The sequence below is a fragment of the Amycolatopsis sp. NPDC039088 genome (genome assembly GCF_055598845.1).
Map to the genome: position 1 here is coordinate 85,166 of NZ_JBVKAE010000017.1, position 104,711 is coordinate 189,876.

Annotated in this window: 102 protein-coding genes, 2 tRNA genes, 1 pseudogene and 1 riboswitch; of the genes and pseudogenes, 55 read left to right on the forward strand and 50 right to left on the reverse strand. The window is 67.6% G+C overall.

All coding sequences use genetic code 11. The annotated features are described in order from the left end of the window. The first annotated feature begins 410 nt into the window (after positions 1-410). On the forward strand, positions 411-1,139 hold the full coding sequence (locus ACZ7KI_RS22360; protein WP_470275037.1) for a hypothetical protein: 729 nt from the start codon (positions 411-413) through the stop codon (positions 1,137-1,139). An 88-nt stretch (positions 1,140-1,227) separates the two neighbouring features. Here ACZ7KI_RS22360 and ACZ7KI_RS22365 read toward each other — a convergent pair whose 3' ends face one another. The 12 genes from ACZ7KI_RS22365 to ACZ7KI_RS22420 form a co-directional block, all read right to left on the reverse strand. Next, the gene (locus ACZ7KI_RS22365) at positions 1,228-2,949 is read right to left on the reverse strand and encodes a S8 family serine peptidase (RefSeq protein ID WP_470275038.1); all 1,722 of its coding nucleotides are present in this window, start codon (positions 2,947-2,949) and stop codon (positions 1,228-1,230) included. 70 nt (positions 2,950-3,019) lie between these two features. Next, positions 3,020-4,024, reverse strand: a complete 1,005-nt coding sequence (locus tag ACZ7KI_RS22370) for an ABC transporter ATP-binding protein (RefSeq protein ID WP_470275039.1) — start codon at positions 4,022-4,024, stop codon at positions 3,020-3,022. Next, positions 4,017-5,009, reverse strand: coding sequence for an ABC transporter ATP-binding protein (locus tag ACZ7KI_RS22375; protein ID WP_470275040.1), 993 nt, complete (start codon positions 5,007-5,009; stop codon positions 4,017-4,019). The genes ACZ7KI_RS22370 and ACZ7KI_RS22375 overlap by 8 nt, the downstream gene beginning before the upstream one ends. A gap of 6 nt (positions 5,010-5,015) precedes the next feature. Continuing rightward, on the reverse strand, positions 5,016-5,969 hold the full coding sequence (locus ACZ7KI_RS22380) for an ABC transporter permease (RefSeq protein ID WP_470275041.1): 954 nt from the start codon (positions 5,967-5,969) through the stop codon (positions 5,016-5,018). Then, positions 5,962-6,888, reverse strand: a complete 927-nt coding sequence (locus ACZ7KI_RS22385) for an ABC transporter permease (RefSeq protein ID WP_465503668.1) — start codon at positions 6,886-6,888, stop codon at positions 5,962-5,964. Before ACZ7KI_RS22385 ends, ACZ7KI_RS22380 begins: the two co-directional genes overlap by 8 nt. Before the next feature lie 158 nt (positions 6,889-7,046). After that, positions 7,047-8,663 (reverse strand): peptide ABC transporter substrate-binding protein, encoded by a 1,617-nt coding sequence (locus ACZ7KI_RS22390; RefSeq protein ID WP_470275042.1) that lies wholly within the window; start codon positions 8,661-8,663, stop codon positions 7,047-7,049. Between the two features lie 257 nt (positions 8,664-8,920). After that, positions 8,921-9,874, reverse strand: coding sequence for a Ppx/GppA phosphatase family protein (locus tag ACZ7KI_RS22395; protein ID WP_470275043.1), 954 nt, complete (start codon positions 9,872-9,874; stop codon positions 8,921-8,923). 23 nt (positions 9,875-9,897) lie between these two features. Beyond that, entirely contained in the window at positions 9,898-11,064 is a 1,167-nt protein-coding gene (locus ACZ7KI_RS22400; protein ID WP_470275044.1) for a lytic transglycosylase domain-containing protein, read from the reverse strand. Between the two features lie 184 nt (positions 11,065-11,248). Continuing rightward, the gene (locus ACZ7KI_RS22405; RefSeq protein ID WP_007028815.1) at positions 11,249-11,725 is read right to left on the reverse strand and encodes a DUF501 domain-containing protein; all 477 of its coding nucleotides are present in this window, start codon (positions 11,723-11,725) and stop codon (positions 11,249-11,251) included. A gap of 61 nt (positions 11,726-11,786) precedes the next feature. Further along, on the reverse strand, positions 11,787-12,146 hold the full coding sequence (locus tag ACZ7KI_RS22410) for an FtsB family cell division protein (RefSeq protein WP_470275128.1): 360 nt from the start codon (positions 12,144-12,146) through the stop codon (positions 11,787-11,789). A gap of 246 nt (positions 12,147-12,392) precedes the next feature. Continuing rightward, positions 12,393-13,679: a phosphopyruvate hydratase gene (eno, locus tag ACZ7KI_RS22415; protein WP_044852173.1), complete on the reverse strand. Its 1,287-nt coding sequence runs from the start codon at positions 13,677-13,679 to the stop codon at positions 12,393-12,395. A gap of 91 nt (positions 13,680-13,770) precedes the next feature. Further along, the gene (locus ACZ7KI_RS22420; RefSeq protein ID WP_465502714.1) at positions 13,771-14,259 is read right to left on the reverse strand and encodes a VOC family protein; all 489 of its coding nucleotides are present in this window, start codon (positions 14,257-14,259) and stop codon (positions 13,771-13,773) included. A 72-nt stretch (positions 14,260-14,331) separates the two neighbouring features. On the opposite strand from ACZ7KI_RS22420, the gene ACZ7KI_RS22425 reads away from it, so the two are divergent. Beyond that, positions 14,332-14,745 (forward strand): tetratricopeptide repeat protein, encoded by a 414-nt coding sequence (locus ACZ7KI_RS22425; protein ID WP_061986245.1) that lies wholly within the window; start codon positions 14,332-14,334, stop codon positions 14,743-14,745. Between the two features lie 353 nt (positions 14,746-15,098). Here the strand turns inward: ACZ7KI_RS22425 and ACZ7KI_RS22430 are convergent, their stop codons facing one another. Then, positions 15,099-15,668, reverse strand: coding sequence for a helix-turn-helix domain-containing protein (locus ACZ7KI_RS22430; RefSeq protein ID WP_470275045.1), 570 nt, complete (start codon positions 15,666-15,668; stop codon positions 15,099-15,101). 54 nt (positions 15,669-15,722) lie between these two features. Here ACZ7KI_RS22430 and ACZ7KI_RS22435 point away from each other — a divergent pair, with 54 nt between their 5' ends. Next, positions 15,723-16,646 (forward strand): NAD(P)/FAD-dependent oxidoreductase, encoded by a 924-nt coding sequence (locus ACZ7KI_RS22435; protein WP_470275046.1) that lies wholly within the window; start codon positions 15,723-15,725, stop codon positions 16,644-16,646. Here ACZ7KI_RS22435 and ACZ7KI_RS22440 read toward each other — a convergent pair. Further along, positions 16,619-17,326, reverse strand: coding sequence for a murein transglycosylase (locus ACZ7KI_RS22440; protein WP_470275047.1), 708 nt, complete (start codon positions 17,324-17,326; stop codon positions 16,619-16,621). The two genes, ACZ7KI_RS22435 and ACZ7KI_RS22440, sit on opposite strands and share 28 nt — an antisense overlap. A 274-nt stretch (positions 17,327-17,600) precedes the next feature. Between ACZ7KI_RS22440 and efeU the strand changes: the two genes are divergently transcribed. Genes efeU through ACZ7KI_RS22460 form a run of 4 tightly spaced genes read left to right on the forward strand, consistent with a single transcriptional unit; the run spans position 17,601 to position 21,283 of the window. Beyond that, positions 17,601-18,443 (forward strand): iron uptake transporter permease EfeU, encoded by an 843-nt coding sequence (gene efeU, locus ACZ7KI_RS22445; RefSeq protein WP_470275048.1) that lies wholly within the window; start codon positions 17,601-17,603, stop codon positions 18,441-18,443. A 2-nt stretch (positions 18,444-18,445) separates the two neighbouring features. Beyond that, positions 18,446-19,576, forward strand: a complete 1,131-nt coding sequence (gene efeO / locus ACZ7KI_RS22450) for an iron uptake system protein EfeO (RefSeq protein WP_470275049.1) — start codon at positions 18,446-18,448, stop codon at positions 19,574-19,576. After that, positions 19,573-20,838, forward strand: coding sequence for an iron uptake transporter deferrochelatase/peroxidase subunit (gene efeB / locus ACZ7KI_RS22455; RefSeq protein WP_470275050.1), 1,266 nt, complete (start codon positions 19,573-19,575; stop codon positions 20,836-20,838). The genes efeO and efeB overlap by 4 nt, the downstream gene beginning before the upstream one ends. A 34-nt stretch (positions 20,839-20,872) precedes the next feature. Then, positions 20,873-21,283 carry a PPOX class F420-dependent oxidoreductase gene (locus ACZ7KI_RS22460; protein ID WP_470275051.1) on the forward strand — a complete coding sequence of 137 codons (411 nt, stop codon included), beginning with the start codon at positions 20,873-20,875 and terminating at the stop codon, positions 21,281-21,283. Positions 21,284-21,768: 485 nt separating this feature from the next. Here ACZ7KI_RS22460 and ACZ7KI_RS22465 read toward each other — a convergent pair whose 3' ends face one another. Further along, positions 21,769-22,116, reverse strand: coding sequence for a MerR family transcriptional regulator (locus tag ACZ7KI_RS22465; RefSeq protein ID WP_470275052.1), 348 nt, complete (start codon positions 22,114-22,116; stop codon positions 21,769-21,771). Positions 22,117-22,141: 25 nt separating this feature from the next. On the opposite strand from ACZ7KI_RS22465, the gene ACZ7KI_RS22470 reads away from it, so the two are divergent. Continuing rightward, positions 22,142-22,516 carry a putative quinol monooxygenase gene (locus ACZ7KI_RS22470; RefSeq protein ID WP_470275053.1) on the forward strand — a complete coding sequence of 125 codons (375 nt, stop codon included), beginning with the start codon at positions 22,142-22,144 and terminating at the stop codon, positions 22,514-22,516. Positions 22,517-22,532: 16 nt separating this feature from the next. Here ACZ7KI_RS22470 and ACZ7KI_RS22475 read toward each other — a convergent pair whose 3' ends face one another. From ACZ7KI_RS22475 to ACZ7KI_RS22500, 6 genes are read right to left on the reverse strand one after another with little or no spacing between them, the layout of a single operon-like run. Continuing rightward, positions 22,533-23,084 carry a hypothetical protein gene (locus tag ACZ7KI_RS22475; protein WP_470275054.1) on the reverse strand — a complete coding sequence of 184 codons (552 nt, stop codon included), beginning with the start codon at positions 23,082-23,084 and terminating at the stop codon, positions 22,533-22,535. An 8-nt stretch (positions 23,085-23,092) separates the two neighbouring features. Beyond that, entirely contained in the window at positions 23,093-24,466 is a 1,374-nt protein-coding gene (locus ACZ7KI_RS22480; protein WP_470275055.1) for a hypothetical protein, read from the reverse strand. Then, on the reverse strand, positions 24,463-25,266 hold the full coding sequence (locus ACZ7KI_RS22485) for an ABC transporter ATP-binding protein (RefSeq protein WP_470275129.1): 804 nt from the start codon (positions 25,264-25,266) through the stop codon (positions 24,463-24,465). Before ACZ7KI_RS22485 ends, ACZ7KI_RS22480 begins: the two co-directional genes overlap by 4 nt. 17 nt (positions 25,267-25,283) lie before the next feature. Next, entirely contained in the window at positions 25,284-26,099 is an 816-nt protein-coding gene (locus ACZ7KI_RS22490; protein ID WP_470275056.1) for a zf-HC2 domain-containing protein, read from the reverse strand. Next, on the reverse strand, positions 26,096-26,638 hold the full coding sequence (locus tag ACZ7KI_RS22495) for an RNA polymerase sigma factor (RefSeq protein WP_470275057.1): 543 nt from the start codon (positions 26,636-26,638) through the stop codon (positions 26,096-26,098). Before ACZ7KI_RS22495 ends, ACZ7KI_RS22490 begins: the two co-directional genes overlap by 4 nt. A 54-nt stretch (positions 26,639-26,692) precedes the next feature. After that, the gene (locus ACZ7KI_RS22500; RefSeq protein ID WP_470275058.1) at positions 26,693-27,109 is read right to left on the reverse strand and encodes a winged helix-turn-helix transcriptional regulator; all 417 of its coding nucleotides are present in this window, start codon (positions 27,107-27,109) and stop codon (positions 26,693-26,695) included. Between the two features lie 66 nt (positions 27,110-27,175). Here ACZ7KI_RS22500 and ACZ7KI_RS22505 point away from each other — a divergent pair, with 66 nt between their 5' ends. Next, on the forward strand, positions 27,176-28,099 hold the full coding sequence (locus ACZ7KI_RS22505; protein ID WP_470275059.1) for an NADP-dependent oxidoreductase: 924 nt from the start codon (positions 27,176-27,178) through the stop codon (positions 28,097-28,099). Here ACZ7KI_RS22505 and ACZ7KI_RS22510 read toward each other — a convergent pair. The 4 genes from ACZ7KI_RS22510 to ACZ7KI_RS22525 all read right to left on the reverse strand — a co-directional run bounded on the left by ACZ7KI_RS22510 (position 28,096) and on the right by ACZ7KI_RS22525 (position 34,610). Further along, positions 28,096-29,016 carry a nucleoside triphosphate pyrophosphohydrolase gene (locus tag ACZ7KI_RS22510; RefSeq protein WP_470275060.1) on the reverse strand — a complete coding sequence of 307 codons (921 nt, stop codon included), beginning with the start codon at positions 29,014-29,016 and terminating at the stop codon, positions 28,096-28,098. The two genes, ACZ7KI_RS22505 and ACZ7KI_RS22510, sit on opposite strands and share 4 nt — an antisense overlap. Continuing rightward, positions 29,013-30,017, reverse strand: a complete 1,005-nt coding sequence (locus ACZ7KI_RS22515) for a hypothetical protein (protein WP_470275061.1) — start codon at positions 30,015-30,017, stop codon at positions 29,013-29,015. The genes ACZ7KI_RS22510 and ACZ7KI_RS22515 overlap by 4 nt, the downstream gene beginning before the upstream one ends. A 67-nt stretch (positions 30,018-30,084) precedes the next feature. Continuing rightward, positions 30,085-33,639, reverse strand: coding sequence for a transcription-repair coupling factor (gene mfd / locus ACZ7KI_RS22520; RefSeq protein ID WP_470275130.1), 3,555 nt, complete (start codon positions 33,637-33,639; stop codon positions 30,085-30,087). Between the two features lie 56 nt (positions 33,640-33,695). After that, a complete protein-coding gene (locus ACZ7KI_RS22525; RefSeq protein ID WP_470275062.1) occupies positions 33,696-34,610 on the reverse strand; it encodes an LLM class flavin-dependent oxidoreductase in 915 nt (304 codons plus the stop codon). An 86-nt stretch (positions 34,611-34,696) separates the two neighbouring features. Between ACZ7KI_RS22525 and ACZ7KI_RS22530 the strand changes: the two genes are divergently transcribed. Next, positions 34,697-35,464, forward strand: coding sequence for an MmyB family transcriptional regulator (locus tag ACZ7KI_RS22530; protein ID WP_470275131.1), 768 nt, complete (start codon positions 34,697-34,699; stop codon positions 35,462-35,464). A 91-nt stretch (positions 35,465-35,555) separates the two neighbouring features. Here ACZ7KI_RS22530 and ACZ7KI_RS22535 read toward each other — a convergent pair whose 3' ends face one another. After that, on the reverse strand, positions 35,556-36,158 hold the full coding sequence (locus ACZ7KI_RS22535; protein ID WP_470275063.1) for a class I SAM-dependent methyltransferase: 603 nt from the start codon (positions 36,156-36,158) through the stop codon (positions 35,556-35,558). A gap of 131 nt (positions 36,159-36,289) precedes the next feature. Here ACZ7KI_RS22535 and ACZ7KI_RS22540 point away from each other — a divergent pair, with 131 nt between their 5' ends. Genes ACZ7KI_RS22540 through ACZ7KI_RS22550 form a run of 3 tightly spaced genes read left to right on the forward strand, consistent with a single transcriptional unit; the run spans position 36,290 to position 39,310 of the window. After that, complete coding sequence (locus ACZ7KI_RS22540; RefSeq protein ID WP_470275064.1) at positions 36,290-37,456, forward strand: sensor histidine kinase; 1,167 nt, start codon at positions 36,290-36,292, stop codon at positions 37,454-37,456. Next, the gene (locus tag ACZ7KI_RS22545) at positions 37,453-38,109 is read left to right on the forward strand and encodes a response regulator (protein ID WP_470275065.1); all 657 of its coding nucleotides are present in this window, start codon (positions 37,453-37,455) and stop codon (positions 38,107-38,109) included. The genes ACZ7KI_RS22540 and ACZ7KI_RS22545 overlap by 4 nt, the downstream gene beginning before the upstream one ends. A 22-nt stretch (positions 38,110-38,131) precedes the next feature. After that, positions 38,132-39,310: a PQQ-dependent sugar dehydrogenase gene (locus ACZ7KI_RS22550; protein WP_470275066.1), complete on the forward strand. Its 1,179-nt coding sequence runs from the start codon at positions 38,132-38,134 to the stop codon at positions 39,308-39,310. Here the strand turns inward: ACZ7KI_RS22550 and ACZ7KI_RS22555 are convergent. Next, complete coding sequence (locus tag ACZ7KI_RS22555; protein WP_470275067.1) at positions 39,307-40,032, reverse strand: SDR family NAD(P)-dependent oxidoreductase; 726 nt, start codon at positions 40,030-40,032, stop codon at positions 39,307-39,309. The genes ACZ7KI_RS22550 and ACZ7KI_RS22555 overlap by 4 nt on opposite strands. Before the next feature lie 32 nt (positions 40,033-40,064). Here ACZ7KI_RS22555 and ACZ7KI_RS22560 point away from each other — a divergent pair, with 32 nt between their 5' ends. Both ACZ7KI_RS22560 and ACZ7KI_RS22565 read left to right on the forward strand, forming a co-directional pair. Next, a complete protein-coding gene (locus tag ACZ7KI_RS22560; RefSeq protein WP_470275068.1) occupies positions 40,065-40,586 on the forward strand; it encodes an isochorismatase family protein in 522 nt (173 codons plus the stop codon). Between the two features lie 3 nt (positions 40,587-40,589). Continuing rightward, positions 40,590-40,982 carry an NUDIX hydrolase gene (locus ACZ7KI_RS22565; RefSeq protein ID WP_470275069.1) on the forward strand — a complete coding sequence of 131 codons (393 nt, stop codon included), beginning with the start codon at positions 40,590-40,592 and terminating at the stop codon, positions 40,980-40,982. Between the two features lie 3 nt (positions 40,983-40,985). Here ACZ7KI_RS22565 and ACZ7KI_RS22570 read toward each other — a convergent pair whose 3' ends face one another. The 3 genes from ACZ7KI_RS22570 to ACZ7KI_RS22580 form a co-directional block, all read right to left on the reverse strand. Further along, the gene (locus tag ACZ7KI_RS22570) at positions 40,986-41,618 is read right to left on the reverse strand and encodes an LppU/SCO3897 family protein (protein ID WP_470275070.1); all 633 of its coding nucleotides are present in this window, start codon (positions 41,616-41,618) and stop codon (positions 40,986-40,988) included. Between the two features lie 82 nt (positions 41,619-41,700). After that, positions 41,701-42,294, reverse strand: coding sequence for a TetR family transcriptional regulator (locus ACZ7KI_RS22575; RefSeq protein WP_470275132.1), 594 nt, complete (start codon positions 42,292-42,294; stop codon positions 41,701-41,703). A 98-nt stretch (positions 42,295-42,392) separates the two neighbouring features. Then, entirely contained in the window at positions 42,393-43,343 is a 951-nt protein-coding gene (locus ACZ7KI_RS22580; RefSeq protein ID WP_470275071.1) for an acyl-CoA desaturase, read from the reverse strand. A gap of 173 nt (positions 43,344-43,516) precedes the next feature. On the opposite strand from ACZ7KI_RS22580, the gene ACZ7KI_RS22585 reads away from it, so the two are divergent. The 5 genes from ACZ7KI_RS22585 to ACZ7KI_RS22605 all read left to right on the forward strand — a co-directional run bounded on the left by ACZ7KI_RS22585 (position 43,517) and on the right by ACZ7KI_RS22605 (position 48,897). After that, a tRNA-Gln gene (locus ACZ7KI_RS22585) sits at positions 43,517-43,588 on the forward strand. A gap of 43 nt (positions 43,589-43,631) precedes the next feature. Next, complete coding sequence (locus tag ACZ7KI_RS22590) at positions 43,632-45,389, forward strand: GGDEF domain-containing protein (protein ID WP_470275072.1); 1,758 nt, start codon at positions 43,632-43,634, stop codon at positions 45,387-45,389. A 44-nt stretch (positions 45,390-45,433) separates the two neighbouring features. Then, entirely contained in the window at positions 45,434-46,921 is a 1,488-nt protein-coding gene (glmU, locus tag ACZ7KI_RS22595; RefSeq protein ID WP_470275073.1) for a bifunctional UDP-N-acetylglucosamine diphosphorylase/glucosamine-1-phosphate N-acetyltransferase GlmU, read from the forward strand. Continuing rightward, positions 46,918-47,898, forward strand: coding sequence for a ribose-phosphate diphosphokinase (locus tag ACZ7KI_RS22600; protein ID WP_037317339.1), 981 nt, complete (start codon positions 46,918-46,920; stop codon positions 47,896-47,898). The genes glmU and ACZ7KI_RS22600 overlap by 4 nt, the downstream gene beginning before the upstream one ends. Positions 47,899-48,027: 129 nt before the next feature. After that, entirely contained in the window at positions 48,028-48,897 is an 870-nt protein-coding gene (locus tag ACZ7KI_RS22605) for a TIGR03621 family F420-dependent LLM class oxidoreductase (protein WP_470275074.1), read from the forward strand. Here the strand turns inward: ACZ7KI_RS22605 and ACZ7KI_RS22610 are convergent. Both ACZ7KI_RS22610 and ACZ7KI_RS22615 read right to left on the reverse strand, forming a co-directional pair. Beyond that, a complete protein-coding gene (locus ACZ7KI_RS22610; protein ID WP_470275075.1) occupies positions 48,891-49,508 on the reverse strand; it encodes an NAD(P)-dependent oxidoreductase in 618 nt (205 codons plus the stop codon). The two genes, ACZ7KI_RS22605 and ACZ7KI_RS22610, sit on opposite strands and share 7 nt — an antisense overlap. A 94-nt stretch (positions 49,509-49,602) precedes the next feature. Continuing rightward, positions 49,603-50,724, reverse strand: coding sequence for a hypothetical protein (locus tag ACZ7KI_RS22615; protein ID WP_470275076.1), 1,122 nt, complete (start codon positions 50,722-50,724; stop codon positions 49,603-49,605). Between the two features lie 340 nt (positions 50,725-51,064). Here ACZ7KI_RS22615 and ACZ7KI_RS22620 point away from each other — a divergent pair, with 340 nt between their 5' ends. The 4 genes from ACZ7KI_RS22620 to ACZ7KI_RS22635 all read left to right on the forward strand — a co-directional run bounded on the left by ACZ7KI_RS22620 (position 51,065) and on the right by ACZ7KI_RS22635 (position 53,122). Further along, a complete protein-coding gene (locus ACZ7KI_RS22620; protein ID WP_470275077.1) occupies positions 51,065-51,670 on the forward strand; it encodes a 50S ribosomal protein L25/general stress protein Ctc in 606 nt (201 codons plus the stop codon). Positions 51,671-51,680: 10 nt separating this feature from the next. Next, positions 51,681-52,274: an aminoacyl-tRNA hydrolase gene (gene pth, locus ACZ7KI_RS22625; RefSeq protein ID WP_470275078.1), complete on the forward strand. Its 594-nt coding sequence runs from the start codon at positions 51,681-51,683 to the stop codon at positions 52,272-52,274. Positions 52,275-52,433: 159 nt separating this feature from the next. Next, positions 52,434-52,793, forward strand: a complete 360-nt coding sequence (locus tag ACZ7KI_RS22630) for a DivIVA domain-containing protein (protein ID WP_470275079.1) — start codon at positions 52,434-52,436, stop codon at positions 52,791-52,793. Then, positions 52,793-53,122, forward strand: coding sequence for a DivIVA domain-containing protein (locus tag ACZ7KI_RS22635; protein ID WP_465502677.1), 330 nt, complete (start codon positions 52,793-52,795; stop codon positions 53,120-53,122). The genes ACZ7KI_RS22630 and ACZ7KI_RS22635 overlap by 1 nt, the downstream gene beginning before the upstream one ends. A 61-nt stretch (positions 53,123-53,183) precedes the next feature. Here ACZ7KI_RS22635 and ACZ7KI_RS22640 read toward each other — a convergent pair whose 3' ends face one another. The 5 genes from ACZ7KI_RS22640 to rsmA all read right to left on the reverse strand — a co-directional run bounded on the left by ACZ7KI_RS22640 (position 53,184) and on the right by rsmA (position 60,245). Continuing rightward, entirely contained in the window at positions 53,184-54,875 is a 1,692-nt protein-coding gene (locus ACZ7KI_RS22640; protein WP_470275080.1) for a fatty acyl-AMP ligase, read from the reverse strand. A gap of 51 nt (positions 54,876-54,926) precedes the next feature. Continuing rightward, positions 54,927-56,699: an ABC-F family ATP-binding cassette domain-containing protein gene (locus tag ACZ7KI_RS22645; RefSeq protein ID WP_470275081.1), complete on the reverse strand. Its 1,773-nt coding sequence runs from the start codon at positions 56,697-56,699 to the stop codon at positions 54,927-54,929. A 68-nt stretch (positions 56,700-56,767) separates the two neighbouring features. Then, a complete protein-coding gene (locus tag ACZ7KI_RS22650) occupies positions 56,768-57,733 on the reverse strand; it encodes a 4-(cytidine 5'-diphospho)-2-C-methyl-D-erythritol kinase (RefSeq protein ID WP_470275082.1) in 966 nt (321 codons plus the stop codon). Positions 57,734-57,854: 121 nt separating this feature from the next. Then, positions 57,855-58,865, reverse strand: a complete 1,011-nt coding sequence (locus tag ACZ7KI_RS22655) for a methionine ABC transporter ATP-binding protein (protein ID WP_470275083.1) — start codon at positions 58,863-58,865, stop codon at positions 57,855-57,857. A 210-nt stretch (positions 58,866-59,075) separates the two neighbouring features. Then, positions 59,076-59,166, reverse strand: a riboswitch (SAM riboswitch). 242 nt (positions 59,167-59,408) lie between these two features. Further along, the gene (gene rsmA, locus ACZ7KI_RS22660; protein ID WP_470275084.1) at positions 59,409-60,245 is read right to left on the reverse strand and encodes a 16S rRNA (adenine(1518)-N(6)/adenine(1519)-N(6))-dimethyltransferase RsmA; all 837 of its coding nucleotides are present in this window, start codon (positions 60,243-60,245) and stop codon (positions 59,409-59,411) included. A 40-nt stretch (positions 60,246-60,285) separates the two neighbouring features. Here rsmA and ACZ7KI_RS22665 point away from each other — a divergent pair, with 40 nt between their 5' ends. Both ACZ7KI_RS22665 and ACZ7KI_RS22670 read left to right on the forward strand, forming a co-directional pair. Then, positions 60,286-60,912 carry a GNAT family N-acetyltransferase gene (locus ACZ7KI_RS22665; protein ID WP_470275085.1) on the forward strand — a complete coding sequence of 209 codons (627 nt, stop codon included), beginning with the start codon at positions 60,286-60,288 and terminating at the stop codon, positions 60,910-60,912. 104 nt (positions 60,913-61,016) lie between these two features. Beyond that, the gene (locus ACZ7KI_RS22670; RefSeq protein WP_470275086.1) at positions 61,017-62,081 is read left to right on the forward strand and encodes a DUF222 domain-containing protein; all 1,065 of its coding nucleotides are present in this window, start codon (positions 61,017-61,019) and stop codon (positions 62,079-62,081) included. Positions 62,082-62,140: 59 nt separating this feature from the next. Here the strand turns inward: ACZ7KI_RS22670 and ACZ7KI_RS22675 are convergent, their stop codons facing one another. From ACZ7KI_RS22675 to metG, 3 genes are all read right to left on the reverse strand, one after another. Next, positions 62,141-63,517 (reverse strand): transglycosylase family protein, encoded by a 1,377-nt coding sequence (locus ACZ7KI_RS22675; protein ID WP_470275133.1) that lies wholly within the window; start codon positions 63,515-63,517, stop codon positions 62,141-62,143. A gap of 414 nt (positions 63,518-63,931) precedes the next feature. Further along, positions 63,932-64,768, reverse strand: coding sequence for a TatD family hydrolase (locus ACZ7KI_RS22680; protein ID WP_470275087.1), 837 nt, complete (start codon positions 64,766-64,768; stop codon positions 63,932-63,934). A 7-nt stretch (positions 64,769-64,775) separates the two neighbouring features. Next, positions 64,776-66,569, reverse strand: coding sequence for a methionine--tRNA ligase (metG, locus tag ACZ7KI_RS22685; RefSeq protein ID WP_465502668.1), 1,794 nt, complete (start codon positions 66,567-66,569; stop codon positions 64,776-64,778). Positions 66,570-66,631: 62 nt separating this feature from the next. On the opposite strand from metG, the gene ACZ7KI_RS22690 reads away from it, so the two are divergent. The 5 genes from ACZ7KI_RS22690 to ACZ7KI_RS22710 all read left to right on the forward strand — a co-directional run bounded on the left by ACZ7KI_RS22690 (position 66,632) and on the right by ACZ7KI_RS22710 (position 71,182). Further along, positions 66,632-67,225 carry a PadR family transcriptional regulator gene (locus ACZ7KI_RS22690; RefSeq protein WP_470275088.1) on the forward strand — a complete coding sequence of 198 codons (594 nt, stop codon included), beginning with the start codon at positions 66,632-66,634 and terminating at the stop codon, positions 67,223-67,225. Positions 67,226-67,312: 87 nt separating this feature from the next. Next, entirely contained in the window at positions 67,313-68,323 is a 1,011-nt protein-coding gene (locus tag ACZ7KI_RS22695) for an ATP-binding cassette domain-containing protein (protein ID WP_470275089.1), read from the forward strand. Beyond that, positions 68,313-69,077 carry an ABC transporter permease gene (locus ACZ7KI_RS22700; protein WP_470275090.1) on the forward strand — a complete coding sequence of 255 codons (765 nt, stop codon included), beginning with the start codon at positions 68,313-68,315 and terminating at the stop codon, positions 69,075-69,077. Before ACZ7KI_RS22695 ends, ACZ7KI_RS22700 begins: the two co-directional genes overlap by 11 nt. An 86-nt stretch (positions 69,078-69,163) precedes the next feature. Then, positions 69,164-69,784 carry a glycoside hydrolase family 25 protein gene (locus tag ACZ7KI_RS22705; RefSeq protein WP_470275091.1) on the forward strand — a complete coding sequence of 207 codons (621 nt, stop codon included), beginning with the start codon at positions 69,164-69,166 and terminating at the stop codon, positions 69,782-69,784. Between the two features lie 120 nt (positions 69,785-69,904). Beyond that, positions 69,905-71,182 (forward strand): aminodeoxychorismate synthase component I, encoded by a 1,278-nt coding sequence (locus tag ACZ7KI_RS22710; RefSeq protein WP_470275092.1) that lies wholly within the window; start codon positions 69,905-69,907, stop codon positions 71,180-71,182. A gap of 1 nt (position 71,183) precedes the next feature. On the opposite strand, the gene ACZ7KI_RS22715 is transcribed toward ACZ7KI_RS22710, so the two are convergent. Then, positions 71,184-72,143: a quinone oxidoreductase family protein gene (locus ACZ7KI_RS22715; protein ID WP_470275093.1), complete on the reverse strand. Its 960-nt coding sequence runs from the start codon at positions 72,141-72,143 to the stop codon at positions 71,184-71,186. 123 nt (positions 72,144-72,266) lie between these two features. Here ACZ7KI_RS22715 and ACZ7KI_RS22720 point away from each other — a divergent pair, with 123 nt between their 5' ends. Then, positions 72,267-72,797, forward strand: coding sequence for a QsdR family transcriptional regulator (locus ACZ7KI_RS22720; RefSeq protein WP_470275094.1), 531 nt, complete (start codon positions 72,267-72,269; stop codon positions 72,795-72,797). Positions 72,798-72,801: 4 nt separating this feature from the next. Here ACZ7KI_RS22720 and rsmI read toward each other — a convergent pair whose 3' ends face one another. Further along, the gene (gene rsmI, locus ACZ7KI_RS22725) at positions 72,802-73,635 is read right to left on the reverse strand and encodes a 16S rRNA (cytidine(1402)-2'-O)-methyltransferase (protein WP_470275095.1); all 834 of its coding nucleotides are present in this window, start codon (positions 73,633-73,635) and stop codon (positions 72,802-72,804) included. Positions 73,636-73,703: 68 nt separating this feature from the next. Between rsmI and ACZ7KI_RS22730 the strand changes: the two genes are divergently transcribed. The 3 genes from ACZ7KI_RS22730 to ACZ7KI_RS22740 all read left to right on the forward strand — a co-directional run bounded on the left by ACZ7KI_RS22730 (position 73,704) and on the right by ACZ7KI_RS22740 (position 77,049). Continuing rightward, positions 73,704-75,275: a dolichyl-phosphate-mannose--protein mannosyltransferase gene (locus ACZ7KI_RS22730; RefSeq protein ID WP_470275096.1), complete on the forward strand. Its 1,572-nt coding sequence runs from the start codon at positions 73,704-73,706 to the stop codon at positions 75,273-75,275. A gap of 84 nt (positions 75,276-75,359) precedes the next feature. Next, the gene (locus ACZ7KI_RS22735; protein ID WP_470275097.1) at positions 75,360-76,403 is read left to right on the forward strand and encodes a DUF3558 domain-containing protein; all 1,044 of its coding nucleotides are present in this window, start codon (positions 75,360-75,362) and stop codon (positions 76,401-76,403) included. 76 nt (positions 76,404-76,479) lie between these two features. After that, on the forward strand, positions 76,480-77,049 hold the full coding sequence (locus ACZ7KI_RS22740; protein ID WP_470275098.1) for a hypothetical protein: 570 nt from the start codon (positions 76,480-76,482) through the stop codon (positions 77,047-77,049). A gap of 78 nt (positions 77,050-77,127) precedes the next feature. Here ACZ7KI_RS22740 and ACZ7KI_RS22745 read toward each other — a convergent pair whose 3' ends face one another. Then, positions 77,128-78,903, reverse strand: coding sequence for a serine/threonine-protein kinase (locus ACZ7KI_RS22745; protein WP_470275099.1), 1,776 nt, complete (start codon positions 78,901-78,903; stop codon positions 77,128-77,130). A gap of 184 nt (positions 78,904-79,087) precedes the next feature. Here ACZ7KI_RS22745 and ACZ7KI_RS22750 point away from each other — a divergent pair, with 184 nt between their 5' ends. Next, positions 79,088-80,959 carry a propionyl-CoA synthetase gene (locus tag ACZ7KI_RS22750; RefSeq protein WP_470275100.1) on the forward strand — a complete coding sequence of 624 codons (1,872 nt, stop codon included), beginning with the start codon at positions 79,088-79,090 and terminating at the stop codon, positions 80,957-80,959. 109 nt (positions 80,960-81,068) lie between these two features. After that, positions 81,069-82,661 carry a beta-N-acetylhexosaminidase gene (locus tag ACZ7KI_RS22755; RefSeq protein ID WP_470275101.1) on the forward strand — a complete coding sequence of 531 codons (1,593 nt, stop codon included), beginning with the start codon at positions 81,069-81,071 and terminating at the stop codon, positions 82,659-82,661. A gap of 58 nt (positions 82,662-82,719) precedes the next feature. Here the strand turns inward: ACZ7KI_RS22755 and ACZ7KI_RS22760 are convergent, their stop codons facing one another. Then, positions 82,720-83,331: a TetR/AcrR family transcriptional regulator gene (locus ACZ7KI_RS22760; protein WP_470275102.1), complete on the reverse strand. Its 612-nt coding sequence runs from the start codon at positions 83,329-83,331 to the stop codon at positions 82,720-82,722. Then, positions 83,321-84,016 (reverse strand): MOSC domain-containing protein, encoded by a 696-nt coding sequence (locus ACZ7KI_RS22765; RefSeq protein WP_470275103.1) that lies wholly within the window; start codon positions 84,014-84,016, stop codon positions 83,321-83,323. Before ACZ7KI_RS22765 ends, ACZ7KI_RS22760 begins: the two co-directional genes overlap by 11 nt. 40 nt (positions 84,017-84,056) lie before the next feature. Between ACZ7KI_RS22765 and ACZ7KI_RS22770 the strand changes: the two genes are divergently transcribed. Then, a complete protein-coding gene (locus ACZ7KI_RS22770; protein ID WP_470275104.1) occupies positions 84,057-84,653 on the forward strand; it encodes a TIGR03086 family metal-binding protein in 597 nt (198 codons plus the stop codon). Here ACZ7KI_RS22770 and ACZ7KI_RS22775 read toward each other — a convergent pair. After that, positions 84,636-85,256, reverse strand: a complete 621-nt coding sequence (locus ACZ7KI_RS22775; RefSeq protein ID WP_470275105.1) for a DinB family protein — start codon at positions 85,254-85,256, stop codon at positions 84,636-84,638. The two genes, ACZ7KI_RS22770 and ACZ7KI_RS22775, sit on opposite strands and share 18 nt — an antisense overlap. Positions 85,257-85,515: 259 nt before the next feature. Between ACZ7KI_RS22775 and ACZ7KI_RS22780 the strand changes: the two genes are divergently transcribed. The 9 genes from ACZ7KI_RS22780 to ACZ7KI_RS22820 all read left to right on the forward strand — a co-directional run bounded on the left by ACZ7KI_RS22780 (position 85,516) and on the right by ACZ7KI_RS22820 (position 93,785). After that, the gene (locus tag ACZ7KI_RS22780) at positions 85,516-86,316 is read left to right on the forward strand and encodes an SGNH/GDSL hydrolase family protein (RefSeq protein WP_470275106.1); all 801 of its coding nucleotides are present in this window, start codon (positions 85,516-85,518) and stop codon (positions 86,314-86,316) included. Beyond that, positions 86,295-86,852 (forward strand): TetR/AcrR family transcriptional regulator, encoded by a 558-nt coding sequence (locus ACZ7KI_RS22785; RefSeq protein ID WP_470275107.1) that lies wholly within the window; start codon positions 86,295-86,297, stop codon positions 86,850-86,852. Before ACZ7KI_RS22780 ends, ACZ7KI_RS22785 begins: the two co-directional genes overlap by 22 nt. Positions 86,853-86,960: 108 nt before the next feature. Then, the gene (locus tag ACZ7KI_RS22790) at positions 86,961-87,695 is read left to right on the forward strand and encodes a DUF2786 domain-containing protein (RefSeq protein ID WP_470224721.1); all 735 of its coding nucleotides are present in this window, start codon (positions 86,961-86,963) and stop codon (positions 87,693-87,695) included. A gap of 108 nt (positions 87,696-87,803) precedes the next feature. After that, positions 87,804-88,559 (forward strand): GNAT family N-acetyltransferase, encoded by a 756-nt coding sequence (locus tag ACZ7KI_RS22795; RefSeq protein WP_470275108.1) that lies wholly within the window; start codon positions 87,804-87,806, stop codon positions 88,557-88,559. A gap of 28 nt (positions 88,560-88,587) precedes the next feature. Next, on the forward strand, positions 88,588-88,965 hold the full coding sequence (locus tag ACZ7KI_RS22800; RefSeq protein WP_470275109.1) for an ArsR/SmtB family transcription factor: 378 nt from the start codon (positions 88,588-88,590) through the stop codon (positions 88,963-88,965). Next, positions 88,962-89,231: a hypothetical protein gene (locus ACZ7KI_RS22805; protein WP_470275110.1), complete on the forward strand. Its 270-nt coding sequence runs from the start codon at positions 88,962-88,964 to the stop codon at positions 89,229-89,231. Before ACZ7KI_RS22800 ends, ACZ7KI_RS22805 begins: the two co-directional genes overlap by 4 nt. 120 nt (positions 89,232-89,351) lie before the next feature. Continuing rightward, positions 89,352-91,559, forward strand: coding sequence for an MMPL family transporter (locus tag ACZ7KI_RS22810; protein ID WP_470275111.1), 2,208 nt, complete (start codon positions 89,352-89,354; stop codon positions 91,557-91,559). Beyond that, positions 91,552-92,277 (forward strand): class I SAM-dependent methyltransferase, encoded by a 726-nt coding sequence (locus ACZ7KI_RS22815; RefSeq protein WP_470275112.1) that lies wholly within the window; start codon positions 91,552-91,554, stop codon positions 92,275-92,277. The genes ACZ7KI_RS22810 and ACZ7KI_RS22815 overlap by 8 nt, the downstream gene beginning before the upstream one ends. 50 nt (positions 92,278-92,327) lie before the next feature. Then, the gene (locus tag ACZ7KI_RS22820) at positions 92,328-93,785 is read left to right on the forward strand and encodes an alpha/beta fold hydrolase (protein ID WP_465502641.1); all 1,458 of its coding nucleotides are present in this window, start codon (positions 92,328-92,330) and stop codon (positions 93,783-93,785) included. Position 93,786: 1 nt separating this feature from the next. Here the strand turns inward: ACZ7KI_RS22820 and ACZ7KI_RS22825 are convergent, their stop codons facing one another. Beyond that, positions 93,787-95,145, reverse strand: a complete 1,359-nt coding sequence (locus ACZ7KI_RS22825) for a UTP--glucose-1-phosphate uridylyltransferase (RefSeq protein ID WP_470275113.1) — start codon at positions 95,143-95,145, stop codon at positions 93,787-93,789. 112 nt (positions 95,146-95,257) lie between these two features. Here ACZ7KI_RS22825 and ACZ7KI_RS22830 point away from each other — a divergent pair, with 112 nt between their 5' ends. Genes ACZ7KI_RS22830 through ACZ7KI_RS22840 form a run of 3 tightly spaced genes read left to right on the forward strand, consistent with a single transcriptional unit; the run spans position 95,258 to position 97,749 of the window. Then, a complete protein-coding gene (locus tag ACZ7KI_RS22830; protein ID WP_470275114.1) occupies positions 95,258-96,373 on the forward strand; it encodes a radical SAM protein in 1,116 nt (371 codons plus the stop codon). A 13-nt stretch (positions 96,374-96,386) separates the two neighbouring features. After that, on the forward strand, positions 96,387-96,773 hold the full coding sequence (locus ACZ7KI_RS22835) for a cupin domain-containing protein (RefSeq protein ID WP_470275115.1): 387 nt from the start codon (positions 96,387-96,389) through the stop codon (positions 96,771-96,773). Beyond that, entirely contained in the window at positions 96,754-97,749 is a 996-nt protein-coding gene (locus ACZ7KI_RS22840) for a mevalonate kinase family protein (protein WP_470275116.1), read from the forward strand. Before ACZ7KI_RS22835 ends, ACZ7KI_RS22840 begins: the two co-directional genes overlap by 20 nt. Here ACZ7KI_RS22840 and ACZ7KI_RS22845 read toward each other — a convergent pair. Next, positions 97,746-98,315: a 5-formyltetrahydrofolate cyclo-ligase gene (locus tag ACZ7KI_RS22845; protein ID WP_470275134.1), complete on the reverse strand. Its 570-nt coding sequence runs from the start codon at positions 98,313-98,315 to the stop codon at positions 97,746-97,748. The genes ACZ7KI_RS22840 and ACZ7KI_RS22845 overlap by 4 nt on opposite strands. A 218-nt stretch (positions 98,316-98,533) precedes the next feature. Here ACZ7KI_RS22845 and glp point away from each other — a divergent pair, with 218 nt between their 5' ends. From glp to ACZ7KI_RS22870, 5 genes and pseudogenes are all read left to right on the forward strand, one after another. Beyond that, positions 98,534-99,805, forward strand: a complete 1,272-nt coding sequence (gene glp, locus ACZ7KI_RS22850) for a molybdotransferase-like divisome protein Glp (protein WP_470275117.1) — start codon at positions 98,534-98,536, stop codon at positions 99,803-99,805. Further along, positions 99,805-100,476, forward strand: coding sequence for a GNAT family N-acetyltransferase (locus ACZ7KI_RS22855; protein ID WP_470275118.1), 672 nt, complete (start codon positions 99,805-99,807; stop codon positions 100,474-100,476). The genes glp and ACZ7KI_RS22855 overlap by 1 nt, the downstream gene beginning before the upstream one ends. A 161-nt stretch (positions 100,477-100,637) precedes the next feature. Beyond that, positions 100,638-101,456 carry a divisome protein SepX/GlpR gene (gene sepX / locus ACZ7KI_RS22860; RefSeq protein WP_470275119.1) on the forward strand — a complete coding sequence of 273 codons (819 nt, stop codon included), beginning with the start codon at positions 100,638-100,640 and terminating at the stop codon, positions 101,454-101,456. Between the two features lie 71 nt (positions 101,457-101,527). Then, positions 101,528-101,600, forward strand: a tRNA-Ala gene (locus ACZ7KI_RS22865). A 294-nt stretch (positions 101,601-101,894) separates the two neighbouring features. Then, positions 101,895-103,068: pseudogene (locus ACZ7KI_RS22870) on the forward strand (IS701 family transposase). On the opposite strand, the gene ACZ7KI_RS22875 reads toward ACZ7KI_RS22870, so the two are convergent. Both ACZ7KI_RS22875 and ACZ7KI_RS22880 read right to left on the reverse strand, forming a co-directional pair. Next, the gene (locus ACZ7KI_RS22875; RefSeq protein ID WP_470275120.1) at positions 102,953-104,095 is read right to left on the reverse strand and encodes a hypothetical protein; all 1,143 of its coding nucleotides are present in this window, start codon (positions 104,093-104,095) and stop codon (positions 102,953-102,955) included. The pseudogene ACZ7KI_RS22870 and the gene ACZ7KI_RS22875 overlap by 116 nt on opposite strands. After that, positions 104,095-104,352 carry a hypothetical protein gene (locus ACZ7KI_RS22880; protein WP_470275121.1) on the reverse strand — a complete coding sequence of 86 codons (258 nt, stop codon included), beginning with the start codon at positions 104,350-104,352 and terminating at the stop codon, positions 104,095-104,097. Before ACZ7KI_RS22880 ends, ACZ7KI_RS22875 begins: the two co-directional genes overlap by 1 nt. Positions 104,353-104,711: the final 359 nt, after the last annotated feature.

Genomic DNA, 104,711 nt, shown 5'->3' on the forward strand with positions numbered 1-104,711 from the left:
GGGGGGAGAGGGTAGGAGGCCCGGGGGAGGGTCGGGAAGATTTCTGGGGAACGGGGGAGGGTTGGGGGAGGGAAAGGAAGGGGCCTTTCATAGCAAATTTTGCTATGAAAGGCCCCTTCATTGCACTACCGAGGCGTATTCTGTCGGTCCGTCGGGTCACTATGACGACCATGTACCTATCCAAGAACCCACTCACCGACTCCTACCTCCGGCAGTACAGTCGAGACGGCGTCATCCGCGTTGCCACCCTGGAACAACTAGGGGTTTCACAAAGTACCTCGTATCGAAGATGCCAGCCTGGAGGCAAGTGGACTCACCTGCTTCCAGGCATCGTTCTCCTGTCCCGGGCCAGGCCGACTGCCCGACAGCGCGTCGAAGCCGCGCTGATGCACACTGACGGTCACGGGATCGTGACTGGATTCGAGGCCGCGCGTCGCTATGGACTTCGACAGACGCCCTCAGGAGAAGCAGTCCATATCCTCATTCCTCAGCGTCATCACATCAGAAGCGCGAAGTTCACGATCGTCGAGAGAACGATCCACATGCCAGATCGTCGACTGCTCAGTGGCGTACCGCTCGCGGCTCCGCCTCGCGCGGTACTCGACGGACTCAGGCGCATACGCGAGCTGGACCCGGTACGCGCGCTGTTGCTTGAGGCAATCGAAAAGGGGCTCTGCACACTGGATCAACTACAAGCCGAGCTCGAGTCAGGCAGCAAGCGCGGCACGGCACTACCCCGTGCGGTACTTCGCGAACTCGAAGCCGATGTCCTTTCCGTACCTGAAGCCGCCTCGCTTTCGATCTGGCAGCGCGCCGGTCTTCCTCCAGCCGAGCGGAACGTCAAGGTCTACGACGTCCACGGCAACTACATCGGCAAACCCGACTCATGGTGCGATGAACTCGCCATGGCTTGGGAGATCGATTCGTACTCCTTCCACTTCGGCAGGAATGCCTTCGACAAAACGCTTCATCGTAACAATCGTTACGCTGCAGCAGGAATCGTTGTCGTGCAAACGCTTCCCGCCCGACTACGCGATGAGCCCGACAAGGTCATCGGAGAACTTCGAGCCGCCGCAGCGGCCGCCGCCCAACGACCACGACCCAGTATTTTCGTCGCCCGGGAGGAGCGCGCGGCTTGAGCATCACTTCAGTGCAATGAAGGGGCCTTTCATAGCAAATTTTGCTATGAAAGGCCCCTTCATTGCAGTAGCTGGCGGAAACGAGGGGTCAGCCTCGCAGGTACTGCGAACCCCGCGTCACGGCCGACCACGCGTCAACGGCACCGTGACCGTAGAAGCCGTTGAACGAAGCGTCGCCGACGCAGGTCGCGGTGAAGGACGCGTCCCGGCCTTCCTTGAGGTAGTCGACGGTCCGCGGCACCGGGCACGCGATGTCCGACGCCGTGCCTTCGAGCACCCGCTGCACCGCGTCCGGGTCCATCCCGAAGTCGCGCGAGCCCTTGCCGTACTGCGAAACGATGAGCGCGGCGACGCCGGTCGCGTGCGGTGACGCCATCGACGTTCCCTGCAGCCACTGGTAGTAGCCGACGCGGCCGTCGGGAGCGGTCGCCTTCTGGATTCCGGCGGTGACTCCGTCGGGCGTGATGTTCCCGGCGGCGTCGATGTTGCCTTCGGCGACACCGACGTTGCGCGGGTACGTCGAGAGGATCTCGTTCTCGAGCGTGCGGAACCACGGGGTGCCGAAGCCGTCACGGAAGTATCCGCCGGGCGCGGAGACCGAGATCTGCTCGACGCCGTAGTTCGAGTAGTCCGCCTTCGCCTGCGACGGGCCGAAGGACGAGACGCCGATGGTGTGCGGGCCCTCGACGGGCAGCGAGAGGCAGCTCGCGTTGTCGATCTGCCGCGGGTGCGTGCTGTTCGACGGGTAGTCCGGGCTGGAGGCGTCCGGCTGCGGGGCGCCGAGGTCGCTGTGCTGGTTGCCCAGCGAGACGACCTGGGTGACGCCCTTGCGGTGCGCGTAGTTCAACGCGCGGGTCGTCGCCTCGATGATGGTGCGCTGTTCCGCCTGCTCCGCGGCCGAGTCGGCCGGGTTGGAAGAGCAGTTGTAGAGCCAGGGATCCGTGTAGAAGCTCATGTTGACGACGTCCACACCGGCGTCGCCGGCGTAGGTGATCGCGTCCACGGTCGGCTGCAGGAAGAAGAAGCCCGAGTCCTGGCCGGCGCGGAGGTTCACCAGCGTGACGTTCGGCGCGACGCCCGAGACCCCGAAACCGTTCGCGGCGGCGCCGATGGTGCCGGCGACGTGCGTACCGTGTCCGTTGTCGTCGACGTCGGTGGGGTCGACGCAGCCGCGGTACTCGCACGGTCCGTCGACGGGCTCACCGTTCACGTCCGCGACGATGTCCTTGGTGAAGTTCCGCGACGACGCCCGGTCGAAGTTCGGGGCGATGTCCGGGTGACTCGCGTCGACACCGGTGTCGATGATGCCGACCTTCACCCGCTTGTCGCCCGGCTGCACGGTGCGCGAAAGGTCCGAACGGACGGACTTGAGACCCCAGAGCTGGCTGTCGAGCGGATCGAGCCCGGCGGACTGGGCCGAAGCGGCCTTCGGTGCCGAAGCCGCCCCTCGGCTCTCCTTCTCGACGACGTTCGGCTTGACCTTCGCCTTGCTGCTCTTCGGCGCGGAGCCGATCGGCTTCGCTTTGGTCGCACCGAACACCGAACGGTCGGCGGAGACCCGCTCGGCGAAACCGTTGGCGGGCGCGGTCGCGGTGATCAGGCCGACCGCGGCGTTGCTGGTCACGACCGTGCCACCGGCGGCACGGATCGCGCGCTCCACCGAAGCGACACTCTGTCCCGCTCGGGCGAGAACGGAGAATTCCGTCGGCGCACCGGAAAGCTGTGGCTGCGCGGACGCCACCGGCGCCGCGACGATCGCGCCGAACAACGGGACCGCCAAGGCGATGACGAGAGATCTCGATCTTTTCACTTCATGCCTCCTGAAGAAAACGATTCGTGCAAACTACGTCACTGGCCGTCGGCCTTCAACGAAGTCCCTACTAAAGTCCGGGCACGACGGTTTTTTCCTCCGCGAAATGACAGGCCGACAAATGTCCACCGGTCCGGGTGATCAATTCGGGTTCCTGGTCGGCGCAAATGTCTTGCGCCTTCCAGCACCGGGTGCGGAACCGGCAGCCCGACGGCGGATCCAGCGGGCTCGGCACGTCGCCTTCCAGGCGGATCACCTGCCGCTGCCCGCGCAACGCCGGGTCGGCGACCGGCACCGCCGACAGCAGCGCCTGCGTGTAGGGATGCGAGGGATGCTCGTAGATCTCCTCTTCCGTCCCCATTTCCACGATCTTGCCCAGATACATCACCGCGACCCGCGTGGAAAGGTGACGGACAACCGACAGGTCGTGTGCGATGAACACATAGGAAAGGCCGAATTCCTTCTGCAGTTCACCGAGCAGGTTCATCACCTGTGCCTGGATGGAAACGTCCAGCGCGGAAACCGGTTCGTCACAGATGATGACCTTCGGCCGCAACGCCAAGGCCCGCGCGATGCCGATGCGCTGCCGCTGCCCGCCGGAGAACTGGTGCGGATAGCGGTTGATGTGCTCGGGGTTCAGCCCGACGACGTCGAGCAGGTCCCGCACCTTCGCCGCCCGCGAGCCCTTCGGAGCCACATCGGTGTGAATCTCGAAGGGTTCACCGACGATGTCACCGACCGTCATCCTCGGATTCAGTGACGTGTAAGGATCCTGCAGCACGATCTGGATCTCGCGACGCATTTTCCTGAGTTCGGCGCCCCGCAACGCGAAGAGGTCACGGCCTTCGAAGGTCGCGACCCCGCCCGTTGGTTCCTCCAACCGCATCAGCACCTGGGCCAAGGTGGACTTGCCGCAACCGGATTCCCCGACCACACCCAGGGTTTCGCCCGGCATGAGGTCGAACGAGACGCCGTCGACAGCCTTCACGTGACCAATCGTGCGTTTGAACAGGATCCCCGCTCGCACCGGGAAGTACTTCACCAGGTTTTCGACCCGCAAAATGGGCTCAGACACGCTCACTCACCACCTCTTCGGCGAAGTGGCAGGCGCTGACCCTGCCGAATCCGAGACTGTGCAGCGCGGGCCGTTCGGACTCGCACCGGTCCACCGCCCGGGGGCAACGCGGATGGAACGGACAGCCCGGCGGGACGTGCAGCAGACTCGGCGGCAGGCCCGTGATGGTCTTCAGCGTCTGTCCTTTGAGGTCCAGCCGCGGCAGGGAGGCCATCAGCGCCTCGGTGTAGGGATGCCCCGGCGAGCGGAACAACTCGGCGACGTCGGCCTGTTCGACGATCCGGCCCGCGTACATCACCGCGATCCGGTCGGCGACCTCGGCGACCACCGCCAGGTCGTGGGTGATGAGGATCAGCCCCATCCGCCGTTCGGCCTGGATCTCCGCCAGCAGGTCCATGATCTGGGCCTGCACGGTGACGTCCAGCGCGGTGGTCGGCTCGTCCGCGATCAGCAGATCCGGATCGAGCGCGAGCGACATGGCGATCATCGCGCGCTGCCGCATCCCGCCGGAGAACTGGTGCGGGTACTCGCGGATCCGGCGCGCCGCGGCCGGGATGCGCACGATGTCGAGCAGTTCGATCGCCCGCTTTCGTGCGTCCTTTTTGGACATGCCGAGCCGGACGCGCAACTGTTCCTCGATCTGGAATCCGACGGTGAAGACCGGGTTCAGCGCGGAAAGCGCGTCCTGGAAGATCATCGCGATCCCCGCGCCCCGCACCTCACGCCGCCGTTCTTCGGTGGCGGTGAGCAGATTCTCGCCGCGGTACCGGACGGCGCCACCGGTGACGACGGCGGGCGGGCTGTCGAGAATGCCCATCACCGTCTGCGCGGTCACGCTCTTGCCTGAACCGGATTCGCCCAGCACGGCAAGGGTTTCCCCGGCGTGCACGGAGTAGTCGACGCCGTTGAGCACCGTCGCGACGCCGTCCGAGGTCCGGAACTCGACGTGGAGATCTTCCACTTCCAGCAGCAATTCGTTGTCCACGACCACTCACCGGGCCTTCGGGTCGAGTGCGTCGCGGATGCCGTCACCGAGCATGACGAACGCGAGCACGGTGACGGTCACGAATCCGGCGGGGAACAACAACATATGCGGGATGACCCGGAAATAGTCCCGCGCGTCGCTGATCATCACGCCCCACGAGACGACCGGCGGCCGCACGCCGACACCGAGGTAGGCCAAGGTCGCCTCCGCCCCGATGAAGGCACCGAGCGCGATGGTCCCGTAGACCAGCACCGGCGCGACCGTATTGGGCAGCAGATGCCGGAGCACGATGCGCGGTGTGCTCGCGCCGAGACCGCGAGCGGCCTTGACGTAGTCGAGCTGCTTGGCCACCAGCGTCGCCGAACGCATGATGCGCATCGCCACCGGCCAGCTCAGCGCCGCGATCGAGAACACCACCTGCACGATGATGGTGACCGCGCCGGGATTCGTACCGGGCGCGTTGAACGTCGTGAGGATGACGATCGCGCCGAGCACGAACGGCAACGCCGCGAAGATGTCGCCGACCCGGGAGAACAGGCTGTCGATGAGACGCCCGTAATGCCCGGCCACGATCCCGACGATCGAACCGATCAGGATCGTCAGCACCGTCGCGAAGACACCGACCAGCAACGACGCCCGCGCGCCGTGAATGGTCCGCGCGTAGACGTCGTAACCCTGGTTGTCGTAGCCGAACCAGGCGTCCGCGGACGGGCCTTCGTTGGCGTGCGTCAGATCGCTGAACCCGGCCGGACGCGAGCTGAACAGGTCCGGCGCGATGGCGATCAGCACGATCAGCAGGATGATGACGGAAGAGATGATGAAGGACGGTTTGCGGCGCAGCATCCGCCAGGCGTCACCGCCGAGGCTGCGCGGCTTGTACGCCAGCGCGGAGTCGTCGGCGACGCCTGCGGCGGCGACGTCCACAGAGGACACGCCACCGGCCACGTTGGGGTCAGTCATAACGGATCCTCGGGTCGAGAACGGCATAGAGCAGGTCGACGGTGAGACTCACCAGCAGATAGACCATCACCAGCAGGACGACGACGCCGGTGACGGTGGCGCCCTCGCGGTTCTGGATACCGCGGAAGATGAGCCCGCCGATGCCGTTGATGTTGAACACGCCTTCGGTGACGATGGCCCCGCCCATGAGCGCGCCGATGTCGGTGCCGATGAAGGTCAGTACCGGGATCACCGAGTTGCGCAGCAGGTGAACACCGACGACACGGCTGCGCGGCTGTCCTTTCGCGACGGCCGTGCGGACGTAGTCGGCGTGCCGGTTCTCGGCGATACTCGTTCGGGTCAGCCGGGCGATGTAGGCCATCGAGAGACTGCCCAGCGCTATGCCGGGCACGATGAGCTCGCCGACCGTCGCGTCCTCGGACACGCTCGCCTCGATGAGGCCCAGTTCCGAACCCAGGATGATCTGCAGCACGATCGCGGTGACGAACACCGGGATCGAGATCAGGAACGTGGTCGACATCAGCACGAGGTTGTCGAGGAAACCCTTGCCGCGCAGCCCGGTCAGGATGCCGGCGGCGAGTCCGATGATCGCCTCGATGGCCACCGCGATGAGCGCGAGCCGGACGGTGACCGGGTAGGCGTTCGAGATCAGCTCACCGACCGAGACGCCGTTGAAGGTCTCACCCCAGTCACCGGTGAACAGGTTGCCGAGGTATTTGAAGTATTGGACGAAGATCGAATCGTCGAGGTTGAACTTCGCGGTCATCATCTCGACGTAGGCGGGCGGGCAGGCGACCTGACCGCATTTGCCCGCGAACGGGTCACCGGGCACCGCCCACACGAGGGCGTAGATGAGGAACGTGGTGCCGAAGAAGACCGGAATCAGTTGAAGTAGGCGACGGAGGATGTACTGGGACATGGGCGTGCCGTCCTGGAGATCGCGTGGTGGGAGCTGTGGGATCGGCGGGGGGGGGGGGGGGGGGGGGGGGGGGGGTGGGGGGGGGGGGGGGGGGTGGTGTTTCTCCCCCCCCCCCCCCCCCCCCCCCCCCACGACGCACGCCAGTCCCGCGCGGTGCTCTACTTCGCGGCGACCTCAATGGACGAGTAGTCCGCGAGGCGGCCGAAGTCGAGCTTCGCGACCTTCAGCCGGTTCGACTTGCCACCGACGCCCTTCTCCTCCCACACCGGGATCTGCGGCAGGTCCTTCGCGATCAGGTCCTCGGCCTGCTGGTACAGCTTGATCGCGGCCGCCTTGTCGGCGGTCTGGTCCGCCTGGTTCAGCAGCGCGTCGACGGCCGGGTTGTTGTACGTCGAGTCGTTGGAGGAACCCGTGCTCTTGTAGCGCGGGTTCAGGTAGTTCTCGATCGACGGGTAGTCGGCCGACCAGTCGGAGCGGCCCATGCCGGTCAGCTTCCTGCCGTTGACGATGCTGCGCCACTGGCCGAAGTCGGTCGCCGGGACGAAGTCGCATTCGACGCCGAGCGCGTTCTTGATGCTGTTGCACGCCGCGACCAGCGGTTCCTTACGGCCGCCGTCCGCGTTCGAGGCGATGGTCAGCTTGCCGGTGTACCCGGACTTCGCCCAGAACTCCTTGGCCTTCGCCGGGTCGAACTTGCAGAACTCGCAAACGCCGGGCCGGTAGCCCTCGATACCGCGCGAAACGTAACCGTCGGCGGGCGAGTAGGTGTCGTTCATGACGGTCTTGACGATCTGCTCGCGGTCGATGGCCAGCGAGATCGCCTTACGCAGGTCCAGGTTGTTGTAACCGGGGACGTAGTACGGGATGGCGAGCGCGCTGATGCCGAGCAGGTTTCCTTCGACCAGACGCTCACCGAGGTCGGTCTTGTACTTCCCACCGGCCTTCGCCGCCGGCGGGAGCGCCTCCATGAAGTCGAGGCGGTTGCTCAGCAGGTCCTGGTACGCGGTTTCCTGGCTGGTGTAGATGCGGACTTCCAGGTCCTTGAACTTGACCTTGTCCTCGCCCTGGTATTCGTCGAACCGGGTGAGCTTCATGTTCTGGTTGGGCGTGCGCGAAACGAATTTCAGCGGGCCGTTCCCGATGGGGGCCTTGGCGAACCCCTCCGGGTCGGCGAAGAACTTGTCCGGGAGCGGCGCGAAAGCGAGGTAGCCGATCTTGGTGGCGAACACCGAGAACGGACCCTTGAGGGTGACCTGGAATTCGTAGTCGTTCACGATCTTGAGCCCGGACATCTCTTTGACGGTCGGCTCTTTGGCGCTGATTTCGTCGTAGCCCTGGATCTGCTCGAAGAACGACGCGTTCTGCATGCCGTTCTTGCCGTTCGCGCTGTAATTCCAGGCGTCGACGAAGTTCTTCGCCTTGACTTCGGTCCCGTCGTGGAACTTCCAGCCCTTTTTGATCTTGATGTCGAAGACCTTCGAATCGGTCGTGGTGATCGATTCGGCCATCAGGTTGTACGGCTCGGCCGTGTCGGACTTGTAGCCGACCAGCGCCGAGAAGACCGGCTTGAGGGCTTTGGACCCGCCGAGTTCGTTGGTGTTGGCGGGGATCAGCGAGTTCTCCGGCTCGGTGCCGTAGACCGAGACCGCCGCGTTGGCGTCAGTGGCGCCGGATCCCTTGTCTTGGCTGGATCCACCACCTCCACAGGCCGTCAGCAGCATGGCCGCCGTGGCCACCACCGCCGTCGCTCCCCAGAACCCGCGTGAAGCCCGCATGTCCACTCCAACTCTCGTCGTCGGATCGTCCGGCGAGCGCTGGTCGCGCCCTGCCGTCCAGAAGGTGAGACGACGCTATGGGACACGTGAAGCCGATCACAGTGCGTTGGTGTTGCAAATGTGTGACGGTCTCCCCGACCACCCGGTTAGAGCACAACGTTGGTAGCAACCGCGTTGCGCCGAACGGCCCAACCCGGACAGGAGGTCACCAAGTGATCACCGAAAGAAATGGCCGCACATAAGAGAAAACGGCTTTCTCAGGCCAGCGAGAGCGCGATCCCGTCGAGGATGTCGTGCTCGGAGATCACCAGTTCGCCGGGACCACTGCGCGTGGCGAACTGTTCGGCCAGCACCTGCACGATCACCGACCCGCCGCCGATCACATCGACCCGGCCGGGGTGGATCACCGGATTCGCGGCACGGGTCGCGTGGTCGGCCGTGAGAAGCGACTGCGCGACACGGTCGATGTCGGCGTGGGAGAGCTTCGAAAGGTGCGTGCGCTCGGAGTCGTACTCCGACAGGCCCTGTGCCACGGCGGTCAGCGTGGTGACCGTACCGGCGACACCGATCCACGTCTTCGCGGTGGACACGTCCACGACGTCGAAGGCTTCGGAGAGCACCTTCGCGGCCAGCTCACGGGCTTCGGCGATCTCGGCGGCGGTGGGCGGGTCGGACTTCAGCGCGCGTTCGGTGATCCGCACGCAGCCGATGTCGACCGACTTCGCGGCGATGACCTCGGCCTGGCGGCCGTCCCAGGTGCCAACGACGAGTTCGGTGGAGCCGCCGCCGACGTCGACCACCACGAACGGGCCGTCGTCCGGGTCCTGCTCGCCGACGGCGCCGGTGAAGGACAGCCGGGCCTCTTCGTCGCCGCTGATGACCTCGGCCTCGGTGCCGAGCACCTCACGCGTCATCGCGAAGAACTCGTCGCGGTTGCTCGCGTCGCGGGTCGCCGACGTCGCGACCATGCGGACCTTCTCGACACCCTTGCGGCGCGCGGCGATCGTGTAGTCGGCCAGCGCCTTGCGGGTGCGTTCGAGCGCCTCGGGGGCCAGCCTGCCGGTGGCGTCCACGCCCTGGCCGAGGCGGACGATCCGCATCTCGCGGTGCAGGTCGCGCAGGTCGACCGTCCCGTCGTGGCGAGGGGTCAGCTCGGCGACGAGCAGACGGATGGAGTTGGTCCCACAGTCGATCGCGGCAACACGAGGCATGCCTTGAGCTTAGACAATGCCGATCAAGTGGGGTCCGCGGCGGCTTTGCTGCTCGATGACGACACCGTCGTCGTCGTTGTGGTCGTTGTCGGCGAGCTACATGTGGTCGGCGGCGGTGGGGTCTGACTCGTGGACGTCGGGCTCGTACTCGAAGTCGGTTGCGTCTCCGTCACGGTGACTGTCGGACATTGCGGCGGCTTCTGACTCGTCGACGATTTCGACGGCGACGAACTCGAACTCGTCCCCGGCAACGTGCTCGAAGGCGGCGGCGTCGCCGAACCGGGCGGCGTCGGCGGCACCGGAGGCGGCGGGACCGAAGCGGGCGGCGGTGCGGCCGCGGCGTTCGGCGCGCCGATCGGCACCTTGCTGTCCGGCGTCGGCAGCACCCCCGTGCGGTAGGCCTCGGCCCAGATCAGCACGGTGTTCACGTAGGTCTCGGAGTTGTTGTAGCGGAAGACGGCCGCGCGCAACTGGTCCGGTTTGGACAGATCAAGTCCGCCGGAGCACAGATACCGGCCGGTGCCCAGCGCCGCGTCGAAGATGTTGTTCGGATTGGACTCGTTGTCGCCGTTGCCGTCGGAGGCGTAGCGGGCCCAAGTCGACGGGATGAACTGCGTCGGGCCGACGGCGCGATCCCAGACGGTGTCACCGTCGTACTTGCCGCCGTCGGTGTCCGGGATGGCCGCGAACGGACCGGCACCGTTGAGCTGCGGACCCAGAATGGGTTCGAGGGTGTTGCCCTTCGCGTCGACGAAACCGCCGCGCGCGTGATTGGACTCGATCCGGCCGATACTCGCGATCAGCGCCCAGTCGATATGGCAACCGGGCTGTTCGGCGATGAGGATGTCGGCGGCCTTGCGGTACGCGGCGAGCGCGGTCACCGGGATGCCGAGCGGTCCGTTGGGGAGTTCGTCCGCGGGAAGCGGGAGCGGGGTCGGCGCGTTCGGCAGACTGCCGTCGACGCCGATCTGCTGGACGAGCGGGTTCTTCGGGTCATAGCCGCCTACGAGGGCGACGTCGTCGGAATGGATCGTGCTCGCCGTCGCGGCCCAGCTGCCGGCACCGACGACCGCGGCACCGGCCGGGACGATGGCGAGGACACCTCCGGCCACCGCGGCGATCGTACGGTGCCGGAGACAGAGTCTCCGGACATGACCGTTCACCGCGCCTGGCACGTGCCTCACGCGCATACCTCAGAACCCTCCCGGCGGATCGCGACTCGGCGAATCCGTTCCTTACCCACCCGAAAACCCACACCTGGTGCCCAGCCTGCCGCATGCGGTGACCGGTTTCACCCCATTGGGGAGGACCAGTTGGCCTTCATCGGGTGAATTAACCCACCTGGAGGAACTATCTGTACATCCGGGGTAGGTGTTACCCCTGGCAGTCGCCCGACGGCCACCCGTTCGCTTTGAGCAGCGCGAGGGTCTCGTCCCCGAACGGGTTCACGCCGGGACCGACGGCGAGCGTATGCGCCAGATGGACGTGCAGGCACTTGACGCGGCCGGGCATCCCGCCCGCGCTGACCTCGTGGCCGAGCGAATCGATGGCGTCGCGTTCGGCGAGGTAGCTCTCGTGGGTCCGCTGGTAGGCGGCCGCCAGCTCGGGGTCCTCCGCGAGCCTGTCGGTCATCTCCTTCATCAGCCCGGACGCCTCGAGGGTGCCGACCATCGAAGTCAGCTTCGGGCAGGTCAAGTAGTAGAGCGTCGGGAAGGGAGTGCCGTCGTCGAGGCGGGGACTGGTCTGCACGACCGACGGGTGGCCGCTCGGGCAACGCGCGGCGACGGCGCGCAGCGCACGGGGTGCCCGGCCGAGCTGTTCCGCGATGATCTCGCGGTCGGCGTCGGTCACAGGCTCATAAGAAGACTTTTCCGTGCTGTTCACGCCACTAAGGCTAACCGGGGCCCGGAGCTCAGCCGCCCGCGACCTGATCCCACAGCTTCTCGTACCAGGAGCCCGACGGCACCGGCTGCTGACCTTGCTCGCCCTGCTCGGGCGCCTTGTCCTCGGGCAGCTGCACGATGTACGGCGTCTCACCGGGTTTCACGAAACCGAACCGCTTGCGGGCCTCGGCCTCGATCTGCGCCGGGTCGCTCAACTCGGCCTTGCGAGCCTCCAGCTGGGCGACGCTCCGCTGCAGTTCGGACTGCAACTGCTGCTGCTCGTTCACCTCGGACTTCTGGCTGAGGTACGTGCGCAGCGGGACGGCGATGGTGAACGCGAGCGCGCACACCACGATCGCCACCACCGCGGCCCGGCGGGTGGTGGACATGCCGAGCACCTTCGCGGCGCCCGACGCCCGCTTCGCCGCGAGGCTGCGGCGCAGCCGGGTTCGGGCGCGGACCTCCGTCGTCGTGGTCCGCCGGGCGCGCTCCGGTCGGCGGCCCCTGCTGGAGCCACCGCCGTCCGCGCGCCCGCTACGACGGGTCCGCGCCCTCCCCCGGTCCGCCATCATCTCTATCGCGCCTTCGCTTCTCCGCTGAGCCGCGACTTCAAAAGATCAAAAACCACTTCCGCCTCATCCCTCCGGGGTGAACCGCGGGAAGGCGAGGTCGCCGGCGTAACGCGCCGCGTCGGCGAGGGTCTCCTCGATCCGCAGCAGCTGGTTGTACTTGGCGATGCGCTCGCCGCGTGCCGGGGCGCCGGTCTTGATCTGGCCGACACCGGTGGCGACGGCGAGGTCGGCGATGAAGGTGTCCTCGGTCTCGCCGGACCGGTGGCTCATCATCGACTTGTAGCCGTAGGAGGTGGCCAGCGAGATCGCGTCGAGGGTCTCCGACAGCGTGCCGATCTGGTTGACCTTCACCAGCAGCGCGTTGGCGGCGCGGCGGGTGATGCCCTCTTCGAGGCGGTCCGGGTTGGTGACGAACAGGTCGTCGCCGACGATCTGGACCTTCTCGCCGACCTCGGCGGTCAGCTGGACCCAGCCGTCCCAGTCGTCCTCGCTCAGCGGGTCCTCGATGGACACGAGCGGGTAGTCGCGCAGTAGTTCGGCGTAGTAGGCCGACATTTGCTCGGCGCTCTTCTTCGCGCCTTCGAAGGTGTACGCGCCGTCGGAGAAGAACTCCGTCGCGGCGACGTCGAGCGCCAGCGCGACGTCGCGGCCAGGGGCGTATCCGGCCTTCTCGATCGCCTGAAGGATCAGGTCGAGCGCCTCGCGGTTGTTCTTCAGGCTGGGCGCGAAGCCGCCTTCGTCGCCGAGACCGGTGGCCAGGCCGCGGCCCTTCAGCACCGACTTCAGCGAGTGGTAGACCTCGGTGCCCCAGCGCAGGGCCTCGCGGAACGACTCGGCGCCGATCGGCGCGATCATGAACTCCTGGATGTCCACATCGGTGTCGGCGTGCGCGCCACCGTTGAGGATGTTGAGCATCGGCACCGGCAGCACGTGCGCGTTCGGCCCGCCGAGGTAGCGGAACAGCTCCAGCTCGGCCGATTCGGCGGCGGCCTTCGCGACGGCGAGCGAGACACCGAGGATGGCGTTCGCGCCGAGGCGGGACTTCGCCGGGGTGCCGTCGAGGTCGACCAGCTTCTGGTCGACGATGCGCTGGTCCACGGCGTCGGTGCCGACGAGGTCCGGGCCGATCTCGTCCAGGACGGCCGCGACCGCGCGCTCGACACCCTTGCCGTTGTACCGGCCGGTGTCGCCGTCACGCAGCTCGACGGCTTCGTGTTCGCCGGTGGACGCACCCGAGGGGACCGCGGCCCGCGCCAGCGTGCCGTCGTCGAGAGCCACCTCCACTTCGACCGTCGGGTTGCCTCGCGAGTCCAGAATCTCGCGAGCGCCTACCTGCTCGATGAGCGCCACGCCATGCTCCTCATGTGGGTTGTGCCTGCGGTGACGGGCCCCAGCCTAGCCGTCGGCGCCATTCACCCGTTGGAGGCACGCGCCACATCGCTCACTCCGCGGGTGGTTCGTCCGACCGGATCTCCCGCCAGCCCGACGGAAGCTCGACGGTGTCGGAGAACTGCTGCCAGAACGTCCAGCTGTTGCCGCCGATGTCGGAGACGGTGAACACGCGGGCGCCGTAAGGCTGATCCTGCGGAGCGTCGAGGTCGGCGTCGTCGCCCAACGCGGCGCGGACCCGCTCGTACTGAGCGTCGGCGTCGGGAACGTAGACGATGTTCAGCTGCCCGACCGGACCGTCGACACCCTTGGCTTCCCAGTACTCGGGACCGACCCCGGCCAGCTGGATCTTCGCCGGACCGGCGCACAGCGTGGCCTGGAACACTTCGCCGGAGGCATCGGCGAAGCGCACCTCCTCGGTGAACCCGAACACTCTGACCAGCCACTCGACCGCTTCGGTCGCGTCGGTGTAGTAGAGGTACGGCGCGAGTCCGAGGTAGCCGGGCTCGTTCTCGGGCCTATCCGCTTCGGCACTGCTCATGGCGAGACAGTCCACCATGACCGTTTCAGCGCCTCGTGAACGGCCCTGCCCCGGCGTATCGTGGAGCGGACCATGATGGATGCCGAACCCGCCCCAGAAACCGGTCCGGACTCGTCCGGCGAATCCCGGTTCCGCGCCTTCCGACAGGCGGAGGCGCTGGTCGAAAGCCGCAGGCCGCTCGACGCCCTCAAGGCCCTCGAGCCGCTGCTGGAGGACGAAACCGACAAACCGAGCGTGCAGCTGCTGGCCGGTCGCGCGTACTTCCACTCCGCACAGTTGCGACGGGCCGAGCGCGCCTTCACCCGGGTGCTGGAACTGGATCCCACCGATCATTACGCGCGGTTCGTGCTCGGACGGACCCTCCAGCGCCTCGGCCGGTTGACCGAGGCGCTCGCGCAGATGCGGATCGCGTCGGCGATGCACCCGATCCCGGAGTATCTGGAAGCGATCAGCGAGGTCAGTGCGCGGATCGCGCTGCGGGACTGACCCCGCCAGGGGAGCAAGGGTCCCGGCAAAGTCGGGACCGTGCAGGTCGGGGACCTCTTCGTCATGGCGCAGGCCGACGTCTATGAAGGAATTGGGACGTTGAGTGTCCCAATTCCTTCATGGACACGGGGCCGCACCCGGTTGCGAAGTTTGATCAACAGAGCTTCAGGGGCATGCCCGTAAACCTGGTGCACCTCGAGTGTGGAGGATTGGGGACGTTCACCGTCCCCAATCCTCCACACTCGAACCCCGCAGGCATCAGCGATGCCACATCCGGACCACCAAGAACAGTGCCGACCAGCAACTCTGCGACTTTGCCGGGACCCCGCCAGGGGAGCAAGGGACCTTTGCTCTCAACTGGACTTGGCCCGCAAGTGAGCGCGCTCACCCTGCTTGCCGAACAGCACCAGCAGTTCCACCGGCCCCGGCCCCGCGCTGCCGAACCAGTGCGGCACCCGCGTGTCGAACTCGGCGGCCTCGCCCGGCCCCATCGTGAAATCGCGGTCGCCGAGCACCGCCCGCAACCGTCCGCTGAGGACGTACATCCACTCGTAGCCCTCGTGTGTCCGTTGCACCGGTTCGACGTCCTCGACCGGGATCAGCAGTTTGAACGCTTGCGGCTGCCCTGGCTGCGCGCTCAGTGACCAGGCGGTGAACCGGCCGAATTTCCGCGGTTTCATCCGGACCCGTGGGTCGGCGGGTTCGGGTTCGCCGACCAGTTCGTCGAGCGGGACCTGATGCGCCTCCGACAGCGTCAGCAGCAGTTCCAAGGTCGCCTTCCGCGAGCCCGATTCGAGCCGGGAGAGCGTGCTGGCGGAAATCCCCGTCGCCTCCGAGAGCGCGGAGAGGGTGGTGCCCCGTTCCTTGCGAAGCTGCTTGAGCCTCGGGCCGACCTCGGCGAGCCGCCGTTCGATGTCCTGCATGACCCCAGTTTGCCAAATCGGCAAAGAACTTTGCCAGACTTCCGCGGGATCCGGATGCTCGGGAGCATGAACAGCAACGAATTCGACGTAGTGATCATCGGTGGCGGCGTCGCGGGTCTCAGCGCGGCACTGGTCCTTGGCAGGGCACGGCGCAAGGTCGTCGTGATCGACGCCGGCACCCCGCGCAACACGCCCGCCGCGCACGCGCACGGTTTCCTGACCAGGGACGGCATTCCACCCAAAGAACTGCTGGCGATAGGCCGCGACGAAGTCCGCGGATACGGCGTCGAGATCGTCGAGGACGTCGTCCACCGGCTACGGCGCGACAAGGCGGTGGAACTGGCGAGCGGGCGGGTCATCAGCGGACGCCGGATCGTGGTGACGACCGGGCTGGCGGACGAACTGCCGGACGTCCCCGGCGTCGCGGAGCGTTTCGGCACCGACGTGCTGCACTGCCCGTACTGCCACGGATGGGAAGTGCGCGATCAGCGCTTCGGCGTGCTGGCCACCTCCGGGAAATCGATCCACCAGGCGCTGATCGTCTGGCAGTGGAGCAAGGACCTGACGTTCTTCACGCACACCCAGCAGATCTCGCCCGAGGACCGGGCGAAACTGACCGGGCTGGGCATCCGGGTCGTCGACGGGAAGGTGTCCGAACTCGCCGTCGAAAACGACCGGTTGGCCGGGGTCCGGCTCGTCGACGGTGACCTCGTCGAACGCGATGTCGTGTTCGTCGGCCCGAAGTTCGTCCCGCACGACAAGCTTCTCGCTCAGATCGGCTGCGAGCGCACCCAAGACGGTTTCGTCGCGGTGGACGCGCAGGGCCGTACGAACGTGGACGGCGTCTGGGCGGCGGGGAACGTCGTCGATCCGATGGCGCAGCTGGTCGTCGCGGCCGGGGAGGCCTACAAGATGGCGTCGACGCTCAACTTCGATCTCGTGCTCGAGGATCAGGGCGCGACGCTGGCGTCCGCGTAGGCGTCGGCCGCGCTGAAGACCTCCTGGGCGTAGGGAACGGCCGGGTCGAAGACCCGCATCGCCTTCCACCAGCCCGCCGGAGTGGCGGTGTCGTCGCCGTCTGCGCACAGAAAGCGAGCGGCGGCGAGGGCGGCGTCGTCGAGGTCCTTCGTATCCGGCCGTTTGCCGTCACCGGTGGCGCGCATCGCGTGTTCGGCCCAGACGTCGGGCGCGAGCGGGATCGGGTCCGGCCTGCCCCGCGCCGCCTCGACGTGGGAGATCCCCGCGAGGGTCGCCCAGGAGAGGTGACAGCCCGGCTTCTGGCGCCGGAGCCACATCTCGGCCCGGCCGTAAGCGGACAGATCGGCGACGGGAAGCCGGGTCTTCGAGGCCACCCGCTTCGCCCAGGTCTCCAGTTCGGCGGCGTCGGAAACCGTGGGCCGGTCGGGCGGCGCGGCGAGCCCGGCTCGCGGTGTTGCCACCCCCGGCTGCGGCTTCTGGTCGGGAACCGCCAGCGCGGGCTGGGGTTGCGGCGGCGGGGGTGGCTCCTCCCCACCCGGCCGGTGCACCCCGACGGTCATGATCAGCACCACGCCGGTGAGCACGAGCCCACCGGCGAAAGCGAGCCTGGGGACGTAAGGCGGCAGAGGACGCGAAGTGGGCTCGGGGGTGTCGACGCTCGACTGGGTGGTTTCGGCCACCCGGTCAGGTTACTTCGCCACACCACCGAGCGAAGCCCCGTTCGGGCGGCCAAGCCAACTGTCGGTAAAAAGGATCGACGATCGGTCCTCGGCGGCCGATTCGTTATGTGCCGAGCTTAGGCCACCCTGACCTGCGGATGCTTACGACAGCGGTGTCCGATCAAGGCCCCTTCAAGCGTTTCGTCCGCTTACGGGTCGCGTCACTCCCCCTGGACTTTCAGGGAAGCCTTACCTAAAACCAGGAGGTTCAGTCAGGACGACCAGGGAGAACGACGTGTGGTTCGCGAGTGCGCTCATCGGCCTTCGAGAAGGTCTGGAAGCCGCCCTCGTCGTCAGCATCCTCGTCGCGTTCCTGGTCAAGACCGAACGGCGGCACGCGCTTCGCTGGGTGTGGCTCGGTGTCGGCGTGGCGATCCTGCTGTCGGTCGGGGTCGGCGCGATCCTCACCTACTCCACCGCGCAGCTGTCCTTCGAACAGCAGGAGCTGCTCGGCGGCACCCTCTCGATCGTCGCGGTCGGCTTCGTGACGGCGATGATCTTCTGGATGCGCAAGGCGTCGAGGACGATCGCCGCCGAACTGCGCGGGAAACTGGACGAAGCGCTCGACGTCGGCCCGCTCGCCGTCCTCGTCCTGTCGTTCTTCGCCGTCGGCCGGGAAGGCCTTGAGACGGCGGTGTTCTTTTACGCAGGCGTGCAGACCGCGCAAGGCGGGACGACCGAACCGCTGATCGGCTTCACCGGCGGGATCCTCGTCGCGATCGTGCTGGCCTACCTGATCTACCGCGGCGCCGTCCGCTTCGACCTCGGCAAGTTCTTCACCATCACCGGGGTCCTGCTGGTGTTCGTCGCGGCGGGCGTGCTCGGCTACGGCCTGCACGACCTGCAGGAGGCCGCCTTCCTTCCCGGTTTGACCGTGCTCGCGTTCGACGCGTCGGCCGTACTGCCGGAGACGAGCTGGTACGGCGCGCTGCTCAAGGGGATCTTCAACTATTCGCAGCAGACGACGGTGCTCCAGGCCGTCGCATGGGTCGCGTACGTGGCCATCGTGCTGCCTTTGTTCCTCAGGCCCAAGAAGAAGGTCGTGGCGGTTCCCGCCGCGGCCGCAGTTAAGGAGTGACCGTGTCTCGTCGATTCCCGCTCGCCGCCCTCGCCGGCGTCGGCGCCTTGGTGCTCACCGCCTGTGGTGGCGGCGAGGAGAAGCCCGCCGCCGCGGGCGGGCCGATCAAGGTCGAAGCCTCGGACACCGCGTGCGCCGTCTCGGCCACCACCGCGAACGCGGGCCCGGTGACCTTCGAGATCACCAACAAGGGCAGCAAGGTCACCGAGTTCTACCTCTACGCCGAGGGCGACCGGATCATGGGCGAGGTCGAGAACATCGCGCCGGGGCTGAACCGGCGGCTGATCGTCGAGGTCGCCGAGGCGGGCAAGTACCAGACCGCGTGCAAGCCGGGCATGACCGGCGGCGGCATCCGGGGCGAGTTCACCGTCACCGGCGGCGCCGCGAAGCAGGCCGACCCGAACTCGCAGAAGGCGCAGGCGGTCAAGAGCTACGCGGAGTACGTCGCGAACAACACCAAGGCCCTCGACGAAGAGACCACCAAGTTCGTCGCCCTCGTGAAGGCGGGCAAGGCCGACGAGGCGAAGGCCGCGTACGCCCGCACCCGCGTCTACTTCGAGCGGGTCGAGCCGGTGGCCGAGAAGTTCGGCGACCTGGACCCGAAGATCGACGCGCGCGAGGCCGACCTCGAGCCGGGCCAGAAGTTCACCGGGTTCCACCGGCTGGAGAAGGACCTGTGGGTGACCGGGCTCCAGCCGGACGCCGCCCAGATCGCCGACCAGCTGCTCGCCGACGTCAAGGAACTGGTCACCAAGTCGGCGGCGCTCGAACTGAACGCGCTCGACCTGGCCAACGGCGCCAAGGAACTGCTCGACGAGATCGCCACCGGCAAGATCACCGGCGAGGAGGAGGCGTTCTCGCACACCGATCTCTCGGACTTCCAGGGCAACCTCGACGGCTCGAAGGCCGCGATCAACTCGCTGCGCCCGCTGCTGGCGGCGAAGGACCCGGCTCTGGTATCCACTTTGGACAAAGAGTTCGGCAACGTGCAGGCGCTGCTGGACAAGCAGCGCGAAGGTGACGGCTTCAAGCTGTACACCACGCTGAGCCAGGACCAGATCAAGCAATTCGCGGCGGCTGTCGACGCGCTCGGCGAACCGCTGAGCAAGGTGGCCGAGGTCGCGGCGCAATGAGCGAGGCGGAGCACACGCGGGTCACCCGCCGGAAGCTGTTCGGCATGGCGGGAGCGGGTGCCGCTCTCGTCGGGACCGGCGCGGCGGCCGCGTACGGCGCCGACAGGCTCCTCGGCGGCGACAACCCGGCACAGGCGGCACAGAACGTCGTCGAGTTCCACGGCGAGCATCAGGCCGGGATCGTCACGCCGGTGCAGGAGAACCTGCACTTCGTCGCGCTGGACGTGACGACGAAGGACCGCGAAAAGCTGGTCAAGCTGCTGCGGACGTGGACGGACGCGGCCCGGCGGATGACCGCGGGCCAGGAGGTCGGAACGGGCGGCGCCGTCGGTGGCGCGCCCGCCGCCCCGCCGAGCGACACCGGTGAGGCGCTCGATCTGGCGGCGTCTTCGCTGACGCTGACCATCGGGTTCGGTCCCTCGTTGTTCGACGACCGGTTCGACCTGGCGGCCAAACGCCCGGCCGCGCTGATCGACCTCCCCATGTTCCCGCAGGACAAACTCGACCCCGCGCGCGGCGGCGGCGACATCTGCGTCCAGGCGTGCGCGGACGATCCGCAGGTCGCGGTGCACGCGATCCGGAACCTGGTGCGACTGGGCTTCGGCGTCACCGCGGTGCGCTGGTCACAGCTCGGGTTCGGCCGCAGTTCGTCGACGTCGCGGGCGCAGTCCACGCCACGGAACCTGTTCGGCTTCAAGGACGGGACGCGCAACATCAAGGCCGAGGAAACCGACGTCCTGCGCGACCAGGTGTGGGCGGCGGCCGAAGACGGCCAGCCGTGGATGGCGGGCGGAACGTACCTCGTGGCCCGCCGGATCCGGATGCACATCGAAACCTGGGACCGGGAATCGTTGCAGGGCCAGGAAGGCATCGTCGGCCGGTCGAAGGGTGCCGGTGCCCCGCTCGGCCAGGCGGCCGAGTTCGACGAGCCCGATTTCCACGTGGGTGGCGCCGGCGGCGAGAAGCTGATCCCGGAGGACTCGCACGTCCGGCTGGCCTCGCACGAGAACCTGAACGGGGCGCGGATCCTGCGCCGCGGTTACAACTTCGTCGACGGCTCCGACGGTGTCGGGCACCTCGAAGCGGGATTGTTCTTCCTCGCGTTCAACCGGGATACGCGCAGGCAGTTCGTGCCGATGCAGCAGGCGTTGTCGTCGAAGGACGCGATGATGGAGTATCTGCAGCACACCGGATCCGCCCATTTCGCCGTGCCTCCGGGCGTGCGCGAAGGCGGTTTCTGGGGCGAGGGTTTGTTCTCTTGACCTCCAGTTAAGTGGAGGTCGCACACTGGATCCCATGTTCAGTGAAGCGGAACTCGACTACCTCGCCACCCAGGGTCTCGGGCGGCTCGCGACGGCGCAGCCGAACGGGACCCTGCAGGTCAGCCCGGTCGGCTACGCCTACAACCCCGAAACCCGCACAATCGACATCAGCGGCTACGAACTGGCGAAGAGCAAGAAGTTCCGGAACGTGGCCGCCAACGGGCAGGCCGCGTTCGTGGTGGACGACATGCCTTCGCAGGACCCGCCGAGGATCCGTTGCCTCGAAATCCGCGGCCGGGCCGAGGCGCTGACCGGCGCACGCACGGCCGATGGTCACTTCGACGGAGCCGTGATCCGGATCCACCCCTCGCGGATCATCAGCCTCGGCGTCGACGACCCGGACCACGACCCGCTCGATCTCGTTCCGCACAACCGGAACGTGTGACGGCGGCCCTCTTTCAAGTACGTGATGGCCCCCTTCCTTGCGTCCTGACGCAAGGGTCCCGGCAAAGTCGCATTCTCCCGAAGCCGCTGCCGCCGATCATGTCGCGAAAGCCACTTTCAGGACACCACATGTCCCGAAAGTGACTTTCACGACACCTCGGTGAAGACTTCGGGAGCCGGGCATGTCTCCAATGTGGCATTGGGGACAACGGACGCGGCGCAAACCGATATCGCACGCAACACGCCACATTTGCCTTACTCCCCAATAACCCTCTTTAACACTCACGCCCCCACGCAGAACCGCATATAAAGACATCACTCAGACACGCAATGGCGCGGAGATGTCCTTTGTGGACACTGAAGCCCGGCCGACATCCAGAACCAGGCCTGCCCCACCTCGGTTCGTCCTCGACTTTCCGGGACCCTTGCGCCAGACGCAAGGAAGGGGGCCATCACGTACTTCTGTTCTGTACGTTGAGCACCGACCTAGGCGTGACTGGAGGCTTCGAGGATGTCGCCCAGAGCGGCGCGGGCTTGGGTGAGGCCGGCTATACGGGAGTCCAGCTCGGCGTACTGGGTTTTGAGGTGGTCGAGGACGCAGGCCTGGAGCTCGGTGCCGTCTCCGACGAAACAGGGCATGAGTTCGTGGATGACCTTGGTAGGAAGTCCGGCGGCGAGCAGGGTGCGAATGCGGGCGACGGTGGCGGGAGCCGCGGAGTCGTAATGACGGTGGCCACCTTCGCTGCGGCGGGAGGTGAGCAGCCCCCGGGCCTCGTAGTAGCGAAGAAGACGTACGGCCACGCCTGTTTCGCGGGACAGCTCCCCGATCTTCATATGACCCACCTCACACGGAACCGACTTGAAGCTGACATTGATGTCAGCTCCTAACGTCGATCGCATGACGACTATTTCGACCGCACCAGCACCCGTTTCGCTCTACGGCTTCCTGACTCCCAAGCCCGGGCACGCCGACGAATTCAGGAAGCTCCTGATGGACCTCGTCGAGCCGTCTCGAGGGCACGAAGGCAGCCTTCAGTACCACCTCCACGAACAGGAAGACGGCCGGTTCTTCCTCTATGAGGTTTGGCGCTCACAGGAGGACCTCGACCGGCACAACGCGACTCCACTCCTGCGCGCCTTCATGGCCGAACTTCCTGAGCACCTCGACGGAGCGCCCGAGGCTTACTTCGGCGTGATGAGGAGTCCCTATCCGGCCACCGTGGTCAGTGATTGACGGGACCCCGGTGTGGTCAGCGACGGCCACCGAAGACCGCGTAGGTCCCGAGTCCGGCGACGGCGAGCACTACGGCGGTCCACGTGGCCGCGGCCACGTCCGCGGGTTGCAGGAGCCAGGTCGCCACCAGTGTCCCCGTGTCCTTCCCCGGCGGGGTGAAGAACGCGACCGCGAAAGCGAACAGCGGCAACGTCCACCCGTAGGCCCCGCCGAACAGCACCGCGGCGATCCCGACGAGACCGAGCAACCCGCCCGCGTTCCGCGCGATGATCTCCACCGGGACCCGCTCCGCCTCCCACAGCCGGGGCAGCAGCACGGCACCGAAAGCGAGGCCACCGATCAGCAGGAGATGCAGACCGCGACGGGGCCGCCAGCGGATCGCGGCGGTCCGGTCGAGGTCGGCGTCCTGCCCGCTCAGACCGGTGGCGGGCACCGCGACCGCCACCGTCAGTGCCAGCGAAACCGGGATCAGGGACCAGGAATCCCTCGCCAGCAACCACAGCACCGCCATGCTCACCACCAGCGCCGCGAACGACGCGGGCATGGCGCGCGAGCGCGCGTACAGCACCGCCCACCTCATCGAGCGCCGCCGAGGAGGATGTCGAGCTGGTTGCCCTGGCAGGTCAGGCCCGCCTGGCGCTGCGCGATGATCCGGGTGCGCTGGACGTCGGGCGGCAGCGCGCGGAACGCCTCCGACTTCCGGGCGACCTCGTTCTTCGTCTCGTCGCTCAGCCAGGAATTCCCCAGCATCGCCCACTCGCCGAGGAACCAGCTCGACGTGATCGACCGAGCGGTGAGTTCGTCCAAATAGGACTTGTCTGCGCCTTGGAGGGTGTAACAAGTCGGCGTCCCGGCACCGGCGACCAGCGTCCGCGTCATGTTGTCCGAATTCATCGTCGAACGGATGGACCAATCCAGCAGGTCGACGAAAACGGTGTCCGCGGCACGCGGCGGCACCTCGTCGGAGTCCAGCCGCCGATCCAACACCGTGACCTTGCCCGGTGCGTCCGGCAGCGTTCCCAAGAGCCGCAACGCTTCCTTTCCGGGTCCGGCGAGACGGGCGAGTTCGGGCTCCAGCATGCGGGGGACGCAGACCGGACCGTCACAGACCATCGCCGTCGCGCGCGGGTCCACGGTCTTGGCCTCGGCGAAGGTCGCGGGCAGGACCGGTACCGCGATCGCGGCGGCCACCAGCGCGGGGACGACGGCGAGCGCCTTCGCCCGCTTGGAGCCGGCCGCCAACAGGAGGAACCCGGCCACGGCCAACCCTACGAGCCAGATTCCCTGCCCGAGATCCATCCGGTTCGCGGTGGTGGTGAACGGATCGGTGGTGACCTCCATCGCGGGAGAGAGCAACGAGACCCGGGCCGGAACAGCGCCTACGAGCACGCTTCCCTCCGACCCGGCGATCTGGAACACGATCACGGTCACGAAAGCGGCGACGGCCACCGCGGGAGCGGTCAGCGGATGCGGCAGCAACCGGCCGATCCCAAGTCCGATCCAGGCGCCCGCGAGCATCGCCAGCACGCCGACCCCGACGATCGGCAGCCAGCCGAAGGTGAAGAACGCGCCGCTGAAGCCCACTTGCACGGCACCGACGGCGAAGATCAGCAGATAGCCCAGCACCAGCAGACCACCCAGCGCACCGGCGAGTTTCGCCGCACGATGCCAGCCTGGGCGGGGCATCGTGGCCAGGAGTTCGACCATGCCGGACCGGCTGTCGCGCATGCCTTGGATGACACCGGCGCCGATCGCGATCGGCCACAGGAAGACCAGCAGGAACCGGCTCCACTTCGCGGCGGGAACCCAGTTTTCGTCCCAGGCGAGGGGCGCCTTCGACCACGGCCCGCTGAACGAGTACAGGAACCCGAACGCGACGACGAGGATCGCGAGTGTGGCCCAGGGAGCGATGGAACGACGGAGTTCGATCCGCAAAACGCGCGTGTTCACCAATTCCCCCTGCCCGGCTCGTGCCCCAGCAGCGCCGAGTAGCCGCGCTCGATCGGGCTGTCGCCGACGTACTCCTCGCTCCCTGCCGCGGCCAGCTCGTCCGGAGTCCCCTGGAAAACGAGCTTTCCGTCTTCGAACAGGACGACGTCGGTGCAGGCTGTCGCGACGTCCTCGACGAGATGCGTCGAGACGACGACGCAGGCGTCCCGCCCCAGTTCCTGCATGAGATCCCGGAACCGCACGCGCTGCGCCGGGTCGAGCCCGGCGGTCGGCTCGTCCAGCAGGAGGATGTCGGGATCGTTCACGATCGCCTGCGCGATCCCGACCCGCCGCACCATCCCGCCCGACAGCGTCTTCATCTTGTCGTCGGCGCGATCGGCGAGGCCGACCCGTTCGATCGACCGCTGCACCGCTGCGGGGATGTCCTCTCGGGCCATCTCCTTGAGCCAGGCGATGTACTCGACGAACTCGCGGACGGTGAAGCGCTTGTAGAAACCGAAATTCTGCGGCAGGTAGCCGATCCGGCGGCGCAGGCGGCGCTGATCGGTGAGTCCCCCGACAGAATCGCCGAGCAGCGCCAGCCCTCCCTCCGCCGGCCGGAGCACCGTCGCCAGCGCCCGGATCAGCGTGGTCTTCCCGGCCCCGTTCGGGCCGAGCAGACCGTGCACCCCCGTACCCAGTTCCAGGTCGAGCCCGTTCACGGCGAACTTGCGCTTGCCGACCCGGACCTTCAGCCCCTCCGCCTTGATCTGCCACGCGTAGGTCGTCGGCGCGACCTCCGCGGCCCCGACAGCACGCATCATGTTCTCCCCTTCGTTCATCGTTCGGTTCCGGTGAGCACGCCGAAGGCGTTCCGCCGGAACGCCACCACGGCCGCGGTCAGCGCGAAGATCGCGCCCCACACCGGAAGAAGCCTTGGTTCGAGTGCGGCGACCTGCCCTTCGGAAGCCACCGCGGGCGCCAGGATCACCGCCACCCAGATCCCGGCCAGGACGTAGGCCGCCCGTGTCACTCCGATCAGCCCGCCGAGCGCGAGCGTCCCGGTGGTGAAGGCCAGGCTCGGCAGGAGGCCGAGCCCGAATCCGGCACCGCTCAGCCAGCCCGTGAGAGCCTGGGTCGGCAGCACGACGGCGAGGACTGCCGTCGTGCGGCGCAGCACCAGGTACAGGCCGCCCCGCGGCGAGGAAGTGACGAGTTCGTAGGCGGGATCGAGGCCCTTGGACCACGACACCGCGACGCCGAGTACCGGCAGCACCGGCGAAAAGAGCTGGACGAACGAGAAGTCCTCGCTCTTGGTGAACCCCATCCAGTCCAGCGCGAAGCCGATTCCCGGGATCAGCAGGATCATCAGCAGCCACGGCAGCATCACCGGCGTCACCCAGGTGTGCAGCCGTCCGGCCCACCGGCTTCGCATCGGCTGCGGTCCCGCTTCGGCCAGTTTCGGGCCGAGTCCGGCCCAGACGTCGTCCACCAAAGCCGACACCGCGGGCATGCTGAGCGCGGCGAGCCGTCCCCGGCATTCCGCACACGACTCCAGATGGGCTTCGACCGCCCAGACGTGGTCGCCCGCCAAACCGTCGTTCCCGCGAACGTAATCGGTCAGGAGCTGTTGGGACACGTGTTCCTTGTTCACGACAGCGCCTCCCGCATCGCGATCCGAGCCCGCCTGGCGCGGGTTTTGACGGTTCCTTCCGGCAGGCCGAGCAGGACGGCGGTCTCGCGGACGGTCAGCCCGTCGAGCACCATGGCCTGCAGGACCTGACGTAGTTCGGGAGCGAGTCGCCGCAACGCGTCGCCGACGTGGTCGCCGACGGACCCGGCCAGCGCCTCGTCCTCGGCGGCCGGCGCGACGGCGGTTTCCGCGACCGGCAGCGGCTGCGCGTGCCGCGCCCGGCGGCGGAAAGCGTCGACGAGCCGCCGAGCGGCGATCGTCCACAACCAGCCGACGGCGCTCCCGCCGACGGCCGAACCGGCGAACGCCCCCGCCGCGCGCCAAACGGCGAGATAGGTTTCCTGCATCACCTCGGCGACGATCTGCTCGTCGGCGCAACGACGACGCAGGCGCACGGCCAGCCACGGCGACGTGCGGCGGTAAAGCTCCTCGAACGCCGCTCGGTCACCCTTCGCCGTGCGGCGGACGAGTTGCTCTTCGTCCGGTTCCGTTCCCTTCACAACCGGCAAGACGCCGGGATCGCGGAAACGGTTCTCACCCGATTGTGTGCCGCGTCACAGCGGCATCGTGGCTTCGTTCGCTTTCTGGTCGTAGGCGACGCGCGCCGCGAAGATCTGGTCGACGTTTTCGACCGCCCATTCGGCGACAGCGTTCGTCAGCCGTCCGACGTCGACGCCCAGCGGGGTGAGGCCGTACTCGACCCTCGGCGGAACGGTCGGGTAGACCTCGCGCCGGATCAGTCCGTCCCGTTCCAGCGAGCGCAACGTCTGGGTCAGCATCTTCTGCGTGATCCCGTCGAGCAGGCGGCGAAGTTCACTGAACCGCATCGGCCGCTCATAGCGCCGGATCGCGCCGAGGACATACAGCGCCCATTTGTTCGCCAGGACTTCGATGACCGTGCGAGAGGGACAGTTACGCCCGTGCACAGCCACCCATTCTTCGAACATCCGCCGCTCAGCGAAGGTACCCATGAGGTACCTAGATACCATTCGAGTGCCTACTTCTCAATAGGTACCGAGGTTCGCCATGCTCGTTCCATGCGAATGATCAAGCAGGTTTCCTTCGGTGGCCCTGAGGTCCTCGACCTCGTCGAAGCAGAGAAGCCCGTGCCGGGCGAGGGTCAGGTCCTCGTGCGTGTCCACGCGGCGGGAGTGAACCCGGCGGACTGGAAGATCCGGAACGGGCTGGTGACCGGCGACCTTCCGCTGACCGTCGGACTCGATCTTTCGGGCGTCGTCGAATCGGTGGGCACCGGGGTGACCGGGTTCCGGCCGGGCGACGAGGTCTACGGCGTCACTTTCCCGCCGAACGGCTCGTACGCCGAGTACGTCGCGGTCAGCGAGGACTTCATCGCGCTGAAACCGGAAAGTGTGGATCACGTCCACGCGGCCGCCCTCCCGATCGCGGCGCTGACCGCTTGGCAGCCGTTGACCCGGGTCTTCCCGGTCGGCCCAGGGCACCGGGTGCTCGTCCACGCCGCGGCGGGCGGCGTCGGCCATCTCGCCGTCCAGATCGCGAAGGCACGCGGTGCGTACGTCATCGGGACCGCCAGGGCGGCGAAGCACGACTTCCTGCGCGACCTCGGCGCGGACGAACTGATCGACTACACGACCAGCGATTTCGCGAAATCGCGGGACGTCGACTTCGTGCTGGATCCGATCTCCGGCGAGTACGGCCCTCGCTCACTGGACACGCTCAAACCGGACGGTTCCCTGGTGGACGTCGTCGGGCACGGTCCGGATCGGACGGAGGTCCGCCGGAAAGCGGACGAACTGGGCCTACGTTTCACCGAGTTCTACGTCGCCCCGTCCGGCGCCGATCTGGCGGAAATCGCGAAAACGGTGGACGCGGGTTCACTGCGGGTCTCGGTCACCGACGTCCTGCCGCTCGAAGAGGCGGCGAAGGCTCACGAACTCAGCGAGTCCGGCCGCGTTCGCGGCAAGCTCGTACTGACCCTTTAGCTCGGCCAGAACTTGCGCCAGCCGTCGGCTTCGAGCGTCGTCGGTTCGAGACCGGCGTCGCGGGCGGCCTGTTCCGCATCGCGGATGTCGCGTGCGAACTGTTTCGCGACGGCGCGAAGCTCACCTTCGGGATCGACGCCAGCCCGGCGGGCGGTCGCGGCCACCCGGAACAACTGAGCCGCCGCTTCGGAACCTTCGGGGAACAGGTCGAGCGGAATTCCGGCACGGCCGCTGCGCTGTCCGAGCTTCCCGGCCAGCGCCACGGCGGGCTGACCGAGCGCGACGCCATCCACAATGGACTGCCTGCTCTTCTCTGCCTGTTTCAGTTCTTCCCATTTGAGGTTCTGGTGATCGACGCTCTCGACCCGTGGGGCGTCGGTGAAGACGTGCGGGTGACGTCCGACGAGTTTCGCGACCAGGTCGGCCGCGACCTCGTCGATCCCGAACGGATCTCCCGCGTCCTCGGCGGCCACCCGCGCGTGGAACAGCACTTGGAGCAGGACGTCGCCGAGCTCCTCGCGCAGCGCGGCCCGATCGCCTTCTTCGATGGCGTCGAGCAGCTCGTAGGTCTCCTCCACCAGGTACTGGCGCAGCGACTCGTGCGTCTGGACGGCGTCCCACGGGCAGCCGCCCGGCGAGCGAAGGCGGTCCATCACCTCGGCGGCCTCGACGAGCGGGGCGACGGGCGCTTCGAGCACCCGCGCGCCGGACCTGATCAAGGCCGCCGCTTTCGGTTCCCTTCGCGAACCGGCGATGAGCACGAGATCGCGCACCGGTGCGTCACCGAGCGGGGGCACGCCGAAAACGGCGGGATCGACGTCGGAGGCCGCGTACACGGCATCGCTGCTTCGCAAGATCGGGAGTGCCGCGGCGGGCAGAGTCGCCCCGCGGGCGACCACGACTACGGCAGTGCTCACCGCTGTTGCGGGGTGGCACCGTGCACAGGCAGCACGATGCCCTTCTTCGAAGCTTCGTTGGCCGCGAGGTCCATCTCCACAACATCCCACACGCCGTAACGCGGGTTGACCTTGAGGTCGACCTGGTCGAGGTAGGGCTGGAGGAGCCGGACACCGACCTTGGCCAGCTGCTGAGCACTGGGCTGGGTGGCCTGATCCGACGCGACGGGTTTGTCGGCGGACCGCTCACGCATCACGACGACGACCCACAGCGGCTGCTGCGGCGACGGCTGGAACGCGGCGACGGTGTTGGGCTGGATACCGAACAGGACGGTGGCCGCGGTCGCGGGCGACTGCATCGCCGGCAGCTTCTGGCCGGCACCGGCCTGCGTGTCGCTTGTCTTCTGGTCCTGGGCGATCAGCTCGGCGGCGGCGTTCGGCGACGCGGCGAAGCGCCGTGCCTTCTCGATCGCCTCCTCGCGCAGCTTGTCCGCGTCACCACCGGTGGCGTCGGTCGACGAGACCGAGCTGAAATCGAACGTGACGGAAAGCTTGTCCAGGTACTTCAGCCCGAGCTGGCTCTGCAGCGCGGCGTCGATCAGGGCTTCGCGATGATCCCGCACGCGGGCGACGAGCTGCTCGACGCTGGTCTCGGGCGCGTCCTGCTGCTGGGCCTCCATCGGAATCGCCAGCGGATCCTTCTGCAGCGCGGCCACGACGAGGGACTCGTCGACCCGGATCCCCTCACGCTGGGCGGCGCGCTCGGTGAGCTTGTGGAGGACCTCCTGCCGCACGATCTCCCGGCCGACCAGATCGAGCTTGTGCTCCTTGGCGAGCTGCGCCCCGTACGGATGTTCGCGGACGGCCTTGTCGATCATCTGCTGCACGCGATCCACCGAGACGGACGCGCCGTCGATGATCACCGCCGCGCCGACCTGCCCCGGTCCGGCATTGCATCCGGCGAGGAGGAGAGAACCGGCAAGAACCCCGACCAGCGCGCGACGGCGCCCCATGATCCGCATCACAGCGCATACCCTCTCATACCGGCCTCGGTGTGAGAACCAGGTCGTAGCTCGGGATTTCGGTCGGTCACGCGACGGGCGCCGGTGACTTCATCAGATTCGTCAGCAGTTTCGCGCACCAGTCCAGTAGCTCCTCGTCCCGCAGCGCGGGCGCGCCGATGCGGCCACCGGCCGCGCCCTCGGTCGGCTTCGGCACGGAAACCGTGTTCGTCACGGCCTTGAAGAGAGCCTTGGGATACAAGCGCTTCAGCCGCACCAGCTGCGAATCCGCCAGCGGCAGCGGCGCGAACCGGATCGACGTGCCCTGTACGGCGACCTCGGTGACGCCCACCGCCCGGCAGTGGTGCCGGAACGCGGCGACGGCGAGCAGCCTGCGCACCGCGGCGGGCGGCTGGCCGTAGCGGTCGACCAGTTCTTCGCGCACCGCGTCGAGCCCGGCCTGGTCGGGCGCGGCCGCGATCTTGCGGTACGCCTCCAGCCGCAGCCGCTCCCCCGGGACGTAGTCGTGCGGGATATGCGCGTCCACCGGGAGGTCGACCCGGACGTCGGCGAGTTCTTCCTCCTCCGGCGTGTCCGCGCCCGCGTGCCGCCGGAACGCGTCGACGGCCTCGCCGACGAGGCGCACGTACAGATCGAAACCGACGCCCGCGATATGCCCGGACTGCTCCGCGCCGAGAATATTGCCCGCGCCGCGGATTTCGAGGTCCTTCATCGCGACGGCCATGCCCGCGCCGAGTTCGGTGTTCTGCGCGATGGTCGCCAACCGGTCGTGCGCCGTCTCGGTGAGCGGTGCCTCCGGCGGGTACAGGAAGTACGCGTACCCGCGCTCGCGTCCTCGCCCGACCCGGCCGCGCAGCTGGTGCAGCTGTGCGAGGCCCAGCAGGTCACCGCGTTCCACCAGCAGCGTGTTGGCGTTCGAGATGTCCAGCCCGGTCTCGACGATCGTGGTGCAGACGAGCACGTCGTACTCGTTCTCCCAGAAACCCTCGATGATCTTCTCGAGTTTGTCCTCGTTCATCTGCCCGTGCGCGGTGACGACGCGCGCCTCCGGCACCAGCTCGCGAAGGCGCTTCGCGGCCTTCTCGATCGAGGAAACCCTGTTGTGGACGTAGAAGACCTGGCCGTCGCGCAGCAGTTCACGCCGGATGGCCGCACCGACCTGCTTGTCGTCGTACGCGCCGACGTAGGTCAGGATCGGGTGCCTGTCCTCGGGCGGCGTCAGGATCGTGGACATCTCACGGATCCCGGCGAGCGACATCTCCAGCGTCCGCGGGATCGGGGTCGCCGACATCGTCAGGACGTCGACGTGGGTCCGCAGCGCCTTGATGTGCTCCTTGTGCTCGACACCGAACCGCTGCTCCTCGTCGACGATCACCAGGCCGAGGTCCTTGTACCGGATCCCGGTCTGCAGCAGGCGATGCGTGCCGATCACGATGTCGACGTCACCGGCGGCCAGCTGCTCCAGGATCGCGTCCGACTCGGTCTTGTTGGTGAACCGCGAAAGGCCCCTGATCTTCACCGGGAACGAGCTCATCCGTTCGGTGAAGGTGTTGAGGTGCTGCTGCGCGAGCAGCGTCGTGGGCACCAGCACCGCGACCTGCTTGCCGTCCTGCACCGCCTTGAACGCCGCGCGCACCGCGATCTCGGTCTTGCCGTAGCCGACGTCGCCGCAGATGACCCGATCCATCGGGACGCCGCGTTCCATATCCGACTTGACCTCGTCGATCGCGGCGAGCTGATCGTTGGTCTCGGTGAACGGGAAGGCGTCCTCGAGTTCGTTCTGCCACGGGGTGTCCGGTCCGAAGGCGTGCCCGGGCGCGGCCTGCCGCGCGGCGTAGAGCTGCACCAGTTCGGCGGCGATCTCCTTGACCGCCTTCTTCGCCCTGGCCTTGGTGTTCTTCCAGTCGGAGCCGCCGAGCTTGTTCAGCGTCGGCAGCTCGCCGCCGACGTAGCGGGAAACCTCGTCGAGCTGGTCGGTCGGCACGAACAGCCTGTCGCCCGGGTGCCCGCGCTTGGAAGAGGCGTACTCCAGCAACAGGTATTCGCGGGTGGCACCGGCGACGGTGCGCTGCACCATCTCGACGAACCGCCCGATGCCGTGCTGGTCGTGCACGACGTAATCGCCCGCCTTGAGGGCGAGCGGGTCGACGGCGTTGCGGCGCCGCGACGGCATCTTGGTGCTGAAGTCCTTTGTGGACGTTCCGGCACCCGAGCCACGTCCGGTCAGGTCCGACTCGGACAGCACGACCAGCGCGCGCTCCGGCGACACGAAGCCGTCCGACAGACCGCCGCAGGTCACTGTCACGACACCGGCGGCCGGCGGGCCGGTGAGCCCTTCCGCCAGCGTCGCGGGGACGTCCCCCGCCGACAGCTGCTCGACCGCGCGTGCCGCGGTGCCGTGCCCGGCGACGACGAGCACGGCCGTCCCGCCCGCGGCCGTATGCGCGCGCAGATCGGTCGTCGCGCGCTCGACCTCGCCGCGGTAGTTCGGCGCGGCCTCGATCGAGACGCGGTAGACGTCGGGATCGTCGCTGGCCAGCTGCGTCAGCGTCCACCAAGGGCGCTTCGTCTCCTGAGCGTGCTTCGCGACCTCCGCGAGGCCCCGGTACGCGGACGCGCCGAGGTCGATCGGCGCCTGACCGCCCGCGGCGGCCGTGGTCCAGGACGCTTCGAGGAACTCTTGCCCGGTGCGGACCAGGTCGGCCGCGCGGGCGCGGATCTTCTCCGGATCGGCCAGCAGCACGTGCGTGCCCTGGGGCATCGCGTCGGTGAGCAGCTCCAGATCGTCTTCGCACAGCACGGGGATGAGCGCTTCCATCCCCTCGACGGGGATCCCGCCGGACAGCTTGGTGAGCATCTCGGTGAGCTGCGCGTCCGCTTCGTAGGTGGTCGCCAGCTCGGCCGCCTTCGCGCGCACCGGCTCGGTGAGCAGCAGCTCACGGCACGGCGGCGCGCTGACGTGCCGGATCTCCCCCGGCAGCGACCGCTGGTCGGAGACCGCGAACGCGCGGATCTCGCTGACCTCGTCGCCCCAGAACTCGACCCGCACCGGATGCTGCGCCGTCGGCCCGAACAGGTCGAGGATGCCGCCGCGCACGGCGAACTCGCCGCGTTTCTCGACCATGTCCACCCGCGTGTAGGCCAGCTCGACCAGCCTGTCCAGCAGGCCTTCGAAACTCTGCTCCTCGCCGACGACCAGGTCGATCGGTGCGAGTGACCCCAGTCCGGGCGCCATCGGCTGGATCAGGCTGCGCACGGTCGCGACGACGACGCGCAGGTCGTCGTCACCCGTCTTGAGCCGGTGCAGCACCTCCAGCCGTCGTCCGACGGTGTCCGCCCGCGGCGACAGCCGCTCGTGCGGCAGCGTCTCCCAGGACGGGAAGTCGGCGACGGCGCCTTCGCCGAGGAACGACGTCAGCGAAGCGGTCAGTTCGTCGGCCTCGCGGCCGGTGGCCGTCACCGCGAGCACGGGGCGGCCGGCGCCCTCGTCCGCGGCGAGGGCGGCCACGACCAGCTGCCGGGTCGCGATCGCGCCCTGCAGTTCGAGCAAGGGGGCGCCGGCCCGCTCGACGACCCCGCGAAGGGCCGGATCGGGAAGGATGGAGTGAAGGAGTCCGGACAATGGAGCGTTTGTCACCGTCCCAGCCTACGTGGGGCCACCGACAGTCCGCCGCGCGATTACCTGGCCAGTGTCTCGGCCACCTTCGGAAGCTGCTCGTCGAATTCGGCCGGTTCCTGCGTCGCGATGCGGATCAGCACGTGTTCGGCACCCGCGTCGGTGTATTCGCGAAGCCTCGCGGCGACCTCTTCCCGGCTGCCCGCGATCTGCACCTGGATCTTCTCCACGAAGTCCAGTGGGACGCCGTAGTTCCGCTGCGCGTAGTCCTCCAGTCGTTCGCGTGCCCTGATCGGGTCATCCTCGATGAGCACCGTCGCGAACAACGCCGGCGTCACCGGCCGTACGGCGGCTTCGCGGATCTTCGCGAGTCCGTCGGAGTAGTCCGCGACGTCGGGCGGATACGGCAGCCAGCCGTCGTAAAGCCGCCCCGCGCGTTCCAGCGCGCCCGGGGTGAACGCGGCCAGCCACACCGGCGGACCACCGGGACGGTAGGGCGCCGGGTACTCCGGAAGGGTGTCGTAACGCAGGACTTCGCCGTGGAACGGACCGCTCTTCCCGCTCCAGACGTGCCGCCACAACGCGACGATGTCGTCGAGCCGGGCGCGGCGGCGTTCCCACGGCACGCGGGTGAAGGCGAACTCGGGTTCGCTGCGGCCCGCGAACCCCGCGCCGACCCCCAGCGTGAGCCGGCCCTGGCTGAGCAGATCGAGGGAAAGGATCGCGTTCGCGGAAAGCAGCGGATCCCGCAGCGCCGGAAGCAGCGCGGCGGTACCGAGCGTGACCCGTTCGGTTCTGGCGGCGAACGCGCCGAGCAACGTCAGTGGATCGATGGGCGCCTTCGCGAGGGTGTCGCCGACCCAGACCGAATCGAAACCGAGGCGTTCGGCTTCGACCGCGATGGCGACCATTTCCGGCGCGGTGCGCCCGGCGTCGAGGATGGACCGATAGGTGGGGACGACCAGACCGAATTTCATGCCGGAAGCATCGCCGCGGCGGGGAATCGGCTCAATTCCTTCGAGGGAATGGCGGCGGCGTGCGCGACTCGGCCAAGATGACGACCATGGTTTCCGGATTCGGCCCCGCGCTCCGTGGCTGGCGTGAGCGGCGGCGGTTGTCCCAGCTGGAACTGGCGCTTCGGGCCGGGACCACCCAGCGGCACGTGAGTTTCCTGGAGGGCGGCCGGTCGATCCCCGGCCGCGGCCTGGTGCTGCGCGTCGCCGAATCGCTCGAACTCCCGCTGCGGGAACGCAACGGCCTGCTGCTCGCGGCCGGGTTCGCACCCAGTTTTCCCGAGACATCCTTGGACGACCCAGGGTTGAAGCCGGTCCTCGACGGCATGCGGCGGCTGCTCGACGGGCATCGGCCGTACCCGGCCATCGTGGTCGACCGCTACGGCCTCCTCGTCGCCCACAACGACGCGCTCGACCTGCTCTTCGAGGACGTGGCGCCGGAACTGCTGGAAGAACCGGTCAACACCTTGCGGCTCGCCCTCCATCCGAAGGGGATGGCGCCGCGCGTACGCAACCTCGCGGATTGGGCCCGGCACATCCTGGAGCGACTGACGCAGGAGATCGCGCACGCCCCCGACGAGCGGCTCGCGGCACTGCTGGCCGAACTCGAAGGCTACGTTCCTGAGCCCGGGCCGCCAGGGCCGGATCATCTCGGGTTCGCCGTCCCGATGCGCCTGTCCACTTCGGCCGGTGAACTGCGGCTGATCACGGCCATCACGACGTTCGCGACCGCCGCCGACGTCACGGTGTCGGAACTGAAACTGGAGACGTTCCTGCCCGCCGATGCCGAAACCGCCGAGATCCTGACCCGCTATTGAGGGGTAGGGCAAATATGGTGTGGCCGGCGCCCACTGCCCATGTCGCGAAAGCCACGTTGAGTTACCTCTCAAATAACCCCAAGGCGGCGCCTCAAGAAGCGGCCGTAACAGGCTGTCCACTACGCCTCCCCGTCCCCTGCGGCAAAGCCGCGCGGTGCACGAAGGCGGGCGGCAGGTTCGGCCAGACCAGCGGGGTCCGGCCGGTCACCGCGAACCGGTCCCGCAACGCGGCGGCGAACCGGCGAGCGGGCGACGTCCAGGCCGCGTGCGCGTAGGCGAACGTCGTGAACCGTCCGTGCGGGGCTAGGATTTCCGTGACCTGGTCGAGGATCCGCAGCTGCCGTTCGCCGGGCATGACCGTCCACGGCAGCCCGGACACCACGACGTCGGCGGCCTCGTCCACGTACGAACGCAGGTTCTCGGCGGAGCCCTCGACGACCTCGACGTCTCGATGCCGGGACCGCAGTTCCCGCGCCAGCCGCGGATTGATCTCGACCGCGATCAGCCGCGCGCCCGGCGGGAGGCGGCGGACGACGGCGTCGGTGAACACGCCCGTTCCGGGGCCCAGCTCGACGACGAGCCCGGCACTTTCCAGTCCGAGGCCCGCGGTCATGGCCTCGGCGAGTTTCGGTGAACTGGCCGCGACGGCTCCGGTCAGGATGGGGTGGCGGAAGAATTCCCTGGTGATCGACATGGTCCCGACGCTAGGAACGGTGTTCGTGGCTCCGCGTCGGCCACGTCGGCCGGTTCCGTACTCCCGTGGGAGGACCCCGGAAGTACTCCAGGACGACGCGCGTTCGTACCGGCCGGAGTTACGTTCGAACGGTGCAAAGGCTGTTCGACCGGTTCCGTGCCCACCCGTGGGTGACCGACCTTCCCCTGTACGCGTGGTTCGTGTTCCTCGCGCCGACAGGGTCGTCACCGGTGCCCAAGGCCGTCCTGCTGGTGCCGTATCTGTTCCTCGTCCCGTTGCTCTGGCGGCGTCGTCACCCCGAGATCGTCGCGGTGCTGATCGCCGCCGGGGTGACCGCGCAGTACGCCACGGAGATCTGGGCCTACGACCGCGGCCGGGGCGAGCTCGCGATGGCCGTCGCGCTCTACACGCTGGTCCGTGCGGGAAACCGCCGATTCGCCACCCTGATCGCCGTCTGGATCGTCGCACTGGACATCACGTGGGGACTCGTCTGGGGAGTGACCACCGAGCAGGGCGCCGGTCTCGCCATCGTCGCGACGCTCCCGCTGCATGTCGCGGCGTGGGCGCTCGGCGAGTTCTTCCGTGCGCGGCAACGGCTTTCGGCGGAAGAGGAGACGAAGGCGGAACTGGCCGCGTCCGAACAGGACGCCCGCGCCCGTGCCGCCGTCGCCGAGGAACGCACCCGCATCGCCCGCGAACTGCACGACGTCCTCGCGCACAGCGTGAGCGTCATCGTGGTCAACGCCGAGGGCGCGAAACTCATGCGCGACAAGGATCCCGACGTCGTCGACCGGACACTCGACACGATCGGCAAGGCGGGTCGCGACGCCCTCGCCGAGCTGCGCCGCCTGCTGGAAGTCCTTCATGCCGGTGAGGCCGCCCGAAGCCCGCAGCCGACCGTCGCGGAGCTGCGCGACCTGGTCGCGCAGGTCAGCGCGAGCGGGCGGGACGTGGATCTCCAGGTCACCGGGGACGCCGAGGGGCTGCCGCCGAGCGCCGCGCTGCAGACGTACCGCATCGTCCAGGAGTCGTTGACCAACATGATCAAACACGCGCCGGGCGACGCGAGCGGCCAGGTCGAGATCGATTTCGGCGCCGAAGGCCACCGCCGCGACGTCCGGATCGAGGTGACGAACACGGGCGGGACCGAACCCGTCGCCCCGCGGCTCCCGTCGTCCGGCCGGGGAATCGCCGGCATGACCCAGCGCGTCGAGTTGTTCCACGGCACCCTCGACACCGGACCGACCCGCGACGGCGGCTACCGGGTCGCCGCGAGCCTGGTGGTGGAGGCGGGATGACCACGAAGGTATTGATCTGCGACGACCAGGAACTGGTGCGGGTCGGGATGGGGATGATCGTCACGAGCCAGGACGACCTGACCGTCGTGGGCGAGGCGACCAACGGCGCCGAGGCTGTCGAAGCCGCCGAGGAACTACGACCGGATCTGGTCCTGATGGACGTCCGGATGCCCGTACTCGACGGCGTCGCGGCGACCGAGCGGATCTGCGAGTCGCTTCCGGGCACCCGGGTCCTGATGATCACCACGTTCGACCTCGACGAGTACGCGTATGCCGCGTTGCGTGCCGGCGCCAGCGGCTTCCTCGTCAAGGACGCGCCCGCCGACGAAATCCTCGTGGCGATCCGAGGTGTCCTTCGCGGCGACTCGATGGTCTCCCCCTCGGTGACGAAACGACTGCTCGACCGCTACCTGGGAGAAGTACGGGATTCCACCGCGAGCACGCGGCTCGAGACGCTGACCGAACGCGAGAGGGACGTTCTCTCGCTCATCGCGCGCGGCCTGGCGAACTCCGAGATCGCCGCGAAGCTCTACATCGGCGAGACGACCGTGAAGACCCACGTCGGCCGGATCCTCGCGAAACTGTCACTGCGCGACCGGGTCCACGCCGTGGTGTTCGCCTACGAAAGCGGTTTGGTCCGCGCCGGGGGTTGATCGCTGATGGCATGCTGATGGCATGCGCACTACCGCCGTCGTCGCGTTCACGTCCCTGTCCTTGCTGGTCACGGCCTGTTCGGGGGCGTCGAGCGAGACGGTGCAGAGCGCGCCACCGGTCACCTCGAAACCCGCCGTGTCGAAACTGAAGGTCGAGCAGGTGACGGCCGGCCTCGAACACGGCTGGGACGTCGGCTTCCTGCCGGACGGGAAGATCCTCGTCACCCAGCGACCCGGAAAACTCGCCCTGGTCGACGGAGGCACGAAGCGCGACGTCACCGCCGACTTCTCCGACGTCCACGTGCGCGGTGAAGGCGGCCTGATGGGGATGGTGATCAGCAAGGATTTCGCGACCTCGCGCGAGTTCATCACCTGCCAGACCCACAAGGAGGGCGACAACGCCGTCGACATCCGGCTGGTCACCTGGCGCCTTTCCGACGACGGCGCGAACGCCACGAAGGTCAAGGACCTGCTGACCGGGCTGCCGGTGAACCCCAGCGGCAGGCATTCGGGCTGCCGTCCCACGTTCGGCGCGGACGGAGCGCTGCTGGTCGGCACCGGCGACACCGCCCGCCCGCAGCATCCGCAAGACCGCACGAGCCTCGGCGGCAAGGTGCTTCGCGTCGACGCGAAGACCGGGAACCCGTTGCCGGACAACCCGTTCATCACTTCGGCGAACCCGAACGAACAGCGTGTCTTCACCTACGGGCACCGCAACGTCCAGGGTGTGACGGTCCGGCCCGGCTCCGGTCAGGTGTTCACCGCCGAGCACGGGCCGACCATCGACGACGAGGTCAACCTGGAGCGGGCGGGCGCGAACTACGGCTGGGACCCCTCCAAGGGCGGCACCGAGACCAGCTACGACGAAAGCGTGCCGATGACCGACACGCAACGGTTCCCGGACGCCGTCCGTCCTTTGTGGACTACCGGGGAGATCACCGAGGCGATCTGCGGCGCCGCATTCCTCACCGGCTCGCAGTGGGGCACGCTCGAAGGCTCTCTCGCCGTGACCGCGCTCAAGGGGCAGAAGCTGCTGTTGTTCCGCCTCGACGACGCCGGCGCCGTCACCGAAGTGACGCTGCCGCCGGAGTTCGACGACAAGTTCGGCAGGCTGCGCGCCGTCCGCAGCGCGCCGGACGGCTCCCTCTACGTCACGACCTCGGAAGGCACGGACGACAAACTGCTGCGCGTCACGCCCTAGAGACCGAAGTAGGCGCCGCCGTCGACGTGGACGACCTGGCCGGTGACGTGCCGCGCGCCTGGGCTCGCCAGGAACGTCACCACGTCGGCGACGTCGGCGGGCTCGCCGGCACGTTTGGTCAGCGTGTTGCCGATCAGCGTCGCGCGGCGTTCGTCGGAGAGCTTGCCGTGGAAGAACTCGGTGTCCCCGACCAGACCGGGCGCGACGATGTTCGCGGTGATCCCGCGCGGCCCGAATTCCCGTGCCACATCGACGTTCCAGACTTCCAGCGCGGCCTTGGCGGCACCGTAGGAACCGGCTCCGGTGCGGGCGGCGATGGACCCGATGGTGACGATCCGCGCGCCGTCGGCGAGCCTGTCCCGCAGGGCGCGGGTGACCAGCACGGCGCTGAACACGTTCGCGTCCAGATTGGCCTGCCAGCTCGCGGCGAAGGATTTGAGGTCTTCGGCCGATCCGTTCTGGAAATCGGTGTTGCCGCCGGCGTTGTTGACCAGGACGTCGACGCGTTCCGGCAGTTCCGCCAGTGCCCGCTCCACCGCGTCCGGGTCGGCCGCGTCGAACGGGACCGGGTTCGCGCCGAGCATGGTGGCGGCTTCGGTGAGGACCTGTTCGCGGCGGCCGGTGATCGTCACGCGTTCGCCCTGCGCGGCGAACGCCGCCGCGACCGCGTAGCCGATTCCCGTTCCGCCTCCGGTGACTACAACTTCCCTGTGTTTCCCCATATCTCCAGGATAGGGACACTAGGCTTTCCCGCATGACGAAGATCGACCCGGCGACGACCGCGCTCGTCCTGATCGACCTGCAGACGCGGATCGTCGCGCTCGAAACCGTGCCGATCGAAGGCACCGAAGTCGTGTCGAACGCCGTCCTGCTGCGCGACGCCTTCAGTGCGGCAGGCGCACCGATCGTCCATGTGCGGGCGCATCGGCCGGACGTCGACGAACAACCGCCCGGCAGTGAACTGGTCGCCGAACTGACACCCCGCGAGGGCGAACACCTGATCACCAAGCACACGATCGGCGCGTTCTACCGCACCGGACTCGACGAACTCCTGCGCGGACTCGACGTGCGGACACTGGTGTTCGGCGGGATCGCCACGGAGTACGGCGTCGAATCGACTTTGCGCACCGCGATCGACCACGGCTACGAGACCATCGCCGTTTCGGACGCGATGGCGGGTATCGCCGCGATCTCCCACGAATCGGCGATCACGAAGGTGTTCCCGCGGCTGGGCGACGTGCTCACGACCGCCGAGACCGCCGCGGCGCTGGGCTGAGCCGTGATCGACAAGATCGCTTGGCTCCACCTGCGGGACGGCCGGATCCTGAGCACGCGCTCACGCGGCAAGTCCGTGTTCTACCTGCCCGGCGGCAAACGCGAACCCGGCGAAAGCGATGCCGGGACGCTCATCCGGGAGATCCGCGAGGAACTGACCGTCGAGATCGTCCCGGCGAGCATCGAGCCCGCCGGGGTCTTCGAGGCGCAGGCCGACGGGCACACGGCGGGCGTCGTGGTGCGGATGACGTGCTACACCGCCGATTTCGCCGGAACGCTCACGGCAAGCAGCGAGATCGACGAGGTCGCGTGGCTCGGTTACGCGGACAGGGACCGGGTCTCCGCGGTGGACAAGATCATCTTCGACCACCTGCGGGAGACCGGCCTCCCGCGCTGACCGCTAGTGCTCGAGCTTGTCCAGGCACAGCACCCGCTCCTGCGGCAACGCGCCACCGGATCGTTGCCAGGAGAGCTTCGCGTCGGTGGACGGAACCTGCGCGCAGGTGTTGTCCTCGAAAGCGACCGCGGGCTTCTTCTCGACGGCGAGCACTTTGTAACCAGCCGCGGCACAGTCGACCTTCGCGAGCTTCTTCGCTTCATCCGCGTCGCCGGGAAGGCAGTCACCGACGACCGGCGGCCGCTGTCCAGGATTCTTGAGATCTTCCAGGCACAGCAGCACGCCTTCGGTGGCCGCCTTCTTCCCTTGGAAGAGATAAGCGTCCACATTGGGGTATTCGTCGCATTCCAGGCCGCCTGAGATACGAAGCCCGATTTCCGACTTGCCATCCTGTTTCCCGACGACCTTGAAGTTCGCGTCGGACGTCCCGCACTCGGCACTCTTGACGCTGCTCGCGTCGTTGATATCGCCCTTGAGACAAGAGCCGACCTCGGTGCTCGACGCCGTGAACGGATTCGCGAAGAAGAACGCGATCAAGGCGACGACACCGAAGATGCCCAGCCGGATGACCGGTTTGAGCCAGGTTCTCTTCTTCGGCGGCGCCTGTTCCACGGCGGGCGCGAGAAAGTTTTCCACGGTGGTTCCCCCAGCTAGATGATCTCTATGGGGGACCTAGCGCTCAAGGACCGGGAAACGTTACGACCGCGCGACGCAGGTCTCAGTACACCCGCAGCTTGGGCTTGTGCTCCAAATTGGACAGCCCGTTCCAGGCGAGGTTCACCAGATGCGCGGCGACCTCGTCCCGCTTCGGTTTCCGCGCGTCGAGCCACCATTGCCCGGTCAGCGCTACCATCCCGACGAGCGCCTGCGCGTACAGCGCGGCCAGCTTCTCGTCGTAGCCCCGCGCGGCGAACTGCTGCGCGAGGATGTGCTCGACCTGGCTGGCGATGTCGTTCAGCACCGTGGAAAACGTGCCCGTCGAACTCGCGACCGGTGAATCCCGCACCAGGATGCGGAAACCGTCGTGCGAATCCTCGACGTAGGAGAGCAACGCGATCGCCGCCTGCTCCAGCATCACCCTCGGGTGCCCGCCGTGGAGGGTGGAGACCATCCGGTCGAGCAGCAGCTGCGTTTCGCGGTCGACGACGACGGCGTAAATGCCTTCCTTGCCACCGAAGTGCTCGTAAACCACCGGTTTGGAGACGTTCGCGCGGTGCGCGATCTCCTCGATGGAAGTGCCTTCGAAACCCTTCTCCGCGAAAAGGGCTCTGGCGACGGTGAGCAGTTGTTGCCTGCGCTCGGTCCCCGTCATGCGCACCCGGGCCACCGGGGCGACAGGACGCGCCCCGGTGACCGCTTCACGTTTGCTTCGCCGTCTCCCCGCCATCCGAGAAGACTAACGCGACGTCGCTATTTGCTATCGGCGGCGATGCGGGCGAGGCGCTGCGGGGTCGGCCAGCGCACGTCGTAGGCCCAGCCGAACTTCTCGAAGATCCAAATGAGCCGCGCGGAAATGTCGATCTGGCCGCGCTGCACGCCGTGCCGGGCCGAAGTCGGGTCGGCGTGGTGCAGGTTGTGCCACGACTCGCCGAAGGAGAAGATCGCCAGCGGCCAGAAGTTGGCCGACTTGTCACGGGCGGCGAACGGGCGCTCACCGATCATGTGGCAGACCGAGTTGACCGACCAGGTCACGTGGTGCAGCACGCAGACGCGCACGAGCCCGGCCCAGAAGAACGCGGTCAGCGCGCCCCAGAACGACCAGGTGATCAGTCCGCCAAGGATCGCGGGCAGCACCAGGGTGAGCAGGCTCCACAGCCAGAACAGCTCGTCGACCTTCTTGATGGCCGGATCCTTCACCAGGTCCGGCGCGAAACGCTCCGCGTTGGTCTGGTCGCGGTCGAACAGCCAGCCCATGTGCGCGTGCCAGAACCCCTTGGCGACGGCGACCGGGGTGGTCCCGAACAGCCACGGCGAATGCGGGTCGCCGTCACGGTCGGAGAAGGCGTGGTGGCGCCGGTGATCGGCGACCCAGGTGATCACGGGCCCCTGGACGGCCATGCTGCCGGCGATCGCCATCACGACGCGCAGCCACGGCTTGGCCTTGAACGAGCCGTGCGTGAAGTACCGGTGGTACGAGACGGTGATACCGAGTCCGCTGATCGCGTAGAAGACCACGAACAGGCCGACGTCGACCCACGTCAATCCCCAGCCCCAGGCGAACGGGACGGCCGCGAGCAACGCGGCGAGCGGGAAGATGACCCCGAGGTAGACCGAGAGCTGCACGCCGCTCGATCGGTGTCCTTCGAGTACTGGCTTGGGGCCCTTCGCGGGCGTCTGGGAACGGTCGAGGGTAGCCGTCATGCAGTCACTTCTTTTCTCCGTGCAACCCCGAGGATGAGCCTAAGGGTGTCCTTACCTACGATGCCGTAAGTTACGGTACAGGAGGTTTCGCCCCCTGTGGAGAGGCCGCGGCCGTGAGGTAACCCCCGGGCGCGCGCGTGCGTCTCCGGCATGGCTATCCTGACCAGGATCGATCCGCCGTAGTGTAATCGGCAGCACTTCAGATTTTGGTTCTGACAGTTCAGGTTCGAATCCTGGCGGCGGAGCAGACGAACAGATGACCAGCGGCGTTTCCAACGGTGGGGGTGTGTGCGGCTGACCGAGGACGCGATCGACCCGACGACCAGTAGCAGGCGGCCGGCGCTTGCGGAGATGTCCGACGCCTGGCTGTACGGTCGCGCGCGCGAACTCGGTGCGGCCATCCAGCGCGTCGCCTTCGCCGAGCAACTGGACATCGTGACCAGCCTCGACGAACTCCTCGACGAGACGCAGCGCCGCGGCGAACCGCTGCTGGTCGCGCAGCTGCTGCGCTACTCCGCGGTGGCCAGGCTGGTCACCCGCGGCCTCGCCGCCGAAGCCGAACCCAGGCTCGACGAGATGCTCGCGCACACCAGGCGGCACGGTCTCGCGCTGATGCGGGCCGACGCGCACGCCCTGCGCGGACGCCGGCTGGTGATCGCCAAACAGGAGGACGCCGCCCTCACCGAGATCGCCAGGGCACTGGCCATCCTCGACGACTCCGCGGTCCCGGACCGTCAGGTCGGCAGGCGCAACTGGGACCGGATGCTGTCCTCGACCCTGGTGGACTGCTGGCTCGTGCTGAACCAGCTGGGCGTCTACGAGGCAGCCGAGGAGGCCATCGCCCGCGCCGCGCAGGCGATCCGCGACAGCGCGAGCCCGCACGAGATCGCGCTCCAGCTGATCAACCGGGTCAAGATGCTGCTGGGCTGGGGCCTGCGGCTCGAACGCATCGAGCGGTACGACGAGGGAGCGGACAAGTTCCGCACCGCGGCCTCGATGGCGCAGGCCGCGGAAGGCCCGTTCACCGAGTCGCTGTTCCCGCGCAAGGCCGGGGTGCCCGCGATCGACCAGGTCGGCGTCCTCGCCGCGGCCGCCGCGCTGGCGTCGCCCGATTCGTCGCATATCGAACGGTTGAACTCGCTGCTGCATCCGGAGCTGGTGTTCCCGCACGAACGCGAGATCATCGCCATCGCGCTGGCCCGCTGCCTGGACAACACCGGCCGTCGCGAGGACGCGCTGCAGGTGCTCAAAGAGGTCCGCGAGGACAACGAGGACGGCTCGCTGCCTTCGATGCGGCTGAATCTCGCCCGTGAGCTGGCCAGGCTCGACACCACCCCCGACTACGCGTCCGGGGCGAGCCAGTCGCTGATCGACTACGCGACCATCCTGGAATCGGAGATGTGGTCGCTGCGGGAATCGCAGATCGCCACGCTCAACGCGCGCCGCGAACACGAACGCCTGTCCGCCGAGCACGGCGCGATCACCCAGCAGGCTTTGCAGGATCCGCTCACCGGGCTGCCGAACCGGCGCGCGCTCGACGAGAAGCTGCGTTCGCTGGCGTCGTCCGCGGACGCCCAGCCGCTCGCGGTCGCGCTGGTCGACCTCGACGGTTTCAAGGACGTCAACGACAAGCAGTCGCACGCCGAGGGCGACAACGTGCTCCGTGTCATCGCGAGCACGCTGCGCGACGCCCTGCGCGGCGACGACGTCGTCGCCCGGTACGGCGGCGACGAGTTCATCGTGCTTCTACCTGGGGCTCCGGCGTCGGCGGCGAAGCAGGCGCTCGGCCGTTCTGTGAATGCCGTCGCATCTCTGCCACGCCACCTTTCGCACGGCGTCACCCTCTCCGTCGGCCTTGTCTCGCTCCGCCCGCAGGAGCGGGCCGAACAGGTCCTGGCGCGTGCCGACGCGGCCATGTACCAGGCGAAACGCGGCGGCGGGAACCAGGTTTCGTCGGTGAACTCGATGGCCGTCGATCCGGTGACCGGATGGCCCGGCGAGGATGCTCCGACCGACCCCGCGTGGGACTCCGAGCAGCCCACGTAGGATCAATGCCCGACAACCACCGTTGGTGAAATGTTGGGAGCGCCGTGACCGGCCCGCTGAGCACGTTGATCCTCGCCGCGGGTGAGGGCACCCGCATGCGTTCGTCCACTCCGAAGGTGCTGCACCCCATCGCCGGCCGTCCTCTGGTCGAGCACGCGGTGCGGGCCGCCGCGGGGCTGAACCCGGAACATCTGGTCGTGGTCATCGGCCACGGTCGCGACTCGGTCGGCGCGAAGCTGGCGAAGGTCGGCGAGGCGCTCGGCCGCGAGGTCGTCACCGCCGTCCAGGAGGAGCAGAAGGGCACCGGGCACGCCGTCTCGTGCGCGCTCTCGGCGCTGCCGGGCGGACTGACCGGCACCGTCGTCGTCAGCTACGGCGATGTCCCGCTGCTCGACACCGAAACGCTCGGTTCCCTGGTCGCGGAGCACACCTCGACGGGTAACGCGGTCACCGTGCTGACCGCCGTCGTCGCGGACCCGACCGGTTACGGCCGGATCGTCCGTGACGCGAACGGCGTCGTCACCTCGATCGTCGAGCAGAAGGACGCCACCCCCGAACAGCACGAAATCGCCGAAATCAACTCCGGCGTCTACGCCTTCGACGCTTCGGTACTGGTCGACGGCCTTTCGAAGCTTTCGACCGACAACGCGCAAGGCGAGCTCTACCTCACCGACGTCCTCGGCATCGCCCGCGGCGACGGCAAGGGCGTCGGCGCGCTGGTCATCGACGACCCGTGGGTGACCGAAGGCGTCAACGACCGCGTGCAGCTCTCGGTCCTCGGCGCCGAACTGAACCGCCGGATCGTCCGCGGCTGGCAGCGGGCGGGTGTCACCGTCGTCGACCCGTCGAGCACTTGGATCGACGCGGGCGTGACCCTCTCGCGCGACGTCGTCATCGAGCCCGGCGTGCAGCTGAAGGGTTCGACGTCGGTCGGCAAAGGCGCGCAGATCGGCCCGGACAGCACCCTGGAGAACGTCGCCGTCGGCGCGGGCGCGTCGGTGGTGCGGACGCACGGTTCCGATTCGGAACTGGGCGACGGCGTGAAGGTCGGCCCGTTCACCTACCTGCGGCCCGGCACGAAACTGGGGACCAAGGGCAAGCTCGGCGCGTTCGTCGAAACGAAGAACGCGACCATCGGGGCCGGGACGAAGGTTCCGCACCTGACCTACGTCGGCGACGCGACCATCGGCGAGAACAGCAACATCGGTTGTTCCAGCGTCTTCGTCAACTACGACGGTGTGAACAAGCACCACACCACGATCGGCTCCCATGTGCGACTCGGCGCGGACAACACGTTCGTCGCCCCGGTGACCATCGGCGATGGCGCTTACAGTGGGGCAGGCACCGTGATCAGGCAGGACGTGCCCCCGGGCGCGCTCGCCGTGTCGACCGGGCCGCAGCGCAACATCGAAGACTGGGTGTCCCGGCGCAGGCCGGGTACACCCGCGGCGGAAGCAGCTTCCGCCGCGAAGCAGGACACCACCGCCGTGTCCGATTCAAATAAGGGAAACGACGGGGAGTCGCCAGCATGAGTTCGAAGTCCGGCACACCGAAGAAGAACCTGATGCTCTTTTCCGGGCGCGCGCACCCGGAACTCGCGGAGGAGGTGGCCAAGCACCTCAACGTGGCGGTCGTACCGCAGACCGCGCACAACTTCGCCAACGGGGAGATCTTCGTCCGGTTCAACGAATCGGTGCGCGGGACCGACGCGTTCGTGATCCAGAGCCACCCCGCGCCCATCAACGAATGGGTGATGGAGCAGCTGATCATGGTGGACGCCCTCAAGCGGGCGAGCGCCAAGCGGATCACCGTGATCATGCCGTTCTACCCGTACGCGCGGCAGGACAAGAAGCACAAGGGCCGCGAGCCGATCTCCGCGCGCCTGATCGCGGACCTGTTCAAGACCGCGGGCGCCGACCGGATCATGACGGTCGACCTGCACACCGCGCAGATCCAGGGCTTCTTCGACGGCCCGGTCGACCACCTGCTCGCGCAGAACGTGCTGGCCGCGCACATCAACAAGACCTACCACGGCGAGAACATCACCGTCGTCTCGCCGGACTCGGGCCGCGTGCGGCTCGCCGAGAAGTGGGCGGCGCAGCTGGGTGACCGGCCGATCGCGTTCATCCACAAGACCCGCGACCCGGACAAGCCGAACCAGGCTGTCGCGAACCGCGTCGTCGGCAAGGTCCGCGGTCAGCTGTGCGTGCTGATCGACGACATGATCGACACCGGTGGCACGATCGTGAAAGCCACCGAAGCCCTGCTCGACGAAGGCGCGGCCGACGTCGTCATCGCCTCGACCCACGGCATCCTGTCCGATCCCGCCACCGAGCGGCTGTCGAACTGCAAGGCCCGCGAAGTGATCGTCACCAACACGCTGCCGATCCCGGAGGAGAAGCGGTTCCCGGGCCTGACCGTGCTGTCCATCGCTCCGCTGCTGGCGCAGGCGATCCAGCAGGTCTTCGAGGACGGGTCGGTCACGTCCCTCTTCGACGGCAACGCCTGATCTCAGCGAAGCAAGGGACCTTTGCTCTCACTCTCCTCAGGAAAGTGAGAGCAAAGGTCCCTTGCTCCGTTTTCGGCTCCTCGCGAAACGGGGCGCGCACAGGCACCCCGCGTGGCTAGGTTGCCGTTCATGGGGAATTTCAAGTTCGGCGTGAACCTGTGGGGCGCCGAGAACCGCGAAGACTGGGTCAAGAAGTGCCACCGCGTCGAGGCGCTGGGCTACGACGTCATTTCCGTGCCCGACCATCTCGGCCCAGGACGGAACGCGCCCTTCCCGGCCTTGACCATGGCCGCCGCGGTGACCCAGCGGCCGCGCGTAGGCACTCTTGTCTCCAACGTCCCCTTCTACAACTTCGCGCTCTTCGCCCGCGAAGTCACGACGACGGTGAAGATGACCGGCGACCGGCTGGACCTCGGCCTCGGCTCCGGCCACATGAAGTCGGAGTTCGACGGTGCCGGCCTGCCGTGGAGCCCCGCCAAGGAACGCATCGAATACCTCACCAAGAGCCTTGATCACCTGCGCGAACACCTCGCCGACGAAAAGGTCACGCCCCCGCCGCTGCTCCTCGCGGGCAACAGCGACGGCGTGCTCTCCCTCGCCGCCCGCGAAGCCGACATCGCCGGCTTCGCGGGTCTTCGCCAAGCACCGGGAAAGCCGCCGGGCACCTTCCGCCTGGACGACGCCGAGCGCATGGACGAACGCGTCGCCTTCTTCCACTCCCACACGAACGGCCGGGATCCCGAACTGAACATGCTCGTCCAGCGCGTCGTCGTCACGGACGACCGGCGCGCGGCCGCCGAGGCCTGGCATGAAGAAGACGAAGACGGCCTCGACGTGGACAGGCTGCTCGAAACGCCACAATTGCTGTTCGGGACCGTCGACGAGATCGTCCGGCAACTCCAGGAGCGTCGCGAGCGGTACGGCTTCTCCTACATCACGGTGTTCGAACCGATGCTGGAAACGTTCGCGCCGGTCGTGAAGGAACTGTCCGGTCAGTAGGCGACGCAGAAACGCTGACGGCGATGCCGCGGCTTTTCGATCTCGTCGACGAACGCGATCGCGTAGTCGGCGCCGCTGATCTTCGACCCGCCGTTCTCGTCGGTCAGGAGCACGTCGTTCCCGAGCCGGAAGTCGCCGGTCCGCTCGCCCTCGGCCCACGCGCCGAACTCGGCGGCCGGACTGAGGTAGAACCAGTCGACGTCCTCGGGAAGCGCCCGGAACGCTTCCAGCACCTTCGCGTGCGTCCCTGCTTCGCCCTTGTACTCGTCCGGGAACTCGGGGGTGTCGATGAGCCGCGGCCCGCCCTCGGCCACGTGCAGGCTCCCGGCGCCGCCGACCACGCCGATCCGAGCGCCGTTGTCCTTCGCGGCCTGAGCGATCGAGGGCACCGCGTCCAGCAGGCCGCCCTGCCCGTGAACCGCGATGACCAGGACATCGGCACCCTTGGCGACCTCGGCCAGGAAGGCCTCGTCGTACAGCGACCCCGCCCGGGTTCCCTCACCTTCGGCGTTCCTCGACACCGCCAGGACCTCGTGCCCACGGCCACGCGCTTCGGCGGTGATCTTCCCGCCCGCGTACCCGGTTCCTCCGAACACGACCAGTTTCGCCATCACGTTCTCCTTTACGTCGGTGATGACACCGATGCTAAGAACGCAAGATCGGCTACTTCAACGTATGCAACGCACCCCGGGGTGAGTGTGCAGGTCAGCCGCCCAGCGCGGCGAACTCGGCCTTGAGCTTCTCGCGGACACCGTTGACGTCGACCGGCGCACGGACCTCGCCGCGGGCCGTCGGCTTGGCCTGCACCTGATAGCTGGCGTTCCGATTCGGCAGCCTGAACTTGACCTCGCAGCTCATGGGCGTCGTGGTGTCCGGCGCCGCGTTGGCGTCCGTCGTACAGGTCTGGGCACCGAGCGTTTGGGCGGTGAACTCGACGCTCAGCGTCAGATGCACGGGCGTCCCGCCCGCGTCACCGATGACGGTGTTGGCGACGTCGATGGTCGCCCGGCAGGTCCCGACGAAGTCCGTGCAGTCCAGTTTGTCGTTGACGACGCTGACGCTGACCTGGGTGAGCGCGTCGAACGGCTGGCCGATCCCGCCGATCGCGCCGTCCAGGTCCGTCTGGAGTTTTTTGAGCGCGTCCCCGGCGAGCGGCTCGACCCGCATCTCGGCGCCGAGTGTCTTGCCGCCCGCCGCGTCGATGAGGGAAGGCGCGAAACTGATCACGCGGTGCGGCGCCGCGGTGGTCACCCGCAGCATCCCGAGCCCGCTCCCGACGTCGTAGACCTCGGTCCCGTCGGGCAACTTCGAACGGACCGGATCGGTCAGCCGGTTCATCGCGGACACCGCTGTCCGGAGCGTCGACGCGGCCTTGCGCGGGTTGAGCACCTCGACGGCGTTCACCGGCAGGTCGGTGCTGTCGGTGCGGACCCAGCTGGTGCCGTACTGGTCGCTGTTGCCGAGCCCGTGCGCTTTCCAGTACTCCGGCGTCGCCGAGAGGTACAGCTGCTTGTCGGCCGAGATCACCTGGATGGCCTGGCCGTCGACCGGCAGCGCGCCGAGCGCGCTTCCGGCGCGGGTGATCCGGAACAGCAATTCGGCGGGATTACCCGCGGCGTCCTTGATTGTCGACTTGTAGACAACGGCCGGCGCCTGCTCGAGCACCTTCAACGCGCTCTCGACAGCGCCGCGCTGCTCCGCGCGCCGATCCACCCGCTGCTGCTCAGCGGGCGAGATCCCCGCCGCCCCGTCGATCGCGACGTCGCAGCCGGCCACGAGGCAGCACAAGACGGCGACAACGCCGATCCTCAACCGTCGTGCCGGCATACCGCCCCCTGTGTCTCGCGTGCGAAGAGATCACACCTTAGAAAAGGGGTCGCGCACCACCACATCCGCGGGTCCCGGAAGCAGCTGTCACCGACTTGTCACCTGAACGAGCCACCCGGCGGGACCCCGGTGCGACCGGTTGGTCTACACTTTCCCGGTCTCGGCGAGGCGGGTTCCGTGAGCACCTGGTGCCCGACGTGATCGACGCGGCGGCTTGAGTGGCCACACGCGGTCGAGCACGCCTGTGGAATTCGCCGCCGAACACCAGAACCGCCCCGAACCATCCCCACCTCAGCATGATTTCGCTGAACATGTTGGTGAATTGAAGGAGTGCTACACCGTGTCCGAGGTACGCCTGTCCGTCGAGCCCCGCACCGAATTCGGCAAGGGTGCCGCGCGCCGCACGCGTCGCGCCGGCAAGATCCCCGCGGTGCTGTACGGGCACGGCTCGGAGCCCCGTCACTACGCCCTGCCCGCCATCGAGTTCGCCCGCGTCGTGCGTGAGAACGGCAGCAACGCCGTCATCACCCTCGACCTCGAGGGCAAGAGCGAGCTGGCGCTGACGAAGACCATCGTCGTCCACCCGCTGAAGAACTACATCGAGCACGTCGACCTCCTGGTCGTCATCCGCGGCGAGAAGGTCACCGTCGACATCCCGGTCGTCGTCACCGGCACCCCCGGCCCCGGCACCCTGGTCACCACTGACCTCGACGCCATCCAGATCGAGGTCGAGGCGCTGCACATCCCCGAGCAGGTCGAGGTCTCGGTCGAGGGCGTCGTCGCCGGCACCCAGATCAACGCTTCGGACGTCACCCTGCCGAAGGGCGCGACCCTGGTCACCGACCCCGACGCGCTGGTCGTCGCCGTGAACGAGTCGCCGTCCGAGGCCGCGCTCGAGGGCGAAGAGGCCGAGGCGGAGGAGACCCCCGCCGAGGCCGCCGAATAAAGTCACTCGTGTGACCGAAGTACTTCCCGGGGCCGGCGAGCAGATTCTGCTCGCCGGCCTCGGCAATCCCGGGCCCCAGTACGCAGGCAACCGGCACAACGTCGGCTTCATGGTGCTCGACGAGCTCGCCGCCCGCGTCGGCGGCAAGTTCAAGGCCCACAAGAGCGGCGCTGAAGTCCTCGAGGGCAGGCTCGCCGGGCAGCGAGTGGTCCTGGCCAAGCCGCGCTCGTACATGAACCTCTCAGGCGGCCCTGTGGTGGGCGTGGCCCGGTTCTACAAGATCCCCCCGGCGGGTGTCGTGGTCGTCCACGACGAGCTCGACGTCGATTTCGGTGCGCTCAAGATGAAGCTGGGCGGCGGCGACAACGGCCACAACGGTCTCCGCTCGATCACCAAATCTCTCGGCACGAAGGACTACTACCGTGTCCGTTTCGGTGTCGGGCGCCCGCCTGGACGGCAGGATCCGGCGGATTTCGTGCTGAAAGACTTCTCGACGGTCGAACGCAAAGAGCTCGCTTTCGAGATAGATCGTTGCGCCGACGCAGTTGAAGCGCTTATCAGCACCGGGCTCGCGGCGGCCCAGAACTCCTTCCACGCTGGGTGAACCCGCTCACATGGCGGTGCGTTACATCTCATCACTCGAAGGCGTTTCACCACGCCCCTGATCGAGTCGTGGAATAGCGCGAGCTCTTCCGGGGAACTCTCAAACCCGTTAGGACGGAATGCGGAGATCGCATTCCCCACCGAAACCGGAGAGAGTTTCATGTCGTTCACGGCCGAAGACATCACCGGCGCCACTTTTCCGAACGCCCCGATCGGGCGGCGCGGATACGCCAAACACGAGGTCGACGCGTTCCTGGAGCGGATCGCGGACACGATCTCGGACCGGGACGACCTGACGGCGGCCGAAGTCCACCACGTCATGTTCTCGCGCCCTCTGATCGGGAAGCGCGGCTACGACGAACGCGAAGTCGACGAGTTCCTCGACAAGGTCGAGGAACAACTCGCTCACCGGACCGGTCAGCAGGCGCTCGGCGTGCCCGGCGCGCGCGAAGAGGGCCAGGCGACCGCCGAACGCGCCGTTCCGGACCGCGGGCCTGTCGAGTTCGTCCAGGAGCGCTAGTGCCCGTCACCGCGTTCGAGGCGAGAACCCGGCAGTTCGACCGGGCACCCATCGGCGCACGGGGATACCACGAACCCGCAGTGGACGCCTTCCTCGAACGCGTCGCGGCGACCCTCGACGGCGACGACGACCTGTCGGTTTCGGACGTCCACAATGTGGCGTTCGCCAGAGCGCCGCTCTCGAAACGAGGCTACGACCCGGCGGCCGTCGACGCTTTCCTCCGGGATGTCGAAGGCACGCTTGCCGGACTCTCCCAGTCCGCCGACTACTACATAGCGCCGGCCTTGGAGCACACCCACACCCGCAAGCCGCTCTGGCGACGCCGCTGACCCACGGGAGGCGCCGCGAAAGGGCCGGGCCGGTGACGTTCACCGGCCCGGCCCTTTCGTGTCAGGTGGTCGCCGCGTTCTTGGCGATCTTGTCCGCGAACTGGGTGGCCGTCGCGGCCCGCTTCACCTTGCCCGACGGCGTCTTGGGCAGGCTTCCGGCCGGAAGCACGACGACCGCGAACGGCCGCATGTCGACCGCGTCGCGCACCTTGGCCGCGACCTCCTTCGCCAGTGCCTTCTCGGTGTCGGGATCCCCGGCGAGCTTCGACTCGACGACGACGGCGAACCGCTCCCGGCGGCTGCCCGCGTCGATCCGCACGGCAACCGCGTTCCCCGCTCGAACCCCCTCGACCGACGTGGCCGCGCGTTCGATATCGGTCGGATACAGGTTCCGGCCGCCCATGATGATGACGTCCTTGCGGCGGCCACAGATCACGATCATGCCGTCGATCAGGTAACCGAGGTCGCCGGTGAGCAGCCAGCCGTTCTCGTCCTGCGTCGCGAGCGGTCCTTCCATCGTCAGGTATCCCGGCGTGACGGCCTCGCCGCGCAGGCGGATCTCCCCGACCTGGCGCTCTCCGAGAACGGTGCCCTTGTCGTCGACGATCTCGGCCTCGAGCCCGTCGAGCGGCGGCCCGAGGATCGCGAACGAGCGGACGGCGTCGGTCCCGCGCCGCGGGTCGCCCTCGGGCACCGGCACCGCGCGGTTGTCCGTTTCAAGCGCATCGGCCTCGACGACGTCCAGGGTCAGCCCGGTGAACAACGGCGCGAACGAAACCGCGAGAGTCGCTTCCGCCATACCGTACGCGGGGAAAACGCATTCGGCGGGCATCTTGAACCGTGCCCCGGCGTCCACGAACGTCTGCACAGCCGTCTCGTCGATCGGCTCGGCACCGTTCAGCGCGATCCGAAGCTTCGAGAGGTCGTAGGCGTCGTCGTCCTCGACTCGCGCCATCCGCCTTCCCACGATCGCGTAGGCGAAGTTCGGCGCGGCCGTGGTCGTCCCGTTGTACTTGCTGATCAGCTGCGGCCAGATCAGCGGCCCCGACAGGAACTCGAGCGGCGTGATCTTGACCAGTTCGACGCCGAAGGTCATCGGAACGGTCAGGAAGCCGACCATCCCCATGTCGTGGAAGGTGGGCAGCCAGGAAACCATCACATCGACGTCGAAATCGAACTCGGCGCGGTCGACCATCGCCTTGACGTTCGAGTACAGGTTTCCGTAGGTGATCTGCACGGCTTTCGGATCGGCCGTCGACCCACTGGTCAGCTGCAGGAGCGCGGTGTCGGATTCGGCCGTCGGAACGGCCTCCGCCAGCGGTTCGGACTCAAGCAGCTCGGTGATCACCTGGAAGGCGATGCCATGCTCGGTGAGCACCGGCGCCAGTTGATCGAAGGGCTCACCGAGCAGAACCAGACCGGACCCGATCATCCGCAGCACGCGGACGGTGTCCTCGGCCCATTCGGCGAGGTCGGTGCGTTGGGTGGGCTGGTGCAGCATCGTCACACTGCCACCGGCGAGCCATACAGCCTGCACCGTCGGCGCGATCAACGACGGCGCCGCCGCCAGGACCGCGACCGCCTTGCCTGGCTCCAGCCCGCCGGCGACCAGGCCACCGGCCACCCGCTTGGCCTGCTCGTGAATCTCGGCCCAGGTACGCCGAACCGGCTCCTTGGGCTCACCCGTGACCATTCCCCGCTGCTGACCTCGCCCCGCCGCGGTGGCGACGAGCGTGTCCACGAACCGACTCATGCGCGTCACATTACTGTCCGCCCTGGAACGCCCGCTCACTGTCGAGTGAACTCACTCGATCGCTTCGGAGGTCTCGAGCCATTGGGCCTCGACCTCCTCCTTCTCCGTTTCGACGGCCTTCAGTTCAGTGTTGAGCTCGATGAGCTTCGACGGATCGGTCGCCGCGGCGAGCAGCGCCGCGTGCAGCTTCTCCTCCTTGGCGTGCAACTGGTCGAGCTTGCGCTCGAGGCGGGACAGTTCCTTCTGCGCCGCCCGCTGTTCCGCAGCGCTCTTCTTGGGCTCGGACGCCTGCCCGCCGCCCGACTTCCTGTCGGCACTGGCTTTCGCCAGGCTCTTGACCCGCCGCTCGAGGTACTCCTCGATACCGCCCGGCAGATGGGTCACGTGCCCGTCGCCGAACAAGGCGACGATGGTGTCGCAAACACGTTCCACCAGGTACCGGTCGTGCGAAACGACGACGAGGCTGCCCGGCCACGAATCGAGCAGGTCTTCCAGTTGCTGCAGCGTGTCGATATCGAGGTCGTTCGTCGGTTCGTCGAGCAGCAGCACGTTGGGTTCGGCCATCAGGAGCCGGCACAGCTGCAGCCGACGGCGTTCACCACCGGAAAGGTCTTCGACCGGGGTCCACTGCCTCGCCGCGGGGAAACCCAGCTTTTCGGCCAGCTGCGAAGCGGTGAGTTCCTGCTTGCCGAACACGACGCGTCCGGAGACCTCTTCGATGGCCTGCAGGACGCGCAGGTCACCCGGCAGGTCGTCGAGTTCCTGCCGAAGGTGCGCGAGGCTGACTGTCTTCCCCTCGATGCGGCGCCCCGTCTCGGGCTCCTTGTCACCACCGAGCAGTTTGAGCAACGTCGTCTTGCCCGACCCGTTGACGCCGACCAGCCCGATCCGGTCGCCGGGCCCGATCCGCCACGTGACGTGGTCGAGCAGGGTGCGGTCGCCGGCGGTCAGGGTGGCGTCCTCGATTTCCAGCACGGTCTTTCCCAGCCGTCGCCGCGCGAACGTCTGCAATTCGACCGAGTCACGCGGCTCCGGGACGTCGGAGATCAGCGCCTCCGCCGCCTCGACCCGGTAACGCGGCTTCGAGGTCCTGGCCTGCGGGCCGCGCCGCAGCCACGCGAGTTCCTTGCGCGCCAGGTTCTGCCGCTTCTCCTCGGCCGTCGCCGCCAACCTCGCCCGCTCCGCCCGCGCGAAGATCCAGTCCGCGTAGCCACCTTCGTACTGTTCGACGCGACCGTTGGCGACCTCCCAGGTCACACTCGCGACCGTGTCGAGGAACCACCGGTCGTGGGTGACGACCACGACCGCGATCTTGCGGTTGAGCAGGTGGTCCGCCAGCCACCGCACACCTTCGACGTCCAAGTGGTTCGTCGGCTCGTCGAGGACCACGAGGTCGAGCTCGCCGGTGAGGGCCGCGGCCAGCGCGACTCGACGCCGTTCACCGCCGGACAGGTTCGCCGTCGGGGTGTCGACCCCGAGAGCGGTGATCCCCAGACCGTCCATAATGGACCTGACTCGCGCGTCGGCGGCCCATTCGTGCTCCGCGCCGTAGCGCTCCAGCACGACGTCGCCGATGGTGCTGCCGCCGGGAAGCTCGGTCCGCTGGGTGACGACGGCCATCCGCAGGCCACGGACGTGACTCACCCGCCCCGCGTCCGGCTCACTGAGCCCCGCGAGGACTTCCAGCAAGGTCGTCTTCCCGCCTCCGTTGAGACCGACGACGCCGACGCGCTGTCCCTCCGCGACACCAAGCGAAACACCATCGAGCAGCGGGCGCACCCCGTAGGACTTGCTCACCGACTCCAGGTTGACCAAGTTGGCCATTCCTCAGCCGATCCTTTCCAAAAAGCTTGCACCACAAGGGAATTTAAGACATGTCCGTTCGGACATCCTCACGCGTGTACTCGAGGCGGCGCCGGTCGTGGCGCGTCGTCCCCGCCGACCAGCCGGGCGCCGGGAACCGGTCCGTGCGCGACGCGAACCGTCCGGCACACCCCCACACCGGACAACTCCGCGGCGACCTCGACCGCAGACTGGGCGTCCGCGCAGAGAAACGCGCAGGTCGGCCCGGACCCGGAGACGGTGCCCGCGAGTGCCCCCGCGTTGACCCCCGCCCTCAAGGTGCGCCGCAGTCCAGGACGCAACGAGACGGCGGCCGCCTGCAGGTCGTTGCCCAGAAGCAGGGCCAGCTGCCGAGGGTCACCCGACGCCAGCGCTTCGACCACCGGGGTATGGGAACCGATCCGCGGCGGGTTGCCCTCTTCGCGCAACCTGTCCAGTTCGCCGAACACACGCGGGGTCGAAAGACCACGCTGGTCGAACGCCAGTACCCAGTGGAAGGTGTGCCGCGACAGGACCGGCACCAGTTGCTCACCTCGGCCTGTCCCCAGTGCGGTTCCACCGTAAAGCGCAAAAGGGACGTCGCTGCCGAGCTTGGCGGCGATACCGGCCAGTTCGTCGCGGGAGATGTCGAGCTTCCAGAGTGACGCGAGCCCGACCAAGGTCGCGGCCGCGTCAGCGCTGCCCCCGGCCATCCCTCCGGCGACCGGGATGCCTTTGCGGAGCACCACGCGAACCTTGGATTCGCCGTCCGCCTTGCCTACATGAGCCGCCAGCGCCTGCGCGGCCTTCCATGCCAGGTTGTTGGCCCCGGTCGGTACGGAACCTTCCCCCTCGCCATAGACCTCGACACCCGGGTCTTCGGTGACCGCCACGGTCACCTCGTCGGTCAGGGAAAGCGCCTGGAACACGGTCACCAGCTCGTGGTAGCCGTCCGGACGTACGTCACCGACCGACAGGTGCAGGTTGACCTTGGCGGGAACCCTGACGGTGACTGGAGGCGGTACGACGGCGAGCACGCGTCAAGCCTACGTGGCCGCCCCACTTGTGCTGCCACCAGGAGAAAGAGAACAGGACGAGTCAGACATGAACGGGCCGCCCTGGACGGATTTAGTCCAGGGCGGCCCGTTCGTGGAGAAATCAGGCGGCGACGCCCTGCGGTCCGCGAACCGGGTGCGTCACGTGGCCGCCGCGTTCGGCGATCCAGGCGAGCGCGGCGTCCGCGTGCTCACCGCGCACACCGAGGCGGAACCGGCCGACCGGTGTGTCGCCGATGCGGGTCAGACCGCCCCCGATGGTGGCGAGTTCGACGTCGAAGCGGCCGGCGGCCTCGGGCAGCAGGGCGCCGACCGACGCGAAGCCGACAAGCACGACGTCCACCGCGCGGTCGTACTTCGAGGCCTGAGCCCGGCTGGTTTCGATCGCGGGAAGCAGCGCCTGCGCCGTCCGGCTGTTCGGGTCGGAGACCAAGTCGAGCACGGTCCCGCGTTCGATGATCGCACCGGCTTCGAGAACCGCCACGTCATCGCAGACACGGCGAACCACGCCGACGTCAGGTGTGGTGAGCAGCACGGTCACGCCGAGCTCGGCGCGCGCACGGTCGAGCACGGTCAAAACCGCGCCGGACTCCTCGGGCCGCACACCCGCGGTCGGGTCGTCGGCCAGGAGCACGGACGGCCCGGCGGCCAAGGCCTTGGCGATCGCCACTCGGCGCAGCTGCCCCTCGGACAGTTCGCCCGGCCGCTGACCTGCCCGTGGCGTGAGTCCGACCAGGTCGAGCAGGTTGCCCACCCGGTTTCGGCGCTGCGGTCCGTCGAGGCCGAGCTGCTCGAGCGGTGAAGCGATGTTGCCGGCGATGGTGCGCTCCGCGAGCAGCTCCGGCTTGGTGCTCACGACACCGACCTGGCGGCGGATCTCGCGCAGGCGGCGTCCGTCCAGCGTCCCGGTGTTGAGGCCGTCGAGCCGGACGACGCCCCGGTCAGGACGCTCCTGAAGCCCGATGCAACGAGCGAGGGTCGACTTGCCGGAGCCCGCCGGACCGACGACTCCGAACAGCGAGCCCGCTTGGATGTCCACGCTGACGTCGCGCAGGGCGACGACGGGATTTCCGTTGAGGGGGAAGGACTTCGACAAGTTTTCGACAGTGATCACGAAAGGCTCCATGCGAATGGGGCGCCGCTTCTTTCGAGCGCGCCAACCGTCACCGATTAACCGTCCAGAGCGGACGGATTTCAGAGGTAAGGGAAAGACTCAGGCAGTAACGGTGGAGCGTCGACACGCACTTACCGTGCGGCGACCTTCATCGACGACACGTCGCCTGGTCAGCAGGAGCGGGTGGGTGACCCTGTTCATTAGGCACAGCCTCCATCGGTCCTGGCGGTAGCACCTGCCCTGTGGAGGGTGGTTGCTGCGACTTCGGCGAGCCAGGTCTCTCAGTCGCTCGGGATGGCCCACTGAGTAAAACCGATCCCACTGGATGAAAGCAAGCGCGTAGGCGCAGATCACACGTCTGGCGGTGCCCACTCTACAGGATCCGCTGTCCATATCATGAGACAGCGGCAGCGTTTCCAGATCCGCGTCACGGTTCCCGCCTGCTAAGACAGGCTAGAACGGCGCATATCGAGAAGAGGGTTATGCCATCGTGCTGACCTCGGACGGCATTCGACGGGCAGCACCCTCATGCCCACCCGCTGGTCATTCGGCCGCGGCGGCGATACGAGCGAATTGATGAACATCCAACTGCTCGCCGCGAGTCTTGGGGTCGACACCCGCCTTCTCGAGCAACTCCCCCGCCCGTTCGGCGGAACCTGCCCACGACGCCAGCGCCGCGCGCAAAGTCTTTCGCCGCTGGGAGAAGGCGGCGTCGACGACCGCGAACAGGCGCTGCCGGTCCACGGACCACACCAAGTCGCCACGTTCGAAGGCGACCAATGCGGAATCCACGTTCGGAACAGGCCAGAACACCGATCGCGGCACCGCGGCGACTTTGCGCGCCTTCCCGTACCACGCCAGCTTGACGCTGGGCACGCCGTAAGTCCGGCTCCCGGGCCCGGCGGCCATCCGGTCCGCGACCTCGGTCTGGACCATCACGAGACCGCTGGTCAGCGACGGCAGCTCGGCAAGTAGGTGCAGCACGACGGGAACGGCGACGTTGTACGGCAGATTCGCGACGAGCGCCGTGGGCCGTTCGGGCAGGTCCTCCGCCTTGATCCGCAAAGCGTCCGCCCCGACGACCGTCAGCCTTTCGGCCCCCCCTCGCTCGGCCACCGTGTCCGGCAACCGTCCGGCCAGGACGGGATCGATCTCGACCGCGACGACCTTGGCACCGGTCGCGAGCAGACCAAGGGTCAACGAGCCGAGCCCCGGTCCGACTTCCAGTACGACGTCGTCTTCGCCGACTCCTGAAAGATCGACGATACGGCGCACGGTGTTCGGATCGTGCACGAAATTCTGACCGAGCTTCTTGGTCGGACGTACGTCCAGCTCGGCCGCCAACGCCCTGATCTCCGCAGGCCCGAGCAGTTCAGTCACCTGACGATCGTAGCCAGCCCCGGTGGGCCACGATTGGCCGGTGGACAACGTCGCACTCGAAGGTGAGAAAGTCCGGCTGCGTGACTGGCGGCCGTCGGATATCCGATCGCTCCGCGACCTACTCGATCCCGCGCGGCCATGGCATAAGACGAATGGCCCGTACTTCGGTCTTCCGACAGCCGCGGATACCGAATCCACGGCACTCAAGCTCACCGCGGCCAAGTCGGAGCTACCCGATCCTCGCAGCAGCCTCGCGGTGACCGACCTGAGCGACGGCCGGTTGATCGGTCAGGTCAGTTGGTACTGGGAGAGCAGGGAAACCGACTGGCGACGGCTGGGGCTGGTCATCTACGACGAGCGCTATTGGAACGGCGGGTTCGGCTCCGAGGCACTGCGCCTGTGGACGACTTACCTGTTCTCCCGCACCGACGCACTCCGCCTGGACTTCGCCACGTTCTCGGGCAACCCGGGAATGATCGCCGTCGGACGACGGCTGGGGTTCGTCGAGGAAGGCCGGTTCCGGCGCGCTCGGCGCTGGTCTGGCGGCGTGCACGATGCCGTTGTCTACGGAGTCCTCCGCGAGGAGTGGGAGCACATGAATGGCGCCGGGCACCGCTTCCCCGGAACTCGACCGCATCATCCTTCCGACGTCTCCGACGCGACCTAGTCCTACGACGGAGTGATGCGCGCAAGTTCGAGCTGCCAGAGCGTAATGATCATTCACCCGATCGATACCGTGCACTAGTTCGACTCTGGCTCGACAATCGAGGGATGACCAGTACAAACACCCCCAAGACCTTCCCGCTGAACCTGCCGGAAGGTGACCCCGAGCTGCTTCTCCACGAGTTGCAGACACGACTGCGCGAAGGGCGACGCCTTTTCGCCGAAGTCGGCCAGATCCTGGCCGAGATCGAATCCCGCGGGGTCCGAGACCTCTACGGGTACAACTCGATCGCCGTCTTCTACGAGCACGTTGCCCGGGTCTCCCGAGCCGAGGCGAGAAAGGTGACCGGTCGAGCGCTGGCCCTCAACTCGAGACGTACGCGCGACGGGACCACGACTCCACCCGTCGCGCCTATGACCGGAGCCGCAGCCGCCACCGGCGTACTGGCCGAGGCCGGCATCGACCGGATCGTCACGGTCATGAGGAGGCTGCCAGAGCACGTCGCCGCAAGCGCACGGCTCGACGCGGAGAAAGTGCTGGTCGATCTTGCCAGCGTCGCAAGGCCGCGTGACGTCACGATTGCCGGAACGGATCTGCTCGCGCGTCTAGACCCGGACGGCAACGGCACCGACGACCCAAACCCGAGAACTCCGCGAAGCGAGTTCTGGTTGCGTCAGAAACGCACCGGTCGTTGGGATATGCGCGGCGATCTCGACCCTGAGACAGGCGCCCGCCTGAACGCGCTTCTCGTTCCGTTGGCACAACCGGCCCCCGACGGGAAAGCCGACAGCCGCACGCCGGCCGAAAGACGCGGCGACGCTTTCGCGGAGATCGTCGATCTTGCGGAGAGCAGCCCGGACGTCCCTATGCCCCGGCAGGCATCAGAGCCGGTCGCAGAGCAGCCTGAACCCGCGGAGCCGGTCGAGAAACCGGCGAACGACCCCGGTACCGCCCAGCCACGGGAACAGAGCCGCCAAAGCCGACACAGCGGCGGCGACAGCGTGCGGTCGGACAAGGCTCGCGATGTGGCCCACATCCGACCGTCGCGTTGGTGGTTCCGGCTGTCGAGGTCAAGAACCGGCGCCGAAACCCCATCGACGGCGCTCGACCGATCGGTCGTTCAGATCTCCGACGAAGACGCTACGCACTCTCAGCGGCGAAAAACGGCCTGAAGGCCACCCTGCGGGAGGAGCCCACACGATGGCCTTCAGGAAAGGAGAATGATCTGGCGTCAGGCTTTCTTGCCGCAGTGCGGCCAAGCGCTGTAACCACCACGGTCGTCGCGGACCTTCTCAGCGACAGCGATCTGCTGGGCCTTGCTGGCCTGGTGGGGGTACGCGGCGTACTGCGAGCCGCCGTAGGCATCCCAGGTGCTCTTGTTGAACTGCAGGCCACCGTAGTAGCCGTTACCGGTGTTCGCGGCCCAGTTCCCGGTCGACTCGCACTGCGCGATGCGGTCCCAGGCGCCGGCGTCACCGATGACCGGATCCGCGGGCTTCTTCGAACCGACCTTGATGATCTTGGGCTTGGCCTCGGTGATGACCTCTTCGGAGACCTTCTCGCGGCCGACCTCTTTGCCGTTGCGCTGGGTGACCTTGTAGGTCACGGTCTTCTGGCCAGGAGTACCCGGGTCTTCGACCTTGGTCTTGCCCTTTTCGAGCTCCGGGTCGTCGACCTTCTGCTCGGGCGGTGCGATTTCCTCGTTCTGCTTGACCATGGTGACGCCGGTCCGGCTGACGTGGACCTCGGCGCCGTCGACCAGCTTGACGTCGAGACCGCCGACGGCCTCGTCGTCCGGGCCGAGGGTCATCCGCAGCTCACCGAGGAATTCCTTGGTGGTGACCGAGTTGGTCTGGACCTTGCGCGGTTCGTTCGCACCGTCGTAGAGGGTGACGTTCTTGAGGGTCTTGACCTCGACAGTGGCGCCCTCGAGCGGGAGTTCGCCGTTCTGCGGCATCGAGGTCCAGGTACCGGACTTCGCGAGATCGGCACGGCCGAGCTGGTTCAGGGCCTCGCCGAGGTTGGTCGCGCGGACCCAGGATTCCTGCGCTACGCCGTCGACGACCAGGTTCAGCTTGCGGCCGCGCTCCAGCTTGATGACGCCGCCGTCGCCGACCTCGGCCTGAGGCGAGGGCGAGAGCGAGTCGTGCGCGCCGACCGAAAGGCCGGCGTCTTCGAGGACCTCGCCGACCGTGTCGCCGAAGCTGTGCACGGTGCGCTGCTGGCCGTCGATGTCGAGCGTGACGCTCTTGTTCATCGCCATCGCGGCCGCGCCGCCACCGCCGAGGGTGAGCAGCACCGCCATGACGGTTCCCTTGAGGAAACGCTTCTTCCACACGCGGGTCGAGTTCGAAATGATCTCGTCCTTGGTCGCGGCCTTCAACGGCGCGCCCGCGGTGCGGTCCTCGGCCAGCTCGTCCGGAATGACGATCGGCGGGAGCATGGTGGTCTCGGCGCTGATAAGGCGGATCAGCTCGTCGACATCGACGTCGATCTCGGCCATCAGGGCATCGGCGTCGGGGCCGAGCGCGGCCAGGACGTCCTGGTGCGTGATGCGCGGATCGTCGGAGTAGTCCAGCTCGCCGTAGTGGGTATCGCGGTCGAGCACGGCAACCGAACCGGCGGAAGCGAAGGTGTTCGTCTCTGCGCCGAGGCGCGAGGCATCCTGCCTACTGCTACCAGTCACTGGGTCGTTCCCTTTCCCAAGACGTCAAGGAGCTCGACAACCGCTCCACAACGTCCTTCGTCTCGATGCGCGCTTCGGCACACCTCATAGAAGTCCGACACCCGCAGCCAGCGCCATCGTCACGGTTCCAGGCCGTACCTCTCCTGGTCCCGCTTCCCCGACGTGCACTGACGTGACTGTGGGCGTAACAGCCGGAGACCGCATGAGCGGGCACCGACCGGCACGATCACGGGACAGTAACGAACCTCGCCGGGTTGCGCAAACACCCCCCGGAGTGTCGTGACGTTGGTCACTCATCAGAGTGGCCCATCGGTGATCACTAATGTCGCAATCCGTTCAACTGGGGGTGACTGTCGGCAAACGGAAGACCCGTTCAGCGGTAACTCGCACCGATTCGGCCACCTCGTGCACGGCTTCGCCTCTGAACGAGGCGAGGTGTCGAACGGTGTAGGCGGCGCAGTAGGGCTCGTTCGGTCGCCCACGGAACGGATGGGGCGTCAGAAACGGCGCGTCAGTCTCGACGAGGTACTGGCCCGCCGGAACGATCCGTGCCGCTTCGTGGAGCCCGCGGGCGTTGCGGAAGCTGACCGTGCCGGCGAACGAGAGCACGTATCCCGCGTCGATGCAGCGGCGAGCGACGTGTTCGTCCCCTGAGAAGCAGTGGAAGACGACCTGCTCGGGCGCCCCCTCTTCCTCGAGGATCCGGAGGACGTCGTCGTGAGCGTCTCGATCGTGGATCATCAGCGGCTTGCCGATCCGCTTCGCGAGGTCGATGTGCCATCGGAAGGCGTCCTGCTGCGCATCGTGGGGCGAGTAGTCCCAGTAGTAGTCGAGGCCGGTCTCACCGACCGCGACCACTCTGGACTCCTTCGCGAGACTCTCCACTTCGGATTTCTCGGCCTCGCCGAAATCCTTGGTGCGCGTGGGATGGATAGCGACGGCTGCCCAAACCCGAGAGTCCCAAGTGGACGCCTGCGCGGCCCAACGAGCGGCCGTGAGATCGTCCGCGACGGTGATCACCCGCGAGACACCGGCGCGTTCGGCGCGATCGACCATGGCGGTGACATCCGCCGCGGTGACCGCGCCGCACGCGTCGAGATGGGTGTGCGCGTCCACCACCGAAACCGGCAGCCTGTCCGGGATCGGTGGCAGCTCCTTCTTCTCTGCGCCCATCAGCTGATCACTTCGAGATCGGTGCCCATTCGGGACCGGTCTCGCCCAGTTCCGGGTCCAGCTTGGCGAACAACGGGGTCGGCTTTTCGAGCGGCTTGCCGACCTCGATCGGCACGGACTTCCAGCGTGCCTGCTCGGCCTTGTAATCCCCGGTCAGGATGGGGTTGATCCGGCCGGGGATGTCGAGGTCCTCGACGTCCTGCAGTTCGGGCTGGGCCGCCCAGACACCGGAACCACCGAGTGCCTCGTGCACCTTCTGAGCCGAGTGGGGCAGGAAGGGGGTCAGCAGTGTGTTGGCGTCCGAAACGACCTGCAGAGCGGTGTGCAGGACGCTGTCGCGGCGAGCCGGGTCGTCCTTGAGCTTCCAGGGCTCCTGGTCCGAGAGATAGCGGTTCGCGGCGGTGACGACACGCATGGCCTCGCTGGCCGCCGCTTTGAACCTGGACCGCTGGAGGTGGGCACCGGCGGTGTCGAACGCCTTGCGGGAGAGTGCCTTGAGCTCCTCGTCCGCGGCCATCGGCGCGTCCGGACGCGGAATGGCGCCGACGTTCTTGTGCGCCATCGAGATGGACCGGTTGACGAGGTTGCCCCATTCGTTGGCCAGCTCGAAGTTGGTCCGGCGGACGAATTCGTCCCAGGTGAAGTCGGTGTCCTGGGTCTCGGGGCCCGCGACCGAGATGAAGTAGCGCAGGGTGTCCGGACCGAAGTCGCGCAGGAAGTCGTGGACGTAGATGACCGTGCCGCGCGAGGTCGAGAACTTCGAGCCGCTCATGGTGAGGAACTCGCTGGACACGATCTCGTCCGGCAGGTGCAGCTTGCCGTACTTTCCGGGCTCTCCGCCTCGGTCGCCCTCGCCGTTGTGACCGAACAGCAGCGCCGGCCAGATCTGGGCGTGGAAGGTGATGTTGTCCTTGCCCATGAAGTAGTAGGAGCGGGCCTCCGGGTTGCTCCACCACTCCTGCCACGCGTCCGGGTTGCCGGATCGGCGCGCCCACTCGACGCTCGCCGAGAAGTAGCCGATGACCGCGTCGAACCAGACGTAGAACCGCTTGAGCGGCTGGTCACGCCAGCCTTCCAGCGGGATCTTCACGCCCCAGTCGAGATCGCGGGTGATCGGCCGCGGCCGCATGTCGTCGATCAGGTTCTTGGTGAAGTTGAGGACGTTCGGGCGCCAGTCGGTCTTGCTGGACAGCCACTTGCCCAAGGTGTCGACGAACGCGGTCAGGTCGAGGAAGTAGTGCTCGGTCTCGACGAACTTCGGCGTTTCACCGTTGATCCGGGACTTCGGGTTGATCAGCTCGGCGGCATCGAGCTGGTTGCCGCAGTTGTCGCACTGGTCACCGCGCGCGCCGTCGTAACCGCAGATCGGGCACGTGCCCTCGATGTACCGGTCGGGCAGAGTGCGGCCGGTCGAGGGGCTGATCGCGCCGCGGGCGGTCTTGGGGACCACGTAGCCGTTGCGGTGCAGCGCAAGGAAGATCTGCTGCGTGACCTCGGCGTGGTTACCGGTGGTGGTGCGGGTGAACAGGTCGTAGGTGAGGCCGAGCCCCTGCAGGTCCTGGCCGATCTGACGGGTGTACTTGTCCGCCGTCTGCTGGGAGGTCAGGCCTTCCTTGTCTGCCTGGACGGTGATCGGGGTGCCGTGTTCGTCGGTACCGGACACCATGAGCACCCGGTTGCCGGCCATTCGCTGGTAACGGGAGAAGACGTCGGACGGGACGCCGAATCCGGACACGTGGCCGATGTGGCGGGGGCCGTTGGCGTAGGGCCAGGCCACCGCAGTCAACACTGGGGTGCTCATGCTTGTTTAGCCTACGGACGTCGTCCAAGGCATTGTTGTCCGGGAGAGGATCGGAGGCCTCGGTGTCCGCCACGCGTCTGCTGGTGCTGGGTGTCGTGCGCATGTACGGGAAGGCACACGGCTACCAGGTCCGGCGCGAGCTTCTCTCGTGGGCGGCCGACAAGTGGGGCAATGTCCAGCCGGGTTCGATCTATCACGCGCTGAAGAAGATGACCGCCGAAGGCCTGCTGAAACAGGTCGAGGACATCGAGGCGGGTGGCGGGCCCGACCGGACCGCGTACAAGCTGACCGATGACGGCGAGACCGAGTTCATCGTGCAACTCGGCAGGGCGTTGTCGAGCGATGACGCGACCGGATACTCGCTGTCGGCGGCGGTCGTATTCATGCCGAGTCTGCCGCGGGCGCAGGTGCTGGCCCTGTTGAAACAGCAGCTGGCGAATATGGAAGCGCACGCCAAGTCGACCCACTACGCCCGTGAGCACGCGACCGACCTGGGGAAGCCGCCACACGTCAGCGAGTTGTACCGCCTGTGGAGCGTCCATGCCGAGGCGAACGTGACCTGGATGAAAGACCTGATCGACCGTCTTGAGGCGGGCCAGTACGTGATGCTGGGGGAAGGCGACGACGAAGCCGTGTTCGGCACACCGCCCAAGTAATCAAGTTTGACTATGGAGCGATTCATAGGGCACAGTGCGTCCGCCAACTAGTCAAGTTTGATTAGTCGGATCCGGAAAGGAGTACTCATGATCAAGGCACGCGGCCTTGAGCGGCGGTTCCGCCGCAAGGGCCGCAATGGGGGTGAGGTCCACGCCGTCAAGGGCGTCGATCTCGACGTGTCGGCCGGAGAGCTGGTCGGCTTCCTCGGACCGAACGGCGCGGGCAAGACCACGACCCTGCGCATGCTGACCACGCTGCTCAAGCCCACGGCGGGTGAAGCGACCGTCGGTGGCTGTGACCTGCTCACCGACCCGCTGGGGGTGCGCCGCCGAATCGGCTACGTCGCTCAGGGCGGCGGCACCGCGCCGGCGAGCAAGGTCGTCGAGGAGATCGAGTTCCAGGGCAGGCTGTACCGGATGAGCAAGGCGGACGCGCTCGCGCGCGGAGCCGTCCTCGCCGAACAGCTGGACCTGGCCGGGCTCGACCAGCGGACGACCGCGACCCTGTCGGGCGGGCAGCGGCGTCGCCTCGACATCGCGCTCGGACTGATCCATTCGCCCGGCCTCGTCTTCCTCGACGAGCCGTCGACGGGGCTCGACCCGCAGAGCCGCGCGAACCTGTGGGACCACATCCGCAGGCTGCGCGACGAGCAGGGCGTCACGGTCTTCCTGACCACGCACTACCTCGACGAGGCGGACGCGCTCTCCGACCGGCTGATCGTCATCGACGACGGGAAGATCGTCGCCGAAGGCTCGCCGGATTCACTGAAGGCTAGGGTCTCCGGCGACAGCGTCGTCATCGGCGTTTCACCGGAATCGGCGGCGGAGACCGCGGAGATCGCGGGCAGGCTCGAAGGAGCCCACGAAATGACCGTCACCGACGGCACGGTGCGATTCCGGGTGCCGCGCGGGGACACCGCGATGCCCGAGTTGCTGCGCGCGCTGGACGCGCGTGACATCACGATGGCGTCCATGCAGGTACACCGGCCGACGCTCGACGACGTTTTCCTGACCCTCACGGGCCGAAGCCTGCGTGATGCCGAGGAAGGCGCACCGGTCGAAGACGCTCCGGCAGAGGAGGCCACGAATGTTGCATGACACTTGGTTGATCTTCCGCCGGGACATGCTCGCGGCGTTGCGCAACCCGACGTGGCTCGCCATCGGCATCATGCAGCCACTGCTCTATTTGTTCTTCTTCGGGCCGCTTCTGGTGAAGGCGCTCAACGCGCAAGGCCTGTCCGATGTGGACGGCTGGATGATCTTCACCCCGGCGATCATCGCGCAACTCGCGCTGTTCGGCAGTTCGTTCGTCGGGTTCGGCCTCCTCGCGGAATATCGCTCGGGCGTGGTCGAGCGGATGCGGGTCACCCCGGTGAGCCGGGTGGCGCTGTTGCTGGGCAAAGTGCTCGCCAACGCGCTGCAGACCGTCGTCCAGGCGTTGCTCATCATCGCGCTGGCGTATCTGGTCTTCGACCTGAACGCGCCGTTCGCCGGTGTCGTGCTCAGCCTGGTGATCGTCTTCCTCCTGTCGGTCACGCTGGCGTCGTGCTCCTACGCGCTGGCGCTGACCCTCAAGAGCGAGGACGCTTTCCCTGCCTTGCTCAACGCGGTTCTCATGCCGTTGCTGCTGCTTTCCGGAATCCTGATCCCGATCACCGCGGGATCGGCGCCGGATTGGCTGTACACGATTTCCCGCATCAATCCGTTCCGGCATGTGGTGGATGTCGAGCGGAACAGTTTCCGCGGTGACTTCTCGATGGACGCACTGTTCACCGGCGGCGTCGTGGTGCTGGTGATGGCGGTGCTGGCCATCTGGTGGGGCTCACGAACGTTCCAACGCGAAAACGCCTGAGACACGCTGTAGCGAAAGGTCACCTTATGTCCGCTCCTCGGACGTAAGGTGACCTTTCCGGCGTACTGGGGCGAAATTCGAGGCAGGTGACTTTGATCGATCCGGGAGGTGAGCACGGCGTCACCCTGTCCCACCGGGAGACGGTGACGGACTGGGCGGCGGTGCGTGGCGCCGACATCCGGTTCGCCTCGGTCACCATCAGCGAGAACACCAACTGGCGGGACACCGCCGCGGAACGCAATCTGGCCGGCGCGCAGCACGCCGGTATCCACACCGGCGCACGGCACTACGCGCGTCCGGGTGCCGTCCACGATCAGGCCGAACACTTCGTGCGAACGGCGAGCGCGCTCGGTGCCTTCGCGCCCGGTTCGCTCGCGCCGGCGCTCGAAGTGGAGGCGCCCAGCGTCGACGACCGCTTCATCAAGGCGTGGATCAAACACGTCAGGCATGCGGCACGCGTCGAGCGAGTCCTCGTGTACGCCGGGCTCGACTGCTGGACCAACCGTCTGCATCCGGACAAGTGGGCGGACAGCGAAGTGGTGTTGTGGCTGGTCAGGCACAACGAGATCCCGGGGCGGCCGGGATGGTTCCACTCCCGGCTGGGCCTGCATCAGCACGGCTTCGGCACCGGTTTGCCAGGAGTGACCGGGCCGATCGCCCAAGACGCCGTCGTCTATCCCTTCACGCTCGGGGACGTCCTCCTGTAGCGATCCGCGGGTGACCGTGGGTGCGCGAACAGTGACCGGCGGCAGCACTCGTGGTCGCGGACGTCACTTTCCGACTGACGCGGGTTGCCTTTTCGCCCGCTCGGACAGCGACAATGTCGCGTGCGGTTGATGTGCCGGAAGCTGCGGACGGACGTCACGCCCGAACGGGCGCTGGCGGCTCTCGGCGTACGGGCCGAGGCGCTCGGAATCGCGCCGCCCGCGGCGCTTTGCGGAGACTGGTTCTCCTCACGCGCGGTCATCGCGCCGAGCGTTTCCCTGTCTCCTGTCCGGGATGTGGCCGAGGCGTTCGCGATTCCCACCCGGCTGCCCCTGGTTCGTGACGCGGTGCCCGGCGCTGTCGGCGGCGGCTGGTTCGGTTACCTGGGTTATGACCTGACTGATCCTTCCGGGCGTTCGGGCAGCCTTCCGCCGTCCGCCTGGGGCTGGGTCGACCGGGTGCTGCGCCTGGACGAGCACGGTTCGTGGTGGTTCGAGGCACTGCTTCCCGAGGACGATCCGGACCCGTTCGACGAGGTATCCGCGATGGAATCGTCGCTGGCAGGGCGGTTCGAAGCGACAACCTGGAATTCCGGTCCGCTGTCGCGTCCGCTTCCCTCGGAGCACTACGACGCGGTCAAGGCGTGTGTGCACGCGATCGAGGCGGGTGAGCTGTTCCAGGCGAACATCTGCGCTCGCTTCACCGGCGAATTCACGGGTGATCCGATCGCGTTGTTCGCCGAAGGTGTGCGCCACCTGCGAGCCCGGCGGTCGGCGTTCCTCGGCGGCGACTGGGGCTCGATCGTCTCGTTCTCCCCTGAGCTTTTCCTTGCCAGGCATGGGCGGCGGGTCCGGTCGACGCCGATCAAGGGGACCCTCCCGCGGCGGGACGCGGCCGACGAGCACTTCGCGCGGCTGCTGCGGGAATCCACCAAGGACGTCGCCGAGAACGTGATGATCACCGACCTCGTCCGCAACGACCTCGGCCGCGTGTGCGCCACCGGCAGTGTTCGCGTCCCGGAACTGCTGAAGGTCCGCCCCGCTCCGGGGGTCTGGCATCTTGAGTCCACTGTGGAGGGATCGCTCGCCGACGGGGTCGACGACGCGGATCTGCTCGCGGCCACGTTCCCGCCGGGTTCGGTGACCGGCGCGCCGAAGATCCGGGCGCTGGATCTGATCGCCGAACTGGAACCCACGGCGCGCGGTGTCTACACGGGCGCGATCGGGCTCGCGTCACCGATCGCCGGCCTGGAGTTGAACGTCGCGATCAGAACCTTCGAAATCCACGACGGCACGATCGCGTTGGGAGTCGGCGGCGGGATCACCGCCGACTCCGACAGCGAAGCGGAATGGCAGGAATGCCTGCACAAGTCCGCTCCGCTGGAGCGGTTGCTCGGCTGAGCTACTTGCTGGGGTCCAGCAGGAGCTTGCCGGAGGTACCGCGCGAACGCAGGGCCTCATGGGCGGCACGCGCGTCCGACAGCGCGTACTCGCCGCCGGCGACAGCGCGGATCTGACCGGCGAGCGCCAGCGAGAAGAGGTCGTCGAGCGCGCGGCCGAAGACGTTCCCGGAAAGTTTGAAGACGTGCGGAAGCCACATCCCGGACACGGTGGTGCTGTGCCCGAGGAGGTTGCGGGCCTCGATCGGCTTCGGCTGCTGACGGCTGGCCATTCCGTAGAACGCGAGGCGGCCGAAAGGTGCGAGCGCCGCGATGCTCTGGTCGGTGACAGCGCCACCGGTCATGTCGAGAACGACGTCGACGCGTTTGCCGCCGTTCGCCTCGCGAAGCGCGTCGGTCATGTTTTCGGCGCGCGAATCGATGGCGACATCAGCGCCGAGATCGAGCGCGAGGGCGCGCTTCTCGTCACTGCTGGCCGTCGCGATGACGCGGCTCGCTCCCCATGCCTTCGCGAGCTGGACGGCGATGGAGCCGACACCGCCCGCCGCCGCGTGCACGACGACGGATTCGCCGGCCTCGAGGTGGGCGTTCTTGCGCAGCAGGATCGCGGCGGTGGTGCCCTGGACGATGAAGGACAGCGCGGTCAGGTCGTCGACGCCGTCGGGAACGCCGAAAGTGGTGGCCTCGTCCGCCACCGCGCGCTCGGCGTAGCCACCACCGCCGTTGAGCAGCGCGACGACACGCTTGCCGTCGGCGGTGCGGCCGACGACCTCGCCGCCGGGCACGAGCGGGAGCTTGCTCGGCGCGAGATAGGAGTTCTCGGCTTGGTGCGTATCGGCGTAGTTGACGCCGATCCGGTCGACCTCGATGACCAGCTGACCTGGGCCGGGAACGGGATCGGGCAGGTCGACGAGGTTGAGCACCTCGGGTCCGCCGAATTCGGTCACCTGTACTGCACGCATCCGTATCCTCCTCGTCGGGATGAGACATTCTTGCATATGTCTCATCCCTGAGACATCGCGTGATATGTTTCACTCATCGAAACCGCACTCGAACGCCAGCTGACTTCGCCGCGCCCGGACGCCGTGCGCGCGTTCACGATCGCGCGCACCTGGTTCCTGGAGGGCCGCCGCGTCGACATGGGTGACCTCGCGGGCGAGCTGGGCATCAGCCGGGCCACCCTGCACCGCTGGGTCGGCGGCCGGGATCAGCTGCTCGGCGAGATCCTGTGGTCGATGACCGTGGAGGTCTTCGAAGCGCGGGCTTCCGGCAAGCTCGGCCGCGGCGCGGAGGGGATCGCGGAGCTCATCGGCACGTTCGTCCGCACCGTGAACGACTCGAAGCCGTTCCGGGAGTTCCTGCGCAACGAGCCCGAGCGGGCACTGCGGATCCTGACGACGAAGGCCAGCGTGGTGCAGAGCCGGGCGATCGCGAAGATGCACGAGTTCCTCGACGAAGAGGCCGCGGCGGGGCGGCTCACCCCGCCGCTGCCGGTGGAGGACCTGGCCTACCTGCTCGTGCGGATCAGTGAGTCCTTCATCTACACCGACGTCATCACCGGAGCCGAGCCCGATGCCACGAAGGCGTATGCGGCCGCGGCGGCCTTGTTGACCTGATCCTTTACTTCCGCGACGCGAGGACAGCGTCGTAAAGCTCCTTCTTCGACACTCCCGTGGCTTCGGCGACCTCGGCGGCGGCGGATTTGAGACGTTCGCCCGCCGCGACCCGCGACGAGACTTCCGAAACCAGATCCGCGACGCTCACCGAACGCGGCGGCGCGCCCGCGAGAACGACGGTGATCTCGCCCTTGACCCCGTCGGCGGCCCAGGCGGCCAGTTCCGGCAGGGTGCCTCGCTTGACCTCTTCATACGTTTTGGTCAGTTCACGGCAGACTGCGGCGCGGCGCTCGGGACCAAGTACCCCGGCGGCGTCGGAGAGCGTGCTCGCCAGTCGGTGCGGCGACTCGAAGAACACGGCCGTGCGGGGCTCGTCCTTCAGCGAACCGAGCCACTTCGCGCGTTCGCCGGGCTTGCGCGGGGCGAATCCTTCGAAACAGAAGCGGTCGCACGGCAGGCCGGACAGCGCGAGCGCCGTGGTCACCGCGGACGGGCCGGGGAGACAGGTCACCGGCACTTCCGCCTCGACACACGCCGCGACCAGGCGGAACCCGGGATCCGAGACGCTCGGCATCCCGGCGTCGGTCACCAGCACCACCGTTTCGCCCGACCGGAGCGATTCGAGCAGTTTCGGCAGGCGGGCGGTCTCGACGTCCTCGTAGAAGCTGACCACGCGGCCGACCGGCGAAACGTCGAGAGCGGCGGTGAGGGTGCGCAGACGCCGGGTGTCCTCCGCGGCGATCACATCGGCCGTCGCGAGGGCCTTGGAAAGGCGTGGCGAAGCGTCGCGGACGTCTCCGAGCGGGGTGGCTGCCAGCACGAGGCGTCCTTCGGTCATTCCCGAAGGTTAACCGGTTCACGGATCCGGACACCGAGTTCACTCTTCCGCCCGTAGGATCATGCCCCGTGACCGCGCTGCTGACCCGTGACGACGAGAGCATGCGGCCTGATCCGGTCGACGCGCTCCGGCCACCGAGCGACCGGGAGGCCACCCTCCTCGGCCGCGGCATGCCGACCGATCGGCTCCGCGGCTGGATCGTCACGCTGGTGCTGACGCTCATCGGCGGCATCGTCCGGATCCAGAACCTGGGAACGCCCACGGACAAGGGCACCCCCGTCTTCGACGAGAAGCACTACGTCCCGCAGGCGTGGCAGATGCTGCGCAACGGCGGTTACGAAGACAACTACGGCTACGAACTCATCGTGCACCCGCCGCTGGCCAAGCACCTCATCGCGATCGGCGAGTGGCTGTTCGGCTACAACGCCTGGGGCTGGCGGATCATGCCCGCGCTGGCGGGCACGCTGATCGTCTTCCTCACCATCCGGATCGCCCGGCGGCTCACCCGCTCGACCTTGCTCGGCGCGGTCGCCGGAATCCTGATCATCAGCGACGGCGTGCTGCACCTGCAGTCGCGGATGGGCATGCTCGACATCTTCATCGCCGTGTTCGTGCTCGCCGCGTTCGCCTGCGTGCTGTGCGACCGCGACCAGGTGCGGCAGCGGCTGGCCGCGGCCGTCCGCGAAGGCTGGATCAACGAGTCGCGGTTCGGGCCGAAGCTCGGTTTCCGGTGGTGGCGGTTCGCCGGCGGCCTGATGATCGGGCTGACCTTCGGCGTCAAGTGGTCGGCGCTGTACTACATCGCGGCGTTCGGGCTGCTCACCGTTTTCTTCGACGTCGCCGCGCGCCGCGCCGCGGGCGTGCAGCGGCCGTGGGTCGGCACGCTGCGCCGCGACGTGCTGCCCGCGCTATGGGCGATCGTCGTCATCCCGATCCTGGTGTACCTCGCCTGCTACTGGGCCTGGTTCGCGAGCGAGACCGCGACCGACCGCAACTACGTGGCGATCAAGGACATCGACCCCGGCTTCTGGGCCTGGATGCCGCCTGCCCTGCGGTCGCTCGGCGACTACTCGATGAACGTCCTCGACTTCCACGCGAACCTGGTCACGCCCAAGGACAAACCGCATCCGTGGGAATCGAAGCCGTGGACCTGGCCGATGGGACTGCGGCCGATGCTCTACGCGTACGAGGGCGGCACCGAGGCGACCGGCTGTGGCGAGTCGACCTGCGTGCGGGCGACGATGCTGATCGGGACGCCGGCGATGTGGTGGCTCGCGCTGCCGATGCTGGGCTGGAGCATGTGGCGGTCGGTCTTCCGCGCGGATTGGCGCTACGCCGCCGTGCTCGTCGGCTACTTCGCCGGGTTCCTGCCCTGGTTCACCAACCTCGACCGCCAGATGTACTACTTCTACGCGACTCCGCTGGCGCCGTTCCTGGTGCTCGGGTTGACGTTGATCCTCGGCCAGATCCTCGGCAGCGCGAAACGCGGGTTCGAACGGCGGGGCACCGGCCTGCTCGTCGTCGCGCTCTACGTGGGTCTCGTCGTGGCCAATTTCGCCTGGCTCTGGCCGATCCTCAACGGCAACGCGATCACGAACGAGCACTGGAACGCCGAGTTGTGGCTTCCGTCCTGGAAATGACCACCATCGGTTGACCCAAGACCCAGCGAGGCCGCTGAAAGCGATTTAGACTCCCGTCCGAATTGAGGACTACTGGGGGTCATCATGTCTCGTTGGCCGTATTTCGTGGCCATCGCTCTTCTGCTCACCGGATGCTCCAGCGCCGTCGACGGCAAGGCCTTCCGCGCAGGTTCGGCACCGGGCGCGAGCGAATCGAAGTATCCGAAGTACCAGCCGCCCGCCGACGGATCGGGTTTCAGCGATCAGGTGCTCGATCAGCCGCTGGCCCTGCCTTCCAAACAGGGTGAGGAAGGGTGCGATTGGCTGGATTCGATCAAACCCGACCTGCAGCCGCTCGGCCTGATCAGCACCAAGGGAGCGCTCAGCGGCTGCCAGTTCGTGTTCCCCGGCAACAAGGGCGCGCAGGTGCACGCCTACAACCCGTACAGCTGGATCACGCAGGACGCCCCGGTGATGGAACCGGTGGAGATCGCCGGGATCAAGGGCCGGACCTATGCCTTCGACCCGGAACCGGCGACCTTCTGCTCGGTCAACATGGACGTCCGCGCCTACGCCTCGATCGCCGTCGACGCCTATGACGTCAACAGCGACGAAGCGGGAGTGCGCGCCGAACACTGTGAACTGGCGAAGAAGGTCGCCGAAGTGGTGTTGAAGAAGTTCGTTCCGCTCGCGGGCGGCAAGCCGGCACCGAGCACTGTTCAGGAGCCGCCGCCGGAGGTGCTGCGGGACGCCGACCCGTGTGAGGTCGTCAAGTTCACCCACGCGAATTACGCGGGCGTCAACGGGGGCCGTGAAGGCGCTCAGAATGGCGAAAGCCCGGTCGGACGGACCTGTACCCACGAAGTCGCCTACGCGAAGGTCGTCGGGATGTACACGACCGGCACCGGCGGTCTCGAAGCCGTACCGCCGAAACCGGGCGCGGACGTGCGAAGCGGGAAGTTCGGCACGTTGAAGGCCAGGTACGAGCAGACCGAGGAGACCTGTGCCGTGAGCGTTCAGCTCACCAACGGCCAGGTGGTGCAGGTCGACTTCATCGGCAAGAAGAAGGAAGCGATGAGCCGGACCTGCGTATCCGCCCAACTCATCCTGTCCGTGTCGATACTCGCTTTGATCAACGGTGTCAGCTGATTTTTCGATTCAAGTGTGACACTTGGCCGATAGTTGTTACTATCCCCTGGTCAGTAGCAGTTCGACAGGGGGCACCATGACGATCCGACCGCTCGGAGTGGCCTGTGCGGCCGCGGCGCTGTTCTTGATCGCGGGCTGCGAAGAGCAGACACCGGGCACCGCGGCACCGCAGCCTTCGGCCATTCCGAGCACTTCGGTGGCGCCGAGCAGCAGCTCAAGCGCGGCTACGTCGACTACACGTCCTAGTGCGACAGTTCCTTCGGCGAGCGCCGGGACGGTCACCAAACCCGCCACCGGCGGCGCGGTGGCGCACACCCCGGAAGGGGCCGCGACGGTGATGGAGGAATATCACCACGCGTTGGGCGACAAGGACCTCGACACCGTTTGCCGTATCACCGCGCCGGCGTTCGACGGCGGGATGAAGGAGTGCCGCAGCCTCACCCCGATCCAGTTCGAGATGTTCACGCCCGCGGATTTGAAGAATCTGAAAGTCACCCGGGTCGACCGATCGAAGGTGAAGAGCCAGGGGCCCGACCAGGTGATCGTCCCGCCCGACGCGATCGCACCTAAGGCGACGATCATGGACGGCGACCCCAAGATCTTCACCATGGGGTGGCGCGGGGGGACCTGGGTCATCATCAAGTGAGGGAGCAAGGGACCTTTGCTAGCGTTCGTTAGTGCACTAACTAACGCTAGCAAAGGTCCCTTGCTCTCTTTTCGCAGGTCAGCGCGGGTGGCGCTGGGGCTGCGGCTGCCGCGGGGGCTGGGACTGAGGCTGTTGCGGGCGACGGGGGACGATCTGCGTCACCGGGCCGTCCGGCGACTTGCCCGCCCTGGCCAGCCAGCCTTCGACGTCGCGCCGCACGGCGGCGAGTGTCGGACGGCGACGAGGCTCCTGGTCCAGCGACGCGATGAGGATCCGGGCGTGCGCGCTGCGGTTCGGCAGCTTCGACACCGGTTCGGCGCGGGCGGCGGCCATCAGCGCGGCCATCGGGGTCTCGCGCGTGCCGCGCGGCGGCTGGCCCGATAGCGCGTAGCTGACCGTCGCCGCGAGCTGCCAGGCGTCCGACGCCGGGCTCGCCGGGGAACCCATCGCCTGCTCGGGGGCGACGAAGTCCGGCGTACCGATCATCATCCCGGTCGCGGTCATCTTCGAGTCGCCCTGGCTGCGGGCGATCCCGAAGTCGATGAGATGGGCGAGGCCGTTGCGGTCGAGGATGATGTTCGACGGCTTGAGGTCGCGGTGCAGCACACCCTTCTCGTGCGCCGCGGCGAGCGCGCCCGCCATGGTCGACCAGAGCCGTCCGGCCGCGATGTCGTCGAGCGGGCCCTGCGAGTCGACGATTTCGGCCAGCGACCTGCCTTCGAGGTATTCCATCACCAGCGCGAGCCCGTCGGGCTCTTCGACGAGGTCGTACACGCGGACACAGTTGGGGTGGTTCACGACGGCCAGCGCACGGGCCTCGCGCTGCATCCGCTCCTCGGTGTCACGGTCCGGCGCGTGCGCGATCTTCAGCGCGACAGTGCGGTTGAGCTGCGTGTCGATCGCTTCCCAGACGGTGCCGAAACCACCGTGGCCGAGTCGCCGGACACGCTTGTAGCGGCTGCCGCCGGAGTTACGGGACCCCGGCGGTGCCGGGACCGGACCCGGCACCGCGGCCAGTGCCGGCGGCTCGGGCGCCTGCGCCAGTGCCGTCGCCGGGTACTGCTTGGCAGGCGGCGGGGGCGGCAACTGCTGCTGCGGCTTCGGGGCGGGCGGCTCCGGGCGGTACGGCTCGACCTGGGGCCGGGGCTGCGGATCCGGCCGGTTGATCACCGACCAGGCAGGCGGGCCGACCAGCGCGACCGGGATCAGGCCCAGCACGCTGAACGGCAGGAACCCGAGCCAGAAGTGCACGGCGGTGTTCGCGCCCATGCCGACACTCGCCAGCACCATCAGCACGAACGGGATCCAGAAGAACCGCGAAGGCCACTTCGGGCCGCGACGGAACGCGGTGCGTGCCTGCAGCATCACGAACAGCAGCGCCAGCGCGGGCAATCCGACCAGCAGGATCAGGTAGAAGACGTAACCCAGCTGCATCCCGTTCGGATAGAACAGGACCTCGTAGACGTTCTGGCCGCGGCCGAGATATTCGCTCTGCTTGCCGATCAGCGGGCTGTAGTCGGTGTTGAACGTCGACAGGTCGCTGCCGGAGAAGCCGGACGCACCGCCCGACTTCGACGAGGCCGCCTCCTGATAGGTCTGCGAAACACCGGTCGCCAGCAGCCATGGCAGCAGGAAGACGGCGACCACGCCGATCCCGCCGAAAATGGACAGGGTCACCACGTCGTAGCGGTTGCCGGTGCCTTTGCGGATGATCGCGACGACCATCGCCCCCAGTGCGGGCAGCAGCGCGACCAGCGCTCCCGCGGTGCTCGTCGCCCACACCCAGTCCCCAGGCCAGATGCCCGGTCCGAACAGGCCGTGCGCGAACGAGAGCAGCGCGCTCGCTAGTCCCATGGACCCTGCTCCCCTCGCCAGTCAAGGCCGTTTCCGGCCGGTTTTTCCCTAGTTCAGCTTAGGACGCTCGACGCACTTACCGGGTTGCCGGGTTGTCGCGGGCGTCTCCGCGCCGTTACCACCAGGCATCGGCGGAGCCGAAAGTCCATGATGGGTTCCGTACCCGAGCGCGAAGGAGCATTCGATGTACGCCGAGTCGTACCAGCGGAGCCTCGAAGACCCGGAGGGTTTCTGGCTCGAAGCCGCACGGGCGATCGACTGGACCCGTCCGCCGACGCAGGCCCTCGACGCGTCGAAAGCGCCCTTCTACCGCTGGTTCCCGGACGGGGAGCTGAACACGGCGTTCAACGCGCTCGACCGGCACGTGCGAGACGGCCGCGGCGAGCGGACCGCGCTGATCTGGGATTCCCCGGTCACCGATTCGGTCCGCTGGTTCACCTACGCGGAATTGCTGGCCGACGTCGCCCGGTTCGCCGGCGCGCTCGCCTCGCTGGGCGTCGGCAAGGGTGATCGCGTCATCATCTACATGCCGATGGTGCCCGAAGCCGCGATCGCGATGCTCGCCTGTGCGCGGCTCGGCGCGGTGCACTCGGTGGTATTCGGCGGCTTCGCGCCCAAGGAGCTGGCGGCGCGGATCGAGGACGCGAAGCCCAAGGTCATCGTGGCGGCTTCGTGCGGGATCGAACCGACGCGGGTCGTGGAGTACAAGCCGATCATCGACGAGGCGCTCGCGGGAACGGCGCACCAGCCGGACAAGGTCGTCGTGCTGCAGCGAGAACGGTCCCGCGCCGAACTCGGCGAACGCGACGCCGACTGGGACGAACTGGTCGCGGAGGCGGCACCGGCCGATCCGGTACCGGTCGCGGCGACCGATCCGCTGTACATCCTGTACACCTCGGGGACCACGGGGAAACCGAAGGGCGTCGTGCGCGACAACGGCGGGCACGCGGTCGCCTTGGCCTGGTCGATGGGCGCCATCTACGACATCCACCCCGGTGACGTGTGGTGGACGGCGTCCGACGTCGGCTGGGTCGTCGGCCATTCCTACATCGTGTACGCGCCTTTGCTCATCGGCGCGACGTCACTGATGTACGAGGGCAAACCGATCGGAACCCCGGACGCGGGCGCTTTCTGGCGGGTCATCGCCGACCACGGAGTGAAGGCGCTGTTCACCGCGCCGACGGCGTTGCGCGCGATCAAGAAGGTCGATCCGGACGCGACCGAAGTGAAGAAATACCAGCTCGGCGAGTTCAAGACGTTGTTCATGGCGGGTGAACGACTCGATCCGGAGACCTATCACTGGGCACACGAGAAGCTCGGTGTTCCGGTGATCGACCACTGGTGGCAGACCGAGACCGGCTGGCCGATCGCGGCGAATCCGCGGGGGCTGAAGCCGATGCCGGTCAAACCCGGTTCCGCGACGAAACCGGTGCCGGGCTGGGACGTGCGGATCCTGGACCAGTCGGGCGAGCCGCTCCCGACGGGGAAGGAAGGCGCGATCGCCATCAAGCTGCCCCTGCCGCCGGGTTCGCTGCCGACACTTTGGGAGGACGACGAGCGGTATCGAGAGGCGTATCTTTCGCGGTATGACGGCTACTACCTGACGGGTGACTCCGGGTACGTCGACGAAGACGGCTACCTGTTCGTCATGGGCCGCACCGACGACGTCATCAACGTCGCGGGACACCGCCTTTCGACCGGTTCGATGGAAGCCGTGCTCGCCTCGCATCCCGCCGTGGCCGAATGCGCGGTGATCGGCGTCCGCGACCAGCTCAAGGGGCAGCTGCCGCGCGGCTTCGTGGTGCTGAAGTCGGGTGTCGAGGCCGACGCCGAAACGCTCAAGTCCGAATTGGTCGCGCTGGTGCGGCGCGACATCGGCCCGGTCGCCGCGTTCCGTGACGTGTCCATTGTGGACGCGCTGCCGAAGACACGATCCGGCAAGATCCTGCGGAAGACCATGCGGGGCATCGCTGATGGCCGCGACGAACAGGTGCCTTCGACGATCGAAGACGCGAGCGTTCTCGACGCGCTGAAAGCGGTGCTACGCGGCGAGTGAACCGGTGACCGGTACGTCGTCGTAGTCCGATCGGGTGTTGTCGCGTATGCCCTATTGGTCTATACCTCTAGGAGAAGAGAGTCTCCAGTTACCCGACCGGAGGTGCTCCATGAGTAAACGCGTGTCCAGAACCGTGCTCGGCGTGGCCGTCCTGAGTCTCGCGACTTTCGGGCTGCCCGCGACCGCGAGCGCGGACCCCGCGCCGGCACAGCGCGCGAAGGCCGAACGGACCGTCGCCGACGTCGTCCCCGCGCCGGTCGAAGCGAAACCCGATCCCCGCGCCGACTTCCGGCTCAGCCCCGCGACCGTCATCCGCACCGACCGCGACGGCGAACAGGTCGCCGATTACCTGGCCGGGCTGCTCCGGCCCGCGACCGGCTACCGGCTGCCCGTCGTCAGCGGTCACCGCGGCGGCGGTCCCGCCATCTCGCTCGAAACCGGCCACGCGGGCGGCAGGGTCGGCACCGAGGGCTACCAGCTCAAGGTCTCCCCCGGCGGCGTGACACTGAAGGCGAACACCGACAAGGGCCTCTTCCTCGGCGTGCAGACGTTGCGCCAGCTGCTTCCGTCGGCGATCGACGCGAAGACCGTCCAGCACCGCTCCTGGGTGATCTCGGGCGGCACCGTGCTCGACTATCCGCGTTTCGGTTACCGCGGCGCGATGCTCGACGTCGCCCGGCACTTCTTCACCCCGGCACAGGTCAAGCTCTACATCGACCAGATCGCGCAGTACAAGATCAACACCCTTCATCTGCACCTGAGCGACGACCAGGGCTGGCGGATCGAGATCAAGAGCTGGCCGAAGCTGGCGACCGTTGGCGGGCAGACCGCCGTCGGCGGCGCACCCGGCGGGTACTACACCCAGGAGCAGTACAAGGACCTCGTGCGCTACGCGGCTTCGCGGCACATCACGATCGTTCCCGAGATCGACATGCCGGGGCACACCAACGCGGCCCAGCACTCCTACGCCGAACTGAACTGCGACGGCGTGGCGGTGCCGCCGCGTACGGACACCGAAGTCGGCTACAGCTCGCTGTGCATCAACAAGGACATCACCTACAAGTTCGTCGACGACGTCCTTCGCGAACTGTCCGCGATCACTCCGGGGAAGTACCTCAACATCGGGGGCGACGAGGCGCACGCGACCACCCCGGCGGATTACCAGACCTTCGCCAAGAAGGTTCAGCCGATCGTCGCGAAGTACGGCAAGCAGATCACCGGCTGGCACGACATCGCCAAGACGACCCCGCCGGTTTCGGCCATCCCGCAGTACTGGGGGACGACCGGCACCGACGCCCCCGTCGCAGCGGCCGCGCAGCGGGGCAACAAGATCCTCATGTCGCCTGCCAACAAGGCGTACCTGGACATGAAGTACAACCCGCAGACGAGGCTCGGCCTGGACTGGGCCGGGTTGATCGAGGTCAAGACCGGCTACGACTGGGATCCGGCCACGTATCTGCAGGGCGTGACCGAGCAGAACGTCGCCGGGGTCGAGGCGCCGCTGTGGTCGGAAACGCTCGTCACCAGTGACGACATCGAGTTCATGGCGTTCCCGAGGCTGCCGGGTTACGCCGAGATCGGCTGGTCACCGAAGGCTTCCCGGACCTGGGACGCCTATCGGCTCCGGCTGGCGAAGCAGAGCCCGCGGTGGGTTCAGCAGGGGATCGACTTCTACCGGTCCGCTCAGGTCGACTGGAAGTAGCGCCTCACGAATGCCATGAAAGGTCCTTTCCTGGCAAATTTTGCCAGGAAAGGACCTTTCATGGCGCGGCCGCGGCGTCGAGACGGGCGGTGATGGCGGCCCGCGCCAGCGCGTACGGCTCCTTGCCGCCGAACATGACCGAGTCCGCGTTCGCGGCCCGGCCGAGGGCGTTCAGCTCGAAGGCCAGCCTGTCCACGTCGACGGATTCGCGGAGATCCCCGGCCTTCCGTGCTTCGACGACGGTGGACCGGATGAACTTGGCGAAGGCGCGGGTCGCCTTCGCGACCGCGTCGTGGACTCGCCCGGTCCGCGCGTCGAACTCGGCGCCGGTGTTGAAGAAGAAGCAGCCGCCGGGGAACACCCGGCGTTCCGAGTAGTCCAGCCAGTTCGCGCACAGCGCGCGCAGCCGCGCGATCCCCTGCTCGACCTCCAGCGTCGGGTCGACGACGTTCTCCGCGAAGATCGCGCTCGCCGTCTCGATCGCCGCGAGCTGCAGTTCCTCCTTGGAACCGAACAACGCGAACACCCCGGATTTGCTCAGTTCCAGCTCGGTGGCGAGCCTGCCGAGCGACAACCCGTCGAGCCCTTCGACCGACGCGATGTCGACGGCGCGCCGCAGGACGATCCGCCTCGTCGCGTCGCCGCGGGCCACCCGGCCGTCAACCGGCATCCCGATCCTCCCGCCGCCGTTTCGCCGATTCCAGGCCGTCACGGTACTGCCGGGAGAGCGCCGATGCGGCGAGGACCCGATCCAGCAGCGTCCAGTACGCGGCCCGGCGATCGTCGTCCAGCTGGGCGACGTTGGTGAACGACGCGACGTAGATTTCGGCGATCGTCGGATTCACCGGATCGCGTTCTTCGAGCGTCATGCGCCCCGAAGTCGGGACTTCGCCCGTCCGGAGAACGCGCAGGTACCAGCCGCTGCGGCCGGAATCGATCATCGCCGGGATGACGTCCTTGCGCCCGGTCTTCATCGCGAGCTTGAAACACGGTGTCCGCGGTTGCGAGACCTGGACCAGCGCGTCTCCCCAAGCCCAGACATCGCCGACGCGTACGTCGTACTCGTCGGCGCCCGTCACCGACGCGTTCTCCCCGAAATCACCCGCGACCACCGGGAAGCCTTGCTCGGACCACGCCGCGTAGTGCGTGGCCGGATAGACGTAAACCGCCTTGTCGACGCCGCCGTGGACGGTGCGATCCGCCTGATCGTCGCCGGCCAAATTGATCTCGCCGAGTTTCACCGAGGGCGTCTCCACGCGTGCTTTCGCGATGGCGCTGTACACCGGACTGTCGCGCTTCGTCCCCAGCACGGACGGCCGCCCTACGAAGACCTCGTTCACTTCGAGAGTGCTCACCCTCTAGAAGATAGCACGATCGTTCGTATATTTTGAATCCATGGACTTTCTGGCACTGACGACCCGGGCACATCACGCCACCCGAACCACGATCGCCGGAATCGGCGCCGACGACTGGGACCGTTCGACCCCCTGCGCCGAGTGGACCGTCCGCGACATCGTGGAACACCTGATCGACAACAACGAGCGGGCCGCCGCGCGGGCGGCGGACCGTCCCCGCACGACCCGCTCGACGACAGTCGACAACCTCGCCACGGCCTACGAAGAAAGCTCCGCCGAGTTCCTCGCCGCCTTCGACGACCAGGCTCTGAAGAAGACCTTCGACTTCGGCAAATTCGGCCCGCTGCCCGGCAAGAACGTCCTGGCCGTACTCTTCGCCGACACGCTCGTCCACGACTGGGACCTCAACACCGCGCTCGGCCGCGAACACCGCTGGGACGACGAACTCGCGACGGTCGCGCTGAACGTGGCGAGCCGCTTCCCCGACGGCACGCCGGTGCGCGGGCCCGGCGCCGCCTTCGACCACGCTGTCGAGGCACCGCCTGGCGCCGGCACCGGCGACCGGCTCATCGCGTTGCTCGGCCGTTCGTTTCCGTCGATGCCCTCGAACAAGGGGACGTCACCGGGCCTTCTCTGACCGCTGGGACTGGCGGCCGCGATCAGGCTGGGCGGCGGCTTTGGCGGCCAGCTCGATCTGGTCGCGGCGGGTTTTCCAGAAGGCCTCGTCGCGCTGCTGGGTGGAGTAGTCGGTGCCCGTCCCGGTCGAGCCGTCCAAGTGTTCGCGCAGGATGTCGGCGTGTCCGGCGTGCCGGCTCGTCTCGGTGAGGTTGTGGACCAGGATGGCGAACAGCGTCACCTGAGGACGCGGCCACCAAGGCACATGACCAGGCGAGTCAAGGGCTAGCGCCGCGATCGTCGCGTCGGAGTGCTCCCAGACCCGTCGGTAGCGGCCGACGATCTCCTCGCGCGTCTCGTGCTCGGTGGCCCACATGTCGGCACCTCGTTGCCCGACGTCGTCCCATCGGGGCAGGGGCTCGGGAAACGGCCGGTCGAAGACCTCGCCGAAGTACCGGGACTCCCAGAGCGACAAGTGCTTGACCAACCCGAGAAGGTTGGTCCCGGTCCGGGTCAGGGGACGGCGGATCTCGTACTCCCCCAGCCCCTCGAGCTTCCACAGCATTACCTCGCGGACCTCTCGCAGATCGCTGTGCAAGTACTCTTTCGCGGCTTCATCGAGCATGACGTCAGTCTCCTCTCCGGTGAGCCTTGCGGGCGAAGGCGCCTGGTGGCCGATGCCTCGGGTTCCCAATGTCGCGTTGGGGACGCTGAGCGTCTCACCCGCGACATTGGGGACAGCGTTCTCGGTATCCGCGGCTAGTCCGGGAGAAGCAAAGTTCGAGCGGAACCGAGCGCCAGCCTGCCACGCACCGAGTAGACAGCGTCTACACGAGTTTGATAGACAGTGTCTACAAGGTGAACTCGCGGTTACGGAGATCTGGATGGGCTACCAACGTTTCGTCGCGCTCGGCGACAGCTGCGCCGAAGGGCTGGCCGACCCCCATCCGGCGGGCGGGTACTACCGCGGCTGGGCCGACTTCGTCGCGGGACGCCTCGCCGAGGACGAGCCCGGATTCCGCTACGCCAACCTCGCGGTCCGTGGCCGCAGGCTCGACCAGATCCACGCCGAACAGACCCCGGCGGCGAGCAGGCTTCAGCCGGATCTGATCGCACTGTTCGGCGGCGGGAACGACGTGATGAGCCGCGGCTGGGACGCGCGGACGGTCGCCCGCCGCGTCGACACGGCCATTCGTGCCTGCACCGAGATCGCGCCCACCGTCGTCACGTTCACCCTCAGCGACATTTCCCACCGCATGCCGATGGGCTATCGCATGCGCCCGCGTCTCACCGCGTTGAACGACGCCGTCCGCGAGGCGTCCGTCAGTTACGGCGCGACGCTCGTCGACCTCTGGCCGGATCACGCCGCGCACGATTCCCGCTACTTCGGCCCGGATCGGCTGCACCTGTCCGAGCAGGGTCACCGGCGTCTGGCCGGTCACGTGCTCGGCAAGCTCGGCGTCGCGCACGACCCGTCATGGCTCGACCCGCTCCCCGGTCCGGCCGGGCGTCCCGGTTTGCGGGCGGACCTGCGCTGGGTGACCAGGGAGGTGCTCCCGGTCGCGGTCAGCCGGTTCCGCAACCGGCTCATCGGCCGCCAGCCGGGCGACGGTTTCCTGCCAAAGCGCCCCGATCTCCTTCCCGTCCTCGAGGAGAGCCTGCCGTGGGCGCCCGAACCCGCCTGATCGACACCGCGGCGAACCTGCTGGCCGAAGAAGGCGTCGGAGCCGTGACGCTGCGCGGGATCGCGAAGGCGGCCGGCGTCTCGCACGGGGCGCCGTTGCGTCACTTCACCGGCCGCGCCGCCCTGCTCTCGGCCGTCGCCACCCGCGGCTACACCGAGCTGCTCGACCGCGGCAGCGGTCTGCCGGACGCGACGCCGCGAGAACGGCTCATCGCGGCCTGCCACGGCTATCTCGACTTCGCGCTGGCCAATCCGGCGATGTTCGAGCTGATGTTCCGCCGCGACCTCATCGATCCGGCCGATCCCGAACTCACGCGGGTGAGCAGCGCGGTGTTCGACTTCTTCGCCGCGTTGGTCGCCGACGTCCAGCACGACGACTGGCATCCAGCCACCGATCCGCGGTTGCTCGCGTCCTCGCTGTGGGCGTCACTGCACGGTCTCGCCCAGCTGTGGCTCTGGGGCGGACTGGCCGGCGCCAGTTTCGCGCCGTCACCGGAGATCGCGCTGGCAGTCACCCTCGACGCCTACCTCGGCTGAAACCGCCACCGACATGCCACCCCCTTGCCGGGATCCGAACATCTGGTCGAATATTGTCGGACCCCTCTCCTAGATTGATCCACTCCAACCCAATCAGGAAGGGGGGCCATGCCCGACCATGACACGCTGCTCGCACGCGTCCGGAAACTTCTCGCCAAGGCGGAGGACCCGGCGGTCACCGAAGCCGAAGCAGAGTCGTACAACACCAAGGCCGCCGAACTGATCGCCCGCTACGGCATCGATCAGGCGCTGCTGGCCGCTTCCGGGGCGACGGCCGACGAGATCACCCAGGTCTTGATCCCGATCGACAACCCGTACAGCCGGGACAAGGCGGGACTGCTCACGAACATCGCCCATCCGCTGCGCTGCCGGGCCCTGCTGCACCGGCTCGGCCAATCCGTCACCGGGGTGACCGTCTTCGGTTTCCGCTCGGATTTGGAGCGGGTCGAGCTGCTGTACACGAGCCTGTTGCTGCAGGCGACCACCCAGCTGACCAGGGTCCGCCCGGAGAACCGGGTGTTCGCGGGCGAATCGCTGGCCGCGTACCGGCGCACCTGGCTGCACGGGTTCTCCGGCGCGGTCTACGAACGGCTCCGCAACAGCGAGGACACCGCGGCGCGCACCCACACCGCCACCGCGGGCCATCGCTCCGCCGAACTGGTGATCCAGGACCGGACGACGATGGTCAAGCAGGCATACGACGAGCGATACGGCGACCTGCGCTCGGCACCGCCGAGGCGGCTGTCCGGCAGCGGCTACCTCGACGGGCATTCCGCCGGCGAGCGCGCCAACCTCAACACCACCGGCATCACCGGACGCCGCCGCGCGCTGCCGGTACGTTAGCCCGCACCGCACTCGCTCTCCCCATTCGTGAAACGGCCACGGCACAAACGAAAGCCGTACCCGAAAACCACCTCGTGAGAAGCACTCGTCCTCGGCTTTACTGAGGACATGATCGTGATCGAAGACCTGTCCACCCGGCCCGAGTTGCGCGAGCCCGCGCTCCGCCTCGGCGGTGTCGGCGGTGAATTCCTCCAGCACGACCAGACAGGTTCGCTGGCGAAGTCGTCCCATCTGGCCGCGCGCTGGCCGGAGTACTTCCTCGTCCTGCTGGAAGACGACGTCCCAGTGGCGAGAGCGGCCGCCGTCCCGGTCGGATTCCCGACGGCCGAACGCCCGGAACTGCCGGACCACGGCTGGGACGCCGCCCTGATCTGGGCCGCGGAAGACCTGATGAGCACCCGTGAGACGAATACGCTGATCGCACTCGAAGTGATGGTCGAGCCAGGCCGCCGCGGTGGCGGCCTGGCCACGAAAGCGTTGGAAGCGTTGAAAGAACGCGCCTCGGCGACGGGGATGCGCAAACTCGTCGTGCCGGTCCGCCCGGCCGGGAAGGAGAATGAACCAGGACTGTCCTTTGAGGACTATGTCGCCCGCCGTCGTCCCGACGGGCTGCCCGAGGATCCATGGCTTCGCACGCACGAGCGGCTCGGCGCCCGGTTCGTGAAGGTGGCGCCGTTCGCGATGACGGTGACGGGCACCTTCGCGCAGTGGAAGGCGTGGACCGGCGTCGAGCTCCGGGACGGTCTCACGACCGTGCCGGGCGGGATCGCACCGGTACTCGCCTCCTCGGCGCTGGACCTCGGCGTCTACGTGGAGCCGAACGTCTGGCTGGAGCACCTGGTAACCGGAGCGAGCACCTGCTAGGTTTCTTTGGCATGTGCAGGAGCGCGGTATGAACGCCACCGGACCGACCGGCGACGAGCTGCTGCGACTGCTGGGGACCCTGGCGAATCCGCACCGGCTGCGGATCGTCGCGGCGCTCCGCGCGGAGCGCGCGTACGTGAGTCAGCTGGCGCGGGAGCTCGGCATCAGCCGGGCGCTCATGCAGCTCCACCTGCGCAAACTGGAGGCGGCCGGGCTCGTGTCGGCCACCCTCGAGCTGTCGGAGGACGGGAAGGCGATGAAGTTCTACGAGGTGAAACCGTTCCTGGTCGAGCTGAGCCCGGACGCCATCGCCGCCGCGGCGCCGACGCTGAGTACATCGACAGCAGGCACATCGACACCGAATACATCGACAACGGACGAGGGCGACCAGGGGGAACGACCGTGAAGTGGCATCAGTGGCAGGAGGTCGCCGGACTCGTCGGCATCTTCGTGTTCCTCACCGTGGTGATCACGGTGGTCGTCTGGCAGTTCGGCGCGACCGTCCGGGCCAGGGGCGCGCTCGCGCGGGAACAGGAATACCGCAGGCTCGCCGAAAAAGCCGTCCAGACGCAGGCAGAGACCGAACGCAAACTCACCGAACTCGACGGACGCCTCGCCGATCTCCAGAAGACCGTGGGCTCGGTCGAGCGGGTCCTCAAGGAGGTCGACTGACCACCCGTATCCCGGCTTGAAAGACCCTGGGCCGCCGAGCGGCAACTCGACGGCCCAGGAAAGAAGAAGCAAAAACCTCGCCCGAGGCATCTCACTCCTTCACGCAAAGGACTGTAGTTCATGCTGCCCGAAACCCCCTCGCGCGCACCGGTGACCGAACGGGTCGCCGCCTGGTCCCTCCGGCACCGCGCACTCACCCTCGTCGGTTGGGTCGCGCTGGTGCTGCTCGCCCTGCTGTCGGGAACGCTGCTGGACGGTGAAAGCCGTCGCAGCACCGATCCCGGCGAATCCGGCCGCGCACAGACCGCCTTGAACGCCCAAAGCACCTTCGATCCCTTACGCGAGAACATCCTCGTCGAGGCAAAGGACCCCGGTTCTCCACCGTTCGCCGCCAACGAGGACCTCCGGCAGGCGACCGAAGACCTGGTCACCACGCTCACCCGGTCCGGCGCCGTCACCGACGTCCGGTCCCCGCTGGCCACCGACAGCGCGGAACGGGTCTCGGGTGATGGCAGGTCCGGTCTCGTCGGCTTTTCGATCGCGGGCGAGGAGAAGGACATCCGCCCGAACTTCGAGACCGCGACCGCGCGGGTCGACCAGGTCGCGGCCCGGCATCACTCGGTCCGCCTGAGCCTGTCCGGCGATCTCAGTCTCTCGTCCGTGGTCGACAAGGGTATCCGGGAAGACGTCAAGCGGTCGGAATTCCTTTCCCTGCCGATGACGCTGGTGATCCTGCTGATCGTGTTCGGCGCGCTGGTCGCCGCGTCGGTCCCGTTGCTGCTGGCGGGGACGAGTGTCGCGGCGACGTTCGGATTCCTTTCCGTCGTCGACGATTTCACCCCGATCAACAGCGCGACGACGGTGATCACCCTCCTCATCGGGATGGCGGTCGGTGTCGACTACTCGCTGTTCTTCCTCAGGCGGCAACGAGAAGAACGCGCGCGGGGGCACTCCGTCGACGACGCGATCCGGATCTCGGCGAGGACGTCCGGCCATGTCGTGGTCGTCTCCGGCGTCACGGTCGTCCTGTGTGTGAGCGGGCTGGCGCTCACCGGACTCGACAACTTCACCGGCCTCGCGATCAGTACGGCGTTCGTGGTCGGCTTGGCCGTGCTCGGCGCGGTCACCGTCCTGCCCGCACTGCTTTCCCTGCTGGGCGGCAAGGTCGACCGCGGCCGGATTCCGTGGCTGGGCAAGCGGCGCACGGCCGCGGAAAGCTCGCGGTTCTGGTCCGCGACAGCACGGGCGGTCACCCGGCGACCGGCGTTGTGGGGCGGGCTCGCGACCGCATTGCTGATCCTGCTCACGCTGCCCGCGCTCGGCATGCGTCTGCAGGACCCGACACCCGCGGAGAGCCTGCCTCGATCGACGGCGACCATCGACGCCGCCATCCGTACCCAGGAAGCCTTTCCCGGGGTGGTCTATCCCGCGACGGTGGTGCTGACGGCCGAGAACGGCGGCCCGGTGGACAGTCCGGCGCTGCGGTCGGCGATCACGGAACTCGACCGGCGGATCGGCGAAACCGGTGGGGTGCTGAACAAACCGCTCGCGATCGGCACCGCCGGGAACGCGGTGGTCGTCCGGGTTCCGCTGTCCGGAGCGGGCCGGGACGCGACGTCCGATGCCGCGCTGGCGAAGCTGCGCACCGAGTTGCTTCCCGCGACGATCGGCAAGGTGGACGGTGTCGAGTTCGCCGTATCCGGCCGGACGGCGAACGCCCGTGACTTCGCCGACCGGGGCATCGAGCGGATGCCGCTGGTCCTCGGATTCGTGTTGCTGGCGGCGTTCGTGTTGCTACTGCTGGCTTTCCGTTCCGTAGCGGTGTCACTCGTGTCGCTCGTGCTCAACCTGCTGTCGATCGGCGCGGCCTACGGCGTGCTCACCTGGATCTTCCAGGACGGGCATTTAGCGTCCCTGCTGGGTTTCACCCCGTACGGCGGGGTCGTCGGGTGGTTACCGATGTTCATGTTCGTCCTGCTGCTCGGGTTGAGCATGGACTACCACATCTTCATCCTCAGCCGGATCCGTGAACACCGGGCCGACGGCGCCGTCGCCGCGATCGTCCGCGGTACCGGCAGCAGCGCGGGGGTGGTCAGCGGTGCGGCGGTGATCATGGTCGGGGTGTTCAGCGTCTTCATCACGCTGAGCGCGATCGAGTACAAGATGATGGGCGTCGGGATGGCGGTCGCCGTACTGATCGACGCCACCCTCGTCCGAGGGGTGCTGCTGCCCGCGTTCCTCGCGCTGCTGGGAGATCGGGGCTGGCGGCCCGGCCGTAAATCCGTGGTACCCGAGCGTGTACCGGAACTATCGTCGCCGAATGCCTGACGCGCTCTTCGCCCATGCCCGGCTCGCTCCGATCTACGACGCCTTCGACGGCGCTCGCGACGACCTCGACCACTACCTCGCCATCATCGGCGAACTCGGGGCGAAGAGAGTGCTCGACGCCGGCTGCGGCACCGGCTGCCTTGCCGTTCTCCTGGCCGGACGCGGGATCGAGGTCGTGGGGGTCGATCCGGCCGAAGCGTCACTCGAGATCGCGAAGGCCAAAGACCCGGAAGGAAGGATCACCTGGATCCACGGTGACGCGAAAGCCGCTGGTGAGGTGGGTGCCGATCTCGCCGTGATGACCGGGAACGTGGCTCAGGTCTTCCTGACCGACGCCGAATGGGACCGGGCTCTCGAAGGTATCCACACCGCGCTGACGCCGGGCGGGTACCTGGTGTTCGAGATCCGGCGCCCTGACCGCCGGGCGTGGGAGGACTGGAGCGCCGACACCGCGCACGAAATCATCGACGTCCCGGGCGTCGGCGAAGTCGAGCAGTGGCGCGAGGTCACCGAAGTGGACCTCCCGTTCGTCTCGTTCCGGTACAGCTACCGGTTCTCCGACGGAGAGGTCGTCACCTCGGATTCGACCCTGTGGTTCCGCGAGCGCGAAGATCTGGAGGCGCTGCTGAGCGAACACGGCTTCCGCGTCCTGGACGTCCGGGACGCCCCGGATCGTCCAGGACGCGAATACGTGTTCATCGCTCAGCGAACGGCCTGATTCGCCCGTCTCCCGGGTATCGTGTGAGCCCACGGCCTGAGGAGTTGATCGTGGCGAAGTCCCTTGCGCTGTTCGTTCACGGACTCTTTTCCACCGAGGCGGCTTGGAACGCGATGCGGGGGCTCGTCTCCGCCGACACCGAGTTGGTGAAGGACTACGACTTCGACACCTTCGGCTATTCCTCACCGAAACTGCGGGTGAACCCGGCTCGCCGGATTCCGGACTTCACGGTTCTCGCGGATCGCCTCGCCGGTGTTCTCGAGAGCAAGCACGGTAAATACGAACGCGTCGTCCTGGTCGCGCACAGCCAGGGCGGGCTGATCGTGCTCCGGTTCCTGATGCGGCAACTGGCCGAAGGCAAGGGCCGTCGGCTCGCCCGGATCCGGCGGATCGTGCTGTTCGCCTGCCCCAACAACGGATCCGAGTTCATGCTGACGCTGCGGCGCTCACTGCTCGGTTGGCACACCCAGGAGCGGGAACTGCGCCCGCTCGCCGAATCCGTGGTCGAGACTCAACGCAGGGTGCTCGCCGACGTCGTCTACGCGCCGTATCTCGACGACCGCCGATGCCCGATCCCGGTCGTCTGCTACGCCGGTGACACGGACAACATCGTCTGGGCATCGTCCGCGAAAAGCGTGTTCCCGGAAGTCGGTGTGCTGCAAGGAGATCACTCCACGATCATCCAACCGGACGGCCCGTCCCACCCGTCGTTCCTGGTACTGCGCGACGCACTGATCACCGCGCTCACGGAGCCGATGCCGTCGCCCCGGAAACAGCACAGCGGCATGGCCTCGTCGGAAAGCGACGACTACCACTCCGAAATGACGCTGCACGGGCCGGTCATGGTCGACATCGAAGGCGGCTCGGGGAAGCCCGTCCCCATCGCCGTCCGGTCCGGTCCGGTGGACCAGATCGCAGGTGTGGACATCGTGTGCACCTCCGAGAACATCTACATGCAGATGGCGATGACCTTCAAACCGTCGGTTTCGGGCAGATTGCGCCGCGCGGCCGCGAAACGGGGGCCCGCCGGTGAGATTCTCGAAGACACCGCCGCGGCCGAACTCGACGACTGGATGCGGAAGAACGGCCGATTCGGCCTGCCCGTCGAACCGGGGACGGTGGCCGCCACGTCGTCGGGCGCCCTGATCCGCCGTGGCGTCCAGCGGATCTACCACGCCGCGATCGGGATCCCCGTCCTCGGCACCGACCGCTTCGAGGTGAACCCTCTCTCCGTCGCGCAGGCCGTGCACAATGTCTTCGAACTCGCCCGGCACGAGCGCGACGACGAAGGCCTGCGGCTGCGATCGGTGCTGCTTCCGCTGTTCGGCGCCGGGCTGGGCGGCCTGGACCCCGCTATCTGCTTCGAGTGGATGTGGCGCGCCCTGCGGCAGGAACTGCGTGAAGACGACGCGTGGGAAGTACACATCTCGACCTGGACGAAGACCGAGACCGAGACGATCCTCGCCGCCGTCCAATCCCACGCCAGGGAGCCCGGCGGGCTCCCCTGATTCAGAGGATTTCGCCGTCCGGAATGGTTTTGGGGCCGACGATCTTGACCTCGCCCCGGAGCACCACGTCCTTCCCGAACGTGACGTCCCCTTCCACGACGAGGCTCGTGCACTCCTTCAGCGACGGCGCTTGCGGGATCCGGGCGTCGAAGTCCCGCAGCAGCTTGAAATGCTCCTTGCCCAGCGACACCACGGGCGGACTCGTGGTGAATTCCGGGACCATCTCGCCGCTGGGGGCCAGTACGTAGGCGTCCGAGCGGACGACGAGCAGGTCGTCGGTGGTCTTGACCGGCGCGAACCGGGTCCGCGGGATCTCGATGGCCCGCGCGCCCTCGACCGAGGCCACCGCCGCGCCCATCGCCGTTTCGAGCTGGATGACCGGCGTGCTGCCGGCATCGGTCGGGTCGACGGTCTTGCGGTTCACGATGAGCGGAAGTTCCGGCGCGGCCGGGTCCGCGTCCTGCAACTCCTTCAGCCGTTCCAGGTCGAACCAGATGTTGTTCGTGTTGAAGTAGCGCCACTTGGCCACGTCGCCGAACGAATCGTCGCCCTCGGGCACCTGAGCGGATTCGCGCAGCACGATCCGTCCGTCACGCCGGGCCAGGTGCCCGCCCTTGCGGTCGGCCGGGGTACCGAGAACGGTCTCCATCGCGAAGGGGATGCCCTGCTCGGCGAGCCAAGCCGCGATCCTGGCGTCCGGCACCGCGCCGAGGTTGTCCGCGTTGGAGACGAAGCACCACTTGATGCCCTCGGCCAGCAGCAGGTCACGCATGCCGCTCACGGCCAGCGCGATGTAGATGTCGCCGTGGCCCGGCGGGCACCACTCGAGTTCCGGGTTGGCAGGCCAGTCGACCGGCTGCAGGTCCGCCGCGGCGATCTTCGGCTCGCGACCCTGCAGGAAGTCGGCCGGGATGACGTCGTCGGCCAGGTCGGGGTATTTTTTCAACAGCTCGAGCGAGGGCTCGCGGGTGCCTGCCGAGTTCATCAGTACCAGCGGTAGCCGGGCATTGTAGGTCTTACGCGTCGAAAGCACCTGCATCGCGATGACGTCGAGGAACGTTTTCCCCGGTTTGATTTCGAGCAGCGATTTCGGGCCGGTGAGCCCCATACTGGTGCCGAGGCCGCCGTTCAGCTTGAGTACCGCTGTCCGGTCCAGTGCGTATCGCGCGACATCGGCATCCGGCTCAGGCAGATCCACCAGCCTGCTGATGTCCTCGAGCGGCTGGAGTTCCGAACCCGGCATTTCACCGGCGCCGTCTTCGGCCAGTTGTTCCAGGCGCCGTCGCAGTGCCGCCAGCTCCATGGCGTGCGCTCCCGAGGAACGCATTTTCGACAGCGTTTTGGTGAAACGATCAGGCATGCTCACGCGACCTTTCTGCAACACTGCTCAAGACGTTAGTGTATCCGATAGGGTCGCGGCGCACGCCCGGCCCACCGCGGTGAGGACCGCGACTGAGGCAGAGGCGGCAAGGATGTCGGCAGATCCTCTTGGCGGACCACTCGATCTCACCTCGAAGCTTTACCAGGAATTCGCGCACCGGCAAGTTTCCCAAGCGGCGAACGGCGTGCAACCCGCCGCACCGCTGGTGGTGGAGCTGGACCCCACCTCGTTCTGCGATCTCGCCTGCCCCGAATGCATCAGCGGACAGCTTCTGAACAACGGCAGATTCTCCAGCGAGCGGCTGACCGGGCTCGCCGCCGAACTCGTCGAAGCGGGCGTCCGGGCGGTGATCCTCATCGGCGGCGGCGAACCGCTGCTGCATTCGGCGATCGGGAAGGTACTCACCATCCTGCACGACGGCGGGATAAGTGTCGGCATCACCACCAACGGCACCACCATTCACCGGCATATCGACGTACTGGCCGAGCGAGCGAACTGGACGAGGGTTTCGGTCGACGCGGCGACCCCGGAAACCTACGGCCGGTTCCGGCCTGGACGCGGCGGCCGGAACCGGTTCGCCGAAGTCGTGCGGAATATGGAAATGCTCGCTTCCCGGAAAAGCGGGAAACTCGGCTATTCGTTCCTCGTCATGGGACGGAAAGCCGAAGACGGATCTTTGCGGGAAACCAACGCACACGAGATAGCCGAAGCCGCCGAACTCGCCGAACGGATCGGCTGCGACTACTTCGAGGTGAAACCCGAATACGATCTGGAGCATTTCATTCTCGGCCAGGACCGGCGCCTGCTGGAAGTCCTTTCCGAACAGCTCACCCGCGTCCGGGAACTGGACCACGACGGCTTCAAGGTGCTGAGCACGTCCACGCTCGGCGCGGTCGGGGGCGGGACCGCCGTCGAGGTGAAGGACTACACCGCCTGCCCGGTCGCCGATCTTCGCACGCTGATCACCACCTCCGGCGCCTACTTCTGCCCCTATCACCGCGGTAATCCCGCGGCGCGGTACGGGGATCCCGCGACCGAGTCGTTCGCCGGGATGTGGAACGGTGAACGCCGCCGCCGGGTGCGCGAGGGTGTCCGGCCCGACGAGCACTGCCGCTTCCACTGCATCCGCCATCGCTCGAACCTCGCCCTGTTCCGGTTGCGCGACGAGCCCATCGAACCTGTCCCCGATTACGACCCCTTCCTGTGACGGAGTTGCGATTGTGCGTACGACGACCCCGCTGATCTCCCGCGCGGCCGACGGGAAGGAGACCGTCAAACCCGACGGCACCGCGGTCCGCTATCACCTGTTCCCCGAATACGAGATCCATTGGAACGAACTCCCCGACGGCGTCACGCAGCAATGGCACCACCACGACACGATCGAGGAGACGGTCTACGTCGTCGCCGGCCGCATGCTGTTGCACTGGCGGGAGGACGGCCGCGAGTACACGGAAGAACTCGGCGCCGGCGATGTCGCGCGACTGGGTACCGCGCCGCACACCTGGGAGAACAACTCCGGCGATCCGGTGCGGTTCATCGTCTTCAAGCTGGTACTGGACGGCGTGGACAAGCGGGAGATCTTCAGAAATGACAAACAGCTCGACTGAGCCGGAATCACCGAGATCGGCGCCTGCCCGGATCTGTCTCGCCGGCGAAGATCTGGACTGGCTCGGCGGATCGTCTCTCCAGGCGGCGATCGATCTCCGGATCCGGTGCGCGCTCACCCTGGCCCCTCGTCCCACCTCCTTCGAGATCCTCGCCTCGGGCACGCTCACCGGCCGGGCCGTGTCCGCCGACGTCTGGACACCGGCCGACGCGGCCTGGGCCGAACTCGCCCGGCTGGCCGTGAGCTTCCACCATGACCGTGACGACGACCGGTGGCCGAGCGGGCTGGCGATCGTCTCGGCGATTCCGCCAGGGGCGGGGCTGGCGAGCAGCGCGGCCCTGTGCGTCGCGACGCTGGCGATCTCCGCGGGCCGGACCGTCGCCGGCGAGTCGATTGAGGCCGGCCTGGTCGTGGAACGAGAACTGGCGGGCCGGGACGTCGGCCCGATGGACTACGTGCCCTGCGCGGCGGGTGGTGTCGTACGGGTCTTCTGCCACGGAGGGCGGATCGAATCGGTCGGACACCTGGGGTGGCCGAGCGACCTGGCGATCGTCGTGGTGGACACCCGGCGGACCCGGGACACCAGCGAGGTCATCCGGTGGAAGCGGGCGCGAAGCCAGGCCGGGGACCCGGCGATCGCGGCCTATGTCCGCCGGACCAAGGAAGTCGTCGAGACGCTGTGCGCGCTCCTCGAAGACGACACGCCGGATCCGATCTCGATAGGCGAAGCGCTCGACGCGGCGCAGAGCACGCTTCGGGACGACATGGGTGTCAGTGACGACGTGACCGACGGCTGCATAGAAGCATTGAGGAGACACGGCGCGCTGGGCGCGAAGATCACTGGAACCGGGAAAGGTGGCTGTGTCTTCGGAGTCTTCCCCGAGGACACAGCCGCGAGCGCCATGGGCGCACTGCTCGCCGAAGGGTTCGCGGCGACCTTGACGAAGGTCTCGAAGGCCGGGGTGCTGCCGGGCTAACGCACCGGCCGCGGAGCCACCCCTTGGCCCGGGGTCAGCACTCCGGTCATCCGGACGTCATGCGGTTCCGCGGGCAACCGATGGACGAGTTCGGTGTCCCGGACGACGGCGATCAGCGCGGCGTCCGGCGCGGCGAAGGAGAGCGACCGGTCGTAGTACCCGGCGCCCCGGCCGAGCCGGACGCCTTCGTCGTCGACGGCGAGCGCGGGGATCAGGACCACATCGGCCGTTCCCAGCGTGTCGGGACCGAGCCGGCGTCCGGTCGGTTCGAGCAGCCCCCGGAGCCGGCCCGGCCCGAGGCTCGACGGGCCTTCGTAGACGGCCCATCCGAGCGGCCCCGGCTCGTCGGGGACGACCGGCAGCAGCACCCGTTTACCCTGGTCGCGAAGTTGATCAAGGAGCGCCGCCGAACCCGGTTCGGTCGCGAACGGGACGTACGCGCACACGACCGCGCCTGGCAGCAGGACGGCCGCGGCGGCCAGCGAAACCGCCTCACTCGCCCGGTCCTCCGGCACCAGCGAACGCCGTTCGGCGGTTATGCGGGAACGCCACTCCGCCTTGCTCAGGTGTTCATTGCCGGGCTTGCCCACGTGGTCAGGTTAGGCTTCACGCCTATGACAGGCGCAGCGACCACCCCGGCGGCACGGACCACGAGGAGCTTGCCCGATCGGGCGATTTCCACGGCTTCGGACCGCATCACTCCTGGTAACGGTGGTGAACTTCAGTTCACCGACGGGCCTTCATCGCGTGCCTGGTCGAACGAACGGATCGAGATCCCCCAGTCATGACGGAGCCCATCGCCGAAGTGGCGGAGACCGAAGACGCGGGACAGTTCCGTTCCGTCGAGGAGCAGATCGCGCTGACCCTGGACGCCGCGGTACGCCCGCGACCGGTCCGGGTCGCCATCTCCGAGGCCCAAGGCCTCCTGTGCGCGGAAGAGGTCGTCGCCGAACACGCGCTGCCCGGTTTCGACCAGGCCGCCGTCGACGGTTACGCCGTGCGAAGCGTCGACGTCCGCACCGCCGGCCAGGAGCCGGTGCAGCTGCCGGTGGTCGGCGAGATCGCCGCCGGTTCACGTCAGCCGCGGCGGCTGCAACCCGGCCAGGCCGTGCGCGTCGACACCGGCGCGCCGCTGCCCACCCTCGCCGACGCCGTCGTCCCGACCGCCTACACCGACGGTCACCAGGCCAAGGTCACCGTGCACAAGTCGGTGCCGTCCGCCGGTTACGTACGCCGGACCGGCGAGGACGTGCAGATCGGCGACGTCGCCGTGCGCAAGGGCGACACCATCGGCTCGGCCCAGGTCGGCCTGCTCGCCGCCGTCGGCCGCGCCAAGGTACTGGTCTATCCACGACCGCGGGTTTCGATCGTGTCCGTCGGCGACGAGCTGGTCGACATCGACCGCACCCCGTCGGTCGGTCAGGTCTACGACGTCAACTCCTACGCGCTGTCCGCGGCCGCGCGGGACGCGGGCGCCGAGGTGAGCCGCGTCGGCATCGTCCCCGGTGATCCGAAGCGGCTGCGCGAGATCGTCGAGGGCCGGCTGCTCATGTCGGAGATCGTCGTCGTCGCGGGTGGTGCCGGCGGGAGCGCGGGCGACGAGGTGCACGCGGCGCTGTCCGACCTCGGCAACATCGACATGACCCGCGTCGCCATGCACCCCGGCTCGGTACAGGGTTTCGGCAGGCTGGGCCCCGATTCGGTGCCGACGTTCCTGATCCCCGGCAATCCGATGAGCGCGCTGGTCGTGTTCGAGGTCCTGGTCCGTCCGCTCATCCGCGCCGCGCGCGGCACCCGCAACCCGCACCGCCGGATCGTCGGCGCGCGGCTGCTCTCCCCGATCACCTCGACCAAGGGACGCAAGGGTTTCCTGCGCGGGCAACTGCTGCGGGATGAGGGCAACGGTGAATACCTGGTGCAGCCACTCGGCACTTCCGGCGCGCACCTGCTCGCGTCGCTCGCCGAGGCGAACTGCCTGATCAACATCGACGAGGATCTCACCGAGGTCGCGGCGGGCGAGCAGGTCAAGGTGACCTTCCTGGCCCAGAGAGCGTAATGGGCGCACCGATTTCCGGCGTCGCCTATCCGATCGAAAGCAGGCATCCCGGCTGGCCCGCGAAACTCGGGCCGCTCCGGGTACCGGCCGGGACCCTCGCCGTCCGGCCGGTCCGGCTGCGGGACGCCGGCGAGTGGAGCCGCGTCCGGCTGCGGGACCGCGAGCATCTCGAGAAATGGGAACCGACCGGCATCGGACCGTGGCCGGAGCGCAACGCGTTCTGGTCATGGCCGTCGCAGTGGCTGGCTTTGCGCGGCCTCGCCCGGCGCGGGCAGTGCCTCCCGTTCACCATCACGGTAGATGGACGCTTCGCCGGACAGATCACTGTGGGTAACGTCATCCGGGCCTCGCTCCGGTCCGCTTGGATCGGTTACTGGGTGTCATCGGACATCGTCCGCGGCGGCGTCGCGACCGGCGCCGTCGCCCTCGTCACCGACCACGCCTTCGACTTCGGCGGACTGCACCGGCTCGAGGCGACCGTCCGTCCCGAAAACACCCCCAGCCTGCGGGTTCTCACCAAAGCCGGATACCGGCAAGAGGGTCTTTTCGAGCGCTATCTCGACGTCGCGGGCGGCTGGCGGGACCACTTCTGCTACGCCGTCACCAAGGAAGAAACCGGTGACGGACTGGTTTCCCGGCTCGTCGCGAAGGGCCTCGCGGAGCGGGTTTGACCCCATCACCGGGTCGTTCCGGTGACCGCGTTACCACAAACTGTGAGATTCACCTAATTTGGTGATGCATTTTCCGTGATCGAAACCGGCGAGTCTGCGCGGCGTGTGTGACTGTTGTGGCTAGCGTGACTACAGCAGTGGATCGGGGGAGGTGACGGGAGATGCCCAGTTCGGTGATCATCGTCGCGCTCGCAGCGGCATGGCTCGTCGTTCTCGTGCCCATGGTCGCCCGCAAGCGCCAGCAGGTCGCACGGACGGCGGACTCGGCCCTCGCGGCGCGAGTCGTGCGGAGCGGGAGCACACGCCACGAGGGACCGGAGGAGTTCGCCATGGCGGAGAACACGGAACCATCGGTAGAAGACGACCTGGCCGAACTCGAGGCGGAACTCGACGCCGACCTCGAAGACGAGGAGCCGGAAGCCGAACCGCTTCCCCAGCCCTCGCGCGGCCCCCGCACCGAAAGAGAACGCCAAAGCGCGGGCTACCGGCCCGGCAGGGGCGGGTTCGACCCCGAGGCGGCCGACATCGCCGCACGCGCCAAGTACGCGTTCCGGCAACGGGTCGTCATCGCCCTGCTGGTACTCGTGGTCACCACCGCGGCCGTCGCCGGCTTCCTGACGCCGATGGTCTGGTGGGCCAACGGTGTCGTCGACGCCGTCCTCATCGGCTACCTCGCCTACCTGCGCCGCCAGGTGCGCATCGAGAACGAGATCCGGCAACGCCGCCTCGCCCGCTACAACAACACCCGCGCCCCGCGCCGCCCGGCGAGCGCCGACGACGAAACCCACGAGTCCCACGAGTCCCACGAGGACGTCGAGGTCGTCGCCGCCGAACGCCCGGACGTCGTGGAACGCAAACCGTCCCCGATGTCCCGTATCCGGCGCCAAGCCGTCGTCGTCGACCTCGACGACGAGGACCCGGCCTTCCACGAGCTCGACGAGCCCGGGACCAGGCCATTCCGCCGGGCCGCCGGAGAGTGACCCCCCGTTTTCGGAGCTCCATGAGCCACTGATAGGCTCATGGAGCTCCAAACGAGGGGCAAGCTTCACCAGGGGCTGTAGCGCAGTTGGTAGCGCGTCTCGTTCGCATCGAGAAGGTCAGGGGTTCGATTCCCCTCAGCTCCACCCCAGAGGGCTTACTAGAACAGGGGCCCAATTCGATGCCTGCAAGTAGGGCATGAACCTCATACAAGCCGAAAGGCCCGCTTCGATCATCGGAAGCGGGCCTTTCGGCTTGTATCGTCCTATCGGCCCCGTTTGGGTCAGGCTTGTCTAGTACTCCAGCCGGACTTCGTGATGTCGCTGGTGGGCTGCCTGGAAACAGGTGCGGCCACCAGTTGATCATGGTCGGTTGTGTGGACTAACCCTGATCGGCTGGTGGCCGCGGGCCCTAGCGTAAACCCTGACCGATGGCGTGTGATGTTCGAGGAGTTGATCAGCCGGATCTCCGGCCGGTTCACCCGCGTCGAACCCCGCAGGAGAGCGCGGGCGTTGCTGCTGGGGCTGCTGTCGGACCTGCCCGCCAAGAATTGCTGGACGATGTCCGAACACGTCGGTGAGGACACCCCCGATGGGATGCAACACCTGCTGCGTAAGGCGGTCTGGGACGCGGACAAGGTCCGTGACGACCTGCGCGACTACGTCACCGAACACCTCGGCGACACCGGCGCCGTGCTGGTCGTCGACGAAACCGGTGACCTCAAGAAAGGCGTCCACACCGTCGGGGTGCAACGCCACTACACCAGCACCGCGGGGCGCATCGAGAACGCTCAGGTCGCGGTCTACCTCACCTACGCCACCGACGCCGGGCACGCGTTCATCGACCGGGCCCTCTACCTCCCGAAATCCTGGACCACCGACCCCGGCCGCCGCGCAGGCGCAGGAATCCCTGAAGACACCGCGTTCGCGACGAAACCGGCGCTGGCGACCACGATGATCGGGCGCGCTCTCGACGCCGGTGTCCGCGCACAGTGGGTCGCCGGGGATGAGGTTTACGGAGCCGACCCCAGCCTGCGCAAGAACCTGGAAAAGCGCGGTGTCGGCTACGTTCTCGCCATCGGCCGCGACCGCCGGGTCAGCACTCCAGCGGGCATGCTGCGCGCTGACGATGTCGCCGCGAGGCTGCCTGAGCACGTCTGGCAACGCCTCTCCGCCGGCGCTGGGGCAAAAGGGAATCGCTGAGCTGGCGTTCTACCGCTGCTACTACTCACCTCAACCCGTTCCGCTGCGGATCCTGGTTCAGGTCGCGGGCCGCAAATGGACAGTCGAGGAGTCGTTCCAGACCGGCAAAGGCCTCACCGGGCTTGACCAGCACCAGGTCCGACGCCGGACCTCCTGACACCGTTGGACGGTCATGGCGATGCTCGCCCACGCCTTCCTCGCCGTTGTCGCATCCATCGAACGAAACCCCGAACCAGCAACTGCCGGATGGATCTCCTTGACCTGCAACGAAATCCACCACCTGTTCACCACCCTGATCAGCCGACCAGTACTCGATATCGCACACCGGATCCGCTGCTCAACATGGCGCAGACACCACCAATACCGCGCCCAACAAGGCCACTACCAGCGACAATCAACCCGCGAACCATGACAGCAACGTGCTTGGCGTTGTCAACATCCCCGTTCGCCACCGCGGCCTTCACCTTGTCGCCGGTCACATCGAGCGACATGAGCTGCTTGTCGGCCTTGGGCTTGCCGTCCGGCCCGAGCACGATGCCGTCGATCTTGCCCAGGGCGGCCAGCCGCTCGTCGAGCCTGGCGAGCTGCTCCTGGTACTTGTGCACGCTGGGGACATCCCGGCTCAAATCTGTCGGCGCGTGGCGCATGAGTTCGGTGCGCTCGTCGAGCAGCTTCTGCTTCTCATCCGCCAGGAGCGCGATGTTCGCCGTGCTCCGTGCCCATGCCGCCACACCGTCGCGGTTCCCGACCAGCCCCGGATGGTCCTTCACAAGCCGCTCTTGCTGCTGTTTCGACAGGGAATCCCACCAGGCGGCGTTGGCCGCTGGGCCTGCGTCAACGGGTGGCGGAGCAGGGATCGACAAGGAGCCAAGGGCCTCGCCGGCGTTCCCGGCTGCGGCCAGGCTGGTGCCCTCGCCACTGGCGTCGATGGTGTGCCCGTTGATCGCCGGATCGAGCACCGCGCAGAAGTCGTTGTCGACGTCCTCGGCCGAGAGCAGCGTCTGCTTGACGCGCTCGCCCAGCTCCGAGGCCACGACTTTGCGCTCCCGCTCAACGTCTTCGCGCTGGTCTTCCGGGATGTCGGGCGGCAGGCCGTGGTCGGTGATCACGCCGTCGTCCCCGATGGAGAAGTTGTGCGCCTTGGCCAGGCCCTCGGCTTCCTTGAAGCCGGCCAGCACACCGGTGGCCGCATCCGTCACGTCGCCGCTAGCTCGTCGAATGGCCGCGATCTCGGCCGCCCACTCCTTACCTTCTTCGATCAGGCGCTTCGATGCTCCGGCTGCCGCAGTGGCCGCGGTACCGGACCAGCCGCTCGGCATAGCGGCGTCCTCGAAGTCTTCGGAGCAGGCAAGCAGCTGCAAGTACTTGCCGTTAAGCGCGGCGGACATGTCGGAAAGCACGGCCGGATTCCAGCGTCGAAGATCGCCCCAGGACACCATCAGCTGGCCTTCGGCCCGCCGTGGGCGACAGTGACATGCAGGTCTTGCTGGGCGGCCGCCTCGTTGGCGCGGTAGTTCGCCACGGCCTTCCCCAAATCGCCGGAGTACGCCTCCCAGGCTCCGGCCCAGCGCTGGCCCTTACCCGACCAGGCGGACTTCAACGCGGCCAGTTTGCCTGCCGCGCGGGTACCGGGAAGTCCGGCGTCGCCTTCTGGAACGACGCCGGCGGTGTCGAGCCCGCGGGCATCATCGACCAACCGCCCTGCGGCCTTGCTGGCCTCATCGATCTCTCGAGTACAGCTTCATACCCAGCCATCTGCCACACCCTCCCAAGGTGACGCGTGTGCTGTTCCCGTGACCCTACGACGACAGTCGGTCACCTGTGAACCACATCGGCCCAGGTCGGGGAGGGCTACTCACGGTTGGGTGAGTAGATCTACTCAAGCGGCGGAGGGGATGCTCGATGCCTACGCCCTATGAAGCAACGAGGGTGCTAGCGTCACAACCAAGTACATCGAGCCCAATGCCGTTAAGTTACCGTTTGTCGATTCCTGTATCTGGCTTTGAATTTGATGCGTGTCGTAGCGTCGGAAATGCTTGGCGATGATTTAATCCC

Bases quoted from the DNA above. Each gene is read 5' to 3' on its own strand.
- ACZ7KI_RS22680 (WP_470275087.1), bottom strand. From the start codon at position 64,768: ATGGGCGCAGAGAAGAAGGAGCTGCCACCGATCCCGGACAGGCTGCCG.
- ACZ7KI_RS22385 (WP_465503668.1), bottom strand. From the start codon at position 6,888: ATGTCCCAGTACATCCTCCGTCGCCTACTTCAACTGATTCCGGTCTTC.
- ACZ7KI_RS22430 (WP_470275045.1), bottom strand. From the start codon at position 15,668: ATGCAGGACATCGAACGGCGGCTCGCCGAGGTCGGCCCGAGGCTCAAG.
- ACZ7KI_RS22795 (WP_470275108.1), top strand. From the start codon at position 87,804: ATGATCGTGATCGAAGACCTGTCCACCCGGCCCGAGTTGCGCGAGCCC.
- ACZ7KI_RS22810 (WP_470275111.1), top strand. From the start codon at position 89,352: ATGCTGCCCGAAACCCCCTCGCGCGCACCGGTGACCGAACGGGTCGCC.
- ACZ7KI_RS22615 (WP_470275076.1), bottom strand. From the start codon at position 50,724: ATGCCGGCACGACGGTTGAGGATCGGCGTTGTCGCCGTCTTGTGCTGC.
- glp (WP_470275117.1), top strand. From the start codon at position 98,534: ATGACGGAGCCCATCGCCGAAGTGGCGGAGACCGAAGACGCGGGACAG.
- ACZ7KI_RS22840 (WP_470275116.1), top strand. From the start codon at position 96,754: ATGACAAACAGCTCGACTGAGCCGGAATCACCGAGATCGGCGCCTGCC.
- ACZ7KI_RS22605 (WP_470275074.1), top strand. From the start codon at position 48,028: ATGGGGAATTTCAAGTTCGGCGTGAACCTGTGGGGCGCCGAGAACCGC.
- ACZ7KI_RS22395 (WP_470275043.1), bottom strand. From the start codon at position 9,874: ATGCCTCGTGTTGCCGCGATCGACTGTGGGACCAACTCCATCCGTCTG.
- metG (WP_465502668.1), bottom strand. From the start codon at position 66,569: ATGAGCACCCCAGTGTTGACTGCGGTGGCCTGGCCCTACGCCAACGGC.
- ACZ7KI_RS22555 (WP_470275067.1), bottom strand. From the start codon at position 40,032: ATGGGGAAACACAGGGAAGTTGTAGTCACCGGAGGCGGAACGGGAATC.
- ACZ7KI_RS22610 (WP_470275075.1), bottom strand. From the start codon at position 49,508: ATGGCGAAACTGGTCGTGTTCGGAGGAACCGGGTACGCGGGCGGGAAG.
- ACZ7KI_RS22770 (WP_470275104.1), top strand. From the start codon at position 84,057: ATGGACTTTCTGGCACTGACGACCCGGGCACATCACGCCACCCGAACC.
- ACZ7KI_RS22560 (WP_470275068.1), top strand. From the start codon at position 40,065: ATGACGAAGATCGACCCGGCGACGACCGCGCTCGTCCTGATCGACCTG.
- ACZ7KI_RS22460 (WP_470275051.1), top strand. From the start codon at position 20,873: ATGTTCAGTGAAGCGGAACTCGACTACCTCGCCACCCAGGGTCTCGGG.
- ACZ7KI_RS22515 (WP_470275061.1), bottom strand. From the start codon at position 30,017: ATGCGGATCATGGGGCGCCGTCGCGCGCTGGTCGGGGTTCTTGCCGGT.
- ACZ7KI_RS22750 (WP_470275100.1), top strand. From the start codon at position 79,088: ATGTACGCCGAGTCGTACCAGCGGAGCCTCGAAGACCCGGAGGGTTTC.
- ACZ7KI_RS22535 (WP_470275063.1), bottom strand. From the start codon at position 36,158: ATGTCGATCACCAGGGAATTCTTCCGCCACCCCATCCTGACCGGAGCC.
- ACZ7KI_RS22435 (WP_470275046.1), top strand. From the start codon at position 15,723: ATGCTCGGGAGCATGAACAGCAACGAATTCGACGTAGTGATCATCGGT.
- ACZ7KI_RS22525 (WP_470275062.1), bottom strand. From the start codon at position 34,610: ATGAAATTCGGTCTGGTCGTCCCCACCTATCGGTCCATCCTCGACGCC.
- ACZ7KI_RS22390 (WP_470275042.1), bottom strand. From the start codon at position 8,663: ATGCGGGCTTCACGCGGGTTCTGGGGAGCGACGGCGGTGGTGGCCACG.
- ACZ7KI_RS22530 (WP_470275131.1), top strand. From the start codon at position 34,697: ATGGTTTCCGGATTCGGCCCCGCGCTCCGTGGCTGGCGTGAGCGGCGG.
- ACZ7KI_RS22755 (WP_470275101.1), top strand. From the start codon at position 81,069: ATGAGTAAACGCGTGTCCAGAACCGTGCTCGGCGTGGCCGTCCTGAGT.
- ACZ7KI_RS22640 (WP_470275080.1), bottom strand. From the start codon at position 54,875: ATGAGTCGGTTCGTGGACACGCTCGTCGCCACCGCGGCGGGGCGAGGT.
- ACZ7KI_RS22695 (WP_470275089.1), top strand. From the start codon at position 67,313: ATGATCAAGGCACGCGGCCTTGAGCGGCGGTTCCGCCGCAAGGGCCGC.
- ACZ7KI_RS22410 (WP_470275128.1), bottom strand. From the start codon at position 12,146: ATGTCCACCACCCGCCGGGCCGCGGTGGTGGCGATCGTGGTGTGCGCG.
- ACZ7KI_RS22800 (WP_470275109.1), top strand. From the start codon at position 88,588: ATGAACGCCACCGGACCGACCGGCGACGAGCTGCTGCGACTGCTGGGG.
- ACZ7KI_RS22715 (WP_470275093.1), bottom strand. From the start codon at position 72,143: ATGCGTGCAGTACAGGTGACCGAATTCGGCGGACCCGAGGTGCTCAAC.
- ACZ7KI_RS22790 (WP_470224721.1), top strand. From the start codon at position 86,961: ATGCCCGACCATGACACGCTGCTCGCACGCGTCCGGAAACTTCTCGCC.
- ACZ7KI_RS22500 (WP_470275058.1), bottom strand. From the start codon at position 27,109: ATGGGTACCTTCGCTGAGCGGCGGATGTTCGAAGAATGGGTGGCTGTG.
- ACZ7KI_RS22780 (WP_470275106.1), top strand. From the start codon at position 85,516: ATGGGCTACCAACGTTTCGTCGCGCTCGGCGACAGCTGCGCCGAAGGG.
- sepX (WP_470275119.1), top strand. From the start codon at position 100,638: ATGCCCAGTTCGGTGATCATCGTCGCGCTCGCAGCGGCATGGCTCGTC.
- ACZ7KI_RS22425 (WP_061986245.1), top strand. From the start codon at position 14,332: ATGATGGATGCCGAACCCGCCCCAGAAACCGGTCCGGACTCGTCCGGC.
- ACZ7KI_RS22775 (WP_470275105.1), bottom strand. From the start codon at position 85,256: ATGCTCGATGAAGCCGCGAAAGAGTACTTGCACAGCGATCTGCGAGAG.
- ACZ7KI_RS22465 (WP_470275052.1), bottom strand. From the start codon at position 22,116: ATGAAGATCGGGGAGCTGTCCCGCGAAACAGGCGTGGCCGTACGTCTT.
- rsmI (WP_470275095.1), bottom strand. From the start codon at position 73,635: ATGACCGAAGGACGCCTCGTGCTGGCAGCCACCCCGCTCGGAGACGTC.
- ACZ7KI_RS22545 (WP_470275065.1), top strand. From the start codon at position 37,453: ATGACCACGAAGGTATTGATCTGCGACGACCAGGAACTGGTGCGGGTC.
- ACZ7KI_RS22830 (WP_470275114.1), top strand. From the start codon at position 95,258: ATGTCGGCAGATCCTCTTGGCGGACCACTCGATCTCACCTCGAAGCTT.
- ACZ7KI_RS22760 (WP_470275102.1), bottom strand. From the start codon at position 83,331: ATGCCGGTTGACGGCCGGGTGGCCCGCGGCGACGCGACGAGGCGGATC.
- ACZ7KI_RS22600 (WP_037317339.1), top strand. From the start codon at position 46,918: ATGAGTTCGAAGTCCGGCACACCGAAGAAGAACCTGATGCTCTTTTCC.
- ACZ7KI_RS22735 (WP_470275097.1), top strand. From the start codon at position 75,360: ATGTCTCGTTGGCCGTATTTCGTGGCCATCGCTCTTCTGCTCACCGGA.
- ACZ7KI_RS22815 (WP_470275112.1), top strand. From the start codon at position 91,552: ATGCCTGACGCGCTCTTCGCCCATGCCCGGCTCGCTCCGATCTACGAC.
- ACZ7KI_RS22875 (WP_470275120.1), bottom strand. From the start codon at position 104,095: ATGGTGTCCTGGGGCGATCTTCGACGCTGGAATCCGGCCGTGCTTTCC.
- ACZ7KI_RS22670 (WP_470275086.1), top strand. From the start codon at position 61,017: ATGACCAGTACAAACACCCCCAAGACCTTCCCGCTGAACCTGCCGGAA.
- ACZ7KI_RS22740 (WP_470275098.1), top strand. From the start codon at position 76,480: ATGACGATCCGACCGCTCGGAGTGGCCTGTGCGGCCGCGGCGCTGTTC.
- ACZ7KI_RS22420 (WP_465502714.1), bottom strand. From the start codon at position 14,259: ATGAGCAGTGCCGAAGCGGATAGGCCCGAGAACGAGCCCGGCTACCTC.
- ACZ7KI_RS22505 (WP_470275059.1), top strand. From the start codon at position 27,176: ATGCGAATGATCAAGCAGGTTTCCTTCGGTGGCCCTGAGGTCCTCGAC.
- ACZ7KI_RS22645 (WP_470275081.1), bottom strand. From the start codon at position 56,699: ATGGCCAACTTGGTCAACCTGGAGTCGGTGAGCAAGTCCTACGGGGTG.
- ACZ7KI_RS22380 (WP_470275041.1), bottom strand. From the start codon at position 5,969: ATGACTGACCCCAACGTGGCCGGTGGCGTGTCCTCTGTGGACGTCGCC.
- ACZ7KI_RS22745 (WP_470275099.1), bottom strand. From the start codon at position 78,903: ATGGGACTAGCGAGCGCGCTGCTCTCGTTCGCGCACGGCCTGTTCGGA.
- ACZ7KI_RS22825 (WP_470275113.1), bottom strand. From the start codon at position 95,145: ATGCCTGATCGTTTCACCAAAACGCTGTCGAAAATGCGTTCCTCGGGA.
- ACZ7KI_RS22700 (WP_470275090.1), top strand. From the start codon at position 68,313: ATGTTGCATGACACTTGGTTGATCTTCCGCCGGGACATGCTCGCGGCG.
- ACZ7KI_RS22550 (WP_470275066.1), top strand. From the start codon at position 38,132: ATGCGCACTACCGCCGTCGTCGCGTTCACGTCCCTGTCCTTGCTGGTC.
- ACZ7KI_RS22630 (WP_470275079.1), top strand. From the start codon at position 52,434: ATGTCGTTCACGGCCGAAGACATCACCGGCGCCACTTTTCCGAACGCC.
- ACZ7KI_RS22575 (WP_470275132.1), bottom strand. From the start codon at position 42,294: ATGACGGGGACCGAGCGCAGGCAACAACTGCTCACCGTCGCCAGAGCC.
- ACZ7KI_RS22580 (WP_470275071.1), bottom strand. From the start codon at position 43,343: ATGACGGCTACCCTCGACCGTTCCCAGACGCCCGCGAAGGGCCCCAAG.
- ACZ7KI_RS22855 (WP_470275118.1), top strand. From the start codon at position 99,805: ATGGGCGCACCGATTTCCGGCGTCGCCTATCCGATCGAAAGCAGGCAT.
- ACZ7KI_RS22485 (WP_470275129.1), bottom strand. From the start codon at position 25,266: ATGCGTGCTGTCGGGGCCGCGGAGGTCGCGCCGACGACCTACGCGTGG.
- efeB (WP_470275050.1), top strand. From the start codon at position 19,573: ATGAGCGAGGCGGAGCACACGCGGGTCACCCGCCGGAAGCTGTTCGGC.
- ACZ7KI_RS22400 (WP_470275044.1), bottom strand. From the start codon at position 11,064: ATGCGCGTGAGGCACGTGCCAGGCGCGGTGAACGGTCATGTCCGGAGA.